This window comes from Sediminibacterium soli, from assembly GCF_009939225.1.
Lineage (GTDB): Bacteria > Bacteroidota > Bacteroidia > Chitinophagales > Chitinophagaceae > Sediminibacterium > Sediminibacterium soli.
Window position 1 is genome coordinate 1,532,719 of record NZ_JAACJR010000008.1, and the last position, 115,343, is coordinate 1,648,061.

111 protein-coding genes (2 of these 111 only partly in view) are annotated in these 115,343 nt (G+C 50.7%); 29 read left to right on the forward strand and 82 right to left on the reverse strand.

Annotated features, from left to right (window positions below; translation table 11 throughout):
- From GWC94_RS13655 to nirB, 4 genes are all read right to left on the reverse strand, one after another.
- Positions 1-187, reverse strand: partial view of an MFS transporter gene (locus GWC94_RS13655; protein WP_202628766.1) — the beginning only. Its footprint begins 1,103 nt before the window's first position; the window shows 187 of its 1,290 coding nt (coding positions 1-187); its start codon is at positions 185-187; its stop codon lies off the left edge, out of view.
- Between the two features lie 34 nt (positions 188-221).
- Positions 222-626, reverse strand: a complete 405-nt coding sequence (locus GWC94_RS13660; protein WP_202628767.1) for a hypothetical protein — start codon at positions 624-626, stop codon at positions 222-224.
- Between the two features lie 105 nt (positions 627-731).
- Positions 732-1,079, reverse strand: a complete 348-nt coding sequence (gene nirD / locus GWC94_RS13665) for a nitrite reductase small subunit NirD (RefSeq protein ID WP_235918536.1) — start codon at positions 1,077-1,079, stop codon at positions 732-734.
- A gap of 28 nt (positions 1,080-1,107) precedes the next feature.
- On the reverse strand, positions 1,108-3,603 hold the full coding sequence (gene nirB / locus GWC94_RS13670) for a nitrite reductase large subunit NirB (protein ID WP_161835568.1): 2,496 nt from the start codon (positions 3,601-3,603) through the stop codon (positions 1,108-1,110).
- Between the two features lie 184 nt (positions 3,604-3,787).
- Here nirB and cobA point away from each other — a divergent pair, with 184 nt between their 5' ends.
- Both cobA and GWC94_RS13680 read left to right on the forward strand, forming a co-directional pair.
- Complete coding sequence (gene cobA / locus GWC94_RS13675; protein ID WP_202628768.1) at positions 3,788-4,570, forward strand: uroporphyrinogen-III C-methyltransferase; 783 nt, start codon at positions 3,788-3,790, stop codon at positions 4,568-4,570.
- Positions 4,539-5,228, forward strand: coding sequence for a Crp/Fnr family transcriptional regulator (locus tag GWC94_RS13680; RefSeq protein WP_161835569.1), 690 nt, complete (start codon positions 4,539-4,541; stop codon positions 5,226-5,228). Before cobA ends, GWC94_RS13680 begins: the two co-directional genes overlap by 32 nt.
- A 15-nt stretch (positions 5,229-5,243) precedes the next feature.
- Here the strand turns inward: GWC94_RS13680 and GWC94_RS13685 are convergent, their stop codons facing one another.
- The 6 genes from GWC94_RS13685 to GWC94_RS13710 form a co-directional block, all read right to left on the reverse strand.
- Complete coding sequence (locus GWC94_RS13685; protein WP_161835570.1) at positions 5,244-7,088, reverse strand: NPCBM/NEW2 domain-containing protein; 1,845 nt, start codon at positions 7,086-7,088, stop codon at positions 5,244-5,246.
- Between the two features lie 54 nt (positions 7,089-7,142).
- A complete protein-coding gene (locus tag GWC94_RS13690; RefSeq protein ID WP_235918537.1) occupies positions 7,143-9,344 on the reverse strand; it encodes a family 43 glycosylhydrolase in 2,202 nt (733 codons plus the stop codon).
- Positions 9,345-9,355: 11 nt separating this feature from the next.
- Positions 9,356-11,185: a glycoside hydrolase family 35 protein gene (locus GWC94_RS13695; RefSeq protein ID WP_161835571.1), complete on the reverse strand. Its 1,830-nt coding sequence runs from the start codon at positions 11,183-11,185 to the stop codon at positions 9,356-9,358.
- Positions 11,186-11,392: 207 nt separating this feature from the next.
- Positions 11,393-13,009 carry a RagB/SusD family nutrient uptake outer membrane protein gene (locus GWC94_RS13700; protein WP_161835572.1) on the reverse strand — a complete coding sequence of 539 codons (1,617 nt, stop codon included), beginning with the start codon at positions 13,007-13,009 and terminating at the stop codon, positions 11,393-11,395.
- A 21-nt stretch (positions 13,010-13,030) separates the two neighbouring features.
- Positions 13,031-16,048 (reverse strand): SusC/RagA family TonB-linked outer membrane protein, encoded by a 3,018-nt coding sequence (locus tag GWC94_RS13705; RefSeq protein WP_161835573.1) that lies wholly within the window; start codon positions 16,046-16,048, stop codon positions 13,031-13,033.
- A 189-nt stretch (positions 16,049-16,237) separates the two neighbouring features.
- The gene (locus GWC94_RS13710; protein ID WP_161835574.1) at positions 16,238-20,290 is read right to left on the reverse strand and encodes a hybrid sensor histidine kinase/response regulator transcription factor; all 4,053 of its coding nucleotides are present in this window, start codon (positions 20,288-20,290) and stop codon (positions 16,238-16,240) included.
- A 146-nt stretch (positions 20,291-20,436) separates the two neighbouring features.
- Here GWC94_RS13710 and GWC94_RS13715 point away from each other — a divergent pair, with 146 nt between their 5' ends.
- Positions 20,437-20,919, forward strand: coding sequence for a hypothetical protein (locus GWC94_RS13715; RefSeq protein WP_161835575.1), 483 nt, complete (start codon positions 20,437-20,439; stop codon positions 20,917-20,919).
- A 77-nt stretch (positions 20,920-20,996) separates the two neighbouring features.
- Here GWC94_RS13715 and GWC94_RS13720 read toward each other — a convergent pair whose 3' ends face one another.
- The 14 genes from GWC94_RS13720 to GWC94_RS13785 all read right to left on the reverse strand — a co-directional run bounded on the left by GWC94_RS13720 (position 20,997) and on the right by GWC94_RS13785 (position 35,450).
- The gene (locus GWC94_RS13720) at positions 20,997-22,502 is read right to left on the reverse strand and encodes a M28 family peptidase (protein ID WP_161835576.1); all 1,506 of its coding nucleotides are present in this window, start codon (positions 22,500-22,502) and stop codon (positions 20,997-20,999) included.
- 27 nt (positions 22,503-22,529) lie between these two features.
- Positions 22,530-22,982 (reverse strand): ribose 5-phosphate isomerase B, encoded by a 453-nt coding sequence (gene rpiB / locus GWC94_RS13725; protein WP_161835577.1) that lies wholly within the window; start codon positions 22,980-22,982, stop codon positions 22,530-22,532.
- 160 nt (positions 22,983-23,142) lie between these two features.
- Positions 23,143-23,997: a twin-arginine translocase subunit TatC gene (gene tatC / locus GWC94_RS13730; RefSeq protein WP_161835578.1), complete on the reverse strand. Its 855-nt coding sequence runs from the start codon at positions 23,995-23,997 to the stop codon at positions 23,143-23,145.
- A gap of 285 nt (positions 23,998-24,282) precedes the next feature.
- The gene (locus GWC94_RS13735; RefSeq protein WP_161835579.1) at positions 24,283-25,545 is read right to left on the reverse strand and encodes a hemolysin family protein; all 1,263 of its coding nucleotides are present in this window, start codon (positions 25,543-25,545) and stop codon (positions 24,283-24,285) included.
- A gap of 382 nt (positions 25,546-25,927) precedes the next feature.
- Positions 25,928-27,265, reverse strand: coding sequence for a DUF4097 domain-containing protein (locus GWC94_RS13740; RefSeq protein WP_161835580.1), 1,338 nt, complete (start codon positions 27,263-27,265; stop codon positions 25,928-25,930).
- A 25-nt stretch (positions 27,266-27,290) separates the two neighbouring features.
- Positions 27,291-28,016, reverse strand: coding sequence for a hypothetical protein (locus GWC94_RS13745; protein WP_161835581.1), 726 nt, complete (start codon positions 28,014-28,016; stop codon positions 27,291-27,293).
- Complete coding sequence (locus GWC94_RS13750; RefSeq protein ID WP_161835582.1) at positions 28,009-28,524, reverse strand: RNA polymerase sigma factor; 516 nt, start codon at positions 28,522-28,524, stop codon at positions 28,009-28,011. Before GWC94_RS13750 ends, GWC94_RS13745 begins: the two co-directional genes overlap by 8 nt.
- 328 nt (positions 28,525-28,852) lie before the next feature.
- On the reverse strand, positions 28,853-29,842 hold the full coding sequence (locus GWC94_RS13755; RefSeq protein ID WP_161835583.1) for a potassium channel beta subunit family protein: 990 nt from the start codon (positions 29,840-29,842) through the stop codon (positions 28,853-28,855).
- A gap of 118 nt (positions 29,843-29,960) precedes the next feature.
- Entirely contained in the window at positions 29,961-30,575 is a 615-nt protein-coding gene (lptC, locus tag GWC94_RS13760) for an LPS export ABC transporter periplasmic protein LptC (protein WP_161835584.1), read from the reverse strand.
- Entirely contained in the window at positions 30,568-31,899 is a 1,332-nt protein-coding gene (locus GWC94_RS13765) for a hypothetical protein (protein WP_161835585.1), read from the reverse strand. Before GWC94_RS13765 ends, lptC begins: the two co-directional genes overlap by 8 nt.
- Before the next feature lie 19 nt (positions 31,900-31,918).
- A complete protein-coding gene (locus tag GWC94_RS13770) occupies positions 31,919-32,647 on the reverse strand; it encodes a type III pantothenate kinase (RefSeq protein WP_161835586.1) in 729 nt (242 codons plus the stop codon).
- A gap of 96 nt (positions 32,648-32,743) precedes the next feature.
- Positions 32,744-33,379 carry an LON peptidase substrate-binding domain-containing protein gene (locus GWC94_RS13775; RefSeq protein WP_161835587.1) on the reverse strand — a complete coding sequence of 212 codons (636 nt, stop codon included), beginning with the start codon at positions 33,377-33,379 and terminating at the stop codon, positions 32,744-32,746.
- Positions 33,380-33,429: 50 nt separating this feature from the next.
- Positions 33,430-34,197 carry a glycosyltransferase family 2 protein gene (locus tag GWC94_RS13780; RefSeq protein WP_161835588.1) on the reverse strand — a complete coding sequence of 256 codons (768 nt, stop codon included), beginning with the start codon at positions 34,195-34,197 and terminating at the stop codon, positions 33,430-33,432.
- Positions 34,194-35,450 (reverse strand): O-antigen ligase family protein, encoded by a 1,257-nt coding sequence (locus GWC94_RS13785; protein ID WP_161835589.1) that lies wholly within the window; start codon positions 35,448-35,450, stop codon positions 34,194-34,196. The genes GWC94_RS13780 and GWC94_RS13785 overlap by 4 nt, the downstream gene beginning before the upstream one ends.
- Between GWC94_RS13785 and meaB the strand changes: the two genes are divergently transcribed.
- Positions 35,449-36,336 (forward strand): methylmalonyl Co-A mutase-associated GTPase MeaB, encoded by an 888-nt coding sequence (gene meaB, locus GWC94_RS13790; protein WP_161835590.1) that lies wholly within the window; start codon positions 35,449-35,451, stop codon positions 36,334-36,336. The genes GWC94_RS13785 and meaB overlap by 2 nt on opposite strands.
- A 161-nt stretch (positions 36,337-36,497) precedes the next feature.
- Here the strand turns inward: meaB and GWC94_RS13795 are convergent, their stop codons facing one another.
- Positions 36,498-36,716, reverse strand: coding sequence for a hypothetical protein (locus GWC94_RS13795; RefSeq protein WP_161835591.1), 219 nt, complete (start codon positions 36,714-36,716; stop codon positions 36,498-36,500).
- A gap of 65 nt (positions 36,717-36,781) precedes the next feature.
- Between GWC94_RS13795 and GWC94_RS13800 the strand changes: the two genes are divergently transcribed.
- Positions 36,782-38,071, forward strand: a complete 1,290-nt coding sequence (locus GWC94_RS13800) for an aminotransferase class V-fold PLP-dependent enzyme (RefSeq protein WP_161835592.1) — start codon at positions 36,782-36,784, stop codon at positions 38,069-38,071.
- Between the two features lie 159 nt (positions 38,072-38,230).
- Here GWC94_RS13800 and GWC94_RS13805 read toward each other — a convergent pair whose 3' ends face one another.
- The 5 genes from GWC94_RS13805 to GWC94_RS13825 form a co-directional block, all read right to left on the reverse strand.
- Positions 38,231-38,338: a 30S ribosomal protein THX gene (locus GWC94_RS13805; RefSeq protein WP_161835593.1), complete on the reverse strand. Its 108-nt coding sequence runs from the start codon at positions 38,336-38,338 to the stop codon at positions 38,231-38,233.
- Between the two features lie 89 nt (positions 38,339-38,427).
- Positions 38,428-38,697 carry an HU family DNA-binding protein gene (locus GWC94_RS13810; protein ID WP_161835594.1) on the reverse strand — a complete coding sequence of 90 codons (270 nt, stop codon included), beginning with the start codon at positions 38,695-38,697 and terminating at the stop codon, positions 38,428-38,430.
- Positions 38,698-38,985: 288 nt separating this feature from the next.
- The gene (locus tag GWC94_RS13815; protein WP_161835595.1) at positions 38,986-39,291 is read right to left on the reverse strand and encodes a DUF4286 family protein; all 306 of its coding nucleotides are present in this window, start codon (positions 39,289-39,291) and stop codon (positions 38,986-38,988) included.
- Between the two features lie 34 nt (positions 39,292-39,325).
- The gene (locus GWC94_RS13820; protein ID WP_161835596.1) at positions 39,326-40,093 is read right to left on the reverse strand and encodes an exodeoxyribonuclease III; all 768 of its coding nucleotides are present in this window, start codon (positions 40,091-40,093) and stop codon (positions 39,326-39,328) included.
- Between the two features lie 18 nt (positions 40,094-40,111).
- Complete coding sequence (locus GWC94_RS13825; protein WP_161835597.1) at positions 40,112-41,467, reverse strand: hypothetical protein; 1,356 nt, start codon at positions 41,465-41,467, stop codon at positions 40,112-40,114.
- Positions 41,468-41,536: 69 nt separating this feature from the next.
- Here GWC94_RS13825 and GWC94_RS13830 point away from each other — a divergent pair, with 69 nt between their 5' ends.
- Positions 41,537-42,268, forward strand: coding sequence for an LOG family protein (locus GWC94_RS13830; protein WP_161835598.1), 732 nt, complete (start codon positions 41,537-41,539; stop codon positions 42,266-42,268).
- Between the two features lie 277 nt (positions 42,269-42,545).
- Here GWC94_RS13830 and GWC94_RS13835 read toward each other — a convergent pair whose 3' ends face one another.
- The 17 genes from GWC94_RS13835 to GWC94_RS13910 all read right to left on the reverse strand — a co-directional run bounded on the left by GWC94_RS13835 (position 42,546) and on the right by GWC94_RS13910 (position 61,064).
- Entirely contained in the window at positions 42,546-43,349 is an 804-nt protein-coding gene (locus tag GWC94_RS13835; RefSeq protein WP_161835599.1) for a hypothetical protein, read from the reverse strand.
- An 11-nt stretch (positions 43,350-43,360) separates the two neighbouring features.
- On the reverse strand, positions 43,361-46,066 hold the full coding sequence (gene metH / locus GWC94_RS13840; RefSeq protein WP_202628774.1) for a methionine synthase: 2,706 nt from the start codon (positions 46,064-46,066) through the stop codon (positions 43,361-43,363).
- 37 nt (positions 46,067-46,103) lie between these two features.
- Positions 46,104-47,114 (reverse strand): homocysteine S-methyltransferase family protein, encoded by a 1,011-nt coding sequence (locus tag GWC94_RS16715; RefSeq protein WP_202628778.1) that lies wholly within the window; start codon positions 47,112-47,114, stop codon positions 46,104-46,106.
- Positions 47,115-47,391: 277 nt separating this feature from the next.
- Complete coding sequence (locus GWC94_RS13845) at positions 47,392-48,309, reverse strand: DUF5777 family beta-barrel protein (protein WP_161835600.1); 918 nt, start codon at positions 48,307-48,309, stop codon at positions 47,392-47,394.
- A 27-nt stretch (positions 48,310-48,336) separates the two neighbouring features.
- Positions 48,337-48,861, reverse strand: coding sequence for a YceI family protein (locus GWC94_RS13850; RefSeq protein ID WP_161835601.1), 525 nt, complete (start codon positions 48,859-48,861; stop codon positions 48,337-48,339).
- Positions 48,862-48,877: 16 nt separating this feature from the next.
- Complete coding sequence (locus tag GWC94_RS13855; RefSeq protein WP_161835602.1) at positions 48,878-49,294, reverse strand: OB-fold protein; 417 nt, start codon at positions 49,292-49,294, stop codon at positions 48,878-48,880.
- Positions 49,295-49,436: 142 nt separating this feature from the next.
- Positions 49,437-50,051, reverse strand: a complete 615-nt coding sequence (gene recR / locus GWC94_RS13860; RefSeq protein ID WP_161835603.1) for a recombination mediator RecR — start codon at positions 50,049-50,051, stop codon at positions 49,437-49,439.
- Between the two features lie 87 nt (positions 50,052-50,138).
- A complete protein-coding gene (locus GWC94_RS13865; protein WP_161835604.1) occupies positions 50,139-51,530 on the reverse strand; it encodes an Ig-like domain-containing protein in 1,392 nt (463 codons plus the stop codon).
- Between the two features lie 105 nt (positions 51,531-51,635).
- On the reverse strand, positions 51,636-54,761 hold the full coding sequence (locus GWC94_RS13870; protein WP_161835605.1) for an ATP-dependent helicase: 3,126 nt from the start codon (positions 54,759-54,761) through the stop codon (positions 51,636-51,638).
- A 113-nt stretch (positions 54,762-54,874) separates the two neighbouring features.
- On the reverse strand, positions 54,875-56,365 hold the full coding sequence (locus tag GWC94_RS13875; RefSeq protein WP_161835606.1) for a glycoside hydrolase family 10 protein: 1,491 nt from the start codon (positions 56,363-56,365) through the stop codon (positions 54,875-54,877).
- 82 nt (positions 56,366-56,447) lie between these two features.
- Complete coding sequence (locus tag GWC94_RS13880; RefSeq protein ID WP_161835607.1) at positions 56,448-56,903, reverse strand: MarR family winged helix-turn-helix transcriptional regulator; 456 nt, start codon at positions 56,901-56,903, stop codon at positions 56,448-56,450.
- A gap of 126 nt (positions 56,904-57,029) precedes the next feature.
- Positions 57,030-58,064, reverse strand: a complete 1,035-nt coding sequence (locus GWC94_RS13885) for a radical SAM/SPASM domain-containing protein (RefSeq protein ID WP_161835608.1) — start codon at positions 58,062-58,064, stop codon at positions 57,030-57,032.
- A gap of 352 nt (positions 58,065-58,416) precedes the next feature.
- On the reverse strand, positions 58,417-58,806 hold the full coding sequence (locus GWC94_RS13890) for a VanZ family protein (protein ID WP_161835609.1): 390 nt from the start codon (positions 58,804-58,806) through the stop codon (positions 58,417-58,419).
- Positions 58,807-58,833: 27 nt separating this feature from the next.
- Positions 58,834-59,628, reverse strand: coding sequence for an anti-sigma factor (locus tag GWC94_RS13895; protein ID WP_161835610.1), 795 nt, complete (start codon positions 59,626-59,628; stop codon positions 58,834-58,836).
- Entirely contained in the window at positions 59,618-60,148 is a 531-nt protein-coding gene (locus GWC94_RS13900) for an RNA polymerase sigma factor (RefSeq protein WP_161835611.1), read from the reverse strand. Before GWC94_RS13900 ends, GWC94_RS13895 begins: the two co-directional genes overlap by 11 nt.
- A gap of 66 nt (positions 60,149-60,214) precedes the next feature.
- On the reverse strand, positions 60,215-60,592 hold the full coding sequence (gene gcvH / locus GWC94_RS13905) for a glycine cleavage system protein GcvH (protein ID WP_161835612.1): 378 nt from the start codon (positions 60,590-60,592) through the stop codon (positions 60,215-60,217).
- A gap of 127 nt (positions 60,593-60,719) precedes the next feature.
- Positions 60,720-61,064 carry a hypothetical protein gene (locus tag GWC94_RS13910; RefSeq protein ID WP_161835613.1) on the reverse strand — a complete coding sequence of 115 codons (345 nt, stop codon included), beginning with the start codon at positions 61,062-61,064 and terminating at the stop codon, positions 60,720-60,722.
- A 168-nt stretch (positions 61,065-61,232) separates the two neighbouring features.
- Between GWC94_RS13910 and serS the strand changes: the two genes are divergently transcribed.
- Complete coding sequence (gene serS / locus GWC94_RS13915) at positions 61,233-62,504, forward strand: serine--tRNA ligase (RefSeq protein WP_161835614.1); 1,272 nt, start codon at positions 61,233-61,235, stop codon at positions 62,502-62,504.
- Between the two features lie 99 nt (positions 62,505-62,603).
- On the opposite strand, the gene GWC94_RS13920 is transcribed toward serS, so the two are convergent.
- The 6 genes from GWC94_RS13920 to mqnC form a co-directional block, all read right to left on the reverse strand.
- Positions 62,604-63,278 carry a L,D-transpeptidase family protein gene (locus GWC94_RS13920; RefSeq protein WP_235918538.1) on the reverse strand — a complete coding sequence of 225 codons (675 nt, stop codon included), beginning with the start codon at positions 63,276-63,278 and terminating at the stop codon, positions 62,604-62,606.
- Between the two features lie 272 nt (positions 63,279-63,550).
- Entirely contained in the window at positions 63,551-64,429 is an 879-nt protein-coding gene (locus GWC94_RS13925) for an outer membrane beta-barrel protein (protein ID WP_161835615.1), read from the reverse strand.
- Positions 64,430-64,446: 17 nt separating this feature from the next.
- The gene (locus GWC94_RS13930; protein ID WP_161835616.1) at positions 64,447-65,556 is read right to left on the reverse strand and encodes an anti-sigma factor; all 1,110 of its coding nucleotides are present in this window, start codon (positions 65,554-65,556) and stop codon (positions 64,447-64,449) included.
- Positions 65,557-65,596: 40 nt separating this feature from the next.
- A complete protein-coding gene (locus GWC94_RS13935; protein WP_161835617.1) occupies positions 65,597-66,082 on the reverse strand; it encodes an RNA polymerase sigma factor in 486 nt (161 codons plus the stop codon).
- A gap of 112 nt (positions 66,083-66,194) precedes the next feature.
- Positions 66,195-66,404, reverse strand: coding sequence for a hypothetical protein (locus tag GWC94_RS13940; protein WP_161835618.1), 210 nt, complete (start codon positions 66,402-66,404; stop codon positions 66,195-66,197).
- Between the two features lie 120 nt (positions 66,405-66,524).
- Positions 66,525-67,604 carry a cyclic dehypoxanthinyl futalosine synthase gene (gene mqnC, locus GWC94_RS13945; RefSeq protein WP_235918539.1) on the reverse strand — a complete coding sequence of 360 codons (1,080 nt, stop codon included), beginning with the start codon at positions 67,602-67,604 and terminating at the stop codon, positions 66,525-66,527.
- 261 nt (positions 67,605-67,865) lie between these two features.
- Here mqnC and GWC94_RS13950 point away from each other — a divergent pair, with 261 nt between their 5' ends.
- From GWC94_RS13950 to GWC94_RS14000, 11 genes are all read left to right on the forward strand, one after another.
- Positions 67,866-69,062, forward strand: coding sequence for an aspartyl protease family protein (locus GWC94_RS13950; protein ID WP_161835620.1), 1,197 nt, complete (start codon positions 67,866-67,868; stop codon positions 69,060-69,062).
- 54 nt (positions 69,063-69,116) lie between these two features.
- Positions 69,117-70,358, forward strand: a complete 1,242-nt coding sequence (locus GWC94_RS13955) for a M16 family metallopeptidase (protein ID WP_161835621.1) — start codon at positions 69,117-69,119, stop codon at positions 70,356-70,358.
- A complete protein-coding gene (locus GWC94_RS13960) occupies positions 70,355-71,638 on the forward strand; it encodes a M16 family metallopeptidase (RefSeq protein ID WP_202628779.1) in 1,284 nt (427 codons plus the stop codon). Before GWC94_RS13955 ends, GWC94_RS13960 begins: the two co-directional genes overlap by 4 nt.
- Before the next feature lie 155 nt (positions 71,639-71,793).
- A complete protein-coding gene (locus GWC94_RS13965) occupies positions 71,794-72,183 on the forward strand; it encodes a GxxExxY protein (protein ID WP_161835622.1) in 390 nt (129 codons plus the stop codon).
- 13 nt (positions 72,184-72,196) lie between these two features.
- A complete protein-coding gene (locus GWC94_RS13970; protein WP_161835623.1) occupies positions 72,197-72,565 on the forward strand; it encodes a phage holin family protein in 369 nt (122 codons plus the stop codon).
- Between the two features lie 277 nt (positions 72,566-72,842).
- Positions 72,843-73,052 carry a hypothetical protein gene (locus GWC94_RS13975; protein ID WP_161835624.1) on the forward strand — a complete coding sequence of 70 codons (210 nt, stop codon included), beginning with the start codon at positions 72,843-72,845 and terminating at the stop codon, positions 73,050-73,052.
- A 57-nt stretch (positions 73,053-73,109) separates the two neighbouring features.
- Positions 73,110-73,475 (forward strand): PadR family transcriptional regulator, encoded by a 366-nt coding sequence (locus GWC94_RS13980; protein WP_161835625.1) that lies wholly within the window; start codon positions 73,110-73,112, stop codon positions 73,473-73,475.
- Positions 73,476-73,498: 23 nt separating this feature from the next.
- Positions 73,499-75,682 carry a PspC domain-containing protein gene (locus tag GWC94_RS13985; protein WP_161835626.1) on the forward strand — a complete coding sequence of 728 codons (2,184 nt, stop codon included), beginning with the start codon at positions 73,499-73,501 and terminating at the stop codon, positions 75,680-75,682.
- Between the two features lie 115 nt (positions 75,683-75,797).
- Positions 75,798-76,202 carry a hypothetical protein gene (locus tag GWC94_RS13990; protein WP_161835627.1) on the forward strand — a complete coding sequence of 135 codons (405 nt, stop codon included), beginning with the start codon at positions 75,798-75,800 and terminating at the stop codon, positions 76,200-76,202.
- Between the two features lie 204 nt (positions 76,203-76,406).
- Positions 76,407-77,492: a glycine cleavage system aminomethyltransferase GcvT gene (gene gcvT, locus GWC94_RS13995; RefSeq protein ID WP_161835628.1), complete on the forward strand. Its 1,086-nt coding sequence runs from the start codon at positions 76,407-76,409 to the stop codon at positions 77,490-77,492.
- 301 nt (positions 77,493-77,793) lie between these two features.
- Positions 77,794-78,141, forward strand: coding sequence for a septal ring lytic transglycosylase RlpA family protein (locus tag GWC94_RS14000; protein ID WP_161835629.1), 348 nt, complete (start codon positions 77,794-77,796; stop codon positions 78,139-78,141).
- Between the two features lie 29 nt (positions 78,142-78,170).
- On the opposite strand, the gene GWC94_RS14005 is transcribed toward GWC94_RS14000, so the two are convergent.
- From GWC94_RS14005 to GWC94_RS14015, 3 genes are all read right to left on the reverse strand, one after another.
- Positions 78,171-78,536 (reverse strand): hypothetical protein, encoded by a 366-nt coding sequence (locus GWC94_RS14005; protein ID WP_202628780.1) that lies wholly within the window; start codon positions 78,534-78,536, stop codon positions 78,171-78,173.
- 124 nt (positions 78,537-78,660) lie between these two features.
- Positions 78,661-79,119, reverse strand: coding sequence for a hypothetical protein (locus GWC94_RS14010; RefSeq protein WP_161835630.1), 459 nt, complete (start codon positions 79,117-79,119; stop codon positions 78,661-78,663).
- A gap of 532 nt (positions 79,120-79,651) precedes the next feature.
- Complete coding sequence (locus GWC94_RS14015) at positions 79,652-81,022, reverse strand: aldehyde dehydrogenase (RefSeq protein WP_161835631.1); 1,371 nt, start codon at positions 81,020-81,022, stop codon at positions 79,652-79,654.
- 268 nt (positions 81,023-81,290) lie between these two features.
- On the opposite strand from GWC94_RS14015, the gene GWC94_RS14020 reads away from it, so the two are divergent.
- Both GWC94_RS14020 and GWC94_RS14025 read left to right on the forward strand, forming a co-directional pair.
- The gene (locus GWC94_RS14020; protein ID WP_161835632.1) at positions 81,291-81,743 is read left to right on the forward strand and encodes a hypothetical protein; all 453 of its coding nucleotides are present in this window, start codon (positions 81,291-81,293) and stop codon (positions 81,741-81,743) included.
- 241 nt (positions 81,744-81,984) lie between these two features.
- Positions 81,985-83,451: a Gfo/Idh/MocA family protein gene (locus GWC94_RS14025; RefSeq protein WP_161835633.1), complete on the forward strand. Its 1,467-nt coding sequence runs from the start codon at positions 81,985-81,987 to the stop codon at positions 83,449-83,451.
- 91 nt (positions 83,452-83,542) lie between these two features.
- Here the strand turns inward: GWC94_RS14025 and GWC94_RS14030 are convergent, their stop codons facing one another.
- From GWC94_RS14030 to GWC94_RS14050, 5 genes are all read right to left on the reverse strand, one after another.
- The gene (locus tag GWC94_RS14030; protein WP_161835634.1) at positions 83,543-84,403 is read right to left on the reverse strand and encodes a sugar phosphate isomerase/epimerase family protein; all 861 of its coding nucleotides are present in this window, start codon (positions 84,401-84,403) and stop codon (positions 83,543-83,545) included.
- Positions 84,404-84,567: 164 nt separating this feature from the next.
- The gene (locus GWC94_RS14035; RefSeq protein WP_161835635.1) at positions 84,568-85,131 is read right to left on the reverse strand and encodes a gluconate 2-dehydrogenase subunit 3 family protein; all 564 of its coding nucleotides are present in this window, start codon (positions 85,129-85,131) and stop codon (positions 84,568-84,570) included.
- Positions 85,132-85,215: 84 nt separating this feature from the next.
- The gene (locus tag GWC94_RS14040) at positions 85,216-86,895 is read right to left on the reverse strand and encodes a GMC oxidoreductase (RefSeq protein ID WP_161835636.1); all 1,680 of its coding nucleotides are present in this window, start codon (positions 86,893-86,895) and stop codon (positions 85,216-85,218) included.
- Positions 86,896-86,973: 78 nt separating this feature from the next.
- Positions 86,974-87,861, reverse strand: a complete 888-nt coding sequence (locus tag GWC94_RS14045) for a hydroxypyruvate isomerase family protein (protein WP_161835637.1) — start codon at positions 87,859-87,861, stop codon at positions 86,974-86,976.
- Between the two features lie 29 nt (positions 87,862-87,890).
- Positions 87,891-89,138 (reverse strand): MFS transporter, encoded by a 1,248-nt coding sequence (locus tag GWC94_RS14050; RefSeq protein WP_161835638.1) that lies wholly within the window; start codon positions 89,136-89,138, stop codon positions 87,891-87,893.
- A 193-nt stretch (positions 89,139-89,331) separates the two neighbouring features.
- Here GWC94_RS14050 and GWC94_RS14055 point away from each other — a divergent pair, with 193 nt between their 5' ends.
- From GWC94_RS14055 to GWC94_RS14085, 7 genes are all read left to right on the forward strand, one after another.
- Positions 89,332-90,498, forward strand: a complete 1,167-nt coding sequence (locus GWC94_RS14055) for a Gfo/Idh/MocA family protein (protein ID WP_161835639.1) — start codon at positions 89,332-89,334, stop codon at positions 90,496-90,498.
- A gap of 57 nt (positions 90,499-90,555) precedes the next feature.
- The gene (locus tag GWC94_RS14060; RefSeq protein WP_161835640.1) at positions 90,556-91,611 is read left to right on the forward strand and encodes a sugar phosphate isomerase/epimerase family protein; all 1,056 of its coding nucleotides are present in this window, start codon (positions 90,556-90,558) and stop codon (positions 91,609-91,611) included.
- Between the two features lie 100 nt (positions 91,612-91,711).
- On the forward strand, positions 91,712-92,107 hold the full coding sequence (locus GWC94_RS14065; protein WP_161835641.1) for a c-type cytochrome: 396 nt from the start codon (positions 91,712-91,714) through the stop codon (positions 92,105-92,107).
- Between the two features lie 9 nt (positions 92,108-92,116).
- Positions 92,117-92,821 carry a 3-keto-disaccharide hydrolase gene (locus GWC94_RS14070; protein ID WP_161835642.1) on the forward strand — a complete coding sequence of 235 codons (705 nt, stop codon included), beginning with the start codon at positions 92,117-92,119 and terminating at the stop codon, positions 92,819-92,821.
- A 378-nt stretch (positions 92,822-93,199) separates the two neighbouring features.
- Positions 93,200-93,646, forward strand: a complete 447-nt coding sequence (locus GWC94_RS14075) for a nucleoside deaminase (RefSeq protein WP_161835643.1) — start codon at positions 93,200-93,202, stop codon at positions 93,644-93,646.
- Positions 93,647-93,786: 140 nt separating this feature from the next.
- Entirely contained in the window at positions 93,787-94,386 is a 600-nt protein-coding gene (locus GWC94_RS14080) for a superoxide dismutase (protein WP_161835644.1), read from the forward strand.
- Positions 94,387-94,490: 104 nt separating this feature from the next.
- Positions 94,491-95,096: a hypothetical protein gene (locus GWC94_RS14085; protein ID WP_161835645.1), complete on the forward strand. Its 606-nt coding sequence runs from the start codon at positions 94,491-94,493 to the stop codon at positions 95,094-95,096.
- Positions 95,097-95,192: 96 nt separating this feature from the next.
- Here GWC94_RS14085 and yidD read toward each other — a convergent pair whose 3' ends face one another.
- From yidD to GWC94_RS14170, 17 genes are all read right to left on the reverse strand, one after another.
- A complete protein-coding gene (gene yidD / locus GWC94_RS14090; protein WP_161835646.1) occupies positions 95,193-95,411 on the reverse strand; it encodes a membrane protein insertion efficiency factor YidD in 219 nt (72 codons plus the stop codon).
- Between the two features lie 28 nt (positions 95,412-95,439).
- Complete coding sequence (rnpA, locus tag GWC94_RS14095) at positions 95,440-95,823, reverse strand: ribonuclease P protein component (protein WP_161835647.1); 384 nt, start codon at positions 95,821-95,823, stop codon at positions 95,440-95,442.
- A 66-nt stretch (positions 95,824-95,889) separates the two neighbouring features.
- Positions 95,890-96,045, reverse strand: a complete 156-nt coding sequence (rpmH, locus tag GWC94_RS14100) for a 50S ribosomal protein L34 (protein WP_161835648.1) — start codon at positions 96,043-96,045, stop codon at positions 95,890-95,892.
- 633 nt (positions 96,046-96,678) lie between these two features.
- Positions 96,679-97,512 carry a glutamate racemase gene (gene murI / locus GWC94_RS14105; protein WP_161835649.1) on the reverse strand — a complete coding sequence of 278 codons (834 nt, stop codon included), beginning with the start codon at positions 97,510-97,512 and terminating at the stop codon, positions 96,679-96,681.
- 62 nt (positions 97,513-97,574) lie between these two features.
- On the reverse strand, positions 97,575-98,168 hold the full coding sequence (locus GWC94_RS14110; protein WP_161835650.1) for an OmpH family outer membrane protein: 594 nt from the start codon (positions 98,166-98,168) through the stop codon (positions 97,575-97,577).
- 34 nt (positions 98,169-98,202) lie between these two features.
- Positions 98,203-98,718 (reverse strand): OmpH family outer membrane protein, encoded by a 516-nt coding sequence (locus GWC94_RS14115; protein ID WP_161835651.1) that lies wholly within the window; start codon positions 98,716-98,718, stop codon positions 98,203-98,205.
- 72 nt (positions 98,719-98,790) lie between these two features.
- Positions 98,791-101,499, reverse strand: a complete 2,709-nt coding sequence (locus GWC94_RS14120) for a BamA/OMP85 family outer membrane protein (RefSeq protein ID WP_317163484.1) — start codon at positions 101,497-101,499, stop codon at positions 98,791-98,793.
- A 177-nt stretch (positions 101,500-101,676) separates the two neighbouring features.
- Entirely contained in the window at positions 101,677-102,441 is a 765-nt protein-coding gene (locus GWC94_RS14125; protein ID WP_161835653.1) for an isoprenyl transferase, read from the reverse strand.
- 165 nt (positions 102,442-102,606) lie between these two features.
- Positions 102,607-103,455, reverse strand: a complete 849-nt coding sequence (gene porG, locus GWC94_RS14130; protein WP_161835654.1) for a type IX secretion system protein PorG — start codon at positions 103,453-103,455, stop codon at positions 102,607-102,609.
- A gap of 56 nt (positions 103,456-103,511) precedes the next feature.
- Positions 103,512-104,390 carry an NAD kinase gene (locus GWC94_RS14135; protein WP_161835655.1) on the reverse strand — a complete coding sequence of 293 codons (879 nt, stop codon included), beginning with the start codon at positions 104,388-104,390 and terminating at the stop codon, positions 103,512-103,514.
- Between the two features lie 109 nt (positions 104,391-104,499).
- Positions 104,500-105,927 carry a POTRA domain-containing protein gene (locus GWC94_RS14140; RefSeq protein ID WP_161835656.1) on the reverse strand — a complete coding sequence of 476 codons (1,428 nt, stop codon included), beginning with the start codon at positions 105,925-105,927 and terminating at the stop codon, positions 104,500-104,502.
- Between the two features lie 134 nt (positions 105,928-106,061).
- Positions 106,062-106,721 (reverse strand): CBS domain-containing protein, encoded by a 660-nt coding sequence (locus GWC94_RS14145; RefSeq protein ID WP_161835657.1) that lies wholly within the window; start codon positions 106,719-106,721, stop codon positions 106,062-106,064.
- A gap of 31 nt (positions 106,722-106,752) precedes the next feature.
- Positions 106,753-107,532, reverse strand: a complete 780-nt coding sequence (locus GWC94_RS14150; RefSeq protein WP_161835658.1) for an alpha/beta fold hydrolase — start codon at positions 107,530-107,532, stop codon at positions 106,753-106,755.
- Positions 107,533-107,646: 114 nt separating this feature from the next.
- Positions 107,647-108,189 carry a CvpA family protein gene (locus GWC94_RS14155; RefSeq protein ID WP_161835659.1) on the reverse strand — a complete coding sequence of 181 codons (543 nt, stop codon included), beginning with the start codon at positions 108,187-108,189 and terminating at the stop codon, positions 107,647-107,649.
- A 37-nt stretch (positions 108,190-108,226) separates the two neighbouring features.
- A complete protein-coding gene (locus tag GWC94_RS14160) occupies positions 108,227-108,679 on the reverse strand; it encodes a GatB/YqeY domain-containing protein (protein WP_161835660.1) in 453 nt (150 codons plus the stop codon).
- Positions 108,680-108,724: 45 nt separating this feature from the next.
- On the reverse strand, positions 108,725-109,063 hold the full coding sequence (gene gldC / locus GWC94_RS14165; RefSeq protein ID WP_161835661.1) for a gliding motility protein GldC: 339 nt from the start codon (positions 109,061-109,063) through the stop codon (positions 108,725-108,727).
- A gap of 182 nt (positions 109,064-109,245) precedes the next feature.
- A complete protein-coding gene (locus GWC94_RS14170) occupies positions 109,246-110,382 on the reverse strand; it encodes a glycosyltransferase family 4 protein (protein ID WP_161835662.1) in 1,137 nt (378 codons plus the stop codon).
- An 86-nt stretch (positions 110,383-110,468) separates the two neighbouring features.
- On the opposite strand from GWC94_RS14170, the gene GWC94_RS14175 reads away from it, so the two are divergent.
- Entirely contained in the window at positions 110,469-111,614 is a 1,146-nt protein-coding gene (locus tag GWC94_RS14175) for a hypothetical protein (protein WP_161835663.1), read from the forward strand.
- A 44-nt stretch (positions 111,615-111,658) separates the two neighbouring features.
- Here the strand turns inward: GWC94_RS14175 and GWC94_RS14180 are convergent, their stop codons facing one another.
- Positions 111,659-112,507: a 3-hydroxyacyl-CoA dehydrogenase family protein gene (locus tag GWC94_RS14180; protein WP_161835664.1), complete on the reverse strand. Its 849-nt coding sequence runs from the start codon at positions 112,505-112,507 to the stop codon at positions 111,659-111,661.
- Positions 112,508-112,681: 174 nt separating this feature from the next.
- Here GWC94_RS14180 and GWC94_RS14185 point away from each other — a divergent pair, with 174 nt between their 5' ends.
- Entirely contained in the window at positions 112,682-113,290 is a 609-nt protein-coding gene (locus GWC94_RS14185) for a MerR family transcriptional regulator (RefSeq protein ID WP_235918541.1), read from the forward strand.
- A 4-nt stretch (positions 113,291-113,294) separates the two neighbouring features.
- On the opposite strand, the gene GWC94_RS14190 is transcribed toward GWC94_RS14185, so the two are convergent.
- The 3 genes from GWC94_RS14190 to GWC94_RS14200 all read right to left on the reverse strand — a co-directional run.
- On the reverse strand, positions 113,295-114,401 hold the full coding sequence (locus tag GWC94_RS14190; RefSeq protein WP_161835665.1) for a mechanosensitive ion channel family protein: 1,107 nt from the start codon (positions 114,399-114,401) through the stop codon (positions 113,295-113,297).
- A gap of 132 nt (positions 114,402-114,533) precedes the next feature.
- Entirely contained in the window at positions 114,534-115,292 is a 759-nt protein-coding gene (locus GWC94_RS14195) for a UDP-2,3-diacylglucosamine diphosphatase (protein WP_161835666.1), read from the reverse strand.
- Positions 115,293-115,297: 5 nt separating this feature from the next.
- Positions 115,298-115,343, reverse strand: partial view of a gamma-glutamylcyclotransferase family protein gene (locus GWC94_RS14200; protein ID WP_161835667.1) — the 3' portion only. It continues 380 nt past the right edge of the window; 46 of the gene's 426 nt are visible here — the last part of the coding sequence; the start codon falls outside the window, past its right edge; it ends in the stop codon at positions 115,298-115,300.

The window sequence follows — 115,343 nt, forward strand, 5'->3', positions numbered from 1 at the left end:
GGTTGCCGATCTGCGGTTTGTCGAGATGCAGATCGTCTTTAATGGCCGGCATCAGCGGCGCCAGTCCGAACCAGCCGAAAAAACAAACAAAGAATGTGAACCAGGTGATATGGAACGTACGCATCTGCACACCTTTTATCGAAAAGATATTGAGACGGGTAAGTGGTTGGTGAAGGTTATCTGACATTTGATTGGGTTGTGCGGTTAAGTGATACGCAGTTTCAGAACTTAAACCCGATGCCTAAGCCCGGGTTCCATTTTCCGTCGCTGACGGCGGTTTTGCTGTTGTAATAAAAAGGAACCTGCACAACCAGGTGCCTGTAAAAAAACGTAAACCCGAATCCCGCGGTTGGTGTAATGGCCGAGTTACCGGGCGCGCCCGCAGCCCCCTGGTCCCGCTTGATGCGCATGGTAGGCAGTATGCCAAATCCGAATGCCCAGGGTTTTCTGATCAGTTTGATACAGGGGCCGCCGAAATTTACATAGGCGCCGTTATCAACATAGCCTGCTACGGCCATACCGTCCCATACCGATGCCTGCGGTTTAGCAGTGCCCTGGGCCTTTGCCAGGTTTGCCGTCAGGCACATACAAAACACAGATACCATAGTGATACATCCATTTTTCATAGCTTTGTCGCGGTTTAAATTGTTACGCAATTTGACTGTCAACCCCGGCGCGAGCTTCCAATTCGACCGGGGCTTTTATTTTTATTCCCTTTGCAGGAGTTTCCGTTATACGCCGATCCCAATGAAAACACGTCCTGCTTCCACCCTAACCGGGTAGGTCTTCAAAGCGCATTCGCTGTCGTTCAAACATTCCCCGGTGACCAGTGAAAATGTTTTTTTGTGGAAGGGGCAGGCCACTTTGGGTTCATCGTTCTGCGAGCCGATCATTCCGCGGCTTAATACCATTTGCCGACGGTGCGGGCATTCGTTCTGCGTGGCATACCATTCGTTGCGCCTGGTGAAATGATACAGCGCAATCTGTTCTTCACCGCATTTGACGCATACGCCGCCGTTGGCAGGCACATCATCTACGCTGCAGGCAGGGAACCATGCCATTGTTTCCATTGCTGTCATACTTATTTTTTTTAGTGAGTAATTGTTCTTATTTCCATTCTTTCGCCCGCTTCTGCTCCCGCATGGCATCGAATGAGATGCTGGGATCTTTTTCTTCGGGCGCGTTTACAAAATGGTTAAACCGTTTCCGTATCTCGGGGTTCTCAACCGCTTCCTTCCATTCGCACCGGTAGCTGTCTACCAGCAGCTGCATCTCCGCCTCGAGTTGCGCCGCCATGCCCAGGCTGTCGCTGACCACCACATTGCGCAGGTAATCGATACCGCCCTCCATTTTATTCAGCCAGACAGCCATTCTGGTAAGCGGGTCGGCAGTTTTGATATAGAACATCAGGAACCGGTCTATGTATCGTATACAGGTTGCTTCGTCCAGGTCGGTGGCCAGCAGCAGTGCGTGCTGCGGTTTGGAACCGCCGTTGCCGCATACATACAGGTTCCATCCTTTTTCGGTGGCGATGATGCCAAAATCCTTGCTCTGCGCCTCGGCGCACTCGCGTATGCAACCCGATACGGCGGATTTGATTTTATGCGGCGCCCGCAGACCGCGGTACCGTTCTTCGATGCGTATGGCAAAGCTCACGCTGTCGTGCAAGCCAAACCTGCACCAGGTACTGCCCACGCAGCTCTTCACCGTACGCAGGGCCTTGCCATAGGCATGCCCGCTTTCAAAACCCGCATCGATCAGTTCTTTCCAGATCAGCGGCAGGTCTGACAGGTGTGCACCGAAAAGATCGATGCGCTGGCCACCGGTAATTTTTGTGTAGAGATGGTATTTCTTCGCTACCTGGCCGATGATGATCAGCTTATCGGGCGTGATCTCGCCGCCGGGAACGCGCGGCACCACGGAATAGGTGCCTCCTTTCTGGATATTGGCCAGAAAACGATCGTTGCTGTCCTGCGCGGTGTCATTTCCTTTTTGCAGGATCATTTCATTCCACAGGCTCGCGAGTAGGGAAGCAACAGATGGTTTGCACAGTTCGCAACCATCGCCTGTGCCCAGTTTATCCAGCACCGCTTCGTAAGATTTCAGCTCATGGAGTTTGACGAGGTCGTATAATTCCTGGCGACTGTACTGGAAATGTTCACAGATCACATTGCGTATGTACCTGCCCTGCGCTTTGAGTGTGTGGTTCAGCAGGTCTTTTACCATCGGCAGACAACCGCCGCAGCCCGTTCCTGCTTTGGTGCATTTTTTCAGGGCTTCTGTCGTTTCCTCTCCCGATTCGATGGCCTGGCAGATAGCGCCTTTGCTCACGGATTCGCAGCTGCAGATATAGGCGTCGTCGGGCAGACTGGCCACACCTGCTTCAGCCGATTCGCCACCCCGGGCGCCGAGTATGATGTCTTCGGGGTTGGGAGGCAGCACCAGTTTGTTCTTGCAGGTCTGCAGCAGCATATTGTACTGCGAAGCATCGCCCACCAGCACGCCCCCGAGCAGGTGTTTGCCGTCGGCGGTAATGTTTACCCTTTTATAGAAACCGTTGATGCCGTCGTTCAGTACAATGGTACGGGTGCCGGCTTCGCAGCTAAAAGGGTTTCCGAAGCTGGCCACATCGATGCCGATCAGTTTGAGCTTGGTGCTCATATCAAACCCGGTGAATGTTTTTTCGTCGCCGCCCAGCTGTGCCGCCACCACTTCGGCCATTTCATAACCGGGGGCAACCAGGCCATAGATCATCTCGCGATGCAGTGCGCATTCGCCGATGGCGTAGACAGCGTCGTCGGATGTCTGTAAAAAATCGTTCACAACAATACCGCCTCTTGTACCCGTGGCGATGCCGCAGGCTTTGGCGAGCTCGTCCCGGGGTTTGATACCCGCGGAAACAACGATCATATCTGTGTCAAGCACCGTGCCGTCGGCAAACGAGAGACCGGTTACCGCCTCATCGCCGAGAATGGCCGAGGTGCTTTTGGATGTATGGATGGAGAGCCCGAGCGCTTCCAGTTTCAGCTGCAGTAACTGTGCGCCCGCCTCATCTACCTGGCGGGGCATCAGCCGCGGGGCAAATTCAACCACCGATGTATCGCGTATGCCCAGATCAAGCAGGGCTTTGGCGGCTTCCAGTCCCAGCAGCCCGCCGCCGATCACGGTGCCTTTTCTGGTTCTTTTTGCCCAGCTGCCGATCAGTTCCAGGTCTTCGATGGTGCGGTAAATAAAAACGCCGTTTTTTTCAATACCGGGTATGGGCGGAACAAAGGCCGAGGATCCGGTGGCCAGCACCAGGTAATCATAGGGAACCGCCAGGCCTTTGTGGGAATACACGGTTTTGCTGCCGCGGTCGATGCGCTGTACCGGATCGCCGAGATGCAGTACGATGCCGCGCGATGCATACCAGCCGGCATCGGCCAGTAACAGATCGTTTGCCGATTTGCCGGCGAAGAACTCGCTGAGGTGTACCCGGTCATAGGCAGGTCTTGCCTCTTCGCCGAATACGGTCAGTTCATACTGCCCGTGGGTGTTACGGGCTGCCATTTTCTCGCAGAATTTGTAACCCACCATGCCGTTGCCAACTATTACTACCCGCATATGCATTGCATTTTGGTTGAGGAATAGTGGCAAACAATCGAATTGTAAATATTTCTATGTAATACTATTTCATAAAATAATTTATTTAATGGTATGAAATAGTATTTTTCATCATAAATTTAATAATTAATTTCATAATTAACTATTTTGATAAATATTTTTAGTGAATAATTTAAATTATAATATGAATAGTGCCATATCTTTACTTTCCCTGGTGGGGGCCGGGCCGGGAGATCCGGAACTGATCACCCTCAAGGCGGTCAGGGCATTGCGCCAAGCGGAAGTGGTCTTGTACGATGCCCTGGCTTCGGAAGAACTGCTGGCCTATACGCCGGCAGGCTGTATCAGGCGGTTTGTGGGAAAACGGTACGGGTGCCATGCCCTTTCGCAGGAAGAGATCAACCAGCTGATCCTCGACTATGCCCGCACCCATCGCCGTATCGTGCGGCTGAAAGGCGGCGATCCGTTCGTGTTTGGCCGGGCAGTGGAAGAAATGGCTGTGGCACGCGCCGCAGGTATGCAGCTCGAACTGATACCGGGCATTTCCAGCGCTCTGGCGGTACCGGCATCGCAGCTGATACCGCTTACCTGCCGGGGTATCAACGAAAGCTTCTGGGTAACCACCGGCACCACACGCAGCGGCAATATATCAGCGGATATTGAACTGGCGGCGCAGTCATCCGCAACAGTGGTGATACTGATGGCGATGAGCAGGCTCGAAGAGATCATGGACATCTTTACCCGTTTCGGTAAATCCGGTACACCGGTGGCCATCATCCAAAACGGCACAACACCGGCGGAAAAGATGGTGACCGGCACCGTGAAAGATATTTTTTTCAAAGCCCAATACGAAGGAATGTGCAACCCGGCGGTGGTAGTGGTGGGTGAAACCGTGAACCTGCATCCCTCGCTGCTGAAAGAAGAACCCAAGGTTCATGAAAAAGAACAGGAAAAACTGCGATCTTAAAAGTTGCGTGCTGTGTACACATTGTCTTAGCGACTGGCTGCCGGCAATTGACAGCAACCGTAACAATTTCCGTCTCAAAAAAGGAGAAGTTTTATTCCGCGAAGGCCAGGAAGTGGCCGGCATGTATTTCATTCACACCGGCCTGGTAAAAGTGCACAAGAAATGGGGGTCTGAAAAAGAACTGATCCTTCGCATTGCGCACGATGGCGATATCGTTGGCCACCGCGGACTGGGTTCCGACGCTATCTACCCCGTATCGGCCACGGCACTGGAGCACACCGATGTCTGTTTTATCAACCTGGATTTTTTCAGGTCTACCGTAAAAGTGAATCCCGATTTTCTGTACTGGCTCATGATGTTCTTTGCTGCCGAGCTCAAAGAATCGGAAAAACGCATGCACAACCTGGCACATCTTTCCGTAAAGGGCAGGGTTGCCAACGCTTTGCTTTCCTTTCAGAAAAAGTTCGGGACCACGGACGAAAACATTATCCGGCTTTACCTCAGTAAACAGGATCTTGCCGCTTATGCCGGCGCCACCTATGAAACGGTTTTCCGCATCATGAATGAAATGACCGAAGAGCAGGCCATTTCCGTTGAGGGAAGAAATATCCGCATACTGGATGCAGCCAAACTACTGGGCCATGCGCGAAGCCTCTGAAGCCCGGCTGCGCTGTTATTTTACCGGAACGATCCGGTAAAGTCCTGCACCATGCCTGTTGATGACCGGCGCAAAACTGCCCGAAAACCTGCCGAGCACCTTGCCCGTCCACAGATCCGTGATGATGCAGGGCGATGAAAACCCGAGCGTTGTCAGACTCACCGCTATCGGCGAACTCGCCGGCGGCACAGGTCCTGAAGGGTTCTGCGTAAATACGAGGAAGCGCATCGTTGCACCCGTGTTCTGCACCGCCGCGGCGTTGTCGATGCCGGTCAATGCGCTGAAACGGGTATACCCTTCGGGCAGATCATATTCAATAACCGAATGGGCATGTACGCCGATGCCTGTTGGGTACCTGGTGCCGTTCACAGTAAGCGCCGCGCCTGAAACACTTTTATTGATCCTGGCGCTTCCCCAGCCCGATCTGGCTTTCGTCCATGTCAGCTCTGTCAGCGCAAACGAATCCTTTCCGCTGTGCAGCATGGGATGGATCCAGTCGGCATGATCCCAGTCGATATTATCCCCGCCATCGGTTACCACCAGGTACATTTTTTTTGCACCGGTGATATCCATGTCTGCATATTCCGTTGGCGTGCTGCGTGTGCGTATGCCGCTTTTCCAGATCGCTTTTTCTTCCAGCGCCGGTTCCTGGTCGGCCTTGTTGAACAAAGCCAGGTATTTTGCGCCGGTTCCCGGCTCATCGGCCATCCATGCGGCTTTGACTGCATCGTTGAACAGGGGTTTGTTGTTCCTGCTTTTGCTGAGTACGGATAACACGGCTCTGTTGGTCAGCAACGCTGTTGTGAAACTGTCGTTATCAGGCAGGTTACCGCCAAACATCAGCGGCGACCGGAAGATGCTCCATAAGGTCATCAGCGTGTACTGCTCATCACTGGTAAAATTTGTCATCCGCGGGTTGCCTCTTTCTGCGCGGATACCGATACAGCCCATCGGCAGCATATCGCCATCGGGGTAAGCGCCGTAGCTGCGCCATTTGTTCCATCGGTCAAATATTCCGAAATGTTCTTTGAGCTGTCCCCAGCTATCCCAGAAATCACCCACGGTCCGCCACATATTGGCATGGGCCTTTACATGCGCCGCGTGGGCAACCGGTGTTTCGCCGGGCGATGTGCTCAATACGATCTTCCGGCCTGTGCGGTCAATTGCCCTGCGTATCATTTCCACCTCTTCAGCAAAATACACCGGCGAAGAAAGATCATCCACTTTTACAAAATCAACACCCCAGGCGGCGTAGAGCTCAAAAAGGGAATTGTAATATTCCTGTGAGCCCGGTTTGCCCGGCACCACCGTATACATATCGTGCAACCAGCGGCTCTGGTTTTCTTCGCTGTAAATATCTGCGGCTGTTTTACCGGTTCTTTTCACAGGCAGTTTTTGCCTGACGGCGATAACGGGTACACCCCGCATGATGTGTATGCCGAACTTAAGGCCCTTGCCATGCAGGTAATCGGCCAGCGGTTTAAACCCCCTGCCGCCTGCCGCGGATGGAAAACGGTTTACCGCCGGTTGCAAACGCCCCCAACTGTCTATATTGTATTGCGGATCGGTTTCATTGTAGCCATGTGCTTTGTCGTTGCTTACATACCACCGTATGTCAACCACAATATATTCCCATCCGTACCGCTTCAGATTGACAGCCATATAATCGGCATTGGCTTTTACCTCGGCTTCCGTTACGGTTGGCCCAAAGCAATCCCAGCTGTTCCAGCCCATCGGCGGAGTGGGCGCCCAGCTATGGAAATCCTTTACCGGTGGTTTACCGGAAACAGTGCGTGTCTGTGCATTTGCGGATGCCCATCCTGCCAACACCGCGAAAAAACAACATGTAAGCTTTCTCATTGTATTTCTATATTCATCAAAATGCGTTGCCGCATAAAAAACTCAGCAGCCAGCTTACCTGTCTGTCGGTTTTTGTTTTATTATAAAAACAGGTTTGATACCATCGTGGGTGGGTTTTACGGGTTGGATGGTTCCGTCTTCATGGAAGAAGAGCCGGTCGATACACAGTTCGCGGTGATAGCCTGCGGCATTGCCCGTTTTTATGCCGCCCGGGTAATTGAAGCGGTGGTATACGATATACCATTCGTCGCTGCCCGGCAGCTGTATAACAGAATTATGACCCGTTCCGTAAATACCGGTGATGGTATCTTTTGAAAGGATAAGATTGTTCTGCGGCAGGGTGATTTTACCCAGCGGCGCATCGGATATGCCATAGGCCACCCGGTAATCGGGACTGCGGGTATCGTTCTCGCTCCACATAAAATAATACCTGCCCGCGCGATAAAAAACATAGCTGCCCTCGCGGAAACCGCTGCCGGGATGAAGAAGGGTGGTGGTTCCTTCTTTGAGCGATACCATGTCTTCGTTCAGTTCGGCTCCGGCCATAAAACCGTTGCCCCAGTACAGGTAACTTCTTCCCGTCTGCGGATCGGTGAACACATCCGGATCGATCACCTGGCCGCCTTTGACGCCCGCGGGTTTTGTATCGAGCAGGGGTCTGCCTGCATCTTTGAACGGACCGGTTGGATTGTCTGCAACGGCCACCCCTATTTTCTGGGCAGCGGTGAAATAATAAAAATATTGGTACCTGCCATCGATTTTTTTCTCCACGATGCAGGGCGCCCAGGCGTTTTTGTTTGCCCAGCTTACATCGGTGCCGAGCTCGAGTATTTTTCCTTCGTCTTTCCAGTTGACCAGGTCGGGTGAAGAAAACGCTTTGAAATAGGTGCCCGACCATCCGGTAAAACCATCGGTGGTGGGATAGAGATAAAAACGACCCGTTTTCTGTGCATACAATACTTCGGGGTCTGCATAATATCCTGCCAGCGCAGGATTGTGCCGCTCGCTGACAAATACCGTATATACCTGCTTCCTGTTACCCACGGTCACTGCATACCGCACCGGTCCTTTTGTAAAATCCTGGGCAGACAGTGCTTTCACCGTTGTTCCGGCATACTGCGTAAAAAACGGATCGAAATGAGTGAGACCGGTGCCGGGCTTAACGGAGAAATAAATACTGCGCGCGGCAGTATCGTACACGGTATTGATCGTTCGGATGGCTTTGCTGCGGACGGAGGAGATGATGTCATCTGGCAACAGCCATTTGGCCGACAGGCGTTTTACTTCTTCTGTAGTGAGGGGCATCACGGTGCCGTGGCGCGGGTGAAAATTCATGCTCACCTGTTCATCCGCTACACTGAAATGCTGCAGGTCTTTTGTTTTCGTAAACTGGTAGCGACCGCTGGTGTACATATCGTACATGAGAACGTACCCGCTGCCATCGTTCAGTCTGAAACTGCCCGCGCCTTCCACCGGCGAGCTGGTTTGCTGCACATAACGGTCGCTCTGCATCGTATACCCATGGGTGAGTTTGCGCGATACGGCAATTTTAATACCCGGCCTGCGGTCTTCTGTTTTGAAGAAAAGATAATAGCTGCCGTCTTTTGCCGTTATATCGCCGTCGATACAGGCGGCGTTGTCCGGACTGAAAAAAAGTTGCTTCGGTTCGGTTTCCAGGTCGGTAAACCCGCTGTTGGCATAAGCATAATAGATCCTGTCGGGGTCTTTACCATGTTTCATTGAGAAATAGACCATGTATTTTTTCGCCGAATCGTCGTAGATCGTCTGCGGCGCCCACACGCGCAGCAGGCTGTCCTGTCCTGTATATTTTTTCTGGATATTCACTACGGAAGAGGTCCAGTGCACCAGGTCGGCCGACCTGAGCAATACGATCCCGCGATTGGAATTCCATCCTTTTGCAGAGACCATATCCGTGGCCACCATGTAAAAAGTTTTTCCATCGGCCCCGCGCAGTATATGCGGATCCCTTACGCCGCCTGTTTCGCTGATGCCTGCATCTATCACCGGCCGGTTACCGTTCAGTGCGTGGTACCGGTACCCGTCTTTGCTGAGGGCAAAGCGTATCTGCTCGCCGTTTGCATCGTTGCCGGTAAAATAGGCAAACAGGTAGGCCGTATATGCTGGTGCAGCGGCTTTCTTTTTCTGCTGCGCCATAACCGGCTGCAACAGGCAGGCCGCAAACAAAGCGACCATCGTTTTTGACAAACCGGAAGCGGTAAAAATTGTATGCATCATTTGTATCGTCTCTATTGCGGCGCCTGCAGCTGGTCAAGCACCGGGTGATCAAGCGCCGACAGGCTGCTGTTTGCTGGTTTCAGCAACTCTAAAATAAACACTTCATTCTTTCCGCGCTTCAGCCATTCTGCGGGAACATACACGGTTTGCTGCGGACCTGCGTTCCAGTAGCGCCCCAGGTTATGACCGTTCACCCAAACCACTCCTTTGCCCCAGTTGCGCATATCCAGGTAAGTATCGCCAACGGCATTAAGACTAAAACTTCCCGCGCGCACAACGGGCTGGCCGGTGAGCGCGGCGGATTCTTTTTGCGGCAGGTTACCATGCGTGTCAAAGGGCAGCGGAAACATCTGCCATTGCCGCAGTTGCTTTCCGCCCAGCGATACATGGCCGATGATGCCTTTTTTATTCTGCAGCAGGTAAGGGCCATAATTGATCCTGCCCAGGTTTTCCACGAGTATATCCAGTCTCCTGGCTGAGGGCGATGAACCGATTACCAGGCTGTCTGATTTAATTCGCCTGTCCATAACGCCGGTGCGGACGCCATCGATAAAAACGATACCGAAATCACGCAGCCCGTTTACTTTCAATACCCCCGATTCGTTGGCGGGTATGGTGGTACGGTAAAGCACAAATCCATAAGGCTGCCGCAGGTCTTCAAAACTCAGGGGAGCGGCGGCATTGACCGCTTTGGGCAACCTGCTGAATACAGTTTCGGAACGCGAAAGCCTGATGGCGGGTATGGCTATCACGGGACGGGACGGCGGCACATCAGGCAATACGGTTTCTTTGGGAAGGTGTTTACGTATCACGTTACGGAAAGCCATGAACTTAGGAGTGGCATTACCCGCTTCGTTCAGCGGCGCATCGTAATCGTAGCTGCTGATCTGCGGTTCAAAGGGATCGCGGTCGTTGCAGTTGGCGCCGTTCATAAACCCGCGGGTGGTGCCGCCATGAAACATGTACATATTAATGGAAATGCCGGCTGCCAGCGCTTTGTCTAGGCGGGACGCATATTTTTCCGCGGGCACCTGGTGATGCGGTGCACCCCACCAGTCGAACCAGGCCGGATACCATTCCGCTACCAGAAAGGGACCTTTTCCCTGGTTATTGGCGCGAACGATTTCTTTTACCTTATCGGGATCGTCGATCCCGTTTACACCGGGCAGCAAGCCTTCAAGATGACCGTCTTTTACAGCCGATGCAGGATCGCAGGTGGTGAGCAGGCAGTCGAACCCTGCGTTCTCGAACATACGGCGGTTAATGGCCAGGTACGTTTTGTCTTTGCCATACGATCCATATTCGTTCTCCACCTGAACCATCAGGATATTACCGCCGCGGGTAACCTGTAAGGGCGCTAACTGGCGGCCTATTTCGGTGATGTATTTTTTGTATTCTGCCAGGTAAGCCGCTTCGCGGCTGCGCACTACAAGACCTGGCTCATTCTCGAGCCAGTAAGGGTACCCGCCAAATTCCCATTCGGCACATACATACGGACTGGGGCGAAGCACCACCCACAGACCTTCTTCTTTTGCTGTTCTTACAAAAGCCGCCACATCGTTGTTACCGGTAAAATCGAATTTACCTTTCTGCGGTTCGTGCAGGTTCCAGAAAACATAAGTGCCGATGGTGTTCAGTCCCATGGCTTTTGCCATCCGCATGCGCTGGCGCCAGGCTTCGCGCGGCACACGCGGGTAATGCATTTCGCCGGAGATGATCTGGAAAGGCTTTCCATCCAGCAGGAATACCGAATCGCTCAGCGCAAACCTGTGTGGCTGCGCAAAAACGCCGATCGTATAGATCCATACGACCACTGATACAAGCAGAATTTTTTTAGCCATCGTTTGATTTTATGGGGTGGTACCGCAGGTTTTGGCGCGGACCCGGTTTGTAAGTAACGATGATACATGCTGTTTTCAAAACAGTCATGATCAATACTAAAATAATGGCCGGTAAGCCCACGCTTCGTCCGGCCAAAATTGGCTATGCCAAAGCCAACAATCGGTTAACCAATGCAGCGCTGCAGCCTGTTTTCTGCCAGCGGCAGATCAATACCCGCTGTTCTGTTCCAGCACTGCGTCTTTATTCAGATCGATTTCGGATTTGGGAATGGGCAGCAAAAGATTTTTGTTGGTAAGTCCCACCACCGGGTTAATGGTCTGTGTATTGTATTTAAGTGTTCGTGTAACCAGGGTACCGGTGCGCATAAGCGTCATACGGCGGTTTTCTTCTGCCAGCAGTTCCCTGGCTCTTTCGTCCAGGATATAGTCCATGGTAACCTGTGCAGGCGTTACCGGAGAAGCGTTGGCACGTATGCGGATCATATTGAGCGAAGCTGCGGCTTCGGCCAGCTTTCCCTGTTTAAACTGGGCTTCGGCCTGCAGCAGGTAGGTTTCTCCGAGACGCATCAGTATAAAATCCTTGATCATCGCAAAACCAAATACATCATTGGGATCAAACTGGTACCATTTGGTGGTATGCGGTGCAATCTTGAAGATGGTATCCGAGCCGGCATAAGGAACCTGTTTGCCAAAATTGGCCGATGCGGGATCGTTATAATAGAATTTCCTGCGCAGGTTGTTCTGGGAATTGCGCATGTCGCCGGATTCGTAGAGACCATATGCTACATAATCGGTAAGCCGCAAACGGGCAATGCCCCTGCCGCCGAGTGAGTCGCAGATAGCCATTCCGGATATCTGGTAATAAGCCGCACCCCAGTTACGTCTTTGCTGCGGGTTGTTGGTGATACCGCCGATAACCGTACTTGGGTTTTCCTGTTCCATTACCCAGATCGCTTCCCTGTTACCCTGGTTGCGTCGTTCGTTACCATAAACAAACATGTCTGAAAACGGATCGCCGGGTAATGCGGTCTTGGTACCATACCGTGCGGTAACCAGGCTGAATTTTCCGCTGCTGATGATGGCCTGGGTCTGTTGTTCGGCCAGATCGTTCCTGCCCATACGCAGGTATACTTCGGCCAGCAGCTGCTGCGCCATGGCTTTATTGGCCCTGCCGTACATCCTGCCTTTTGAATTGCTTTTTACATTGTCGATATCCGGCAGGTTGGTGGCAGCATATACCAGGTCTGCCACGATCTGGTTGTTCACCGAATCCAGCGAGGTACGGGTATAATCTGTTTTGGGCGAACTGACGGGTTTGGTTACCAGCGGCACTTTTCCAAAAAGCGTAGCCAGTATGTTATAGGCATACCCGCGGAAAAATTTGGCTTCCGCATTGGTTGCATTCAGGTTTGCCTGACCGATGCCGGCGATACCGCCGCCCTCTATATTGGCGATGATCACGTTGGCATTGTTGATCATGCGGTATGACCAGCCCCAGCTGTAAGATGCGGCATTATCGGTGGTGATCAGCTGGGTGTAGTCGTAATACGGAACTTCTATACCCTGTTTCTGCGAAGGAGGCACAAAAGCGATATCGGTGCCGGCCTGCCATACGCTGGGCCAGCCCTGCTGATCGCTGTAGCTGAAAAAACCGCTGAGGTGATTGTACATGCCGGTAATGGATGCTTCAAATCCCAGTGAGTCTTTCAGCGTGGCGGGGGTGTACGATGAATAGACCGTTTCGTCCAGAAAAGATTTCCTGCAGGAAAGGATCATTGGAAAAACCGCGCAGATGCCTATGTATATCAGAATATTCTTTTTCATTTTCTCAATTTTATTAGGTGATTAGCGGAGCGTTACATTTAAACCAAAAACGATCGACCGGGTAAGCGGGTAGTTATTGGTCCAGTCGCCCGAACCACGGAAAGAATAGTTATTCTCCGGATCCCATCCTATCCAGTTGGTGAACGTATACAGGTTGCGGCCGCTGGCGTATACCGTCAGGCTTCCCAGTCGCAGCTTATCCAGTGTCCGCTGCGGAAAAACATAACTCAGCGTCACGTCCTTAATGCGGGTATAGCTGTTGTCTGACGGGTATCCATAACCCCTGGTATTTGTGTACGAAAGCGAGGGCCTGGTATTGCTTTTGTTGGTGGGTGTCCAGTAACCTGTTTCCGCAGGCAGGTTCATACGGCCTGCTTCATCGGCATAGGTAAGGGTAACATTGTTTTTCATGGCGCCCTGTACCGTTTGTATGAAAACGCTGAGATTGAAATTTTTGTACTGGAAAGTATTGGTGATACCGCCTGTCCATTTGGGTGCTGTCTGTCCCAGTATCATTTTATCATCGGCGGTGATGGACCCGCTGTTGTTGATATCGGCAAATTTCAGATCGCCGGGTTTGGCTCCGGGATCCTGCTTGGAAGCGTCTTCTCCGGTTTGCCATACGCCCTGCAGGCTGTAGTCATAGATCACACCGATGGGCTTACCTATAAACCAGCGGTTACCCAGATCGTCTTTTTTGTCTCCATAAAGATCAACGATCCGGTTCTTGTTGGATGCGAACACAATGCCCGATGTCCATTTGAAATTACGGGTGATGATGTTCTCGGTATTCAGCGACAGTTCAATACCCTGGTTCTGCGTTTTACCCAGGTTATCGACGATATTGGAATAACCGGTGATAACAGGCAGGTTGCGTCTTAACAACAGGTCTTTGGTTTCGGTGCGGTACAGATCGATGCTGCCCGTGATGCGGTTATTGAGGAAACCGAAATCGATTCCCAGGTTGGCCGTTGTGGCGTTTTCCCAGTGCAGGTTGGCGTTGCCAAGGTTGCTGGCCAGTACACCGATGGTGCTGACACCCGAGAAAGGAAAACGGTTGGTGCCATCGGTGGTAATGGTCTGGTACACCGAAATGGCTTCGTTACCCGATTTACCATAGGAAAGACGCAGTTTCAGGTTGCTCACCGATGTCAGTTTCTGCATGAATTTTTCGTTGAACACATTCCAGCCAAAAGCCACCGAAGGAAATACGCCGAACTTATCGGTGCCCGAACCCATCACAGAAGAACCGTCGCGGCGGGCGGTTACGGTAAACAGGTAACGGCTGTCGTAGGCATAATTCACACGGGCCATCTGCGAGTTCAGGTCGTATTTGTCGCGGTACGAACCCGATGTCTGCGTGGCGCCGGCGCCCAGGTTGTTGAATGAAAGCTGGTCGTTGATAAAACCGGTTGCCGTGGCGCCGAAGCTGAAATAGTTACGCTCCTGCGCACTGTACACACCGGTGAAATCAACGTGATGCAGTCCCCAGTTCTTTGACCAGGTAAGAATGTTTTCCAATACCCAGTTGCGCGTATCCGAGCTGGATACATTGGCGCCGCCCAGCGTATTATTGGCATTGCGCCCGGCATAACTTCCAAACAGCGAGGTTACATAGGTATACCCTGCGTTAAGACGGTATTTAAGTCCTTTCAGAAAACCCGAAGGCTTCAGCTCCGCATATACATTGGTCGTAAGGTTATTCGACCGGTCGGTTCTGTCGGTATACAAACCCAGCAGCGGGTTATTGTACAGCAGTTCCGGATACATGGGGTAAATGGCATAGCTGCCGGAAGCATCGTATTCGGTGCCGTACGGACTCATGGCTGCGGCAAGGTAAAAATTGGCTCTGCCGCCATCGTAATTGTTATTGGTATACGACAGGCTGCTGCCTACGGTCAGGTAATCCGTGAGGTTGATATCAAGATTGGTACGTATGCTGGCGCGATGGTACTGATACCCTTTTACAATGCCCTGCTGTTTCATATAATCGCCCGATACATAGTAGCGCACATCCTTGCTGCCGCCTGAGATGCTCAGGTTATGATCCTGCGTTACTCCCTGCTGGGTGGCTTCTTTCACCCAATCGATGGTTTTGCCCGCATTGTAATTGGCTATTTCGTAGGCATTGGGCAATACGGTTTGTGAAGCGCTTGGCACCTGCGCCTTGTAGTCTGCGTACTTCTGTACATACGCTTCGGGAGAAGCGGGACGCAGCATATGCGAAAAATTATCGAAGCCGGTATAGCCGTTGTAACGGATCACCGGTTTGCCGGTAACGCCGCGCTTGGTGGTGATAAGGATAACGCCGTTGGCGCCGTTTACACCGTATATCGCCGTTGCCGATGCATCTTTCAATACCTCGATGGAAGCGATATCATTCGGGTTGATATCATTGGTAACACCGCCTGTTTTGCTGAATGGCACCCCGTCTACCACAATAAAAGGACCCGAACCGGCCGTGATGGTGTTCTGTCCCCGCACCAGCACATTGGCCGAGCTGCCGGGTACAGAAGAGGTTTGGGTAATGGTAACCCCGGGTACCGAGCCTTCTACGGCATGAAGAAAATTGGTGACGGGCAGCTGGGAGAGCCGCGACTTGGGCACAGACACTACGGCACCCGTTACATCCGCTCTTTTCTGGGTTCCGTACCCGATCACCACTACCTCGCCCAGGTTGCGGTTGGTGGCCACCAGCAATACCTGGATGGCGCCGGAAGAAACCGATACCGTCTGGGTGGCATACCCCAGGCTGGATACCTCCAGTTTATCGTTGGTGCCGGCATCGAGGGTAAACCCGCCCTGCGCATCGGTCAGGGTTGCTGATTGCCTGCCTTTGACCAGCACACTGGCCCCGGGAACAGGCTGCCTGGTTTCGGCGTCGATCACCGATCCGGATACCCGGGTGGTTTGGGCTTTCAGGCCGGAAAAACAAAGCGTGAGGATAAATGCACAGAAGACTGTGCGAACGGTTTTCTGGGATTGGGAAAAAATCCCCGGAACGGGCAGACCCTCCCATAAGCAAGCAAATCTTGTCATAATGACAGCAATTTTGGGTTTCAAAAATCCCGGCACCCGGGCGGGCGCGGGTAATGGCATCAGGCTTAAAAGTAGACCTGATCCCAACGCTGGCACGGGGGACAAATGATAAAATACAGGGGGTAAATTCCTCTGTTTCTGAAGAATCAGGCAAAAATCAACCCGCGGAAGCTGCCGAAACGGCCGGGCTCAGCGCTGGCCCAACACCTTGCGGTAACGTTTTACATATTCGGAGGGCGTTATCCCGAACAATTTGGTGAACTGCTCGCGGAAATAACGAACATCGTTAAAGCCGGTCAGGTAGGTGACTTCAACAATGGTTTTGTCGGTGTTCACCAGCAGCTCGGCTGCTTTGCGCAGGCGCAGGTAACGGATAAACACGTTTACCGTAAGACCGGATACCGCCTTCACCTTTTTATACAGACTGGGATGGCTCATGCCGATCTCCCGGCAGAATGCGGGTATGCTGAACCCGGGATCGGTAAGGTGTTTTTCCACGATGGCGATACAGGTTTCAATAAACGCCTTGTGCTCGCCGGCAAGATGAGTGTTGGGTTTGAGGGTAACGGCATTGAAAAAATATTCTTTCAGCCGGCGCCGGCCCCGGAGTATATTATTCACCCTGGCTACAATAATGGCTTTGTCGAAGGGTTTGGTAAGATAGTCTTCCGCGCCGCCTTCAAAACCCTTGAGCCTGTTTTCCTCGGATGAGCTGGCGGTGAGCAGGATCACGGGTATATGCGCAAGCGATGCATCGGCTTTTATGGTATGGCATAGCGTAATGCCATCCATATTCTTCATCATGATATCGCTCACAACAATATCGGGTCCATACCTGCCCACCAGTTCCAGACCGCTGCTGCCATCTTCGGCCTCCATCACGGTAAAGGAATTGCTGAAAACAGTGCGGACATAAGATCGTATATCCGCATCATCGTCCACGATCACCATCAGCGGTAATTCGGATGCCAGTTTATCTATCACCTGGGCATTGATGCCCGACCTGTTACGCGCTTCATCAACAAAATCTGTTTCGGGCTCCTGCACCAGTTCTTCCAAAATGGTGGGTATTGCCTGGCTGCCGTTGCAGACAGACTCGGGATCGAAATGGTCTTTTCCTTTCAGCAGGCAGAGTTCAAAGCGGCAACCTTTTCCGTATTCGCTGGTATACCCCAGTTTGCCCTGGTGGGCCAGCGCCAGTTTGCTGGATACATACAGACCGATGCCAAATCCGGGGCGGGGCGCCCTATCTGCCCTGCCTGCCTGGTAGAACGATTCAAAAATCTTTTCTCCTTTTTCCGCAGGGATGCCCGGGCCGCTGTCTTCCACACTCGCCACCAGGTCTTCGCTGCGTTCGGTCAGCGCAAGCCGTATCCGCCCGCCGGCGGGTGTATACTTGCAGGCGTTGGAAAGCAGGTTGAACAGGATGATCTCTATCTTTTCCCTGTCGCCATATATATACACCGGTTCATCGCCGCAGTGCACATCGAACCCGATCGATTTGGACAGGGCGTGCTGGCTAAAACTGAGGGCAACTTCCTTACAGGTATCGGCCATATTAAAATGCTCTACACGCAGGTGTTCGTCAATCGACTCTGCTTTCCGGAACAACAGCAGCTGGTCCGTAAGGCTCAGCAGGCGCCGTGCATTGCGGTACACCATGGAAATATCTTTTCTGCCATCGGAGAAATCCTGGTTCTGCAGCAGTTCTTTCAGCGGGTTGATGATCAGTGTGAGCGGCGTACGGAATTCGTGCGCCACATGCGTAAAAAAGGATACCCGTTTTTCGCCGATCTCCTTTTCTTTTTCATTCTCTATATGCGCCAGTTTTATTTCGTACTTGAGCCGCTCCTGTTTGCTGTTGTACCGGATATACAGGTAAACAATGCCTGCAAAACTCAGCACATACAAAAGGTAGGCCCACCAGCTGCGGTACCAGGGCGGGCTAACCACTACATACAGCAATGTGGTTTCGCCCGACCAGGTGCCGTCGGGGTTGGCCATTTTAACTTTAAAGCTGTAGCTGCCTTCTTCCAGTCTGGAGTAGCTTGCCGTACGCTGGCTGCCGCCGGGGTTCCAGCGCTGGTCCCATCCCTCCAGTTTATAGGCGTATGCTATTTTTTCGGCACCGGAATATTCCAGGGCTACAAAGTCGAGCGCAAGTATGGCTTTGTTATAGGGTAATGTCAGTTTGCCGGGGTTGCCCGCGCCGCCCTGTGTTATATAGTTATCATCGTTTTCGGCGGGCTGGTTGTCTATCCGCACACCGGTAAGGTAAATATTCGGCACACTGCGGTGATCGTAAATACTGTCGGGGTTAAAAATATTAAAGCCCTTGATACCGCCGAAAAGGAACTCGCCCGAGGATAGCGCCAGCGCCGCATTAAAACTGAACTGGTTACTCTGCAGACCGTCTGACTGGGAAAAATTCCGGAAATAAGCCGTGCCGGGGATGAATTTGCTGAGACCGTTGTATGTGCTGAGCCATATAGCGCCCCCGGGTTCTTCCAGCAAACGCAGTATGGTATTGTTCGGCAGCCCTTCCACCGTGGTGAACCGCTGAAAAGAACCCGTGTTGCGATCGAATAAAAGCAGACCGCCCCCTTCCGTTCCTATCCAGAACCGGTGGTTCCTGTCTTCATGAATGCTGCGGACAGGGTACCCGATGTTAAAGAACCGGTGTTTGCGCGTGACCGGGTCTATTTTAATAAGCGAAGTATAGTTGCCGCCCCATAACACTCCTGCCCTGTCTTCTGCCATGCACTGGATATTACCGATGCGCTCATCAAACATTTCGAATGCCCGGCTGTTGCGGTTAAACAGGTACAGATGTCCGTTATTGGTGGTGCTTACCCAGAGTTTTTTCTTCAGGTCTTCATAAATCACCCAGGCATTGTTTTCTTCGGCGCCGGTAACGGGATTGGTGCAGGTAAAATGCTCGAAGCCGGTTCCGTTTTTCTTTAAGCGGTTAATGCCGCCGAAAAAAGTGGCCACCCATAGTTCATGGTAACTGTCCTGCTTGATGCCGGTAACAAAATTGCTGCTCAGCGAAGCGGGGCTCGACGCATCGTGTCTGAAAACGGTAAAGCTGTTAGTGCCCCGGTTCCAGTAACGGAGCCCCGCGCCGTCGGTGCCTATCCAGATATTGCGGTTCCTGTCTTCCTCGAACGACAATATGAAATTTTCAATGGCATTGCCCTGTTTGTCGCTAACAGGATATACCACCGACCGGAAAGTATTGCGTGCCGCATCGATGAGGTTGACGCCGCCCCGTAAAGTGCCCACCCATTTTCTGCCTTCGCTGTCTTCAAAAAAATCATAGATGGCATTGCTGTTGACCAGGGTATTGCCGGTGGCGGAAACATAAGGCTGCGGCTGCATGGAGCCGGGCGGCAGGTACCATACGCCGGCGCCATCCAGACCAATCCATAACATGCCCTGCTTATTCCGGAACAGACAGGCCACCCGGTTCCTGGCCGGCATCAGGTTACCGGAAAGGGTATGCGTATCGGTGTTAAAAAGAAAAAGGCCGTTGTCGGTGCCTATCCATAACCCGTTTGCACCGTTCGTTTTCAGACAGTCTGCCTGTTTTACACGCTCGGATACCAATTTGATTTTATTGTTCGCAAGATCATATACATACAAACCGGCACCATCAACCATAAACCATACACAGTGATGAACCGTATCCAGTTCAATGGAATTCACGGTATATGCATGCCCCGGAGGATACCCGGGCAAAGCCAGGGCATGGCCAAACGGTTTGTCTTTTTCAAACACCGCCAGCCCGTTATCCTGCAAACCTGCGAAAATCCGTGTATCGTCCACCCGCTGTATAACGGGCACACCGCCTGTCTGGTACACAGGTGTAACCCTGCCGGGAAGATAAAACCCGGGATAGAAAAAGTTTCCGGTGGAAGGATTGTAAACGCTGATGCCGCGGGTACCGCCAACCCATATATTGTGACGGGAATCGCCTTCCACACTGTAAATATGGTTATCGCTGAGCGAACTGCTGTCGCCGATGATATTGCGGAAGGTTTTGAACCCGTATCCGTCGTAACGGTTCAGTCCGTCGTAGGTGCCAAACCACATAAATCCCTGGTAATCGCGGTAAATGCAGGTAACGGCATTATTCGACAGCCCGTGTTCGATCCCCAGGTAGCGAACCCTTTCCGGGCTGCCCGCAAACAGCAGTTGCACCTGCAGGCATAACAGGCATAAAACCGAACAACGTAACATAGCACCTCACAATTTTCGCGGTCAAGTTAAGGATTATCCCCTGCCTGCCATCCCGGGGCAACCGGTCTTTGGTTTATTCTGTTGCTGCATGCCGGAGGAAACAGGATTGCCAAAATTTATCCCGTACCTTACCAAAAAATAGTCATATGAAGAACCTTGTAATAGTCTTTGCAGCCTGTGTCCTGGTATTGGGTGTAAGCGCTCAGGAGAAAATCACCAAAAGCAAACTTATCGGTAAATGGTCGCTGGCGGCAGTGGAAATGAAAAACATGTTTTATTTCGATATTGAAAAAGATTCGCTGGCATTGGGTGATATGATCACGTCACAGGTTACGGACCCATCGCAGCTTGAACTGGTGAAGACCACCACCAAGGGCCAGCTGGCTATGCTGAAATCCATTTATTTCCAGTTCAACAACGATGGCAGCACCGAGTTCAACAGCGGCACCGGCGATTCCAAGGGCGGTACGTATACAGTTGATGAAGAAAAATCTACCATTACCACCACCGACAAATCCGAAAAATCGGACAAACAGACCATACCCGCCGAAATCGTTGCCGAAAAACTGAGACTTACCATGTCGCAGCCGCAGGGTGATTTTGTGATGCTGCTGAAGAAAAGCAAATAAAAAAGGTACGATTTACGGGTACGGTGCAAACACCTTATCCAGTAAATCGTACCTGCGTATTCCGCAACCGGTAACGGTTATCTTGCGGGCATGGTAAGCGGTATATCTCTTTTCAGCATATTATCCCTGTTGGCAATTTCCCATGCCGTGTGAAATACCAGCTGTGCGCGTTTTGCCATGATATCGAACTGAATCTTATCAACGGTATCGGTTGGCCTGTGGTAATCGGCGCCCAGCATGCCATCGTAGAAAAACAGGATCGGCACACCTTTCCTGGCAAAATTGTAATGGTCGCTGCGGTAGTAGATCCTGTTGGGATCATTGGGGTCGTCGTATTTATAATCCAGCGCAATATTGGTGTACTTTTTATTCGCCGCTTCGTTGATGGGCGCAAGTTCTGAGCTGAGTTTATCGTGGCCTATCACGTAGATATAGTTCAGCGTATCCGCTTTGCGTGAGCTGTCGCCCCTTCCGATCATATCGGTGTTCAGGTCTGCAGAAGCTTTTGCCATATCAACCGTCGGATGCTCAGCATAATATTCAGAACCCAGCAGGCCTTTTTCTTCACCGCTTACGGTCATGAAGATCATGGTACGGCGTGGTTTGTGTCCTTTTTTTGCCGCAGCCGCAAAAGCTTCCGCCATTTGCATTACACCTACACTGCCTGATCCGTCATCATCCGCACCATAGTAGATCACATCTCCTCTTTTACCGAGGTGATCGTAGTGACCTGTGAGAAAAACAAATTCGTCCGCCTTATCGGTGCCCGGCAATACGCCGATCACGTTGCTGCTTTGCAGCTCTTCTGGTTTTTTAGCAGCGCCGAGTTGCAGTTCGGCAACATAATTCCCTTTTTTCACATCTTTCCATTCTGCAAACGGAACCCTGGCGGTTCTGCCGATAAGGGCAGAAGCCACCTCGTCGGAGACGGTGGCGTAGAAGAATGCCGGGTCGTTTACCTGCAATGTCATCCTGGTGCTTTTCAGGGGTGTGGCTGTGGTACGGGGAAAAGCGGAAGAGATCAGCAGCATACCGACTGCACCGCCGTTCCTTGCTGCCATCATTTTTGCCGCCATCGGATTGAATCCGCGGGTCTGGCCCGGTGTTGCTGCAGGCGCGCCGCCATCAAGGACTATCACCAGCCTGCCTTTTACATCCAGTCCTGTATAGTCTGCCGCATTGCCGTAGCCTACAAAAACGGAATTGCTGAAGGTTTTTGTGCCGTTGTACATATTGTTCACGGCAAATGTGTATTCCTTATCCCAGCCAAACGTTCTTCCGTTCACGCGCAGCAAAGGATCTGTCATCGCATCAAAATATACGGGGTACAACTGCTGGTAGCTCTCGCCATTGCCCGGCTTGAGTCCGAATTTTTTAAACTGGTCTTCGATATAGGCAGCCGCTTTTTTCTGACCGGGCATCGCTGTTTCACGGCCTTCCATTTCCGGTCCTGCCAGGATCGTCAGTTTTTCTCTCAGCGCTTTCGGTGTGATCAGCCCCGCAAATTTCGCCTGCGGGTCATCCTGCGCCATGGCCACCGAGGCTGCAAATGGCAGGCATAACAAGAGTAGTTTTTTCATCATGTATACTTGTTTGAGGTTTTGCTTTTATCAGCAGGTGATCTTGCCCACGCGGGTGGCATGGCGACCGCCTTCGAACGGGGTGCTCATGAAATGTTCCACCATGCTCTGCCCGATATGATACGATACGAAACGGGCGGGTATGCAAATGATGTTTGCATTGTTGTGCTGGCGGGTGATCACTGCCACATCGTTTTGCCAGCAGAGGGCGGCGCGTACCTGCGGGTGTTTGTTGGCTGTCATGGCCACGCCGTTGGCGCTGCCGCAAAGCAGGATGCCGAAAGCCGCTTCTGCTTTCTCCACGGCTGTTGCCACGGGATGCGCAAAATCGGGATAGTCCACGGAATCGGCCGAATAGGTGCCGAAATCCTTTACCTGGTAACCCAGTTTCTGAAGCCAGGCAACAAGACCTGTTTTGTACTCAAAACCGGCGTGATCGCAGCCGACGGCAATGGGGAGGGAGGAATCAAATACGTAACTCATGTATCAATCAATTGGGCGCCTAAGATAGCGGTTTGATACAAGATGAAATGCAAAAATTGTACGAAAGGACGCTGGGAATCGGTCTGTGGCTGAAGTCTTTGGTTTGGGCTCTTGCACCCATGAAAACCACAGACTACAGACCACAGATTAAAACCTTTCATTAATCCCATTCCTCGTCCTGCTTTTCCTGCTCGCGTTTGAATACGCGGACTGAAACGATGATGCTCAGTTCATACAGCAGGAACAGGGGAATGAATACGATCATCTGGCTCATCCAGTCGGGACTGGGTGTGATAAAAGCGGATATCAGCAGGATCACCACCACGGCGTATTTGCGGCTTTTCCGCAGGAAGGAGGGTGTGATCAGCCCGATACGCGTCAGCAGCGACGCCAGTACGGGCAGTTCGAAAGCCAGTCCGCAGCCAAGGATGATATTGGTAAGGTTATCGATATAATCTGAAAACGTGGGCAAGGTGGTGATGCCCGTTTCGGTACCCAGCTGGAACCCCGCCAGGAAGTTGAACGTAAACGGACCCAGCAGGAAATAGCCGAAGGCGGCGCCGGTAAAAAAGAAGAAACTCACCCAGAAAATCACAAAACGTGTGTTGCGCAGTTCTTTTTCTTTCAGGGCGGGTTTTACAAAACGCCAGAATTCCCAGAAAATAAAGGGAAAAGCGGCGATGATGCCGCCAACCAGCGCGATGGAGATACTGCCCAGGAACTGTCCGCCGAAAGTATTGGTGATCAGGCTCACCTTAACGGGTGGCATACACAATGCATCTCCCATATGCGCCCAGTGGCTGAAATCGCAGAGGGCCTTGTAGCTGATAAAATGGGGATTGATCGGCCCACGGATGATGTTGTCGAAAACCCAGTCGCGGTAGATGAAGATCACAACTGCCATTACCAGAATGGCGATCACCGAGCGGATGATGTGAACCCTTAATTCTTCGAGATGGTCGATAAAGGTCATCTCGGCCTTTTCTCCACTCCTGCTTCTGTTAAATAAAGCCATTCCTGCGCTATGTTATAGGTTGACAAAGGTATGGGAACGGGGGAACAGATGAACAAGGAATTAGGAATATTGACTATTGATCGGAAAGAGGAAGGGAACAGATGAGCAAGGAACAAGGAATTTCGAATATTGATCGGAAAGAGGAGGTTAAGGTGCAGGGGCGGGGGATGTGATTTGGTGCGAATTGGGGGCGGGGGACCGGTTTCTGACCATCCCGGCCGGGGCTCCAAACACCAACTCACGTCAACTCAGGATAACTCAGGACGACTCACGTATCGCCTCCCCCTATCGCAACAGCTTCATTTTGACCATTTCTATCCGCTTGTCGCTTACATTGAGGATATCGAAGCGGTAGTCGTCCACAATGATGGTTTCCCTTTGTTTGGGGATGGCCTGGTGCTCGGCGATGATGAAACCGCTGAGGGTTTCGGCCTCATTACCGGGAAATTTGAGTCCGTATTTCTCGTTCAGGTAATCGAGTTCTATGCGGCCGCTCAGTATGTATTCGTCCTCGGCCAGTTGTTTTTCTACCAGCTCTTCCACATCGTATTCGTCCTGTATCTCGCCGAATATCTCTTCCAGCACATCTTCCATGGTAACGATACCCGCCGTGCCGCCAAATTCATCCACCACCCAGGCAACACTTTTCCGGTTACGGGTGAACTTGCTGATCAGGTCGGTGGCGCTCATGCTCTCAGGCACGGCCATAATGGGGTGCAGGATCTCCCTTATCGCGGCCGGTTTTTTAAAGAGATCAAGCTGGTGCACATAACCCAGAATGGAATCTATGTTCTCGTTGTACACCACCAGTTTGCTTAACTGGGTGCTGATGAACCGTTTTTTTACCTCGTCAATCGGTGTGCTGATATCCAATCCTTCTATCTCGGTACGCGGCACCAGGCATTGCCTGATCTTTACCATGGGCAGGCTGAGGGCGTTTTCAAAAAGCTCTTTGTTGAGTTCCTGGTTATCGTCGTCCTGCTCCTTGTTGGTCTGCTGAAAAAAATGCTCCAGGTCTACCTTGGTAAACACTTCGCTGCGGTCGCCCATACGAACATTGAACAGGTATTTGAGTATCCACTGTGAAATGTTTACGAACAGGTTGGTGATCGGCCGGAACAACCGGTAGAAGAACTGCGCAACCGGTGCAAAAAAACTGAGCAGCGAATCGTTCCGGGCCCGGAAGATCGCTTTGGGCAGGAACTCGCCCACCACCAGCACCACAACAGAAGACAACAGGGTATCGAAAGCCAGTTTAAGGTATTCGTTCTCAAAATGAAGCGGGTTCCACAGCGTTCTTTTCAGCAGGTCGTTAAACAAAAGGCCATAGATCACCAGGAAGATATTCAATCCCACCAGGCAGCTCCCGATCAGTCTTGCCGGATGCTCCAGGAAATGGGAAAGGATGATACCGCTGCGCTTACCCTGCTTTTTTTTCAGCTCTATGTTAAGCCGGTTACCGGATACGAACGCAATCTCATACCCGGCAAAAAAGCCGATCAGCACCAGCGTGATGAAAATGCCGATGATGGTATAGAGTTCGTTCATAACACCAAGATAAGGTTTTTTCGGGAGGGGGAAGGGGGTGGGACGTGAGGCTGAATCGTGAGTTCGTGGGAGTGGGTGTGGAGGAGGCTTGGGTAAAAACACCTGCAGGTAATGGCTCCTGCATAGCCCTGCCGATCGGTACCCCACTCAGGTCAACTCACGGTTTGCGTATCTCGCCCCCAAGTTCCTCAACAAACAAGTGCCCCGTTGAAACGGGGCACGTACCGATCAATTAACAACATGAGAATCGGCGTGTGAGATATATGCACATGAGAAGTTGTCTGCTCTATAAACGCTGCAGAGGCGTAAGGGTTACAGGCTTTCGGGTTTGCTGAAAAAAAAAGGCGGACAGCTGTCCGCCCTTATCATTTTGCAAGCGGGGTTATTTAAAATCAACCGTGCAGTTCTGACATTTCATGTCGATCTTCAGTCCCTTGCCGTCTCCAACGGTGGCGGTGAATTTCGAGGGACCGCTATCGCCCCAGCGGCCTGTACCGGCACTGGCAAGGGTGCCGGTGATCATGATGCGCGTAGGACTGGCGGAGGAGCCGCTGCCGGTGGATTCTGTTTTCGTTTCGGCAACGGGCTGCTTTTCAAAATTACCGTATACGGAACTGTAAGGGCCGGCAAACTGTACACTGTAATTCTTCACTTCACGGAGCGGGATGCGGATATCGGCATAGCGGTTATCCACTTTGATGGAGGTAAGCGCCGGACCTACTTTCCTTACCTTGATATCCGCATTTGCGCCGTCTATCTCCATGGAGCCGTTGAGTTTGGTGATACGCAGGTTGCCGTAGTTTTTGCGCCCTGTTACTTCACCCGCTTCTTCTATCTCGTACTCATCATTGGTGCTGCGCAGGGAGATTTTTTTGGCTGATGCCATTTCGATCGTGGAGTATTTGCTGTCAACATCCAGTTCATCCACCTCTTTGGCGCTGAAACGGCCGTTGGCGAATTCAAGCTCTGCCGTTTTGATATTGCCCACATTGGCGTTGGAATATTTGGAGCGGAGCATGAGCTTATTCAGGTTATCGGCTTCAAGATTGCCATTGGTGATATCCACCGAAGCATCCGAGATGCCTGCCGGAAGCTGTACATCGGCATATTTGCTTTCGATATCCAGTTTACTTCCTGCCGGAACAGTGATGGTAACCGTTCTTTTCAGTTTGGTATTGGTGCCCATATTCTGTCCGTTTGAACTGAATACTGTCGCAACGCCGGAGCTGTAGGTAAATCCCTGCCCGTTGATCGTATAGGCGCTGCCGCCTACCGAACCGGCTTTGATCTTAACCGAAGAGCCCAGTGTTTTGAGCGACAGATTCACCCGTTCCAGCCATTCTTCGTCGCTGAGTTTGCTTTCTCCTTCAAAATACACGGTGGCGCTCACTTTTACTTTGGGCTGGTCCCAGGTTTTTACCACGATGCTGCGCGATGAATTTTCGATATAGATCTCCGATGCCTTGCTTACGGGTATTTCCTTGCTCACTTCCTTGCTCTTGAGGTCTTCTTCCCTGATCTGTTTATCGCCGGAGAAAAAGAAGCTGCCTTCCTGGTTGGTGGTGGCCACCCCGTTTACCTGCGCTACCCGGGCCGGCGGCGGTGCAGCCATATCGGCCTGCCGGCCTACGGAAACGCGCACCGGTGCGGTAGAAGTTGCCTGCTGCGCGGAGGCCGAAGCAGCCAGCAGCAGTAAGCTGCCGAATAAAGTATTACGCATAACTGGTTTCATTGTATTGTACTGTTTAGATATTCAGGAAATAGGTTCTGGTAGAATCAACAGGACCGCGGTTTTGTTTAAAGCGGTTGTTGGTTTTGTTCATTTCGAGTTGCAACTGTTTAAGGATATTGAGTTTCTGCTGGTAGAGATTGATGAGCTGATCAAGCAAGGCATCGTTAAGACCGCGCCTGGCTATATCGGTCTTGATGCTTTTTTCATCTCTCTCCATCTGCTTCAGCTGTACTTTGAAATCGTCGAAATAAGCCGGCGTTTCTGCGTACATAGGCATTGTGCTTACCCTGGCCCGCTGCAGGTTGATCACCTGGGTAAAGCTGTTCTCTATATCTGTGAGTGCATGCATATCCGCTTTATTCATCTTAGCGGAGTTGGCCATGCGGTTTTGTCTGGGTGCTGTTTCCGTTCTGGCGGTAATGGGTTCGGTCGATACTTCAGGCCGGATCGTTTGTGGTTCATGTGTCTGCGGTGTTGCCGGCACACGGTTTTTTACCGGGCCCGGCGCCAGCTGTGCCGTATCCCTTGTTTGTTTGCTGTTGCTGTCAACCAGGTGCCAGATACCGATACCCGCCAGCACCAGCACACAGGCCGCCACCGCCCAGCGTGTAACCATCGTCACCACATTGGTTTTTTTCACGGCTGTCTGTCCGCTGATGCGTTCCCATACCTGTGAACGGGGCTCGTCCAGGTCGAGTTCATCGGCATGCTGCCGCAGGTATTTTTTTAACTCATCCATGTATCTGTAATTGCTTGGTAATACGTTCTCTTAATAACTGCCTTGCCCTGTGGTACTGGCTTTTGCTGGTCGACTCAGAAATACCCAGCTGGGCGGCAATGTCTTTATGGCTGTAGTCCTCTGTAACAAACAGGTTGAATACCTGCCGGCAGCCATCCGGCAAACCTTTGATCTCACGGTGGATGATGGTAAAGTCCACCGTTTTCCACCATTCCGTTTCTTCCACCGCGGCATCGTTCTTCCCGTCTTCCCATTCGTTCCAGTACACATTTTTTTTACTGAAACGGATACACTCATTGACCACGATCCTTTTCAGCCAGCCCCCAAACTGCACCGCTTCCTTTAACTGGTGAAGGTTTTTAAAGGCGATAATGAAAGACTCCTGCAGAAGATCTTCCGCATCATTGCGGTTACCTGTCATACGCGTGCAGATGTTGAACATGCTTTTACTGTACTGCCGGTACAGCCAAGCCTGGGCATCCGCATCGCCTTTGCAGGCTTTTCTCACAACGGCCGTTTGTATGGTGTTTACCTGTTCCAATGAATAAATCCGGGTATAGGAGTTGGCATGGTGACAAAGGTTGGAAAGAAGAGGGGATTTTTTTTAATGGCCGATGGGCGATTGCCGACGGATGGTGGCGGACGCATATGTTTTTGAATAATTGAATATATTATTAATTGATTTTTATTTAGTTATGAAAATTTGTACGATGTAAAAAGCCGCAGATCCGCAGTTGATCAATATCCCAATCTGCGACTCTGCGGCAAAAAAATGCAGTTTACCCAGTCTGATGAACGAAATAACCATTCGATGTAACCATTCAACCGGCGAATCCTTACGACAGATCCAGCTTCGGTTTATTGTCCAGTATGGTTTCTATTTCCGCTATCACCTCATCCGTGAGCAGCTTAACCACTTCTAGGGCTTTCAGGTTTTCTGTGAGCTGTTCTTTTTTGGTGGCGCCGAGGATGGCCGTGGTCACATGCGGGTTTTTGATCGTCCAGGCAATGGCCAGCGTGGCAAGCGATACGCCCAGTCTGTCTGCCAGTGTTCCGAGTTTTTTCACTTTTTCCAGCTTGGCTTCCTGCAGCCAGCGTTCTTTCAGCCAGTCAAACCCTTCGATGGCAAGTCTTGAATCGGCTGGGATACCGTTATTGTATTTTCCCGTCAGGAAACCGGCTGCCAGGGGGCTCCAGATAGTGGTGCCCAGGCCTTTGTTCCGGAATACGGGCAGGTAATCCTGTTCCATTTTGAACCGTTCGAACATATTGTATTGCGGCTGCTCTACCACCGGCCCGATAAGGTGATGCTGATCCGCCACGCGATGCGCTTCCATGATCTCTGCGCCGCTCCACTGGCTGGTGCCCCAGTATACTATCTTACCCTGCTGAACAAGGTTATGCATGGTCCAGACCGTTTCTTCAACAGGTACGTTCACATCGGGACGGTGACAGAAAAAGATATCCAGGTAATCTGTCTGTAAACGCTGCAGCGCTTCATGACAGGCTTCCACCAGGTGTTTGCGGCTTAATCCTGTCTGGTTAGGTTTGTTTTCTTTTCCCCGCCAGCCAAAATAGGCTTTGGAGGAAAGTGTGTAGGAGGTGCGGTCCCAGTTCTTTGTCTTCAATACACGTCCCATCATCTTCTCACTCTCTCCCAATGCATATACTTCCGCATTATCGAAAAAGTTAATGCCACTGTCATAAGCCATACCCATCAGTGTATCGGCGCTGTTATCGGCTATCTGTTTGTGAAAAGTTACCCAGCTGCCAAAACTCAGTACACTTAACTGCAGGCCGCTATTGCCCATTCTGCGATATTCCATGTTGCTTGATTTTAGAGGAAAGCTACGGGGATTTTGGAATTCTGGAATTGCGAATTTTGAAATTTTCGGACAGATTATTATCAATTTCAAAATTCGCAATTCCAGAATTTCAAAATCTCTATTTCGGTTTGGTGGTATCAGCGGCCGGATTCGCCGTGCTGTCGGGTATACGGAAGAAACTGCCGGATTGCACCTGGTTGAAGGTGACCAGGCTCAGGTCTTCATTACATGTCATTCCATTCAATCCTATGATCAGGTTCGAACGGAAAGCCTGGCTCCAGATCACTTTTTTGTCCGTATAGAATTTGCCGGTATTCTGGTCCCAGTATAATTCGGGGCAGCGCAAAGTATCTCCCTTGATATTGAAGGCAAGCACATTTCCGCGCAGGAAAACTTTCTTCTCGTTTTCAAGGAACCTTCCGTAATCTGCGCGCAACTGGCTTTCGATGCGGGTGGTACTGTCGTTGTAAAAATCAACATGCAGGGTATTGGGGAATTCCACCTTATTGGCGCTGTCGCCGCCATAGCGAAGCATCCGCGGTGCGGTAAGATGTGCACGCATTTTTCCCTTTATACTGAGATAGCTGTCTATGTTTTTTCCTTCATCCACCCCTATTTTTTTGCTGCCCAGCTCGCGCACTTCGTTGATATCGTTCTCGCAGGCACACACAAAAAAGCAGCCGCTGATCAGGGCTGCCAGTAAAATAGGTTTATGAGAAAAACGGTTAATCATATTTGCGTTTCACGAACCAAATATCGCTCATACTGATTCCCAGAGAAAACTGCATATAGGTTTCTGTGACATTATTCACGCTGGATCCTCTTTTACCAAACTGCAGGGCCATATTCATTACCGTGAACTGGTCGTTATAGCTGGTCCATTTACGAATGGGCAGACCGGCTCCGAAAGACACACCGTACTGTTTGAGTCCTTTACCATCCGGATTCAGGTAATCCTTGCCAAGATAAACACCCGCACGGTAGTTTACCGCATTCCAGTAGCCGCGGCTGGCCAGCGGATCGGGAGCAAACTGCACGCCCAGCTTGTATTGCCAGCTGTTGCTTAACTGGTCGGGTGCACCGTAAAAACGATAGCCGGTCCACTGGGAACCGGTGTATTCAAGACCGATAGACCATAGTTCAAAAACACCTCTTGAGTTGGTGGCCGTTTTATGTAAGGTGACCCCCGCCGCGTACTGCGCCGGAAGCACGACCGATCCTTTGATATCGTTCTGCGAAAGCACGCTGTCGATCTTTATTTCACCGCCGGAGGTATAGCCCAATGTATGTCTGTCCTGGTCCTGCAGGGCGCTCATGGTCTGCTTCAGGGTTCCCGTAACACCAAACCGCAGTTTATAATGCTCGGTTGTTTTATCGATCGTATTAACCCTGCTGTGCAGCGTTACTTCGTACTGCGCACCGGCCGAAAGAAACATACCGCCAAACGTAGTCAGCGTAGAGGTTTTGGAAGAATGGTACAATACGGAATCATTCAAAAAGTTCTTGGTCGTATTCACTTCCTTGCGTCCGAAATTATACCCCGTATTAAACCCGATCTGGAAGTTTTTCCATCTTTTGCCAAGTCCTACAAATACCTGGTTCAGTCCCCCGCTGCCATTGTACAGGGTCTGAACGCTGTCGGCGCCGATCTTTGAGAAATCCTGCACCGAATAGTTGATACGGCTCAAAGGTTTCAGACCAAAAGCAAGTCCCCAGCCCTTGGTACGGTTCAACGGCACCCCTACCGCCACGTAAGACGGGATAAAATTGGCCGAATTGAATTTGCCCGAAGGGTTTTTGCTGTACAGTGTTCTTGAATCGATGGTAACGCCGATATCGAACGTAGACATATAAAGTCCGCCGTAAGTGGCAGGGTTTCCGAAGTTCACGGACTGTCCCACGTTGTTGTGCAAGCCATCCGAATAAGCTGCTGTTAAACCGCCCATGGAGCGGCTGATGATATGCTGGTTATTATAGAATTCGCCTAAGCCATACCTGTTGAAAGGTGAGTTTTCCTGTGCTTTTACAGCCTGAAAAAAAAAGGTTGCTACAAACACCAAACTAAGCCTGGAAATGTTAGAAATGGTTAGACGCACTGATCGCATACAGTCCTTTATAGATTAGATAAGGGTCGGCAAATATCTTGTTTTTTAGGTGCGGTACAAAAAAACCCATGTCTCCCCCGGTTAACAGCACGTTAAAGTTGCTGTATTTCAATGCGTAAGCATCAATAATACCATCAATTTCCTTGGCCATTCCCAGTATTACGCCGCTCAGTATATTGGTTTTGGTATCGTATCCCACCAGCGGAAAATCGTGTTCCGCCTTTACCAGCGGCAGCAGGGCCGTTTGCTCGTGCATGGCCCTGAAACGCATATGCATACCCGGCGAAATGCCACCTCCGAGGAATGCATGGGCTTCGTTCACAAAATTATAGGTGATACAGGTGCCCAGGCCGATGGCCAGGTTATGCCGGCCGGGAAACAGGTCAACCGCTGCGGCAACAATGGCCAGCCTGTCTGCCCCGATGGTTTCGGGCTTGCCCACCGGCGTGGTCACCGGCAGTTTGCTGGTATGATCCAGTTTGTGAAAATGCGTATGTGCCGCCAGCAGCGTTTCCATTTCGGGAGGATGGTTGATCACCGAAGAGAGAATAGACCAGGTTGGCCGGTGTTCATCGATCAGCCGCTGTATGGTTGCCGTTCCTGCATCGGCCAGTACATGCTCCTGCACAAATTTGCGGTCATTGAATACAGCGCATTTCATACGCGTATTACCGAAATCGAAGCAAAGCGTGGTTTCCATGGTGAGGGAGGTTGACGGGGTTGAACGGGGGCAAGTTAGCGATTGAAAAGCTATTCGCCGGCCGGTATTACCCCTGGGAGTTCAACGGTTACCGATTCAGCTGAAATTAAACCCGCCCAGCTCCCTGAAATGCCCGTTCAGTTTGATCTTTTCCTTCAGGTTCTCTATACCGCTTACCACGGGCAGCACTTTGGCAAGATGTCTTTTCAGGTATTCGAGCCGCTGCAGTTCGTGCATCAGACCCAGCATTTCGTATTCTTCCCCGAGCGACATGCCCGCGTGATGGGCGATATCGTAGCTTGTCAGCTGTTCTTCCTCCGTTGTAAAATCCTTGTGCACGTTCAGCAATCGGTGCAGCTGGCGGAGGGATGCCACCACACCCCTGATCATATTCCTTTGCGCGGTATCGTTTGCCGGATAGGTTACGATGGCGCCGCTGTATAATTTATCGGGTATCTCTTTCACGATCTCCAGTATGCGGAATACCCGGGTGCCTTTGACGCGTATATCCATTTTTCCGTCCTCGTATGTTTTCACCAGTTCAGACACTTCCACAAGCGTTCCCATCTCCGCCACACTGTTATTGATGACGGCGGGAATACCAAAGGGTTTATGTGTATGATGACATTCACTGATCAGTTGCCTATACCTCGGCTCGAATATATGGAGGTTCAGCGCTTCTCCGGGGTACACGACGATGCTGAGCGGGAATATCGGAACAAAATTCGTCATAGGTAAAGGTAGGAACGAATGGCAGAGAAGGGGCTATGGCCGGTGTTAAACTATTTCTGTTTTACACCAAGGTTCAGCTGCTGCAGCTGCGCGTATTTCATCCAGGTATACCAGGCGTTCATTTTGGCGATGGTATAGCCTGCTTCCCCGTCGAGAAAGCCGAGCCGGAGCAGGTAGTTGGTGACAAAGGAAACGGGGCCTGCCAGCCTGCGTTGCAGCCACCATGATTTTTTTCCGCGCTGGTGGTATTTCATTGCATTGAGCATGGCATACCGCACCGTTTTATCTGCAAACTCTTCCAGGTTGCGGGATGTATAGTGATGAATATATCCTTTGAGCGTAACCACCTGCTTTATATCCGGCATCTGCAGCGCCTCATGCACCTCTGCTTCATTCCACTGCACCCGGTTCCGGTTATACAAACGGATATGTTCATCGCCGGCCCATTCGCCAAAACGTATCATTTTTTCACCAAGAAATGCGCGGAAACGGATATTGTATACGATATCGTCTTCGCGCAGCGCAAGGACTGTCAGCACATCGCAAAGCTTTTGATCGAGCACCTCGTCTGCATCGATCGACAATATCCAGTCGTGCCTGGCCATCGCAACGCCTTTGTTCTTGTTGGGTCCGTAGCCTGTCCAGCCCGTTTCGAGCAGTCTTGCCCCCGTACCCGTTACAACCTGCTGTGTGCCGTCGGTGCTGCCGCTGTCTACCACTACGATATCATCGCTCACTTTCTGCGCTGCGGCGATCGTGCGGCCGATGATATGCGATTCATTCCGGCAGATGATGACAACAGATAATAACGGATTCATTTTTTGCCCGGCGGTACGGGTATGGTTTGTGCAAAGAAAACAATAAATGCCAGAATTGCCGTGCCCAGCTGACCCTCGAGCGTATCGTCGAAAACAATGGGGATAACGGTTACCACCAGCAACGCGGCCGACAGTACATTCCTGCCGGTGGTTGCGTATAACAGAAGCACCAGCCCTGCTGAAAAAAGGAGCATACCGGGCCATCCGCTGGCCGCACCATACACCAGCCATTCGCAGGCAGGCAGAAAACGTTCGTACGGGAGACTTTGCGGATGAAAGCGGGTATGCCATGCATCTGTGGCGGCACGCAGGTCGCCAAAACCCACACCGGTGAACGGATTCTGCTGCAGCAGACCATAACCGGCTTTGACCGACAGCCATCTTGCCGCATCATTGTATCCCGGCGCGGAACCGTTGGCAGTATACAAACTGAAATCGTACCGGACATACTGTATCCGGTTCCGTAAGGTAGGCGATGAAACAAATGCAACAACCGCCACCGATACCATGATCGCCAGCAGCAGCAGCGATTTTTTCCAGTTCCTGCGGATGCATAACAGGTAGGCTGTATACACCAAGGCAGCCGCATAAAGACAAAGCAATCCTGTTTTGGCCGCAAGGATATGCAGGTAAGCAACAAACCCCGCCATCAGCACAACCAGCAGTGCCCTGCCTGTGCGGGAAGAGATAAACGAAATATGTTTCAGACAAAGCAATACCGCCAGCGCCACCATCCAGCTGAACCGTACATAATCGTGATCGGCCAGCGTGGGCAGCACTTTGGCTTTAAGATAAGAGGCCTGCATTGTTTGCATATCGGCCAGGTACCTGCCCATACTCCATACGCAACCGATGGTCACAGACGCCAAGTACGCAGCGCTGACCCATTTCCATTCCTTTGGCGATAATTGAACGGCGTATGCACCGAGCAGCAGGGTAAAAAGAGGAATACGCGTCTCTGCAGTTTTCCACCATTCCTGTTTGTCCTGGCTCCAGAAACCGGATACCAATACCGGCAAAAGCAGCAGCAGCAGGGCGATCGCGGGTTTTTTGAGTGAAGGTTTCTCTGCCGGCCCAAAGAACCAGGGAACGGCAACCAGGACAGATGCAATGGAAAGCAGGGCGCGACTGAACACCAGTCCTGCAGCCACCAGTATCAGGCAGCTGACCACCCAACCGTGTTGCCATTTATTTTGGAAAAAGCCCTGCATGCTGCGTCTAAATTCGTGCATCCGGGTTACTTTAGCAATCATGTGGAGTGATTTATTGCATAATATCCGCTCTGGAAATATTCCTGCGCTGGCCCGGTCGATATCGCTGGTGGAGAATAGCAAAGAGGGGTATCATGCATTGCTCGAAAACCTGCCCCCCTCCTCAGCAACCATTACCGGTATTACCGGTCCGCCCGGCGCAGGCAAGAGCACGATTACCGATGCCCTGATCGGCGAAATCGTTGCCAGGCAGCAGAAAGTGGCGGTATTATGTGTGGATCCTTCTTCTCCTTTTCATCACGGTGCGGTGTTGGGCGACAGGATACGCATGAGCGAATGGTACAATCATCCCGATGTGTTTATCCGTTCGCTGGCCACAAGGGGCAGCCTCGGTGGACTCCATCCCCGCATCATTGAAATATGCGATCTGCTGAAAGCCGCCGGATTTGACCAGGTGATCGTGGAAACCGTAGGCGTGGGTCAGAGCGAGATTGAAATTGCCGGACTGGCAGACACCACGGTTGTAGTGCTTGTTCCGGAGGCGGGAGATGAAGTGCAAACCATGAAAGCCGGGCTGATGGAGATCGCGGATATTTTTGTGGTGAACAAATCCGACCGGCCCGATGCCGATCTTTTTACCAGGAACCTCCGCATGATGCTTGCACCCGCATTCCACCGCGGGGCAGCGGAAATTCCCATACTCAAAACCATCGCCACGCAGAAAACAGGCATAGCGGAACTCTACCAGGCAATTGCTGAACAGCAGCAACACCAGCCGGAAGAAAAAAAAGGATGGCTGTTTGCAGAAAGAGCCTACCAACTGATCAGCGAATCGAGAATGAAAGACATCAGCCGGGAAACGCTGAAGAAAGACTGGGAATCATCGGCGGAGAAAAACCTGTACCGGTTTGTACAGCGGTATCTCTGACGAATATCGAATAGCTAACAAGGAACAGCGAATATAGAAATATGGAGGAACTGCCTAAGGGGATGAATTCTCTGCGAAACTCCGCGTCTCTGCGGTGAAAAATTAATGAATATCGAATACTGAAAAGGGAATAATGGATGTTGAAATAAGAAGGAGCTTTCTTATCTCTTTTCACTCTTCCACCAACGGTAGCCTATTACACCGATGATGCATAAGGGTGCCGCGGCAAGATAGATAATCGCGGAATTCAATGCCTGTGCAGGCCCCTGGCCAAGCTGGGAAGAGGTTTTGGTACAGATGGAACACTGCGCCTGCACGCATTGCGAACCGGCAAGCAGTACCAGTATCAGTAAACCGTATATCCCTCTTTTCCGCATCATCAACGCAAAGATAAGCAGCAAAATGCTGACAGGAATTGTTAACTTTCTTTTTCAATTAACCGACCGTGGAACCAAGACGAAAATTCCTGCAGCAGGTGGGACTGCTGGCCGGCGCATTTTCTGCCAGCAGCCTTTTTAACGAACTGCATGCCGCCTCCTGGGAGCAGGCAGAAAAAAGAATCGCCGGTCTCCCGCCCCAGGCCGTGGCGGCCGACGAAGACTACTGGAGCATGATCCAGCAATCCTACACGGTAAATCCTAACCTGATCAACCTGAACAATGGCGGCGTAAGTCCGGCCCCAAGGGTGGTGCAGGAGGCGGTGGAGCGTTACAACAAACTGTCGAACGAAGGCCCTTCCTACTATATGTGGCGCATTCTTGACCAGGGCCGTGAGCCGTTACGCCAGAAACTGGCATTGCTGGCCGGCTGTTCGGCCGAAGAGATTGCCGTTAACCGAAATGCCACCGAAGCCCTGAACACCGTGATCTACGGTCTTGAGCTCAGGGCCGGCGACGAAGTGATCGGCACCAGGCAGGATTATCCCAATATGATACAGGCCTGGAAACAGCGCGAAATGCGCGACAGCATCGTGTACAAACAGATCAGTTTTCATTTCCCCATCGAAAATGACGAAGAGATTGTTGCCGCGTATGAAGCAGCGATCACACCCAGGACAAAAATTCTGCATGTAACGCATATCATTAATTGGGTGGGACAGATCATGCCGGTGAAAAAGCTTACTCAGATGGCGAAGAAACACGGGCTGGAAGTGATCGTTGACGGCGCCCATTCTTTCGGTCTCCTGGATTTTAAGATACCCGAACTGGGTTGCGATTATTTTGGCACCAGTCTGCATAAATTCCTCAGCGCGCCCATCGGCAGCGGTATGCTATGGATCAAAAAAGAAAAAATAGAGAAGATCTGGCCGCTTACCTGCAACAGTGCGCCGAAAAGTGCCGATATACGCAAATTCGAAACCCTGGGCACCCGCAGCTTTCCTATTGAACAGGGCATTGGCGAGGCCGTGAACTTTCAGCAGGCCATCGGCAGCAAACGCAAACAGGAGCGGATACATTACCTCAAAAACTACTGGGCCGGTAAGGTAAAAGATATTCCGCGGGTAAAACTTCATACCTCGCTACATCCCAACTACTCCTGCGCCATCTGCGGTGTAAGCATAGACGGCATGACACCCGCCGAGCTGGACAGTGCATTGTTCAACAACTATAAGATCCATACGGTGAGTATTGTATGGGAGAACATCTCCTGCGTAAGAATAACGCCGCATGTATACACCAAACTCCCCGACCTGGATAAACTGGTAATGGCGATAGAGGAAACGGCGGGGAAGTAATTTGAGGATTTGGGGATTTGAAAATTTGAAAATGAGGGGAAGGCAGTATTGTCATATGGCTAAATGGCTATATAGCTATATTGTTATGGTTCCTAAAATTCGTAACCGCAGCCATGTAGCCCTATAACCTTTGCCCTCCCATTTTCAAATTTTCAAATTCTACCTCACTTTCATTTTTTTCGACTTGCTCGCTTTTGCGGGTCTTGTTTTGCCGAATGAGCCCTGGAAACGTTTGCCTTTTGCGGTTTTTTTATCACCTCTTCCCATGATATGTGTTTTTTGAATGAAGAATAATGGGCATAAAAATAGAAAAACCCCCGGATTACGGGGGTTTTAATTCCTTGTGTGCGGCCAGATCAGATCTTGGCGCTCAGTTCTTTGCCGGCTTTGAATTTGGCAACTTTCTTTGCTTTGATCTTGATCGTAGCGCCGGTTTGCGGGTTACGGCCGGTACGTGCCTGGCGTTTTGAAACAGAGAAAGTACCGAAGCCAACCAGTGTTACTTTATCGCCTTTTTTCAGTGTCTTGGTCACGGCACCAATAAAAGAATCCAACGCAGCATTTGCCTGTGTTTTGGTTATACCAGTCTCTTCAGCGATCTGGGCGATCAATTCAGCTTTGTTCATAACGGTGATTTTGTGTTTTTAATGAGAGGGCAAATTTATTGGCTTTTGCTATCCGGAAAAATATTTTTGAGTCGATGTTTTTATTTGGAACCGGTATAACCTGTAGCTGCAAAGGATTTCAACCGGAAACCGTTTTGATAAAATATCATTTTGAAAATTGCATTTCGCTGAAACGCAATACTGTAAAGGGTTTCAGGAAATCGGAAAAACAGCGGGCCTTCCCTGCGCCGCAGGTTAATATACCAAAGATACGGTTGCTGCAAAATGAATTTGCGAAAGTTTCCACACTCAATTCACAACCTCCATCAGCGACCGGAAACTGATGAAGTTGGCGCCCCAGTTGTCCACCACATCCTTACGCATGGCCGGTGCAAAAGCGTCTATATAGCGCTGGTACTGCTCCCGGCTGTCTGCATGGAACTGCGCGGCATAGGTCGGGCCTTCGCTATCGTCGGTTTCCAGCAGCCGTACCAGGCGCACGTCTGTAAAACAGCCTGTATCCATTACATCGGGCAGGTGTTTCTCCTTCATCCACTGAAGCCATGCTTCGTGGATCTCCCAGTTAACCTTGGTGGTAACGTTATAAATCAGCACGGAACGGTGTATTTAATAAGCGTATGGATAATACCTATTTGATCTCGGCGTAGATAGGGCAATGATCGCTGTGTTTTACATCGGGATAGATCTTTGCGTCAATAACCTGCTTTCCCAACGCATCGGTTACGCAGATATAATCGATACGCCAGCCCTTGTTCTGCAGGCGCACCGTGGGAAAACGCTGGCTCCACCAGGAATAGGCGCCGGTTGTTTCGGGATTGATCGCCCGGAACGTATCCACCCATCCGCTCGAAAGGAATTTATCCATCCATTTCCTTTCATCCGGCAAGAAACCGGATGAGTTCTTATTGCCTTTCGGATCGTGTATATCTATCTCCCTGTGCGCAATATTATAGTCGCCCACAACAATCAGCCTGGGCCTGGATTTACGCAGCTGCTGCAGATAGTCAAAAAACTCATCGAGCCACTGGTATTTATAGGTCTGGCGCTCATCGCCGCTGGTGCCCGAGGGAAAATAGGCATTGATAAGCGTGATATCGCCAAAATCGGCGCGTATCACCCGGCCTTCAAGATCGCTCTGCTCCAGCTTGTTACCATATTCAACATGATCGGGTTTGATCTTTGTAAAGACCGCCACGCCGCTGTATCCTTTCTTCTGCGCAGAGAACCAGTGATGGTGGTATCCCATCTCTTCGATCTTCCGGTATTCCACATTTTCCTGAACGGCTTTTGTTTCCTGCAGACAAACCACATCGGCGGGATGTGTTTGCAGCCAGTCGAGAAACCCTTTGTTGATGGCGGAACGTATACCGTTCACGTTGTAAGAAATAACACGCATGGTAATCGCTTGTTTGGTTTATTCAAAAAAACGGTTAAAGCCGATGATGAACAGCTGCTTCAGTGTTTCGTATGATAAAGATGCATCAAAAACCACAAATAACTCCGGCGCAAATCTTCCCTGCGCTATGCAGACCAGTTCTCCATCCAGGTACAGCTCTTTCATGGTATTGGCGGCGCCGCTGCACCTGATCTCGAACGACCGCTTTGCGATCGACCCCTGCACCACGTAATTGTATTTCAGCGGCCATACCGTTTCTGCCATGCCGATGGACACCATGGCGGCGGTGTCTACACCATTGTACACCCTGCCGGGGTAAATTTTTTTATCCCCATCCGTGATGTATTTGGTAATGGAAAACCTTGCCACGGTATCTTTCTCCTCCAGCAGGAAGTGCAGGTTTCCCGGCATAAAACCCGTGAGCGCCTGCTCGGGTATGCCGTAATTTTTTTCGGGGTTCACCTGTATCAGCAGCTGTACAAGGTAGTTCCTGTCGCGCAGCACGTCTCTCCACTCCTGTTTGAGAAAAACAAAATCGGAACCTGATCGGTTATCGGCTTTCTGAATGGCATCCAGGATATTCCTGGGATAAGGCATCGCCCGTTTTCCTTTCAGCTGCAGCTCTTCGTACAACGGTTCGGATTTGCGAAGCAGGTGCGTGGTATCGTATATAAATTGGAACGACTGGCCATTATCCGTTACAAAATACCTGGCGCGGCCTGCCAGCCTGGGCATATAAAAATTATCCGCCGCAAACACCGGCGCCACGCCCAGGCCTATTTTGTCTTTGTCGCTCTGCGGATCCATCAGCTCCGACAGCGCTTTCCTGGCGATCTCCAGGAAGGTTTTGGGCATCACAAAAAGATGAATCGATTCCGCACCCATGCCCGGACCCCTGGTATGAAACACCAGTATATCCACCAGGTTGCTGTATATGATTTCATTGCGGCCATTCACCACGGCGGTGGTGAACCTGAACACGGTTTTGGTTTTTGCCCGCTGCACAGAATCGGCCGCATTGGCAGCAGGCGTATTCATAGCGGCATAATACGATGCGGGCATATACTCCGCCACTTCCACCAGCAGGTGCCAGGTACCGGTGTCTCCCCTGCTGAAATCAAATTTTTCACTGCCTGCATTTGATCTCTCGTTCAGGCTTACAAGGGGCAGTCGGGTGGAATCGGTAAGTTGTGCCAGATGGTGTTTCCGTATTAATTCGGCCAGGTGGGTACCGATGCTCTGCTGCATGGTCGGCTCCGCAAAATAATCGAAGGGCATGGCATAGCGTAACTGCTCAAAAACAATTTTTCTTTGCGCCTGCAAACAGGTTGCCGCATATACAAGGGCAGATAACAGCGTTACCGTTCTTTTCATAAAGCAGTCGTTGGCAGGTTCCAGCAAATTTTATGCTAATTTGACCGCGCAATAAAAATAGGAAGATATATGGCAAAAACCGACCGGCTGATACCCGCAAAAGAATCTGTTTATCTGCATGGGCCCAAGCCAAGGATCAATGAATTTCTTTTTGCATGGGATATTTTTGTGCAGTTCATACACGGTTTCAGGACATTGCATTTTGTGGGTCCCTGTATCACCGTTTTCGGCTCGGCGCGTTTTAAGGAAGACCATCCCTATTATGCCATTTCGCGGGAGTTCGGCAAACGGATCGCAGGCCTGGGTTTTACCACCATGACCGGCGGCGGACCCGGCACCATGGAAGGCGCCAACAGGGGCGCTTTTGAGAATGGCGGCGTATCGGTGGGTTGTAATATCAAACTGCCGCATGAGCAATACCCCAACCCTTATATGCAGAAATGGATCACGTTCGACTATTTCTTTGTAAGGAAAGTGCTGCTGATAAAGTATTCCTATGCCTTTATTATCCTGCCCGGCGGTTTTGGCACGATGGATGAACTGTTTAATACCATCACGCTTATCCAGACAAAATCGCTGACAGATTTTCCCATTGTATTGTTTGGCAGGGAATATTACCAGCCTTTGATGAATGTGATCGAGATGATGATAGACAAGGGTACCATTTCTCCCGAAGACAAAAACCTGGTGCTGCTCACCGATGATATCGACGAAGCGATGCTGCATATCAGGACCTTTATCGATAAACACTATGCCGTAAGACCGAGAAGAAAGCTGTGGTGGTTGTTTGAGAAAAGATAGATGGCGGAGGAACACCGAGAATAAAAATCTCTGTGCAACTCCGTGCCCCTGTGGCTCTGTGTTGAAAATAATCCCGACCATCGGGTTGTTGAAACCGGGAGGTAACTGAGACACAGTTTCAACACAGAGCCACAGGGGCACGGAGAAACACAGAGGGATATGGAACTGAAGATTTATTATTACCGGCGCATCGCCGAAGGCAAGACACCGATAGCCTGCATAAACATTATTCGCTCCAAAATTGCGGGCAGAATGTTCGCCGTCTCCTGTGAGATATTCACTGCTTCCTTTTGCCGGCTGCTATTGTATATCCCAGGCTTAGTATCATTTCGTAGGTGCCGAAGCTCTGGCTGGCGGTACCGTTGTATACTTTTAGGTTGGAATAGCTGGCGTAATCCAGTTTGTTGGTGTACTCGAGAAACAGGTGTTTGAAGAATGTGGCGCGCAGACCGGCTTCCGCGCCTATATTCCAGCCACCGATCTGGAAACCGGGGTCGTTTGCCTGGCCAAAGAAACTGTTCTGCACATGCGGAATCACCGGGCCCACACCGGCCTTACCCAGGGCATCCACTACAAAATTGCTTTTCCTGTCGCCGATCCAGTGCCAGCGTTTCACCAGGTTGAACAGCAGAAAATTGGCGCCGTTGTTCAGGTAATAATAAAACCCGTTGCCTTCGGAGAACCGGATCGAAGAATCCACCACGCGGCCGGCAACGATGCCTTTGATACGCACAGACTGGTTATCGCGGATAATATGCTTGGTATGGTCGAAGTTGATCTCGACACCCCATCCGTTTTCGCGATCGAAAAAATAACCCAGGCGGTAATTGTATTGCGGTATGCTGATGGGGCTGCTAAACAGGCCTTCATCCCATCCCGGGTGATCATGCGAGTGCACATTCAGTAAAGTATAGGCGGTATTCAGCGAAGGCTGCCGAACGTATACGTCGGAATGGGTGTACCATTCCTTATTATAACCCCAGGAAAAATATAATTCGCCTTTGCGTTCTTTTTTGGTTTGCGCAGTAGCGAACAACGGCAGGCATATCACTGCATACACGATCCATGTAGGTAGCTGCATGTTGGTTGGGTTTATTCCAGCACAGGACTGAGCCATCTTTCCATGGTTTCAAGCGGCAGTCCTTTTCGTTTTACATAGTCTTCAAATTGGTCTTTCTGTATTTTGCCCACACCAAAATACTGGCTTTTGGGATGCGAAAAATACCAGCCGCATACGGATGAGGCAGGATACATGGCCAGGCTCTCCGTTAACTGAATGCCCACCGCTTGGGTGGCGTTGAGCAGCCCGAACAGTTTGTATTTTTCGGTATGATCCGGGCAGGCCGGATAGCCTGGCGCCGGGCGGATTCCCATATACTGTTCCTTGATCAGCTGCTCGTTGCTTAGGGCTTCTTCTTTTGCATAACCCCAGTACTCTTTTCTTGTTCTTTCGTGCAATGCCTCGGCAAATGCTTCGGCAAAACGGTCGGCGAGCGCCTGCAGCATGATCTTGTTATAATCGTCGTGGTTGCTTTCAAACCGTTTGATATGCGCTTCGATTCCGTGAATGGTAACGGCGAATGCACCGATATAATCCTTTTTACCGCTTGCTTTTGCAGCGATGAAATCGGCTAACGAAATATTGGGCTGGTCGGCCGCTTTTTTTATCTGCTGACGCAGGAAGGAAAGCTTTACCTCTTCGCCATTCTGCACATACACATTGTCATCCTCACTCGCCGCTTCCCAAAAACCGATGATACCTTTTGCCTTCAGCCATTTTTCAGCAATGATCTTGTCGAGCAATGCGTTGGCATCGTTGTACAGTTTTGTGGCTTCCTTGCCCACTACGCTGTCTGTGAGTATCTCGGGAAAATTACCGTGCATTTCCCAGGTAATGAAGAAGGGTTTCCAGTCGATATACGCACGCAATACCTCGAGGTCAAAATCTTCAAATATTTTTGTGCCGGTGAACTGCGGGGTCTGTGTCTGGTGCTGGCTCCAGTCGACCGAAACCCTGTTCCGCAGGGCGTCTGCATAGGTCAGGTAGGTCTTAATGGATTTCTTGCTGTCGAACGCCTCCTTGAGTTTTACGTATTCCGATCGGATACCGGTAAGAAATCCCGGTTTCTGTTCATTGCTCAGCAGCGATCCTGCCACCGTTACGCTGCGCGATGCATCGAGTACATGCACCACGCCGTCCTGGTATTCGGGCGCTATCTTCACCGCCGTATGCATCCGCGAAGTGGTGGCGCCGCCGATAAGCAGCGGTTGTTTCATGCCCCTTCTTTTCATCTCCTTGGCAATATGCACCATTTCATCCAGCGAGGGTGTGATCAGTCCGCTCAGGCCAATGATGGCGGCATTTTCTTTCTGTGCGGTATCGAGTATTTTGTCGGCAGGCACCATCACCCCCAGGTCAATGATATCGTATCCGTTACAACCCAGCACAACGCCCACGATGTTCTTGCCGATATCGTGCACATCTCCTTTAACCGTGGCCAGCAGTATTTTGGCTGCCCCTGCGGATTCCGTGCCGCCGGCTTCCGAATTTTTTTTGCGCGCTTCTTTCTCCGCTTCGATGAACGGGGTGAGCACCGCAACACTTTTCTTCATCACACGGGCGCTTTTCACCACCTGCGGAAGGAACATTTTACCCGCGCCGAACAGGTCGCCCACAATACCCATACCATCCATCAGCGGTCCTTCGATAACGGATAAAGGGGTGGGGTACTGCAGCCGGGCTTCTTCCGTATCGGCTTCTATATAGTCGGTGATACCGTTTACAAGCGAATGCGAGAGACGTTTCTCCACGCTTTCATTACGCCATGCCTCGTCTTTTACCTCTACCTTGCCTTTTGCTTTCACCGTTTCGGCAAACTGTATCAGTTTCTCTGTGGCGCTGTTATCGTCGTTGTTGCGGTTAAGGATCACGTCTTCGCACAGCTGTTTCAGCGTGGGTTCTATCTCGTCGTATACCACCAGCTGGCCGGCATTAACGATGCCCATATCCATACCTGCCCTGATGGCATAATACAGGAATACGGAGTGAATGGCTTCGCGCACATGTTCGTTACCGCGGAAAGAGAAAGATACGTTCGATACGCCGCCGCTCACTTTTGCCAGTGGCATCAGCTGTTTGATCTCGCTGGTGGCTTCTATAAAATCCACCGCGTAGTTATTGTGTTCTTCAATACCCGTTGCTATCGCAAAGATGTTCGGGTCAAAGATGATGTCCTGTGGTGCAAACCCCACTTTCTCCACCAGTATCTTATATGCACGATGGCATATCTCCACTTTGCGCTGTTTTGTATCGGCCTGCCCCACTTCATCAAAAGCCATAACGATCACCGCTGCGCCGAAAGCCCTGCAGATAAAAGCCTGCTCAATAAATTTCTCCTCGCCTTCCTTCAGCGATATCGAGTTTACGATGCATCTTCCCTGCACGCATTCCAGTCCCGCCTGTATGATCTCGAACTTGGAGCTGTCGATCATAATGGGTATGCGCGCAATATCGGGCTCGCTCTGTACCAGGTTGAGGAAGGTGCGCATGGCATTTACACCGTCGAGCATCGCATCATCCATGTTTACGTCCAGCACCTGCGCGCCGTTCTCCACCTGCTGTCTCGCAACAGACAGGGCTTCTTCATACTGGTTATCGCGTACCAGGCGCGCAAATTTTTTGGAACCGGTTACATTGGTTCTTTCACCTATGTTCACAAAATTGGTCTCGGGCCGGATCACCAGCGGTTCGAGGCCGGAGAGACGCAGGTAAGGTTTTATAGAGGCAACAGTACTCATATCAGCAGCCGGGCGATCCCGGCATTGGTTAGCGGTTTTACAATGTTTCTTCCAATACAGGCAATGCCCTGGGGGTTAGGTTCTTTACGCTTTCGGCGATGTGTTTGATATGGTCCGGCGTGGTGCCACAGCACCCGCCCACAATATTCACAAAACCCTGCTCGGCCCAGTCTTCTATGAAATGCGCTGTTTCGTGCGGTGCTTCGTCGTACTCGCCCATGGCATTGGGTAAACCGGCATTGGGATAAGCCGATGTGTAACAGGCAGCGATCTGCGACAGTTCTTCGATATGCGCCCGCATTTCTGCCGCACCCAGGGCGCAGTTAAGCCCAACGCTTACGGGGTTGGCATGCATGACGGAGGTATAGAAGGCTTCGAGCGTTTGCCCGCTCAGCGTTCTGCCCGATGCATCGGTAATGGTGCCGCTGATCATGATGGGCAGTTCCGTGTTATGATCACGGAAATACTGTTTGGCCGCAAAAATGGCGCCTTTGGCATTAAGGGTATCGAATATGGTTTCGATAAGCAGTATGTCTACACCGCCATCCACCAGTCCTTTGATCTGCTCATAGTAAGCATCCACCACTTCGCGGAACGTAACCGCGCGGTAGCCGGGATTGTTCACATCGGGCGATAGACTCAGGGTTTTGTTCAGCGGACCGATGGCGCCAGCCACGTATTTGGGTGTGGCACCGGGGTTGTCGGCAAGGTATTCATTCACCGCCTGCCTGGCACACCGGGCAGCAGCCACGTTCAGTTCGTAGGCGAGCGACTGCATATCATAATCGGCCATGGCTATCACGGTACTGCTGAATGTATTGGTTTCGATGATATCGGCGCCGGCGTCGAGGTATTGCCGGTGTATGCCTTTGATGATGTCTGGCTGGGAGATGCACAACAGGTCGTTATTACCTTTTACATCGGTATGCCAGTCTTTGAAACGCTCGCCGCGGTAATCGGCTTCGGTGAGTTTGTGACGCTGTACCATGGTGCCCATGGCCCCGTCTATAACCAGAATGCGTTTTTCGAGTGCTTTCCTGATATCCATATCATGCAGTTTATGGTTCCGGCCAATGGCTGAACCCGGTTACGGACACGAATCATAAACGCTGGAAGATGGTAACAGGTACTTCGAGACGTTTATTAGTTCGATTTTATTCCCGCCGAAACGGGAGTGCAGGCCGAACAATAAACAAATCCGCCTGCGCAGGATGCAAAGGTAGAGAAAAACCTGATAGGTTGAGCGGGTTGATTGTTTAAATGGCTATAGGGTTACAGCGGCCATTCAACCGCGCTAACCGTATAGCCATACAGTGCTGCCATCCTCAGCTTTTTGCCCAATCGCCTTTCTTCTTCCGGCCAATATGGAATATACGGGAGATATTGAAGCCCCAGCGGATATCGCCGTTGCCCCAGGAACCGGTGGTTTCATGGATAAAAGTATGCTCGTTCATACCGGTTGAATTGGTGAAATGAAGCTGGAACACATGGCCGCCGGTATTGATGTCAACACCCACCGAGAGCGGGTCGTAGGTTCCGTTGAAGCGGTTGGTCTGGAGAAAATATTCTGCCGTTAAACTGATGCGTTTGCTGATGCGCTGCCGGCCAAGAAAGCCGATGGAGAACAGGTCCTGCGAGCCGCCGCTGTAGAACAATACCCGGTTGTAATGGGTGTAGGTGGGAGATATCTGTAACGAGGTATGCGAGTTAAGTTTACTGCCGATCAGCACCTGCCCGGTAAAAAACGTGCGGTCGGAACCGGTTACTTTCAAGGTGGGGTCCATATCCAGCGTGCGGTAGGCCAGGGAAGCGAGCAGGGCAACCGATACCGGCGCCGCACCCTCCTGCTGGTGTACCACGCGGTATTTTACAAAACCATCCAGTTCCTTAAAAAAAGTAGAGCGGCCGATACCGACCATCAGGTTATTGGCAATACCAAAATCAAAGCCCATGCGCATCGAGGCCGCATCGAGCCCGAACATATTGTACAACCCCGTGTTCACAGGCGCAAACCGGTGGTTGATGCGGAAGTCCATACTGCCTTTTCCGGTGATTTCCACGGTATGGCTGTTTACCAGCCGCGTTGAATAAAAAGTATTGATCACGGGTTCTTTACGGGTGGCGGATTGGGCAGCGTTGGCGCTGTCCTGCATTTTAAAAAGATCCACTTCCTGTGAAAAAGCAATGTGCGAACTCAGTACAAGGCATACAATGGCCAGTACGCTTTTAAAAGCATGCTGCATACGGTCTGTTTTATATGAATGGGACAATTACTGGTACTGGCAGCTTACATCAACCGTTACCTTATCGGTAACACTGGAGGCATTGATGCCGAAATCTTTCAATACAATGCTGAACTGCGCTGCGGCCAACGGCTTGCCTCCCCTGATATTGACCGTCCCGTTCACGGTAACATTTTTTGTTATGCCGTGCATGGTCAGATCGCCTTTTACGCTGATCTTGTAGGCACCGTCCTTCGCAAAATTCACCGATGACAGGTTCTGGATATTGCCTTTGAAATCGGCCCTGGGATACTTGCTGGTTTCGGCATACTGGTCGTTAAAATGCTCCTGCATTTCGGCCATTTTGAAAAGGAAGCTTTTCATCAGCAGGCTGAAGGTCATCTGGCCGTTATCCGAGATACGGCTTGTTACCTCATTATTCACCGCTTTCACGTCTTCATCATCCGGCGCCGAAAAGCTGATTTTGCCGTTACGTGTTCCGAAAACTTTCTGCGCATCCGCCTGTGTTACAAAGAACACTATGGAAAGCACCCATACTACTACCGATTTCATGCCTGGTCTTTTACAGTTATTTTACTAATACACCTTCGTTAATCACCACATTTGCATCGGGTATATAGCCCGTGCAGATGCCCTTGAAAGTAATGGTCTGCCCCGGCTTCAGGTTGCCCGGGTTCTCTTTAAAGGTACAGTTGATCACCACCATCGGGTCATTGGTCTTGAAATTCACCACCACTTTCCCATCCTGGTTGGTGGCTATATCGGCCACCTCGCCGGTGAGTTCGATGGCTTTGTCGAGGTAAAGTTTATTGGCCTCCGCCTCGTTTGTGTGAAACGCATCATAAATACCCTGCGCCGTCAGTTTTACGCCCTGCTCCGTGCTTACATCGCGGTGCGGTCTATTGTATACGTAATACACAACCCCTGCCGCTCCCACCAGCCCGATAACAAGAACGATCAGCAATACCTTGATCCATTTTTTCATACCAGACAATTTGCTGTTTGCTGCAAATTATTCAATGTTACGTTACAAAAAGATACGGAAAACAGAAATATTGGTTGCCTGGGAAAATCGCCGGCAAAAATTAAACATTCGCAATCGATCCCCGGCCATTACCGGTTTTGAATTATTTAACATATTGCTGTACCGGCAGCCTGTTGGCAATACTGCGGGCAAGGGTCATTTCATCGGCGTATTCCAGTTCGCCGCCAAAAGCAATACCCCGGGCGATGGTGGTAATACGGCAGGGCAGGTGTGCGATCTTTTTCTGGATATAATAAATGGTGGTGTCGCCCTGTATGTTGGGGTTCAGGGCAAACAGCAGCTCTTCGGTTTCTTCTTTCTGGATGCGGCTCACCAGGGTCTCTATGTTCAGCTGGTCGGGACCTACCCCATCCAGCGGTGAAATGATGCCGCCGAGTACATGGTAGGTTCCGTTGAGCTGCTGGGTGCTTTCAATGGCAATTACATCGCGTATGTTTTCAACCACGCAGATCATCCGCTGGTTGCGGACCGAGTTGGCGCAGATGGAACAGATATCACCATCGCTCACATTATAACAGCGCTGGCAGAATTTGATCTCCTTCCGCATACGCGTGATCGCCTCTCCGAACTGTTCGGCCTCGTTCACATCCTGTTTCAGCAGGTGCAGCACCAGCCTCAGCGCCGTTTTCTTTCCAATACCCGGGAGCTTGGAAAACTCGGCTACAGCATTCTGCAGTAAGGAAGAGGGCAATTGCATCAGGCGAAATTAGGAAAAGGGCCAGAAACAGGATGTGAAAAATACGCCGGCAAACCCCGGGCGGCCTGGCCTGGCCGGATGATACGCTTACAGGGTTACATCATTGTCCCAGTTGGCACGCACCAGTATCTGTTTGGTTATGCGCTCAACGATCTCGGGCTGCCGCCTGTTGGGCAGGAACTGGCCCGGATCCCATACCCCGTTTTTATTGGTGTCATAGAGTATCTGTACATCGTAGCTGCCGGGGCGGTACAGTTTGCGCGTGACCTCGTTACGGATAAGCGGGAACGATTCAACAACCGCATCGTTCTTTACCAGCTGCAAGATGGGGTTGCGCGAGAGATCGATATTGGGAAAACGGATACGGATACTGCCGTAATCGGTTTCTTTTTTTGTTGTGAAACGGATGGTATCCGCTTTGGCAAGCGTGGCACCCAGTGAATCCGCCACGGCGTCTTTGGCTATGATCAGGCGGTAAGCGGTGTTTGGCTGCCAGGGATATACCAGGGATATTTTTGTACGGGTGCTGTCCAACTGCAGCGAATACCCGGCCAGTTTACGGTAACCCGTATCGTACAAAACCAGTTTACCGCTGTCGAATACCGTGAGTCTTTTCTGAAACACAAGCTTCATACTATCCAGTATATCCTGCTGGCCGTTCTCCATTTGTGCAGTATAGCGGAGTCTTTTGTCGGCGTTTGCCTGCGGTCTTGCCGGCGAGGCAGACCCGATCTCTTTTTTTGTATAGGCATGGTACGCATACAGCGTATCCTGTTTGGTTGAGGCGGTGATGGCCACCGGCGCATCCCTGAATGCAAACAGCAGGCTGCTGTCTGTATAGGTTTTCATGGGCGACCGGTTATCGATCACATATACGGCAAACCGGCCATCCGGCAGGTTGTGAAAGCTGAACTCGCCCCGGCCGTTCATACGTGTATAGTATCGTGGCGGGGTTTTGTAAACGGCAGAATCCGACAGATCGCGGTACAGCATCACATACATATTGCTGTCTGTTTTACCCGTCTGTGCCAGTATCACTTTACCGCTGTAGCTGTTTGCGTCCAGTTTGCCGCCTGTGGCAAATGCATACCGGAAATTCCGGGCCACATTGCTCTCGTTCACATCGCGCACGGCGTTGCCGAAATCGAGCAGGTAAGTGGTATTGGGCTCCAGGGTATCCCTGATGGTAACTGTTATGTTACGGAGCTTTGCATTTACATTGAGCGGGTACTTCAGCGCCGGAGAAACAATCAGGTTGCTGTACCAGTTGTCCAGCGTTACATATTCATCGAATACCAGGTTGATCTGCCTCGGTGAAACATTAACGGAAGAGTCTTTTGGCTGCGCCATCACCAGCCGGGGCGGCAGCGTATCTCTGGGACCGCCGCCGGGCGGAATGATATTGGCACAGGAAAACAGGCCACAGGCCGTTACCGCCAGTAATCCCAAACAGAAAAGCTGAACAAATGATATCCGCATGAGGGTTCCGATACCCGGCAAATATAAACAGCGTCGTTGTGAAAAGCCTGAATTGAGCAACTAATTGCAGCGGCAGTTCCGGGCGCCGGCGGTTTTTTTAACTTTTTATTCCTGTTCCTCCCCCGCCAGGTCGTGCAGGGCGATCTCGATATGGTTGGTCTTGACAAAATTGCACCAGTGACAATCTTCCTTACCGCAACCCTGGTAAAAATCCCTGTCCTGTATCTTTTGCCAGACCGTTTTGATCTGCTGTGTTACCGTGGCAGTGTCTTCCGGACCGATCAGGATCTTTTCCTTGCGGTAAACCTTCTTTTTATCGGGTTCCACAAAATCGAACTCGGTACTGATCACTTTCCAGTTCTTCTGTTCGTAATTATCCACCAGCAGTTTGTAAAAAACCGCCTGCCGCCAGTAGTCTCCGCCAGGCGGGTTCTTCTCGCCGGGGGGCAGCAGCTTGTCACGTGCTTTGTCTATATCGCCTGTCTTATAGTCCACCACGTTCACTGCATGGCCATCGAACTCCAGTTTGTCGAGCTTGCCTTTCAGCGGCACCCCCTGTACCACCACGTTGCGGATATTGCGCTCCACGGCAACCACACGGTTCCATGAATCAATGTACTGATCGTAATAATTACCCAGCACTTCGTGCCCGTATTCCATCCGCCTGGCAAATTCCTCTTTGGTAAAATTCTCTCGGTGACGGTTCATATAGACTTCGAAATCGGCAATAAAATCCGCTTTACCCGCAAAACTTCCTGTTTGCTGTATATTGGAAAACAGTTTCTCCAGCGCGTAATGCACCGCAGAACCAAACTCCAGCGCCTCCGATTTACCGCGGGGAACGCGAACCAGGTTCAGGAAATAAAACTGCAGCGGGCATTTCAGGTAGTTATTCAGCGCCGTTACATTCATCACGAACTTATCCAGCAGCTGCGTGATGAAATCCGCTTCTGTTTTTTCCAGTTCCGGCGCCTGCGGCTGGTGAAAACGGATCATGGCAAACTCGCTGAGCGTGTCCCGGTCAATGATCACCTGCTGCACCGGAAGTTTGTGTATCTCCTGCATTTCTTCGATGAACATAGAGGGTTCCCATTCCTTGCCATCGTTCTTAAACCGGCTGTACGATATATGCAAATGCAGCCTTGCCCGGGTAAGTCCTACGTAAAACAGCCGGCGCAGTTCTTCTTCATCGGTGTGTTTGGGCTGCGATGAAAACATGGTATCGGGAAAAGCATAGCCGCCGCCGGGTTTGCGTTTTTTTTCCCAGTTGCCCGCATTGCATCCCGCCAGGAAAACATGTTCGTATTCCAGGCCTTTTGAGCCATGAACCGTGAGCAGGTTCACGCCTTTATCGCTTCCGCTGACCTGCACCAGGGGTAAAGACAGGTCTTCTTTCTCCATCAACCTAAAAAGGTTCACCAGCTGCTCCAGGGTCATGGAAGGCCTGCGATGCGCTTCGTCTTTCACAAAATCAAAGAAAGAGCCCAGTACCCGCAGGTGAAAATGTTTGTCGGTATCCTGCATTACCCAGCTCAGTATGCCCGCATGGCGAAAACAGTTTTCCACCAGGCTGATCAGCGTGGTATTGGGCACCTGCCCGATCAGTTTTTCGAGTGCATCGCTGGCGGGTTTCATACCGGTGGGTGCCTTGCTGAAAAGATCGCGGGCCGGCGCATTCACTTTTTCAAACAGCAGCCTGCGCAGCGAAAACTTTTCTCCGGCAAATGGTTTGCCTGCCAGTTCCGCGCTGAGCTTCGCGATCTCGATAGGCGCTATACCGAACCAGTCGAAATGCAGTATCTCGAACAGCATCTCATCACCCCCATAGGGAATATCCTGTTCCGCGGCCAGGTATTTCAGCAGCAAAACCATCTTCCTGGCCAAAGGAAGTTCCAGCAGGTTGAGACTGCGTTTGCTGTAAACAGGAATTTTTCTCTGCGTGAGATAGGTTGTCAGTTCCTCGCCGTACCTGTTTTCTTTGTAGATAATGCCGATGGCGCCCGGCGGTGTTCCCGCGCTGATGAGTTTTTCCAGTTCCAGCGTAATATGGATCATCTCCTCCCGCTGTGTCTGGTATTCTCTCACCGAAGGTGCATGGGTAAGCGTATTGATATCGCTGTTGGAAGAACGGAGCTCCTTGCTGAGACCGTCGATCTTTTTGATCAGGCGTTCTTCGTTGCGGTCTATCAGCGTTTTGGATACATCGAGTATGGGTTGGGTTGACCGGTAATTGCTTGTGAGCACAATCGTTTGCAGCGCATCCTGGTAGCTGCTGGCAAAATCCATCATGTTTTCGATATTGGCGCCCTGGAAGCGGTAAATACTCTGGTCGTCATCGCCTACCACAAATACATTCGGGTGTTCCCAGTAATTGATCAGCAGTTGCACCAGCCGGTTCTGCGTACCGCTGGTATCCTGGTATTCGTCAACAAGTATGTACAGAAACTGCTCCTGGTATTTTGAAAGAAGCAGCGGGTTTTCTTCAAAAGCCCTGATCACCCAGTTGATCATATCGTCGAAATCGTAACGGTTCCTGCTGCGCATGATCTGCTGAAACCGGTCGAATTCGTTCACCGCCGCGCGGAGTTTCTCCATTTTCTCCTTCGCCTCCTCAATCCGGCTCGTTTTGGGATCGCCTGCCCTGAACTGTTTGTAAGCCCGCTTGTACACAAATTCTTCCCGGTTGGGAATATCGTTCAGGTATTCATCTATCCTGCTGCCGATGAGTTGCGGGGTCCATCCTTCCCGCTTCATATTACTGAACAGCTGCTGCAGGTTGCGTATTTCGAAATACACATCGCCCCGGTAACGTTTCAGCGGATGGTTTTTCGGAAACCCGTCTATCAGCTGTTTGAAAAAATCGATCTTCTCCAGGTCGGATACAGGCTCCAGCGATGTTTTTTCAAACAGCGATAGGTTTTCCTGTATGATATCGTTACAGAATGCATGAAAGGTGTAGATATTGACTTTGTAAGCATCCGGCCCTATGAATTTCAGCAGACGCTTGCGCATGGCCACCACGCCTGCATCTGTATAGGTAAGACAAAGTATATTCTGCGGCTGCGTATCCGTGTCAAGCAGTATTTTGCCGATACGCGCGCCGAGTATCTGCGTTTTGCCCGTACCCGGACCGGCAATGACCATCACCGGACCTTCAATGGTATCCACGGCGCGTTTCTGTTCCTCGTTCAGGGCCTGGTAAATAATATCGAACTGTTCCCGCTGGTGCATGGGGTAAAGTTAGGTGAATGGCTGATTCACCGCGAGGTTGCCGGGGTATGATATGTCCTGCGCCGGAGAACATAGGTTCACCGCTCCTCAAATCCATCTGCCGACGGAGCGGTTTACAAAATCTCCGTCATCGGGCTTACATTGTTGTCAACATCCACGGCCACCACAAAAATACGTTTGCCCTTGGCATCGGGGATGATGCTTTGGTCTATCACCGCCAGTTTTTCGGCAGGCACCAACTGTACCAGCTGTGCATTCACGAACCTGGCTTCTGCGCCTGCAGGCAGTGTGAGTATACCGAAGGCCTTGATCCTGTCTTCTCCCTTATACACCAGCTTCAGCATATTATTGGGCTGTTTTTCGATCAGCGGCTGCGAGGGAACGGCGTTATCGATCCATGGCATGGCCGGTATCAGCGCGGGATAGTGATAATAATTTTTCTGCAGGCTGTCGTTCCAGCCGTTGGGATTGCGTTCAAATGTTTTGCTGCTGAAATAAACACTTCCCTGTACAGACGGATACTGTCGCAGCCCGCGTATCTGTGCGGGCAGCTCGTTCCGGTCGCGCCATGCCGCATTGCTTCCTGCACGGTAAATACCATGACCGATGTATACCTGTCTTCCGTACGCATGGTCGTTCCACCATTTCAGCAGTACGTCATAGTCGGCAAGCCGGTGGCCCCGTTCCCAGTATAATTGCGGCACCACATAATCAACCCATCCTTTCTGCATCCAGAGCAGGATATCGGCATACAGATCGTCGTAATTGGTCTGACCGCCCCTGGTATCGCTGCCCATCGCATCCTGGCTCCTGTTACGCCAGATGCCAAACGGACTTACCCCGAATTTCACCCGCGGTTTGATGGTGCGGATGGCTTCGTGGGTCATTTTGATGATGCTGTCGCAGTTGCTGCGGCGCCAGTCGTCTTTCTTCAGGCCGTTTCCGTATTTCTCCCAGGTCTTCTGATCGGGAAATTCAACGCCTGCAATACGGTAAGGGTAGAAGTAATCGTCCATATGAATGGCATCGATATCATACCGGGTTACCAGGTCTTTGACAATCTTCACCGTATGCTTCATGGTTTCGGGCAAACCGGGGTTGAAATATTTTTTATACCCCTCTTTCTTACTGCCGTATACCAGGAACATCTCCGGGTTTGTGCGCGTAAGATGGTTGGGCGTTATCGAAGAACTTTTCATGCTGAACACGGCGCGGTAAGGGTTCAGCCAGGCATGAAACTCCATTCCCCTGCGGTGTGTTTCATCGATCATGAATTTCAGCGGGTCCCAGTAAGGCACCGGACCCTGGCCCTGTTTGCCCGTCAGGTATTCGCTCCAGGGCTCGTAGGGAGAAGGGTACATAGCATCTGCGGCCGGCCGTACCTGAACGATCATTACGTTCATATTGTTGGCGGCATGTATATCGAGCAGTTTGATAAAATCGGCTTTCTGCTCCGCCACCGACATATTCCTGCCGGCGGGCCAGTCGATATTCTCCACCGTTGCCACCCATACCCCGCGAAATTCGTAGTTGGGTGTAAGCGGCTGCGCTTTTGTAAAACAGCAGAGCAGCAGACCGGCAACAAGAAACAGGCAATACTTCATACCGCGAAGATAAAATTGACAGGGCAGCTATGCGGGTATTGTGGGTGATATTACCGGTAAGGAACCGGTAATTCACAGGGCGTTAACAGGCTTTCTCACGCATTTTGTCGAGCAGGCCGTTCAGCACCTTCGCCTCATCGTGCGTCAGACCATGCAGTATGGCATCGAGCTGGTCGTTCTTGGTATCCAGCTTATCGAGAAGGGCTATTCCTTTTTTGGAAATATTCACGTCTACCAGGCGTTTATCGGTGGCGCAGATCTTTTTTTCCACCAGCCCTTTTTTCAGCAGCCTTTCCACAATACGGCTGGTATCGCTCATTTTATCCAGCATACGCTCCCTGATCTGCAGCGTGCTGAGTGGTTTGTCTGCGCCCCTTAAAATGCGGAGAATATTATATTGCTGCGAAGTGATGTCTTCCTGTTCAAAGAATTGTTTGATGTGTTCATTCAGCCAACTCCCCGAAAACAGGATATTCACTGCCGCCTTTTGGTGTTCGTTGCGAAAAGACTGTTGCTGGATATCTTTTTCTATTCCCATATGATTGCCTGCTGGTGGATATTGGCACAAGTGGCTGCTGAAGATAGAAAAAAACTGCGATTTACGAGGCAGAAAACGCTGATACAGCCGCTTCGCCGTCCCATACATCGTCTTCACTGCACCGGCTTATCCGTTTTCCCATACCGACAGGCCTTCACTGCAATTGGCGCAGATATCGATGTTTTTACGGCTGGTAAGCAGTTCACGGCGAAACTGGCGGTAGTTATCGTTGTGCCAGGTTTCCTTAAAGCTCTGCGTTTTCAGGTTACCCAGCTGGTGCATGGCATCTTTGTCAAAACAGCAGGGCACCACCAGCCCGTCCCAGGTAATCACATTGGCATGCCACAGTTTCCAGCAATGGTTGCTGAGACCGTTTTTCACAGTGGTTTTACCGGCCGCATCTTTTTTGTAGCGACTGTATTTTGCCACACTGGGTATCAGCTGATGGGGATCGTTCTCGTAATCGTACACCTGCGCTGTTTTAAAACGCACCTGGTCCACACCGATCTCTTTTCCAAGACGTTTCACCGCTTCTATCTGGTGTTCGTTGGGTTTTACCACCAGGAACTGGAAGAAGATAAACGGCGTTTTGCTGTTCAGTTCTTTTTTCCATTTCACGATATTCCGGGCGCCCTCCAGCACTTTGTCCAGTTTGCCGCCCACCCGGTACTGCTGGTATACGTCCTGCGTAGTGCCGTCGATGGAAATGATCAGCCTGTCGAGACCGCTTTCCACCGTTTTCTTTGCCTTCTCATCCGTGAGGTAATGCGCATTGGTAGAGGTGGCCGTATAGATGCCTTTTTCGTGCGCATATTGCACCATATCCAGGAAGGCCGGGTTCAGGTAGGGCTCGCCCTGAAAATAGAAGATCAGGTACAGCAGCTCCTTATGGATATCATCGATGGTGCGGCGGAAAAAATCGTTTTCCAGCATACCCGTTGGCCGCGTAAAAGCCCGCATACCGCTGGGGCACTCGGGACAACGCAGGTTGCAGGAGGTGGTGGGTTCAAAAGAAATGGATATCGGCAGTCCCCACTGCACCGGCTTCCCCGTTAAACGGCTGATCTGGAAGCTGGTATATACTTTGGCGGCATTCCATAACCTGCGCGGTGTGATCTTTCCCAGCAGGTTGGTGCTGTCGTTCCAATTAAAATAAGCCATGAATGTAAAAGTAAGATGAGATGAGCTACGATTGGCCAAACCCGCTGCAAAAACAGTTTCGCCGGCAGTTGTAGATTTTTTTGCCCATAATTCCCCAGGATGGGGAAAGGGTTTAACATTTTATTGGTAAACTATTGACAGCATTTTGGCTCTATTGTACAGAACTTTGTGTGAGCAAGATAACGCAGACAGCGTTGAACGGCTTACCCGGATCTTTTAGATTCTCTTAACAGAAAAAGCAGGTACAATGGCATAGGAATTGCCTTATACCTATCAGAGGCATTTATAACAATTTTCTCATAAGCAGTTAGTTTTGGTTGCGGTCCCGATTTCTATCGGGACCAATTTTTTTTCAGCCCTTTCCCCTGCTGCTTCTGAGCTGCATTACGCAGATGACCAGTGCAATCAGACAGCCGGCGCTGTCGGCGGCAATATCCGCCAGTTCAAATGAGCGGTTACTGACCCAGTGTTCCTGTACGAATTCCATCCCTGTTCCGTAAGCGATCCCGGTTGTGGCAACCGCGCAAAACCAGGCGGTCTTCTGCCCGGGCGAACGGCCCGAGTTCAGGAAGGGCCGGGAAAACAGATAACAGCCTGTGGCAAAAAGAAAGATATGCACCCATTTATCGGCGTGGATGGCAAGCAGAAATGGATTTTTGGGAAGGGTTGAGCCCGGCAGACACAGCAGCACCGTAACGATCAGCACCCAGGCGATACCGGCCAGGAAATAGACATTTTTCAAAACAGGAATTTAAACCGGAAGATACGATCAACCCACTTTACCCAGCACGTACATCTGCCCTTCGGGTGAGGGGTTACCGCCTTTCTTTTCGAGTGTTACCGCAAATGCCTGGGCGGCGGTGATGTTTTTCATCCTGCACAAACCGGTGCAGCTGTCGATCATACCCGCGTCAACTGGTTTGCCGTTTACGATTGCCCATAGCTGGTATTGCTTGCCTGCGGGTGCTGCAGGCAGTTTATTGGGAAGCAGGTATACGTCTTTTGTTCTTGTATCCCAAAAAACCGTTGCCAGGTTGCCTTCGGTTCCGGGTGCGCTGGCCATGCTTATTTTGGCCACGGCGGGATCGCTCATCAGCTGCATATTCTCGTACATACCCAGCATCTGCGTTTGCATGGCACCCGATGCACCGGCGATGGTATATTTCTCCGTGAGCAGGGCAAGAAATGCATGGTTGGCTGAACGGAAACGATTGTAGAAATACACATTCAGCGCGGCGCTGACCACCAGCAGCAGCACGGCTGCGGCGGCAATATATTTTACAAACCCGGCTCTGGAAAAGGACCGTACCGGCGCTTCTTCGGCAAAGGTTCCGTCCAACCGGTCAAAAAGCATTTTCCGGGTATTTTCATGGGCCGGACTGCCGGCATTTTGCAGCTGTTTTTCGAGAGCGGTCTCAAAAGCATGTATCGCCGCCTGTATTTCGGGATACAATGCCGTCAACTGCCGCAGTTCGGCAATCTCCTGATCGTTAGCCAGTCCCAGCACATAGCTTTCGATCACGCCACTTTCTATGTATGCTTTTGTATCCACGTTATCTGACAATATCTCTTAGTTGAATCAATGCGGCCCGCAGCCTGGTTTTTACCGTTCCTATGGGAATGGATAATGCTTTTGCTATCTCATCCTGGGTATAACCCTGAAAATACGCCAGCTCCACCAGCATGCGGTATTCTTCCCTGAGACCGCTCACCAGCTTGCGAAGACCTATCTGGTCGGTGCGCATTTCGTTTATGCCGCCGGCCTGGTCTGTCAGCTCCTGGTTTTTACGGCTGTTCTGAAAGGATCGGCTGCGTACCATATCGATAGATGCGTTGCGGGCGATGTTCAGCATCCAGGTAAACAGTCTTCCCCTGCTTTGATCATAGGAGTCGATCTGCCGCCAGATCTTTACAAACACTTCCTGCAGCACATCGTTTGCCAGCTCCTCGTCTGTCACAATATTCAGTATCACCGCGCGCAGGGCGCCGGCATAATGCTCATACAGGTACGAGAATACAGACCGGCTACGGTTGCGCAGGCGCAATACCAGCTCGTCTTCATCGTATTTTTTTGACAGCTCCAAATAAACAGGATGATGTGAAGTATAAGGTTGTCTTACACCATATACGCAGTTAACAGGAAACCGGATTTATCCGACAAGTGCGGCATAGGCGGCGCTGTCCATCAGGGCCGCAACCGCTTCGGGGTTCTCAACCGTCATCTTCACCATCCAGCCGTTTCCATAGGGATCGGTGTTTACCAGTTCGGGTTGTTTTTCCAGTTGGGGATTGGTCTCCGTAAGGGTTCCGGCAACGGGCAGGAACAGGTCGCTGACGGTTTTTACCGCTTCCACGGTGCCAAAAACCGATTCGGCAGGCAGGGTTTTACCAACAGTGCTGATGTCCACATAAACAATATCGCCCAACTCATGCTGTGCAAAATCGGTGATGCCGATGGTGGCTATATTGCCTTCCAAACGGATCCACTCATGGTCTTTGGTATAACGGAGTTCTGCCGGAAAATTCATACGATTCGGTTTTAGCTGCAAAGAAAGGAAAATAGCAACAGATCAGCAAGAACAGATGCCCCGGTGGGCAGCGATTACCGGATGGCGATCCAGGCGCTCTGTCTGGCCTGCTTACCGTGCGTGTTTTCTAAAAACCCTGCTGTTCAAAATACAGCAGCACATGGTCTTTCAGAAAATTCTCCTGTTCGATAAAGTTCAGTCCGGGCAGTTCTTTCAATTGCCGGAAATGCGGCCAGCCGTCGGGGTCGGTTCCTTCGAGAATATAGTAGCCGCTGGGGGCCAGCAGGGTGCATACCGCCACATGCATCAGGTCCTGCTTCTGCTCTTTGGATATTTTTTCCTGCATAAAACCGGTCTCCTGCATACCAATCAGGAAGAGGACCGCTTCCATATCGGGCTTCTTGCCAAAACGTTCCACCAGTTTGGATTCCAGGTTCCACCATCGCTGCTGCAGGTCATCGGATATAAGCATGGGGCAAAGGTAGGAAGGGAAATGGTTGAATAGCTTATTTGTTTAATGGTTTCCCTTACAGTTTCAACCAAAGCAGTAAACATACAGCCATTCAACAATAAAACAGTTTAGCCAATTTACCCATCGCCTCTGCCCTCTCCCTCTTATCTTTGCGTAAAGAATCATCGTATGCTTTCATTACAGGTATTGCGCGGCAATACGGAAGAAGTTAAGAGCAGACTGGCCATAAAACAGTTCCGGCAGCCGGAGCTGGTAGACAATATCATTACCCTGGATGACGAGCGCAAGAAACTGCAGGCCGAATTTGACGGCACCCAGGCCAAAGTGAATGCCGCATCCAAAGAGATCGGCAAACTGATGGCACAGGGAAAAAAGGCCGAAGCGGAAGAGCAGAAAGTCTCCGTTTCTGAATGGAAAGCTGCGCTTGAACCACTCAAAGAAAGGATGGCACAGGTAGAACAGGCGCTGCAGAATACGCTTGTACTGCTTCCCAACCTGCCTGCGGCAAAAGTACCCGATGGAAAAACGCCGGAGGACAATATCGTTGTACGCGAAGGCGGTGTTAAACCCGATCTGCATGCAGATGCGGTGCCGCACTGGGACCTGATCAGGAAATACGACCTGATCGATTTTGAAACCGGCGCCAAAATCACCGGCAGCGGCTTTCCCCTGTACAAGGGAAAAGGCGCCAAGCTGCAGCGGGCGCTGGTACAGTACTTCCTCGATTACAATACCACCGCAGGCTATACGGAATACCTTCCCCCGTTTATGGTGAACGAAGCCAGCGCATTTGCCACCGGGCAGCTACCCGACAAAGAGGGGCAGATGTACCATGCAACGGAAGACAATTTTTACCTGATCCCCACAGCCGAAGTGCCTGTTACAAATATTTACCGGGATACGATCGTAAAGCTGGACGAACTGCCGATTAAAATGACCGCCTATTCTCCCTGTTTCAGGAGGGAAGCCGGCAGTTTTGGCAAGGATGTACGCGGGTTGAACCGCGTGCACCAGTTCGAGAAAGTGGAGATCATTCAGATCACCGAACCCGATAAAAGTCATGCAGCCCTGGATGAAATGGTGGAGCATGTGGAAAAGCTTCTGCAGGCACTGGAACTTCCTTACCGCATTTTATTGCTCTGCGGTGGCGATATGGGTTTTACAAGCGCCATCACCTACGATTTTGAAGTGTACAGCGCGGCGCAGCAGCGCTGGCTGGAAGTAAGCAGTGTAAGTAATTTTGAGAGCTACCAGACCAACCGTATGAAATGCCGTTACAGGGATGCAGACGGCAAAATGCAGCTGGCGCACTCGCTCAACGGCAGCTCGCTGGCCCTTCCGCGTATCGTAGCCTGCCTGCTCGAGAATAACCAGAAAGAAAACGGCATCGTATTGCCGCAGGTGCTGCACAGTTATTTCAATGGAAGCAAGATGGAGTAGGATGCAGGGATTAATGGATTACGGATTGGCGGATTATGGATTGACACCTTTGATTGTTAATCCGCTAATCCGTAATCCACTAATCCACCAATCCAAAATCTACCGCCTGATCTCTATTTTCGTTCCCACCGGCAGCAATTCAAATATCTCGCGGATATAGTTGTTCTTGGTGCTGATGCATCCTTCCGTCCAGTTCTGGTATTGGTCTATTGCATAGTCTTCATTGGGCCAGGTGCCATGGATGCCGATGGCGCCGCCGATACGTGCTCCTGAGGGAATCATGCCGGCCGCTTTCCGGCGGTTGAATTTTTCAACACTTTCCTGTGTGGGATAGTCGAGCATCATGAACGAATTCCATTTCTCGTGTTTCCGTTTTCCTGCAATATGAAAAACCCCTTCTGGTGTTTTGCGGTCGCCTTCCATCATTTTATCACCCAGGTCCTTGTTGCCGAATACAACAGGATAGGTTACGATCCACTCGCCGGTTGAATCAAATACTTTCAGTTCGTATTTGCTTTTTGTGACCAGAACATAATAACTGTTGCGCGTGGCTTTTGATACCAGTGGCAGTTTTTTCTTGAAAGAGGTAGAGGTAATGACAACCATACCGAGCAGTGAAACATAAAACGGCGTTCGCATTTTCCGGAGAGAGGAATGTGTAAAAGCAACCGGCCAATGCCAGGGCGCTTTCGTGCTTGTAACCGTAAAAATAGGGAGAGAAAATACACCGCGCAGAAGCTGCGGCAAGGCGGGTTTCCATCTATTCGGTTTCATGGTATCAGGATTTGAAAACCAAGCTATGCCATTGCATTGTTTTGCACCTGCTAATTCACGAAACTTTAAGTTAAGAGGGTGTTAGGAACAGAGGAGGAAGAAACAGGGGAACAAGGAGTAAGGAGCAGATGAACAGGGAGCAAGGATCGGAACGGAAACAATATTTTTTTGCAGAAGTCACGATTTAATCTGACAGTTGCTGTTCTGATAGAATCCCTTCCGATCGGCTGTTCCTTGTTCATCTGCTCCTTGTTCATCTGTTCTATCCCTCCTCACCAGTTACTAAACCTAACCCCCACCGCATACGGATACTGTTCCACGCGGGTGATGTCTTTCTGGAGGCGGTTGAGGCTATAGGTGCCGTACAGTCTTACGGGGCCGAGACCTATTTCGGCTATGGCGGCAAAGCGCCAGGGTTCAAAATTGAAATCGCCCCTGTATTTCTGTTTGCCGCGTTCACTGCTTACCTGTTTGTTGCGGCTGTTGGTAAGGTATCCTGCGCTGACACCGGCGCTGATGCTCAGTCCGCGGCGGCTGTCGGGCGTGGTATTGATGTTGATCATGAACGGAACCGTCAGGTACTCCACGTACAGTTTGTTTTTGGAGAAGCCGATGGAATCGTTGAAGACATATGGCTGCGGATCGTTGCGGTAACTGAGACGCGTATCGTAACGGAAATTGTACATTTCAAGACCCAGGCCGTATTTCAGGTTCACCACATGCTTGATGACATTCAGTTTTTGCATGAAGAACCAGATGTTCACATTGCTCGATTTGCCGGTGATGAGTTTGTAACTGTTCTCTGTTACCGGACCCGCCGCCGCATTCAGGGTTTTGAAATAGCCGCCTGATGCCGCCGCCGTATAATTGGTCATATCGCGCATATTGGTAAACCCCAGGTCAAAGATAAACCAGTTGGTGCTGATATTCCTTCCCCTGCGGTACCGGCGTTCCACCTTGTATTCGGTATCGTTGCCTCTGTTGCGCGTTACCACACGGTCGTTATCGCTGTCGGTATTGCTGCCTTTCTTTTTAATGATGATAAAATTGCCGACCCGTACCGTATCCGAGGTTCTTGAAGTGGTATCCGTCTGGGCAAAAATGGTTCCTGCAATCAGCAGCAGTACTGCTGAAAATACTACGCGTTTCATATCTGTTGGTTTCTGGGTTATCGTAATGACCGTGAGTGGGAAGGAGTGGTTTCTGTTTTTTCATCTTCTTTCGCTTTTCCCCTGAACAGGCTGGTGGCCTTGCGGAAAAATCCACGGAGTTTGTCTTTGTTGATCTCTATCGACCCTACATAAAGGCTTTTTTTGTCATCGCCCTCTTCGGTATCCAGTTCGCGGTAGATGGCCGGCTGCGCAGTCATGGCCATGCTCCCTTCGGGCTGTTTGGTATTGACCGGTTCTGTCTGCAGCAGGGAGTTTTCGGTATTGGCAGCAAGCTGGGTTTTGGGTTGTACAGACAGAACCGTTTTTTCACCCGGCATCGTTTCCTGCTGTCCGGTTACCTGGTTTGCCGGTTGCGGATCGTTTTGTACGGGCTGGGTTGGCAAGCCGGTATTGGTTTCGGGTGCCCGGTTGGCAACGGTACTAACCGTAACCGGGGCTTGCGCTATCTGCGGGGAATGGTTTGTTTGGCCAACCGCATCGACAGCAGATTCCGGGCTGTTTTCGGCGGTGACCACACCCGGCGCTGCCGAGCGCGTATTTTTTTTCGTATCGGCAGGCAGGTTAACCGCGGTTATGCCGGTTTGCACTGCCCGGCCCGAAGGAACCAGTCTCCAGGCCAATACCGCCAGTCCGATGAAAGCGGCAGCCACCGCCACTCGCTGCCAGCGCAGGTACAGCAGCGGGCGTTCTTTCTTTTCTTTCCGGTACAGTGAAGCTTTATCGGGGAAAACCACTGTTTCCGGAACAAGTTTGGCCTGTTTCAGCTGCAGAAAGGGTTCCTGGAGCGCGGGATGCTGCAGTACAAATGTTTCCACGCCTGTTCTGGCCGCTGCATCCAGTTCATTGTCTACATACAAAAGAAAATGTGTTTCGGCATTGTCGGGATTGATCTCTGCACTGCCGTTGCGGTACAATATTTCCCGGTCTTCAAACAATACCGGGTCGTTGCCCAGCACTGCCTGCTGCAGCATATCCAGTTCGGATGCCAGGTGACTGTTATCCGCAATAAACCGCTCAACGGAAAGCCTGTCTTCTGCAGACAGTTCGCCGTCTACATACAGCAGGAAGAACTCCTCGCAGTTGTGTATGTTGATGGTTGTTTTCACGTATGCTGGTTTACAATTTAGCGATTGTTTTGTTATTGTTTTATCGCACGTTCTCCGGGCTTACCAGGTAATTCCGCAGGTTGAGACGGGCACGATGCAGGTACACTTTTACCTGGCTTTCGTTCAGTCCCATGATCTCCCCTATCTCTTCATAACTGTAGCCTTCGTAGTCTTTCAGCATCACCAGGCTGCGCTGGGTTTCGTTCAGCCGGTTCAGCGCGTCCATCAGTGTTTTTTTCAGGTTGTTGTTCGACTGGTACTGCACTTTTCCATCCTCCGCAAATTCATCTTTGAGGTGAATGCGTTTGTTCTTACGGATATGATCGATCATCTGGTTATAGGCAACGGTAAACAGGTAGGATTTGGATTTATCTGCTTCCACCGTATCCCGGTTGCGCCATAACTTCTCAAAAGCCGTCTGCACAATATCCCTGGCATCTTCTTCATGACGGAGATTTTTCACGATGAACCGGTATACATTGTCTGCATACTGGTTCACACAGGAATTGTAGTCTTTCTCGGTCATAAACAGCGGAAGGTTCTGAAAATGCTTGCCTTGTTAGTTATACGGCACAGCTTCCATTTTGTTACAAAGGAAGAAAAAATTTCCCGCAGCGGGGCAAAACGCCGGTTTCCGGTCAGTGAAAGCTCGAAACAATATAATGGTGGTAGGATACTTCGTACACATCCGATCCGCCGGAAGGTGCTTCGGATGATTTCTTTTTTTGCTGGGTGCACCCGCTGCCCTCGCAGGTGGTTTTATCAGCGCCTGTTTTAGCCAGTATATAAGTGGCCGAAGCCAGGGCAAAAGCCGCAATCAGCAGTAATATGGCATAGCGTGATCTCATAAATAAGCGCAAAGGCCAGCGAATATACTCGCCGCCCCTGAAGCCGCATAGCAAAATTTGTTAAAATCGGGGGAAGCGGAATGCCAGGGGGTGAAGTGACCATCCCGACCCGCTATCTCCCTAATAGTCGATTACCTGTTCCTGTATCGCTTCCGGTATATCGCGCCATTCGTATTGCTGGTTGCGCAGCTGGGGGGCAAAACCGGCTTCGCGGATGGCATCCTGCATGGTGCGGTAGGTAAACCGGTGAGGGGCGCCCGCCGCGCTTACCACGTTCTCTTCGATCATGATACTGCCAAAATCGTTGGCGCCGGCGTGCAGGCATATCTGCGCCGTTTGTTTGCCCACGGTAAGCCAGCTGGCCTGTATATTCTTCACATTCGGCAGCATGATACGGCTGATCGAGATCATACGGATATATTCATCGGGGGTGGTAAGGTTATGTACGCCCCTGATCCTGGTTAGCAGGGTATCCACGTCCTGGAAGGTCCAGGGTATAAAAGCCAGGAATCCCTTTGCCTGTTCGGGTTTGCGGCTCTGTACCTCGCGGATACGGGTAAGGTGGATAAACCTTTCTTCCAGTGTTTCCACATGGCCGAACATCATCGTGGCGCTGGTGGTGATATCCAGCTTATGCGCTTCGTGCATAATGGCCAGCCATTCGTCGGCCCCGCATTTACCCTTCGAGATAAGCCTGCGTACACGGTCTACAAGTATCTCGGCACCTGCACCGGGCAGGGAATCCAGACCGGCCTCCTTCAGCGCTTTGAGTACCTCGTGGTGACCCGCCTTTTCAAGCTTACAGATATGCGCCACTTCGGGTGGTCCCAGCGCATGCAGTTTTATCCGGGGAAACTCCTGCTTGATGGCGCGAAAGGTATTGGTGTAAAAATCCAGTCCCAGCTCAGGGTGGTGCCCGCCCTGCAACAACAGCTGGTCGCCGCCGTATTTCAGGGTCTCCTGAATCTTACGGCGATAGGTGGGCATATCGGTGATATAGGCTTCGGCATGCCCGGGTATACGGTAGAAATTACAGAACTTACAATTGGCGATGCACACATTGGTGGTGTTCACATTGCGGTCTATCTGCCAGGTAACCTTGTTATAGGGCACCTGTTTTTTGCGCAGCTCATCCGCCACAAACATCAGTTCCGCCAGCGGCGCATGCTCGAAAAGGAACATACCTTCTTCAATACTCAAAAACTCAAAATTCAATGCTCTCTGATAAAGACCGGATAGATTCATGGTTGGAGATTTAGTTTGCGGCCAGCGGTCTGCAGCCCGTGGTTAGGTGAACCAAGACTGCAGACCACAGACTACAAACCGATTAGGTTTGCAAAGTTATATCATTCCCGTTTGCAACAAATCACAGAACCTGCCTGTCCTGTAGAAAAGCCGTTCGCATAATAAAAAACGAAGCGGTACCCGTTTCGCTTTTTTCGGCTTACATTCAGAGTTGCGATGAAACATGCCTGGATCTGCTTTGCATTAGCTTGTCTCTGCCTGGTATCCCGGGCCCAGGAAGAATTTGTGGCGCCCCAGGCCAGCCTGATCACCAAACTCCGGTTTACCCAGATCAGCGGGGGCATTGTTATACTGAAGGCGCAGCTCGACAATTTTCCCGACTCGCTCAATTTTGTTTTTGATACGGGCAGCGGGGGTATTTCGCTCGATTCGGCCACGGCCGAATACCTTCAGCTCAAACTAACCAAAAGCGATAAGACCATCCGCGGCATCGCAGGCATGAAACTGGTTGATTTTGCGCTGAACCACTCGCTTTCCATCAGGGGTCTTAAAGTGGAGCGGCTCGATTTTCATATCAACGACTACGACCTGCTCACCAGCGTGTACGGTATCAAAATAGACGGCATCATCGGCTTCAGTTTTCTCCGAAGGTTTATTGTACGGCTCGATTACGACCAGCAGCTAATGGAGATTTATAGCCCCGGACTGTACAAATACCCCAAAGGCGGGTATCTTTTAAAACCCAATTTTTCCACCCTACCCCTGCAGTTGGCTACAATCAACGACGACCACCCGGTTACCGACCGTTTTATTTTTGATACGGGTGCAGGACTGAGCTTCCTGCTCTCCGAGGATTTTGTGGAGGACAGCAGTGTATTCCGCAAGAAAAGCCGTTTTTTTCCGACACAGGCTGAGGGACTGGGCGGCAAGCGCAAAATGTCGATCACCGTGGTAAAAGAGATCAAACTGGGGCCGTATAAATTCAGGCGGGTACCGGTGCATGTTTTTAACGACGAGTTCAATGTTACCAATTACCCCATGCTGGGTGGTTTGCTGGGAAACGATATCCTTCGCCGTTTCAATGTGGTGTTGAATTACCCCGAACAAAGCATCCATCTCAAACCCAATACGCATTTCAACGAATCTTTCGACTATTCGTACACCGGTCTCGGCATCTACCTGATCGACGGCGAAATACGCGTGGTGGATGTTATGCCCGGTTCGCCCGGTGAAAAAGCGGGATTTCTTCCGGGAGACATTATTTTCTCCGTAGAAACCAATACCTCAAAAAACATCATGAGTTACAAGAACCTTTTCCAGAACAGCCTGGGTAAGGTAAAAGTGATCATTTTCCGCAAAGAGCGACCCATGATCCTCGCGCTCGATGTAAAGGATATCCGTAAAAGACGCTGATATGGCGGTAAGTCTGCCTAATACGCTAATTTGCATATCCGTTTTACCTGAAATATGATACAATACAACCGGTTTGTCCTGGATAATGGCCTGCGTGTGCTGGTTCATGAAGATCCTTCCACGCCGATGGCTGTGGTGAATATTATGTATGATGTAGGCGCCAGGGATGAGAATCCGGCACAAACAGGATTTGCACACCTGTTCGAGCACCTGATGTTCGGGGGCAGCATCCATATTCCCGATTACGACGAACCGCTGCAGCGGGCGGGCGGCGAAAACAATGCCTATACCACCAACGATCTGACCAATTACTACTGTCAGCTTCCGGCAGAAAACATAGAAACGGCTTTCTGGCTCGAAAGCGACCGCATGCTCAGTCTTGCGTTCAGCGAAAAAAGTCTTTCAGTGCAAAAGAAAGTGGTATGCGAAGAGTTCAAGGAGCATTATATCAATAAACCCTACGGCGATGTATGGCACAAGATGCGCGAACTTGCCTATACCCGGCATCCCTATCGCTGGATGACCATCGGCAAAGAGCTGAGCCATGTGGAGAACGCCCATATAGATGATGTAAAGCATTTTTTCTTTAAACACTACCGCCCCGTGAACGCCATACTGGTGGTGGCGGGAAATGTAAAGACAGAACCTATCAGACAGCTTGCTGAAAAATGGTTTGGCGATATACCGATGGGTGAAAAATACCGGCGCTCACTGCCCCAGGAACCCGAGCAAACCCAGGCACGCACACTTGATGTGGAAGCCGATGTGCCGCTTGACGCGTTTGTAAAGACATGGCATATGGATGCACGCCTGGATAAAGGATATTACGAGGCCGACCTGCTTACGGAGATACTGGGCGGCGGCGGCTCATCACGTATGTTTCAGTCGCTGGTAAAAGAAAAACAGTTGTTCTCCAACCTGGATTGCTATCATTTTGGCAGCGTTGACAAAGGACTGGTGGCCGTGGAAGGCAAACTGGTAAAAGGCATTTCAATAGACACCGCCGAAAAAGCCGTGGAGGAAGAAATTGAAAAGATACAGGCATCGGTTGTGAGCGATACGGAACTGCAGAAAGTGAAAAATAAAACGGAAAGCGTGATCGCCTTCGAAGACATGGGCATCATGAGCCGCGCCAACAGCCTGGCCATGTATGAACTGCTGGGCGATGCGCAGCTGATGAACACGGAACTGGAGCGGTACCATCGCGTGAGCGCTGCAGACCTGCTGCAAACCGCCAAACGCATATTCCGCAAAGAAAACAGTAATACATTACGTTACCACAGCAGGCAATCATGATACAGAACAGAAAAAAAGCGCCGGGAATTGTTGATGCGGTCGATATGAAACTGCAGCTGAAACCCTACGAACATTTTACGCTCGATAACCAGGTGCCTGTTTATACCGTCGATGCGGGCTCGCAGGAAGTGCTGATGCTCGAATGGGTGTTCTATGCAGGCAACTGGTATGAGAAGAAAAACATAGTGGCCGCCACCACCAATTTTTTGCTGAAGAACGGAACCAGCCAGAAGAACGCTTTCTCGATCAACGAGCATTTTGAATTTTATGGCGCCTACCTGAACAGGAGCTGTTATAACGAAACGGCCACCGTTACGCTGCACTGCCTTAGCAAACATTTGCCCGAATTACTGCCTGTGGTGGCAGAACTGATCACCGAAAGCATCTTCCCCGAAGAGGAGCTGGCCATCTATAAACAGAACCAGAAGCAACGGCTCCAGGTAAACCTGAAAAAATGCGATTTCGTTGCCAGCCGGCTCATCGATGAATACCTGTATGGCCTGCACCATCCTTACGGCAAGTACACATCAACCCTGGAATACGACCAGCTGGAAAAAGTGGAGCTGGTACACTATTTCGAGCAGTTCTATGTACATGGCAGGTGCATGGTATTTGCCGCGGGCAAACTGCCGGGCGATATCGCTCTGCAGCTGAACAACGCTTTCGGGCACCTGCCGCTGAATGCTGCCGCTTTGCCGGTGATCGACTACCCGCAGCAGCCTGCCGGCACCAAAAAATACCGTATCACCAACGATGCCGCAGGCGTGCAGGGCGCTATCCGGATAGCCAGGCCCTTTCCCAACAGGCACCACCCCGATTTTCAGCGGGTAGCGGTGCTGAATAATATCTTCGGTGGCTTCTTCGGCTCAAGGCTGATGAGCAATATCCGGGAAGACAAGGGATATACCTACGGCATACACAGTTACCTGCAGAACCATATACACAACACGGCCTGGATGATCAGCACCGAAGCCGGACGCGATGTATGCGAAGCCACCATCACCGAAGTATACAAGGAAATGGAAGTGCTGCGCACCGAACCGGTGGAGGAAGAAGAACTGGACCTGGTGCGCAACTATATGATCGGCTCATTGCTGGGCGATCTCGACGGCCCCTTCCAGATCATCGCCCGGTGGAAGAACTATATACTCAACGGACTCACGGAAGACTATTTCTACAACAGCATCCAAACGATCCGCACCCTGAGCGCAGAAGAACTGCTGGCCCTCGCTGAAAAATACCTGCAGCCGGAGGATTTTTACGAGCTGGTGGTGGTGTGAGGAGACAGAGACACGGGTTTAACACAGAGTCACGGAGATACAGAGGAACACGGAGAAAACCCTCTGTGCAACGCTGTCTCTCTTGTTAAAAAAAGCGCTCGACCCTGCGGCAAATACGCTATTTCGCTACCTGCAGCGTCGATATCTTCGGCTTCATGCACGCCCAGGAATACAATCTCCTCACGCATAAGATCATTCAGTCGGCGATCGAAGTCCATCGTTACCTCGGCCCCGGATTGCTTGAATCCGTATATGAGGTATGCTTACTTGCTGAGATAAGGGATGCAGGACTTAGTGTTACCAGGCAGCTGTTATTGCCTGTTGTTTACAAAGCACAAGACCTGCAAAAGGATTTTATGATTGATCTGCTGGTAGAAAATGAAATAGTGATTGAACTTAAATCATTGGACGCCCTCCAGCCCATACACGAAGCCCAGCTGGTTACCTATCTCAGGTTATCCGGTAAGAAGCTGGGACTGTTAATCAATTTCAATGTGCCCGTTTTAAAGAATGGCATCCGCAGAAAAATAAATGGTATCCTGTAAACGTTATTGATGTATGGGTAAATTCTTTGCAAAGACCATTGCAACCACGGTTGCCGTATTGGTGGCCGCCTATATTCTTAAAGGCGTGTATGTGGATGATATCCTTACGGCGCTGTTCGTGGCCCTGGTGCTGGGTCTGCTCAATAGTTTTGTGAAACCCATTCTTATCCTGCTCACCATACCCTTCACCATCGTAACGCTCGGACTGTTCCTATTGGTAATCAATATCATCATCATCAAACTGGCCGCAGGCATCGTGCCCGGGTTCAGTGTGGACGGATGGGTGGCTGCGCTGCTGTTCAGCCTGGTGGTCAGTATTGTTACCGCCATCATCGAAGCACTGGTAGGTACCGGCGAAGACCGCCGTGATCGCAACCGCTGACCCTGCAAAATGCTCGTTTTCGCCTTTTTTGACATCCCTCCGTGCCCGCGTTCATAAAGAAATATTACCGCTCAACATTTCCATTTAGACCGGGTAAATTTCCATTTAATTAATAATCAATGATTTAAGTAAAATCAGTTACTGATTTCTGCCTATTACTAAAAAAAACTTGGTACTATGTGTTGCATAGTACCTGAAAAGTTCCCATCTTTGTGTTGTCAAAGGGAAGGAACCCTGGCAGACAAGACCGATTCTAAAAAATATAAATAAAGAGATCATGAAAACGCAAAACACAGATTTTTACCAGGCACTGGGCCGGGTCCAGCTGGAGAACCTGGCAAAAGAAGTAAAAGAAACCGTGGCAGCCAATTCACCCGCTATCCATCACAAGAACAGCTTTGGGGTTGTGGAACTCTGGCATATGGCCGGAAGCCGCCGCAACAGGATCGCCAGAAGGCATACGGGTATGCACACCGACCTGCTTTAACCACAACATTCATCGAAGTCCGCCTCAGGCGGGTAACAATAAACAAAAACTCCGGTTATGGACATTCAGAACACACAAAGCCAGATGCGAAAGGGTGTATTGGAGTTTTGCATTTTATCCATCATACGACAGGGCGAGGTTTACCCCAGCGACCTGGTAGAACGGATGAAAGCGGCTAACCTTCATATCCTGGAAGGCACACTCTATCCTTTGCTAACAAGATTGAAAAACGCAGGACTGCTTTCTTACCGCTGGGTGGAAAGCAACAGCGGCCCGCCCCGCAAGTATTTTGTCATGACAGACAAAGGTCTCGAATTCTACAATGAACTCGAAAGAACCTGGCAGGAACTGGCAGACGCAGTGCACACACTTACGCAGCCCGCGGGCAACCCAACATCCGATGAAAATCCAACCCAACCTTAACCAACTTTAAACAAGATTAGACCATGAAAAAGGTAATTAATATAAACTTCCAGGGCAGGGTGATCCCCATTGAGGAATCTGCCTACGACATGCTCAAGCAGTATGTGGAAAGTTTGCGTAAGTTCTTTGCCAACGAGGAAGGTCGCGATGAGATCATCAATGATATTGAGGGACGTATTGCAGAACTGTTCGTAGAGATCCTGAAAAAAGGAAGTACCTGCATCACCGAAGAAAATGTGGAAGGCATTATACAGAGCATGGGCCGCCCCGAGGATTTTGAAGGCGAAGAAGGACGCGTTCACTCCCAACTCGAAGGCGACAGCCAGGAACAGGCAAACAGCAGCCACCGGAGCACCGACCCCGGTTACGAAGCCCCTCCCCGCGGCCGTTTGTACCGCGATGATTCGGATAAGATACTGGGCGGTGTCTGCGGTGGCGTGGCCAGTTACCTCAGGATAGACCCCACCATTGTAAGACTGGTATTTGCACTGATTGCATTCGTGTTCGGCGGCGGTATCCTGCTCTATATCATACTGTGGGTGATCCTTCCCTCCAAACCGCTGGCGCATACCCCCAGTACCAAACGTCTTTACCGTAACCCCGAAGAAAAAGTGATCGCGGGCGTGGCAAGTGGTATTGCATCCTACTTCGATATCGCCATATGGATACCGCGTCTGATCTTCTCGTTACCGCTGGTGGCGGGTATCGTTACCTCTATCGTCAGAAGCGCCTTCTTTTTTGATGTGGATCCTTTTCCCGGCATCCTGTTCGGTTCTTTCGGCGGAACACTGTTCGTAGTGTATGCGGTATTGTGGGCTGTGATACCCGAAGCAAAAAGCGCTTCGGAAAAACTGGAAATGCGCGGTGAGAAAGTGGACCTGAACACCATTAAAAATACCATACAGGAAGACCTCGAAGGCTTTAAACAGCGTGCAGAGAAATGGAGCGGCGAGGCAAAAGACAAAGCAGAGGAGTTTGCCAAAGATTTTGGTTCTACTGTGAAACAGAAAGGACAGCAATTCGGTTCTGAAATGAACTATGCAACACGCAGCGGCGGCAGCAGGATCGGACGCGCCATCGGTATCATGTTCAAGGCTTTCTTCCTGTTCATCGCGGGTATCATCGCCTTTGCACTGCTGATCACATTACTCGCCTTTATGGTGGCCGGTGTGGGTGTGTTTCCGCTGAAAGATTTCTTCCTGGAAGGCATCTGGCAGAATTTCCTTGCATGGACAACCCTGCTCTTATTCCTCGGTGTACCGGTGGTGGCATTCATCACCTGGGTGATCAGGAGGATCATGGGTGTGCGTTCAAAGAACCGCTACCTCGGCTTTACGTTCGCAGGTTTGTGGGTAATGGGGCTGATCGCAGCAGGTATGCTGGCGGTTTCCATCGCGCGCAATTTTGATGCGAGGGCAAGGGATACACAGGAATATGTGATCACACAACCCACTTCCGGCAAACTGATCGTGAAAGTGCCCAACAGCAAAGTGAAAGTGATTGGCCGCTGGTTCCGTATGGACGGTATACTCAGCATGAGCGATGACAGCCTGATACTGAACAACGTTCGTCTCCGCATCGTAAAAAGCAAGGATTCGCTGTACCATATGAGCGCAGCCAAATATGCAAACGGCAAAGACGAAGGCGTTGCGGTACAGAATATCAAAGAGATCAATTATGGTTTTAACCAGCAGGACAGTACCATCTGGCTCGACCGCGGATTCTCCGTACAGAAAGGTACCCGTTTCCGCAACCAGGCCGTGGCCGTAATACTGCAGGTGCCGGTAGGAAAACGCATACTGATAGACAGAAGCGTGGCACGCCGTCTTAACTGGTTCCATATGGGCATGGGACATAACGACTGGGAATGGGAAGACGACTATAACGGAAGCGATTACCAGTATTACAACGACAATGTGGAGTACATTATGACTGTTGGCGGACTGGAGCGTGTAGACGACCAGGGTAAGAGGAAAGACGGAGAGGATAATGCCGATATGAACGAGGCAAAAGAAAAATACAAGCAGAGCAGGGAAGAACTGCAGAAAGAATATGAGCGCAAACAGAAAGAAGCGGAAGACCTGAAGAAAGAACTGGAAACACCTGCAGACACCACACGCTACCGTTACAAAAAAACCACCACTGCCGTTAAAGGAATTGACAACACAGATGCGCCGGCGATATTCTCCCTTATCAAAAGCGCCTGATCAGCTCGGTTGAAGTTGGGAACAAAGAACCCTGTCTTGTTCACAGGAGGGGGTTCTTCCCTTCTCTATCCATCATTCATCACTGCAAGGATTCATCACAGCTAAAACAACAGTTATGAAAAGGGTTTTTGTCGGTTTTCTGCTTTGCATATTGTTATTCGGCGGTTTTTTCTGCGTGTCTATGTACCGTTGGCTGCACCGCCATACGATTGTTCATGGCCAGGATATTTCGCTGAGCATCCGCGAATCGGATGATATGTACCAGATATACGCTTCCTATGACCCGGAAAAGACCTGGCATGTACAGGACTATCTCGATGAAACGCTCCGGTCAAACCATATGTTCCGCAATGCGCGCATGAACGGGATGATCGTACTGGATGACCGCATGAATTTTTTTATCCGCGCCGTACCGGGAAAACTGGTGATCAAATTCGACCGCGATGATAATTCCGAAGAAGCTTTCCATCGGATAAAGGAATTTGGCAAGGGACTGAAATTCCGTATCAGTTCCAACTGATTTCAACATTTTTTTGCCACAGACTGCACAGATTTTCACAGATAGGTTATTCTGTGGAAATCTGTGCAATCTGTGGCAATTTTTTTCAACCCTCCAACCCCACAGCCGGTAAACAATCGTTTTCTACCCCGGATATCGCCGTTTTTTCAACCTCCCATCACAAACCATATTTCACTTATTTTTGCGCACTAAACGAAAGCAGGTATGAAGAATACGCCTTTTACTGAGAAACACCTGGCACTCGGTGCCAAAATGGCCCCTTTTGCGGGTTACAATATGCCGATCAGCTACAGCGGTATCAACGATGAACACGCCGCCGTACGCAAAAACGCCGGTGTCTTCGATGTAAGCCATATGGGCGAATTCATCCTCAAAGGCGAGAACGCGCTCGACCTCATACAGCGTGTTACCAGCAACGATGCATCCAAATTAACCGAAGGCCAGGCACAGTACAGCTGCTTACCCAACGAAACCGGCGGCATCGTAGACGACCTGATCGTATACTGTCTTGAAAAAGACAAAGCCTATATGCTGGTAGTGAATGCATCCAATATAGAAAAAGACTGGAACTGGATCAGCGGCTTCAATACAAAGGGTGTTGAGATGCACAATATCAGCGACAAAACCTGTCTGCTTGCCATACAGGGCCCCAATGCCACCAAAATGCTGCAGCCGCTGGTTGATACCGATATCATGAACCTGAAATACTACACATTCACCAAAGGAAAATTTGCGGGGGTGGATAATGTACTGATCAGTGCCACCGGCTATACCGGCGCAGGGGGTGTGGAGATCTATTTTGAAGAAAAGGACGGCGCCGCGCAAAAAATATGGGATGCCATCTTTGAAGCAGGCGGGCCGCAGGGACTGAAACCGATCGGCCTCGGTGCACGCGATACACTGCGCCTGGAAATGGGTTATTGCCTTTACGGAAACGATATCGACGATACCACTTCGCCCCTCGAAGCGGGGCTTGCCTGGATCACCAAATTCACAAAAGACTTTACCGCCAAAGAGATCCTGCAGCAGCAAAAGGCCGCAGGCATTACACGTAAACTGGTGGGTTTTGAAATGGTGGACCGCGGTATTCCCCGTCACGACTACCTGATCAAAGACGAATCGGGCAATACCATCGGCAAGGTTACCAGCGGCACACAGGCGCCCTCGCTCGGCAAAGCCATCGGGCTGGGATATGTGGAGATGGGCTATGCCGGTCTTGATAACGATATCTACATCGATATCCGCAACACCCCTGTAAAAGCCAAAGTGGTAAAACTGCCTTTTCAATAAACGGTACGGGATAATACCTGCTAAGCTGGTCCTTAGCTGTTCGGAGGAAACAGTACAAGACAGATGGCATGTCCGCTTATCTTTGCGTAACTCTGCACCTTCTGCGTCTCTGCGGTGAATAAGTATCCTGTTTTTCACCGCAGCGGCGCCGAGGAGATGAGTTTCGCAGAGAGTATGCGGCTAATTCGACAAATGATACCCTGATTCTTCCGAACACCTGTGCTAAGCTGGTCCAACAGTTATTAACATGCATTTTACCCCAAGTCCATACTAAACGATACAGCCAGGGCGTTTTTGTTGAATGAGACAGGCCGCCGCCATATTGTTCCTGGCAACACTGGTTCTTTCCTGCAGCCGCAAAACGCACAGCGAATCCGGCCTGGCTTCCTATTACGCAGAAGGCTATGAAGGCAGGAAAACTGCGAACGGGGAATCGTTTCATTCTTCGGCGCTGACCGCGGCGCACAAAAAACTGCCGTTCGGAACAAAAGTTAGGGTAACCAATCTTGCCAACGGCAAAACGGTCAAAGTGCGCATCAACGACCGCGGTCCGTTTGTACAGGGAAGGATCATCGATCTCACCAAAAAAGCCGCAAAAAAACTCGATATGGTACAGGCCGGGGTTTCGAAAGTGACCATCAGGTATTAAAGCTGCGGCTGGTCAAAAGCATTTCCCGCTCAGTGATTCTTTTTCTCCCTGATGATGATCACCTGTCCGCCGTGTTTAAGGTACCCGTACTCGTAACAAAAAAAACAGGTAATGCCTTTCTCATTGGTGATCATATGCGTGAAGTAATCAAATGCAAAACCATTGTCGTGCATCTGTTCTATGCCGATACGGGTGGTATGTTTCGCCGATAATAAAGCAGACAGGATACGCCGGTTCCGCCGCAGACGGAAATTGATGATCCGCATGTAATTATTGCTGCAGCTGTTCTGCCGGTTATGAAATTCGTTCCTGCAATGGTCGTTGCAGAACTTCTTATCCGTTCTTCCGTGCAACATTTTTTCGCAATACAGGCAATTGCCGGAGCTGGCAGACATACGCTTTGTTTTCGCTGCAAACTAACCCTTGCAGACAAATGCCGATAGCGTATTTACACCTTAATTAGTTGCCCGTTTTTTACCCGTCCGGTTAAGCGATGGATTTCCGCCCCCGGTTGAACCGCTATTTATCGCAGGAGCCTTTCTTCAGCACCAATCCACCCATATAACGTACGCTGTTGGGACTTTTATACACCATTTTCCCGTTCTGTTCCTCCATCTCGCCAACACCTTCTATGAGGATATCGTCGCTCCGGAGAAAGCGCACTTCGCGAACGGATTCCATGCCCTCGGAGGTAAATGTGTAATCGGCAACAAGCGTATCGCCCCGCATGCGTCCACGGATGCTTCCGTTGTTGGCGTCTTTTTCGGAAAGACGGTATACAAGATCGCCAACAGCCTCTTTCCCGTCCATGGAAAGCTGCAATTTCACCGTATCCTGGTCGCTGATATAGGCATAGCAGCGGTTGGGCGATTCGCCTGTTTTCACCACTGCCGGCGAGTCGGTGATGGTCTTGTTCTCCGTGGCCGTGTTACAGGCAAGAACCAGTAGCAGCATCGGGGAGATAAATAGCTTTTTCATGCCGTTTTTGACGCAGGTGCTCAAAAAACCATGCCCCTGGCGCTATTTTTCCGCCACCGTCAGTATGCGCCCGGCCTGTTGCACATGGCGTTCAATAGGATAGATACAGAACCGGAGCGTATCTCCCAGTTTCAGCCTGACCAGCCTGGTAAAGCGATATGGCCGTTCTTAACTTTTCCGAGACCGGCACCGGCAGCCAGGTTGAGTAATTTTATCCACTGCTCCTGCGTTGTAGAAAACGGTCGATCGTGGTGCTGCCAGGCGCCGAATGAATCGGGTTTTTATCCCCTGGCGCCGCCTGCAATACGGTGATTCAGTACTGCGGGCGATCGCTCCCTGTATGGCTGAACCATTTGTGTACAGCAGTCTAGGATCTGTTGCAATTCGTCCAGTAAGGTTTTGTGTTGATCTGCCTGCCAAATATTTCCTGCAAAAATCAGCGGCGGTTCAGGGTAAGCGATTGATCCAGGGCAAGAATTTGCGAGCGGCACCGAAAAAATCCGGTTGCAGCGTTTCCTGCAGGTAAAAAACATCACCACTTCATCACCCATTTAAACAACCGTAATTTTCCTTTGAATGGAGGATATTTAACGGAAGGATCGAACCAGGCAGGGGTTTTCATAACGGCGCGTTTGCGGCTGAACGTTTCGAACGAAAATTTGCCGTGATAAGCGCCCATGCCGCTGGCTCCGCGTCCGCCGAACGGCAGGTTCGGGTTGGTCAGATGCCAGCTTGCATTGTTAACACATGCGCCGCCGGAAGGAACCGCATCCAGCCATTCTTTTTCTGTTGCGCGGCTTGCCGTGAAAATATAAAACGCAAGCGGATCGGGATGCCGGTTGATGATGGCAAGCGCCTGCTCGCGGGTGTCAAAGGGCAGGATGGGCAACAGCGGACCGAATATCTCTTCCTGCATCAGACCCGAATCTGCCGGCATATATTCGATCAGCGTGGGTTCGATAAAAAGGCTTTCCCTGCGGTGTCTTCCGCCGTAAACAATCGTTCCCTGGTTCAGGTACTGTACCAGCCTGTCGAATTGTTTTTCATTAATGATCCTGCCATAGTGGGCCGTGGTTTCCGGGTCATCGCCAAAAAAAGCGCGGATCTTTTCTTTCAGTGCGGCCACCAGTTTATCCTTGCTGGCAGCATGCACCAGGATATAATCGGGCGCCACACACATCTGGCCTGCGTTGGAAAACTTGGTCATGGCGATCCGTTTGGCCGCCACTTCAATATTTGCATCCGACGCTACCACACAGGGACTTTTGCCGCCCAGTTCCAGGGTAACGGGCACCAGGCTGGCTGCGGCCATCTGGTATATCTTTCTTCCCACCTGGGTACTGCCGGTATAAAAAACATGGTCGAATACAAAGCGCTGCATCATATCGCCGATCAGTGTGGCGCCGTCTCCTTCCACGCAGCATACATAGGCTTCCGGAAAAACCGATGCCGTTAGCTGCCGTATAACCGCCGCCGTAGCGGGCGCAAATTCACTGGGTTTGATCACCGCACAGTTACCGGCGGCGATGGCCCCCACCAGCGGCGCTAACAACAACTGGAAAGGATAATTCCACGGACCGATGATCAGCACCACGCCTGCAGGCTCTTTGTGTATATAGCTGCCCGATGGAAAATTCAGCAGGTTGGTGCTTACTTTTTCGGGACGCATCCAGTCGGAGAGCCGGTTGAGGGCATGGTCTATTTCAGTAAGCAGAAAACCATTTTCGGTAACCCAGCATTCCTCCCTGGATTTTTTCAGATCGGTGTACAATGCATCGTAGATGGCGTTTTCGTATGCAATCACCGCATGCTTCAGCGCCAGCAACTGTTGTCTGCGAAACGCATATGGCGTTGTAACACCGGATTGATGGTATTTCTTTATCGAGTTGAGATCGGCATGCATAGCATATTGTCTATGTTACTGTAAGTTTTTATTGACACGACTGTCAAACATATCCTGTTTCATCTGTAAGTTATCGACGAATACTGCCTGCGGCGGCATGTTTCATCGATTTTTTTTATCTTTGCTGCAACGTTTTTATCCCTTCAGGTATCAGAGATAAGAATACCTGTCATCTCCCCAAGACGCTGCCGAACACTCCCCCCGCCGGCTTTTGCGATTGGGTGGTTACCGGAACTGATTGCATTATTTAATCGCAAAATAAAATCCAATGTCAAAATTCCTATCACTTATTATGTGCGCCGCCCTGGTCATGTTACTATGCTCGGGCAAAGTCACCAAACATTCTGTATGGCTGGTGGTGAACAACACTTCTGTAGACGGTAAACCGGTTGACATGAAGTTCAGCATTCTTGCCCCCAACCAGGAAAGATCCATGGTCGAAACACAGCAGGTTAACCCCGGTATCCAACTTCTGCCCGAAAAGAAACTGAAAGAAGGCCCCTACCAGTTTGTGGTAAACACGAACGGCGAACAGGTGGCCGCATCGCAGGCTTTTACGGTTGATTCGGATCGCTGGATCCTTGTGAACTACCTGTGTCAGGATTCCGCTTCGATCATGAAAACCTATGGGTATATCGACCCCACCAAATTCAAGAAAGTGGGCGATCAATACGCTACCGTATACCTTTCCATCGAAAGCAGGAAACCGGCGGGACTGTAAGAAACACTGTGCCAGCCTGCGGTTGTGGATCGGGAGGTGCGGAGTTGGATCGGGGTATATTCCCTCTCTCGGCGAAACATCCTGTATCTGCCGGGGCCAAACCGGGCCCTGCAGTAAATTTATATCCGGTTGTTGACGGGATAATCTTTAGCGAGATTATCCCGTTTTCGTTTTGTCAGGTTAAAGCAAAGCGATAAATTCATACCCTGATTGCAAACTTCCATCGCTAACCATTCAGTCAATGAAAAAAAACAAACCCACTCCTGAGCAAAAAGGAGATTCAAGAAGATCATTTATCCGGAACACTGCCCTGGCCGCCGCCGGCTTTTACATCGTTCCCAGAAATGTATTGGGAAGGGGGTATACCGCCCCAAGTGATAAACTCATCGTCGCCGGTATTGGCGCAGGTGGCAAAGGCGAGAGCGATCTCTGGAATTTTTACCAGAGTGGAAAAGCCGAGGTAGCTTTTCTCTGCGATGTGGATACACGCCAGATCAAAAAAAGTGTTGAACGCTATCCCAAAGCCAAGCTGTACAGGGATTACCGCGAGATGCTGGATAAAGAGCACAAGAATTTCGATGCCTGTTCTGTATCAACACCCGACCACATGCATGCTGTAATCGGTATGGCCGCGATGCAGCTGGGCAAACACGTATACATACAGAAACCGCTTACACACGATATTTACGAAGCCCGCAAACTCACCGAGGCGGCGCACCGCTACAAAGTGGTAACCCAGATGGGTAACCAGGGCGCTTCGGGCGATGGTGTGCGCCAGTTGCAGGACTGGTACAATGCCGGCGTGATCGGTGATGTGCACACCATTTATTGCTATACCGACCGGCCCGTTTGGCCGCAGGGAATTCCCTGGTCAACGGAAAAACCGCCGGTTCCTTCCGAATTAGACTGGAATCTATGGCTGGGCACGGCTCCTTACCGTGAGTATGCCCCCAAGCTGGTTCCGTTCAACTGGCGCGGCTGGTGGGATTATGGTACCGGCGCACTGGGCGATATGGCCTGTCATATTATGGCGCCTGCATTTGCCGTGCTGGGATTGGGTTATCCCGTGGCTGCAGAATGCAGTGTGGCTACGCCTTATATCGAGAACTGGACCCGCGGCGACTATCCCGATTCAGGTCCTGTTTCATCTTCCATCACCCTTACTTTCAAAGGTGTCAATGGCAAACCCGATGTAAAGCTGCACTGGATGGACGGTGGTATCCAGCCCGATCGTCCGGAAGAGCTCGGCGCAAACGAAATGATGGGCGATGGCGGCAATGGCGCGATCTTCCTGGGCTCCAAAGGCAAGATGATGTGCGGCACCTACGGTATCAATCCGCAGTTATTGCCCACTTCGCGCAGCAAAGAAACCGTAGTGCCGCAGACCGTGGCGCGTGTACCCAAAGGCGACAATGGCCACTATGCCGCCTGGGTAGAAGGCGCCATGGCGGGATATGGTTCCGAACAAGCAAAGAACCTCAGCTCTAATTTTGATATCGCAGGCCCGCTTACCGAAAGCGTGCTGATGGGCAACCTGGCGATACGCAGTTACAATATCGTTCGCATGGGTGCTAACAACCGCAAAACCTATCCGGGAAGAAATATCAAGCTCCTGTGGGACGGACCGAACATGCGCATCACCAACTTTGACGAAGCCAACCAGTTCGTAAAACGTACTTATCGCGAAGGATACAGCCTTGGCGTATAAAACATCGCAGGCCGGTTGTACGGCCGGCGTTCACAAAAAAAGAAAGCTGTTCCAAATGGAACAGCTTTCTTTTTTACATATCCTTCCGGTCTCAGATGCTGAGCGCCTTCATATACTTAGCGTCTTCCATGGCACTGTCCAGCGGGTTGCTTCCGGTGAACACTTCCTGCTCTACGATATAATATTTCAATCCTTTGTCCTTACCGGCTTTCAGTATGGATTTGAAATCGATCGTACCCTTGCCCAGGTGAACGGATTCATGGCCTTTCGCGGTTTTGCCAAGGTCTTTTACATGGCATAACTTAAAGCGATGCGGGTATTTCCTGAACCATGCCTTCGGGTCTTCTCCTGCAGCCACCACCCAGTAAATATCCATTTCAAAATCCACCAGGTCTTTATCCGTGCCCTTCATCATCACATCCTGGGGAACTTCGCCGTTGATGGGTTTAAAGGAGTAGTCGTGGTTATGATACGCGAAACGGATGCCGTTCTTTTTGCAGGTTTCACCGGCTTTGTTGAATTCATCCGCAAAACGTTTGAAATCGTCTATGGATTTCTGCGGCCCTTTGTAAGGGCAGATCAGGTACTTCATACCGATCTCCGCCGCTTCGGCTGCTTTTCTTTCAAAGTCTTTCGTGTAGTCGCAATGAGAGGAAATGATCTTCATTCCCAGTTCATCCATATAGGATTTGAAACCGGTATGACCCAGTCCCCAGAACATCCCGCCCCTGCCTTCAAAACTTTCGATCTGTTTGTAGCCATATTCGGAAAGTTTTTTCAGGGTGGCTTTGGCATCCTTACCCAAATCCTCCCTTACGGTCCATAACTGGATGCCGAATGCGGAAAGCTTTTTGTAATTGGCTTCCCACAAAGCAGACTCTCCCCTGAAAGGCAGGCTCAGTCCCAGTGCCGCAAATGTGCCTGTTTTTAAAAAATCTCTTCTGTTACCCATAATACGATGGTTTGTTATGTAAATGAAAGCATCATGCCAATTGCCGCCGGCAATTGTTAATTGGCAATCCGATAACCCGCACCCGGAACTTCCGCCTGCTTCTTGCACACGATCTGGCCACAGCAGCTTTGCAAACCAGGTGCCGGCGGTTGATTAACCGTGTTCTAGGTTGCCCAGGCTTTGTCTCCTTTTTTATAAGGAATACAGCCTTCGTACTTACCCGGTACGGCAACATAGCGCAGTGCCTTGGTGGCACCCGCCTCGGAGGTAAAGAAGCCGAGCATGGTCATTTCCTTCATCATACGGAAATAGTGGTTCGGATCTTCTTTCTTTTTGCTCTTCTGGTAGGCTTTGGTTTCTGCATCCAGCGCTACCAGCAGGTCGTGGCGTTCTGTGGGACTGCTTTCCATGAATGATTTGCCGCTTTTTTTCTTGGCAGCTTCATTCAGCTTGTCCATTCCTTCGCGGAATATCTTCTGGTCTTTTTCCTCGTAGCAGTCGCGTACCCACACCGTCATGAATTCGCCCACCTTGGCATCTTTGGCGCCGGGTGTGCTGGTGGCAGGCAGGATCGTTTCAGCGATCTCATCGAGGTAAGCGATCTCATCGGGAGTGAATGTGGTGCCAGCCCCGGTTTTTGTTTTACAACCGGAAAGAAAGGCTTCCGCACCCAGTATGGTGCCACCCAGTAGCAGGGCTACGCTGGAAATGGCTTCTCTTCTATTCATAGCGTTTTGTTTTTGAGGTGAATGATGGCGGTTAAGCGGTGAGCAATGAGTGCATGCACTCATTGTTCACCGCTGCCGTTCATCTTATAAATTCATTTTTTTCAGTTCGGATACGGCATGGTCTACGGCCCTTGCGGTGAACGCCATATAAGTAAGCGAAGGGTTCACACAGGCTGCCGAAGCCATAAACGATCCATCGGTAATGTATACATTGGGGGCATCCCATACCTGGTTGAACTTGTTCACCACGGATGTTTTGGGATCGGCGCCTATACGTGCCGTACCCATTTCGTGGATACCGCGTCCCTGTACACCATTGCCTTCGTAACCGCGTACGTCTTTTGCACCGATGGCGGTAAGCATTTCCTCGGCATCGCGCTGCATATCCACGCGCATTTTTTTCTCGTTTTCCTTGAGTTCGGCATCAAAGGAAAGAACGTTCAAACCCCATTTGTCTTTCTTGGTCTTGTCCAGCGTGATCTTATTGGCGTGATCGGGCAGGATCTCTCCAAAGCCTCCCATACCGATGCTCCATCCGCCGGGTTCTGTAAGTGCGTCTTTGAATGCACCGCCGATGGCCACTTCCGGAATATCACGGCTCCAGCCCTGGCGGCTGGCGCTTCCCTGGTAACCGAAACCACGCAGGTAGTCGCGTTTGTCGCCAAACAGGTTGCGGTAACGGGGTATATAGAAACCGTTGGCGCGACGGCCGAAATAGTATTTGTCTTCATACCCGTCTATCTTACCGCTGGCACCCACACCGAGGTGGTGGTCCATCACGTTATGACCCAGCTCACCGCTGCTGCTGCCCAAACCATCGGGCCATACATCGGTGGCAGAGTTCATCAGTATCCAGGTAGAGTTGAAAGTAGATGCGTTGAGGAAAACGATCTTTGCATTGTATACATAGGTCTTGTTGGTCTCTGCATCCAGCACCTCTACACCTGTTGCGCGTTTTTTGTCTTTATCGTACAATACCTTGGTTACGATAGACCAGGGGCGAAGGGTAAGGTTACCTGTTTTCATCGCCGCGGGCAGCGTAGAAGACTGCGTGCTGAAATAAGCGCCGAACGGACAACCCAGCCAGCATTTGTTACGGAACTGGCAGGCGGTTCTTCCCTCGTGTGCAACCGTGATGTTGGCTGTGCGGCCAATGATCATGGAGCGCACTCCTTTGTAATATTCTTTCAGTCTTGCTGCCGTATCCTTTTCAACGCAGTTCAGATCCATCGGCGGCAGAAACTGGCCGTCGGGCAACTGCGACAGGCCATCGCGGTTACCGCTGATACCCGCAAATTTTTCCACATAGTCGTACCAGGGCGCTATTTCCTTATAACGAACCGGCCAGTCAACAGCGATACCGTCTTTTGCATTCGCTTCAAAATCAAAATCGCTCCAGCGATAGCTCTGGCGGCCCCACATCAGCGAACGTCCGCCTACATGGTACCCACGGAACCAGTCGTAACGTTTTACCTCGGTATACGGACTCTCTTTTTCGTCCACCCAGTAGTCCAGGTTGGTTTCGTTGAGCGGATAGTCACGTTTCAGCACAGGATAATCGTTGATCATCTGCTGCGTTCTTCTGCCGCGGTGCGGGTAGTCCCATGCTTCCTTGTTGGCATTCACGTAATCCTTTACGTGTTCGATGTTACGTCCGCGTTCCAGCATCAATACCTTGAGCCCTTTTTCAGCAAGCTCTTTGGCGGCCCAGCCGCCACTGATACCTGAACCGACAACGATCGCGTCATAAGTTTGGTCGGCCATGTTGTTTGTTTTTTATAGTTGGTTGTTAGGAGAATCTGAAGATAAAATCCGCGTTACACAGGTTCGGCTATGGTCTTTCTACACATCGCATATCATGACCGCTTTTTTCAGGGAACCGAGTTTGTCTGCCGCCGTGGGAATAAATTCCTGCGCCAGGTAACCGGTAAATCCTGTGGCAACGATCGCCTTGATGATGGCGGGGTAATACAGTTCCTGTGTTTCGTCTATCTCGTGTCTTCCGGGAACGCCTGCGGTATGGTAATGCCCGATATAGGTGTTATAGCTCCTGATCGTACGGATCACATCACCTTCATCGATCTGCATATGATAGATATCGTACAGCAGTTTGAAATTGGGCGAACCGATGCGCTTGCACAGTTCCACGCCCCATGCGGTGCGATCGCACATATAATCTTTGTGGTCGATCTTGCTGTTGAGCAGCTCCATCGTCAGCACCACGCCTTTTTTCTCTGCCAGGCCGATGATCTGTTTCAATCCTTCCACGCAGTTCTTCAGTCCTGTTTCATCATCCATACCATTGCGGTTTCCGCTGGCACAGAACAGGTTCCGGAAACCGGCGTTGGCCACCAGGTCTATATGGTCCGTATAATTTTTGATAAGCTGTGCATGGTACTGTTTGTCGTTCCAGCCCTTGGTCAGTCCCAGTTCCGCGCCGTTGCACATGGTTGAGATAAGACCGTATTTTTTCAGCGTATCCCAGTCTTTGGGGCCTACCAGGTCAATGCCCACCAGGCCGGTCTCTTTGGCAAAGGCGCAAAGCTGCTCCAGCGGTGTATCGCCAAAACACCAGCGGCATACGGAATGCTGTATATTGCCTTTCAGGGCATACTCGGGTACCATATTGTTTTTTGTTGAAAATGCCTGAAGGCCTGTGCCGGCAGCAATAGCCGCCGAACCGCCAAGAAGGTTCCTGATCACTTTTCTTCTGCTGGGACGATCGCTCATGATGTCATTAAAAAATAAACGTTATATAATTACAGCATCGGTGCTGCCTCTTCCTTGGTGATCTTTTTTGACCGCATATAAAACAGCAGTGTGGCAAATGCCACCGTTAACACGATCGGTATGATCAGCGTGGCATTCAGTACCTCGGGACCGGCCGCTTTTTTTGCTTCCGCCAGCGCCGCTGCCGATGTATCGCCCGCCGGTGTTTTGTCGGCAACCAGTTTATCGTAATAACCACCCATAAAAATGGTGTATACCGAAACGGCAAACATACCGGCGCCGCCCATCAGGTTCAGTCCTACCGCGCCTGTTTTGGGCAGGTTCTCGGCCACAAACCCGATCATGGTGGGCCAGAAATAACATACCCCCATGCCGAAAATGATGGCACCCACGAAAAGCATGTTACCCGTGGTATGCCCCAGCAGGTATAAACCCGCGGCCGATAATACCGCCGAAATCAGCAGTACGCCGGTGGGCGAGAATTTATGAACCACCGGCCCGGCAAACCCGCGGCCGATCACCATGATACCGGTTTCGATGGTCAGCAGCAGGATGGCATTGTCGGAAACATTCTTCAGCAGTACATCGATCCACTGGCCGGTGAACAGCTCGGTGATGGCCGTTCCGAACATCAGAACGATCATGACCAGGAACAGGGGGCGGAGCAGCTCGCGGTACATATCGGCCGTGCTTACGCCGCTGGCCACCCTTTCGGTAACAGGAAACTGCAGTTTGCTGAACATAAGGCCATACAGCAGGGTGGGGATCAGCATCAGGCCCACCTGCACCTGCCAGCCCACGCCGGCTTTATCGAGGAAATAAACGATCAGGGTGCCTATGAAAATGCCACCGGGGAACCATAAATGGAAATGGTTGAGCTTGGTGGTTTTGTTATCGCTGTAAACAGTGGCCACTAATGGGTTACAGGCCGCTTCCACGGTGCCGTTGGCAATACCAACCAGCAGGGTGGAAAGGAACAGGCTCCAGTAACCGCCGGCAAATATGGTCAGAACAATGCCGGCCAGGTGAAACAGGAAGGCGATCGCCAGCAGGCGTTTCATACCGATAATATCCACTACGAAACCACCGATGATCACCGCCAGCGGAAAACCCCAGAACGCAGTAGCAGCAATGGTTCCGAGTTGGGCGTTATCGAGGTTGAACTGGACACCCAGTCTTTCCAGGATACCTGCCCGGATTCCGAATGATAAAGAGGTAACCAGCAGGGCCAGACAGCTGGCAACAAACAGCTGGTTGCGTTGGGGAGTGGTTTGCATAGCGGTAGAATATGGCATTTGGGTTAAAAAGAGAAAATAGCAATCGACGGTTAAATGTAATTTTTTATTTTTAAAACCCGATTGATAAAATTCACCGGTTACGGTTTTTTTTATCTTCCTTACATTTATTGCGTCACCACGACACAATGATAACCTTATTTTCATTGAAAAATATCTAAAAAAGAAGCTTACTATGAATCGAAAATTAAGAATGGGAATGGTTGGCGGCGGAAAAGACGCTTTTATCGGTGCCATTCACCGTATTGCTGCAAACATGGACGGACTGATCGAACTTGTTTGCGGTGCGCTCAGCATCAACCCCGAGATTGCCCAGGACTCCGGCGAGTCCCTGTTCCTGCCGGCAGACCGTATCTACCTTACGTTTGAAGAAATGATCGAGAAGGAGAGCAAGCTGCCTGCAGACAAGCGGATGGATTTTGTAACCATCGTTACGCCCAACTTCGCGCATTTTGCACCGGCGATGGCCGCGCTTGACAACGGTTTCCACGTGATCATCGAAAAACCGATGACTTTTACGCTGGACGAGGCCAAACAGCTTCGGCAGAAAGTGAAAGAGACCGGGCTGCTGCTTGGTTTAACGCATACCTATTCCGGCTACCCCATGGTAAAACAGGCAAAAGCCATGTTTGCCGACGGTGTCTTCGGCAAGATCAGGAAAGTGTGGGTAGAGTACCCGCAGGGCTGGCTCAGCCAGTTAAGCGAGCGCGAAGGCAACCGGCAGGCGGCCTGGAGAACCGATCCCAAACGCTCGGGTAAAAGCGGCTGTATGGGCGATATCGGTACACATGCCGCGCATCTTGCGGAATATATCAGCGGACTGCAGATCACACAGCTTTGCGCAGACCTGAACATTATGGTCGATGGCCGCGCGCTGGACGACGACGGAAACGTGCTGCTGCGTTTTAACAATGGCGCCGCCGGCGTATTGATGGCATCGCAGGTGGCTGCGGGCGAAGAGAATGCGTTAAAGATCCGTATCTATGGCGAAAAAGGCGGTATAGAATGGGCGCAGCACGAGCCCAACACCCTGCTGGTTAAATGGCTTGATAAACCCACCCAGATACTGCGTGCCGGCGCGGGCTATACCGGGCACCTCTCTACGTATGCCACACATAACTGCCGCACTCCCGGAGGACACCCGGAAGGGTACCTGGAGGCATTCGGTAATATCTACCGCAATTTTGCCCTGAGCCTGACCGCCAAACTGGAAGGCAGGGAAGCCACCAAAGAACAGCTCGATTTTCCCACGGCAGACGAAGGCGTTCGCGGCATGGCATTCATCGACAATGTAGTGGCTTCTTCGGCATCGGATAAGAAGTGGACGGATTTTGTGGTATAGCGAAACCCGGCCGAAGCCGGCTTTGAATTTTGATTTTTGACTTTTGAATTATTCTTTATGACTACTATTAAAGGCCCGGGTATTTTCCTGGCGCAGTTTATGGGCGATGCAGCGCCGTTCAACTCTTTGGAATCGATCTGCAAATGGGCCGCGTCACTCGGATTTGTGGGTGTGCAGCTGCCTACCTGGGACAACCGCTGCATTGACCTGCAGAAAGCGGCCGAAAGTAAAACCTATGCCGATGAGATCAAAGGCATCGTAAACGCCGCAGGTATGGAGATAACGGAACTGTCGACCCATTTACAGGGACAGCTGGTAGCGGTGCACCCGGCATACGATGCGCAGTTCGACGGCTTTGCACCCGAATCCGTTCGTAACAACCCCAAAGCAAGAACGGAATGGGCCGTTCAGCAGCTGGCATATGCAGCTAAGGCATCGCAGAACCTGGGGCTCGATGCGCATGCCACCTTCAGCGGCGCTTTGTTATGGCATACCGTATACCCCTGGCCGCAGCGCCCGGCAGGTTTGGTGGCTACGGGTTTTACCGAACTGGCCAAACGCTGGAAACCAATACTGGATGTTTTTGATGAACACGGCGTGGATCTCTGTTACGAGATACATCCCGGAGAAGACCTGCACGACGGTGTTACCTATGAAATGTTTCTGGAAAAAGTAAACAATCACCCCCGCGCCTGTCTTTTATACGATCCGTCGCATTTTGTACTACAGTGCCTCGATTACCTTTCTTATATCGATCATTACCACGAACGCATCCGCATGTTCCATGTAAAAGACGCGGAATTCAATGCCAGCGGCAAACAGGGTGTCTACGGCGGATACCAGAACTGGGTGGAGCGCGCCGGAAGGTTCCGCTCGCTGGGTGATGGACAGGTGGATTTTGGATCGATATTCAGCAAACTCGCCGGCTACAATTACAAAGGCTGGGCGGTGATGGAATGGGAATGCGCGCTCAAACACCCCGAAGTGGGTGCGGCAGAAGGCGCTCCGTTTATTAAAAAACACATCATCAAAGTCACGGAAAAAGCCTTCGACGATTTTGCAGGAACCGGCTCTGATGAAGATTTCAATAAGCGCATTTTGGGAATCAATTAATCAACTAACTTGCAGGGACGAAACAGAACGATCAAAAGCCATCCGGATTTGAGGTTCCGTTTCCGATCCTCCATTCTTGTTAACGTTTAAAACCTCTACCTTGAAAAAGTATTTTGTGGCGATTGGCCTGCTGGCTCTGATCACTGCCTGCGGCGGTGGCAACGACAAACAGGCAACCACCGACAAAGCAGCTGCTGCACCGGCCGCTGCCCCTGCAGATGCACTGGCATCTAATCCCGATTACCAGAAAGGACTGGAACTGGTTGCCAAATCGGACTGTCTTACCTGTCATAAAGTAAGCGAAAAACTTACGGGTCCCGCTTACAAAGATGTGGCGGCCAAGTATGAAAACACCGATGCCAATATTACCATGCTGGCCGAAAAGATCATCAAGGGCGGACAGGGCAACTGGGGAAGCGTACCCATGACACCGCATGCCGCCCTGAGTGAAGCCGATGCAAAACAAATGGTGAAATACATTCTCCTACTGAAATAACCAATCCCCATGAGAAAACCATTAACGATTGCGGTAATAGCAGCAGCAGTTATCGCCTGCAGCTTCACAGGCCGCACCCCCAAAGCAGACTGGGTAGCTCTATTTGACGGAAAAACATTGAACGGCTGGCATGTGTACGGACACAAACCCATGGGCAATAACTGGAAAGTTTCCGATGGCGCCATCTATTTTGATGCTGCGGGCAAAAGAGAACCCGGCAGCAAAGTATCCAACGATCTTGTTACCGATAAAAGCTATGAGAATTTCCATTTCAAATACGACTGGAAAATAGCAAAGAACGGGAACAGCGGATTGATCTTCTGGGTACAGGAAGACTCTGCAAAATACAGGCAGACCTACCATACCGGCCCCGAAATGCAGGTGCTGGATAACGATGGCCACCCTGACGGAAAAATCGAAAAACACCGCGCCGGCAACCTGTACGACCTTATCGCCGGCAAAGAAGGCGTGGTAAAACCGGTGGGCGAATGGAATACGGCAGAGATCATCTGCAACAAAGGCAAACTGGATTTTATCCTGAACGGTGTAACGGTTTTGACCACCGCGTACGGCGATGATAACTGGAAACAGATGGTCGCCGGCAGCAAGTTCAAACAGTGGCCCGATTTCGGAACGGTTTTCAAAGGTCATTTTGCATTGCAGGACCATGGCAACGAAGTATGGTTTAAGAATGTTATGGTGAAACAACTGTAGTCATGTCACACTTATTGAAAGCTCCTGCGGGTGATCGCAGGGGCTTTTTTTGTGCCTTTCCCGCCTGATCGCTTTGGGTTGGGGTTTTTCAACACAGAGACGCGGAGATACAGAGGGTTTTCTCCGTGTTCCTCTGTATCTCCGCGTCTCTGTGTTAAACCCGTGTCTCTGTCTCCTCCAAGCTCCCCCACAACACTGAAAAATCAGGGAAGACGAGGCGTTGTAGACATAAACCGTGAGCCGCCGTGAGAAACGAGGCTGGTTTCGCCCGCAAAAAAGAATGCCTGAGTCTCTCTCAGAAAAATTAAATAATTTGTTCCAAAAAAGTCCACAACTCACCACACCACCGATAACTCACGCTTCTCCTATCTTTGCCCCATGCCTCCCCACAACGACACCCATTTCATGCAGCAGGCTTTGAAAGAAGCACAGCTTGCCTATGACCGGGACGAGGTGCCGGTGGGCGCGGTGGTGGTGATCGATAACCGGATCATTGCAAGAGGGCATAACCAGGTGGAACTGCTTAATGATGCAACGGCGCATGCCGAGATCATCGCCCTGACCTCCGCTTTTAATTACCTGGGGGCAAAATACCTGCCCGAGGCAAGCCTGTATGTAACGGTAGAGCCCTGTCTGATGTGCTGCGGTGCCATGTACTGGGGCAAGATCGGGCGTATCGTTTACGGCACGGCCGACGAAAAAAACGGTTACCGGCATATTACCGGAGCCAACTGGCCTTTTCACCCGAAAACAGAACTGGTAACCGGCGTGCTGCAGGAAGAATGCGCTTTCCTGATGAAATCTTTTTTCCGGGCCAGAAGATGATACCGGCCACCCGCCTTTCGATTTCAGAAACAAAAAATTTTGTAAGAAACATATCCGTTCAGGCTTAGTAAATTTGTTCTGCACCAACGGCCGGGCAATCATCTCCGGCTGATCTCTCAAATCTTAAAATCGAAAAGATCATGGCATTCACATTAGCACCCCTGCCCTACGCAAACGATGCGCTGGAACCGCATATCGATGCAACCACCATGCAGATACACCACGATAAGCACCACCAGGCTTATGTAGACAATCTCAATAAAGCCATTGCCGGCACCCCCAACGAAGGAAAATCACTCGAAGAACTGGTTGCGGCCGCAGGCTCTATCAGTCCTGCCGTACGCAACAACGGCGGCGGTCACTGGAACCATACTTTCTTCTGGGAAAGTCTTGCTGCACAGGCCGGCGGCGCTCCTTCAGGCGCACTTGCCGATGCCATCAACAGCGCATTTGGTTCTTTTGATGCATTCAAGGAAAAATTTGCTCAGGCCGGTATGACCCGCTTCGGAAGCGGCTGGGCCTGGCTGATCGTAAAAGACGGCAAGCTGGAAATCAGCTCCACACCGAACCAGGACAATCCGCTGATGGATGTTGCCGAGGTAAAAGGCACACCTGTTCTCGGTGTGGACGTATGGGAACATGCTTACTACCTGAAATACCAAAACCGCCGCGCCGATTACCTGGCCGCATTCTGGAATGTGGTGAACTGGGGTAAAGTGGCGGAGAGGTTCGGAAAATAAAAATGTCCGAGCATGCATTGTTCAATCGGCGATTGCCGATTGCCGATTGAACAATTCGCTCACCACGATCCATTCAACTATTCATGTAACGCACAAATTCCGTTATGAAACAACTGCTGCCCCTATCCGTTATTATGCTGACTGTAGCCCTCGCTTCGTGTAACGACAGCGCAAAAAAAATTGTGGTTATGAGCAAGGGCGAGGCCGATATCAACACCGGCGACAAAACCATCAGCGCGGGTGACGGCGCAGGCCATAACGAGAAAACCTTTGTTCTTGGCGGCGGCACTTATGAATACAAACTGAAAACGCCTGCAGGCGATGGCAGTGCCAGCTTCGGGGAAAACGGGCTGTACGTGGTGAATATAAAGAACGATACCATACTCGGCACTTACATGAAATATGCAGATCCTTCCAAAGCCAATGCCACCATGACGCAGGACGAGCTCCGTCACCGCATTGATTCATTGCATCTCCTGCTGGAAGGAAAGAACGTATCGGCGGCCAACCGCAATTTTTTCCTTCTTCCCAAAACTGCAGTCCGCGTCAGCGAGAATACCGATGCAGAGATCGTAGGCCCCTACCACCAGATGCGCTCCGCCGCCAAAGTAGACGGCAAAGAACCCGAAGTATACAGGTTCTACAGCATCAAAGAAGTCAGGGAAACGGTTGGGAAGCTGGAGGGGCTGACGGTAGGGGAAAAACAGTAGAGAAAATTGGGCAATGGCAGATTGCCGATTGATTTGACAATGGATCCTTCCCTGCACCGATGAAAAGCCAATCAGCAATCGACAATCCCTCAATCCCTAAGGTACCGGATCATACCCTTCTCCTCCGCCGGGCCGGCAGCGGCTGATGCGTTTGAGGGCGAGCCAGCCTCCCCTGAACAACCCGTGTTTTTGCAGCGCTTCTTTTGCATAGTGCGAGCAGGTGGGCGTAAACCGGCATTTGGGACCTAACGCGGGCGAAATAACGTACTGGTACAGTCTAATGAGCAGGATGAACGGATAGGACAGGATGACCATGATCCGTTTCGGTATAGACCGCGGCTGTTTATCGGTTGATCTGTTCGGCAAGTTTATTGAGCGCTGAGCGCATTTTATCCTGTATGACGTTTGCCTCGGGCATTTCTTTTCCGGTATACAGAAAAAAAAGCGCCAGGCTTTTCTGCTGGCTTTCACCCACCGCCTGCAATTCCGTTTTCTGCAAACGATAGGCTTCGCGTAACAGGCGTTTGATCCGGTTCCGGTCTGTTGCCTTGCGGAAATTACGCGCACTCACCCCCACACCGGCCTGTAATACGACCTCGCTTTCGGCGGGCTGTATGCTGAAGAACACTTTTAACGGAAAAGCGGAAAAAGAACGGCCCTTCGCAAACAATGCTTCGATCAGCTTGCGGCTTTTCAGCTTTTCTTTTTTTCCGTAGGTGTATGCCATGAATGATCAAAAGTAAAAAGCCCCATCAAACGATGAGGCTATTATTTTTTATCGCTGATAAGCGGACTATTTCAATCCTTTCTCGCTGGAAACAGTCAGTTTCTTGCGACCTTTCGCCCTGCGGCTTGCCAGAACCTTGCGGCCATTGGCAGTTTGCATACGCTTACGGAAACCATGTACGGTTTTACGACGACGCTTATGTGGCTGGAATGTACGTTTCATTGTGTTTGTTTTAAACTAACCGGAATATGATTTCTTTTCAATGCCGCAGTCACCATACCGCTGCCTGTGAAAGGACGGCAAAGGTAGGGAAAAGCAGGATTGCTTCCGAGAAAAACAGGGATTTTTTCCGGTGTTGTGATATAATTAATTGATTATTAGTGATTTTTTGGATACGAGGGGATGTAGACACGGTTTTTAACACAGAGATACGGAGTGACAGAGATACACGGAGAAACCCTCTGTGATCCTCTGTATCTCGGTGCCCCTGTGTTGAAAAAATCCCCACCAGCGGGTTATTGAAACCGGGAGGTAACTGAGACACAGTTTCAACACAGAGCCACAGAGGAACACAGATACGGAAACGAAGCTTTATTATCACCGGCGCATTGCTGAAGGCAAGACCCCGATGGCCTGCATAAACATTATTCGCTCCAAAATTGTGGCCAGAATGTTTGCCATTGTTAAATGACAACAACCCCTACCAACCAATCCTGATGGCACTCTGAATAAAAGATATTTGGTTAAGTAAAGAACGTAGAATACACGGAAAAACCTCTGTGATCCTCTGTATCTCGGTGCCTCTGTGTTGAAAAAATTCCAACCCTAAAGCTGTAAGAAAAACCAAGGGACTGTTCATCCCTTTGACAGATCCAGGTGAAGCGAATGCACCGGCTCCCCGAAGAAAACAGCTGCATGATTATCGAAATCGGCGGTGGAATCGGTTGTATAGAATACCCGGCCCGCCCCGCGGCTTATTTTCCGTTCCATTCCCGGATGCCGCTGCAGGTAATCGGCAAGACTGTCGGCAACAATATTTCCCTGCGACACGATCTGGGTGCCTGGCGGCAGGGTTTTACGGATCTTGTCGATCAGCAGCGGATAGTGTGTACAGGCCAGCAGTACGGTATCGATCTGCCCTGACTGTCCCATTAACTGATCAATATGCTGCCTGATAAAATAGTCCGCACCGGGTTTATCATATTCATTATTTTCTACCAGCGGCACCCACATGGGGCAGGCTTCCTGGTACACTTTGAGATCGGGGAAGAATTTCTCAATCTCTATCGGGTAACTGCCGCTCTGCACGGTTCCGCTGGTTCCGAGTATGCCGACCTCCTGTGTCTGGGAATAGTTGCCGATGATCTCCGTGGTTGGTCTGATCACACCCAGCACCCTTTTGGAAGGATCTATACGCGGCAGGTCTTTTTGCTGGATGGTGCGTAATGCTTTGGCGGATGCGGTATTGCAGGCAAGCACAACCAGTTCGCAGCCCTGGCTGAAGAACCACTGCACGCATTCGAGTGTATACTGGTATACCGTATCAAAAGAACGGGGGCCGTAGGGCGCACGGGCGTTGTCGCCGAGATAGAGATAATCGTATTGCGGAAGTTTTTTTACGATCTCCCTGAGAACGGTCAGACCGCCATAGCCGCTGTCGAAAACACCGATGGGACTTGTTAGCTGCATATGCAAAAATAAGCGCCCCGTGGTATGCACGGGGCGCTTTACAATATTGCAGCGATAAAAACTTATTTCTTAACAGGTGCCGCACCACCGCCTGTGGCGGCTCTGAACGCATCTTCCACCTCTTTCGGAATAGGCAGTTTCAGTTTGATGGCCACACGCAGGGTAAGGTTATCCGAGAGCGGAGGCTGTGCATAGAAGGCGGGCGCCAGGGCTGCCTGGTTCAGCACCAGGGTATACTTTCCTTCCGCAACAACGGCTTTCATTGCCTCGGCAATGCGTCTGCGGTAGGGCTCGAGCAACTGCTCCAGTTTGGCATCGCTCATCTGCTGGCCGATCTGGTTCCAGTTTACGAGGTAATACCTTTTCTGGTTAAGATCCTGCAGCGCCAGTTCGCGCGCTTTGGCAGGCAGGGCAGCGGAATCTTTTTTGAAAGCGCTGTCGGCACGCTGAAACTCGCTCATACGGTACTGGAATTCGCCACCCAGTGAATCCCTTCTGAATATATTGATCAGTGAGTCTATTTTAGCGATATCGGGAAAAGCGGAAAGAACGCTTTCCTCATCAAAATACCCGATCTTAACTGCCTGCGCATTGGTGTTCTTGGTGAGCAACATGCTGGCCACGACTGCCACACACACAAATAAAAATTTCTTCATTGTAGTTGAGTGTTTATAATGATTGTTTGATCACTTATCTGATCCCCAGTTCCTTAATCACTTCTTCGCTTTTGTCTACCTTGGGGTCGGCAAATATAACGGTAATTCCTTCACTTTTATCCAGTATGAAATCATAAGAACGGGCCACCGCCAGCTTCTGCACAGCGTTGTATACCCGGTCCTGCAAAGGTTTAACAAGCCTTTGTCTTTCCTTGAAAAGATCGCCCTCGTAGCCAAACCGTTTTTTCTGCAGTTCGCGGATCTCTTTTTCGCGGATAAACAGTTCGTCCTCTCTTTTTTTCTTCAGCTCATCCGTAAGCATGAACTGTTCTGCCTCGTAGTTTTTGTACATCTTATCGAGTGCGGCCTGTTTGTCATCGATCTCTTTCTGCCACTGCTCGCCTATCAGCTGCAGTTTTTTGTCGGCATCGCGGTACTCGGGTATCTTATTGAGTATATACTTGGTATCGATGATGGCATAACGCTGCTGCGACTGCGCGCTGAATGTAAAACCCAGGAAAACGAACAGGAAAAAAAATGTCTTTTTCATCTGTTTATTTTTTATGTTTTTAAATGGTCAGACCCTTTCACTGCCCAGGGCGGTGAACCCGGCGCAACCGGTTTATTCCGGTTCAAAGCCAAGCATAAAGGTAAACCTGGATGCATCTTTGAGCGAGCCGCCGGACGTGATCCTATCCAACCCTATGCCATAGTCAAATCCTAACAGGCCAAACATCGGCAGGAAGAAACGCATACCCAGACCCACAGAGCGCCGCAGTTTGAACGGGTTGTAATCCTTGATGGAATACCATCCGTTAGCCGCTTCGAAGAAGCCCAGTGCATAAATGGTGCTGCTCGGGTTCAGGCTCAGCGGGTAACGCATCTCCATGGTGTATTTGTTGAAGATGGTGAAATACTGCGATGCGGTCTGTTTGTCGGGGTTGATCCTCGGATCGGAATTATCGTATACGGGATAACCGCGGTGCGCAATGATATCATAACCCAGCAGGGCAAACTGGTTGCTCAGACCCGCATCGCCCACCTGGAATCTTTCGAACGGAGATATTTTGGCGGCCGCATTCAGTTTTCCGAGGAAGCCGTATTTGGCTGCAATTTTCAGTACAAAACGTTTGTTCCTGTCTTCTCCATGCGGCTTGCCCAGAGGCACAAACCATTCCCCGTTAAAACGCCATTTATGGTATTCAAGGAAATTGTACGGGTTGGCAGAAGTGGTGATGCCTTTATCGAACAGGGAATACGGCGGTGTTACCTGCAGGCTCAGCAGGAAGTTGGAACCCGATGTGGGGAACATGGGGTTGTCTGCAGAAGAACGCTGCAGCGCCACCCTGAAGTTGATATTGTTTACCACACCGTTGTCAAAACCCGGCAGGTTGGTGGGATCGATCAGGTAATTGCTGAGCTTGTAGCGGGTATAGTTAAGACCCATCGACAGCGAGAAAAAGTCATCAGGCCATTTCAACTGCTTGGCAAGACTTACGGTTGCGCCCGTGGTTGAGATATACCTTGAATCGGCCACATTGGGATCGTACATACCCGTGAGCGGGTCGTAGGTTTGCCCGTACTTGGTATTGAAAATGCTCAGGGTTAGTGCATTTCTTTTCTTTCCGCCAAGCCATGGCTCGGTAAACGAGAAGTTATAGGAACGGAAGGCCTTGCCGTTACTCTGGAAACGAAGGCTCAGTTTCTGGCCATCGCCCATCGGCAACGGATCCCATGCGGTTTTCTTGAAGATATTACGCAGCGAGAAGTTGTTGAACGATACGCCCAATGTACCGGTAAGTCCGATAGAACCGCCCCAGCCCGCACTCAGTTCCAGCTGGTCGCTCGATTTTTCTTCAACGGTGTAATTGATATCCACTGTTCCATCTTCGGGGTTGGGCACCGGAACAGGGTTGATTTTTTCGGGATTGAAATAGTTCAGCTGAGACAGTTCCCGGATAGAACGGATCAGGTCTGAGCGGCGGAATTTTTCGCCGGGTATGGTGCGCAGTTCACGGCGGATCACGTACTCCTTGGTGCGGTCGTTACCGGCAATACGCACGTTCTTGATCGTTGCCTGCGGACCCTCTATAATACGGATCTCAAAATCGATGGTATCGTTGTATACGGCGGTTTCCACGGCTTCCGTACGGAAGAACAGGTAACCGTCGTCCTGGTACAGACCGCTGATATCGCCGCCTTCCGGACCGGCGGATTTACCGAGTTTCTTGTTCAGGATATCGAGGTTATAGATGTCCCCTTTGCGGATGCCGAGGATGGCGGTAAGCAGCGAATCGGGATACTTGGTATTGCCCCTCCAGCCGATATTGCCGAAATAATATTTATGGCCCTCATTCATCCTGATATCGATGTTGAGGTCGCCGCGGGTGGTATGGTAAACGGTGTCTTTTTCGATCACCGCATCGCGGAACCCGAGGGAGTTGTAATATTCGAGCAGTTTGTCCTTATCCTCTATGTACTTTTTTACATCGTACTTGGCGCTGGACAGTTTCAACCGCACATAAGGATCGAGTACGCGTTTGGTTTTACTGAAAGTGAGGAAACCTGCATCGCTGAAATACTGTTTGAAGGTGTAGGGATGGGTTTCAACAATCTGCGCTTTGTCATAAGTGGGGAACAGTGTGAACCGCGATTTCTCCTTCGTGTCTTTCATCTGCTTCTTCAGCCTGGCCTCATCTATGCTGTTACCGCCGAAGTTGATGTTGTTGATCTTTACCTTGGGGCCCTTGTCTATCACAAAATCCAGCGCCAGCGTATTCTCGAACGTGGTGTCTTTTTTCTCCACGATCGTTACATGGGCATCCAGGTAGCCTTTTTCGGCATAGAATTTCTTGATGGCTTCCACTGCGGATATCTTCATGTCTTCGGTAACCACGCGGTTGGGGATCAGCCCTGTTTTGCCGGAAAGGTCTTCCGCCTGTCCTTTGGGGACACCTTTGAAAAGGAACTTCGACAAACGCGGTCTTTCTGTAACCGCTATCTCGATATCGATATTCCTTCCTTCAAGCCTGGTCACGAATATTTCCACATTGGAGAAGTATTTCTGTCCCCAGAGTTTGGTGATCGCTTTCGCAAAATTATCGCCATCCGGAATGGACACTTCATCGCCCACGTTGATATTGGCAATAGAAAGCAGCAGGTTCTCGTCGAAAAAACGGTTACCTGTCACTTTTACCGCTGCGATCTTGTATTTCTTGGAGGTCTTCTGGTTGAAGAGGTTTACCAGGTCCGCTTCAATATTGGTAATGGTTGTATCGGGTTGCTGAGACCAGGCCGGAAAACTCACGAGCGTAGTTAATAAAGCCAACACTAAAAATTTGTACACTTTCTGCATCCGTTTCGGTTTGGGTATTGCTGTCTGAAAGACACCCTTTTCTTTCAGTGGATTCTGGTTTCAGTTTTATAAGCGGGGCAAATTAACGGGAATAATCAAAAGTCTTTGTTAAATCAGCCGCTACAAATACAGGGGTGATGCGTTGAAAATCAGCTATGCCAATTGGGTTTCCTCCTGTATTTGCTGACCCGTTTTTCCGAACCTCCTTTCGCGTGCCTGGAAGTCGATAATGGCTTCGTACAGGTTCTCCTTGCGGAAGTCGGGCCAACGGGTATTGGTGAAATATAATTCGGCATAAGCCAACTGGTATAAAAGAAAATTGCTGATGCGGTACTCGCCGCTGGTCCGGATCATCAGTTCGGGGTCCGGGAACTTGCTGGTGGTCAGGTATCGCTGCAGGGTATCGTGGCTGATGGTTTCCGGATCGATCTTACCGGCTTTTACATCGAGGCCAATGTTTTTAACGGCGTTTACCAGCTCCCAGCGGCTGCTGTAACTCAGCGCCATGATGAGGTTAAGACCGGTATTCCCGCTGGTCATGGCCAGTGCTTCTTCGAGCGCATTCAGGGCCGCCTGCGGCAGCATGTTCATATCTCCGATCACATGCAGGCGGATATTGTTCTTGTTGAGTGTAGGCACTTCCTTGCGGATGGTGTCTACCAGCAGTGTCATCAGTCCTTCCACTTCCTGCTGCGGGCGATCCCAGTTTTCGGTGCTGAAGGCGTACAGCGTAAGGTAGTGTACGCCCAGTTCGGCGCAGCCTTCGACGATGTTACGAACGCTTTCCACGCCATGGTAATGACCATAGAGGCGATCCTGGCCTTTTTCCTCGGCCCAGCGCCCGTTGCCGTCCATAATGATGGCGATATGATGGGGCAAACGTTCTTTGTCAATCTGCCCTAGCAAACCCTCGTCCATGATACCTTAGGTGGTTAAGGCGGCAAATTTAGCGAAATCAATGGTTTGGGGGTGGGAAAGTCAAAAGTAAAAATTCAAAAGCCAAAAAGAGGACGCCGGTTTTTCCCGGTCAGGGCCTGATCCGGACCGGCGTTCAGGCCGTTTTTGAATTTTTTACCGTGTTTCTTACCGGAACGTGGGGCATTTGTAGGAAGACAGATTGAATGAAATACCCACCTTGATGGTGGCGAATGCGTCTTTCTGAAGGCTGTTGCCCCGCTGGCGGCCCTTGATACCGATGGAGCTGCCGGTTTCGTAGCTCCTGTCCTGCAGCAGGTAGCCCGGCGAGGGCGTGCCATCCGGCAGGGGCGGAAAGGCATCGGGCGCATACAGCCCGCTTACATCATCCAGGTAATCGGTATTGGTAAAGCGGTAAGTGACTTCGCCAAAAACGTTGGTTTTATCGGTCAGGGCATATTTTACGCCCAGGGTAAACGGAATGCAGAGGGCAAGGGGACTGTAGGGTTTCATTTCGGGATAGGCCGCGCTGCCCTGTCCTTCGGTGCCCAGGTTGCGGAGCAGGTATTTTTCGCCGCTGAGATAGGCGTAGGGATCAAAGGAAAACACGCCCACACCCAGGCCTACATACGGTGTAAAATTGAACCCCTCAAAACCGGGCTGGAAGCGGAAAAAATTGAAATCGCCAGAGAGGCTTAACTCCCATACATTGGAATTGAAGCTGAGGTTGCGCTGCACCTGAACGGGGTTGCTGCTGTATTTATCCGAATAACCCAGCATAGCATATTCGCCCGAGATACGGACCCCGATATAATTGGAAAGCTGTTTGCGGAAAAAGATGCCGGCCGCCACTTTGGGCCGGTTGATGGAAAAGTTCGGGTTGAGGTCCCCGAAATAGTGCCCCGCGCCGATACCGATGCCAAATTCGCCCTGGTGCACATATGGATCCAGCATTTGCGCCTTTGCGGCATGGATACAGGTAAATAATACTACGATAGCAGCTGCTCTTTTCAACATAGGTTTTGGATAGGTCTTGGTTCTCTAAAGTACCATCATTTTTCAATTCGCAAATGTTAATTTCTCTTATCCAGCCCCCAGGTAAGCTTGGTTCTGAGGGTGGAAAGGAAGCTGTTCTCGTTCAGACGCACCAGGCTGATGCAGAATTTCTCCCGGCGCACGGCCAGCTGGATATTCTTGCTGACGATCTCGCGTCTTGCATCCAGCGCACAGATGATCTGGTCTCCGCGGCCCTCCACTTCAAACGAAATAATGTTGTTATCGGGTACGATGATGGGGCGCACATTAAGGTTATGCGGCGCTACGGGCGTGATCACGAAACTGGCGGATTCGGGGAACATGATCGGGCCGTTGCAGCTCATATTATAACCCGTGGAACCGGTGGGCGTGGATACGATCAGCCCGTCTGCCCAGTAGGTGTTGAGGAATTCGCCGTTGAGATAGGTGTGGATCTTTACCATAGGCGCCGTATCCCTTTTGTGGATCGCGAATTCGTTCAGCGCAAACGGTGTTTCGCCAAACAGGTTTTCATTCGAGTCAAGGTGTATCAGCGTACGTTTATCGAGCAGGAAGGTGTGGTTAACCAGTGCGTCCACGGCAACGGCCAGTTCATCCCGGCTGATGCTGGCCAGAAAGCCCAGTCGGCCGAAATTGATGCCCAGTATCGGTATTTTCTTATCGCGCACCAGCGCCACCGCATCCAGCAGGGTACCGTCTCCGCCGATACTGATCAGGCAGTCGATATCGCTGCCCAGCTCTCCGGGGCCGCTGAACATACGCAGTTTCTCATGCAGGTGCTGCGGCAGGCTGAACTGCTGCAACAGTTGCTGAAAGATCAATATGGTTGCATCATGACGGTTCAGTTCCTCCAGCAGCACCACCAGCGGGTTTTCCTGCTCAAAATCCAATCCTCGGCTGTAAATCGCTACGGTCATGGTAATTTGAAGATTTGGAGACCTGCCTCGCCGGCAGGCGGGTTTGAAAATTTGAATGCATTGTCTTGCGTCAATACCTTTCAGATCGCCACACTTTCAAATTTTCAAATTAAAAATTGTTTCTCGTCTGTAAATATAAGCCATCCCTTCCCAGTTGGTTGAAGCTGTACTCGATTTTCAATACAAAATCGTAAATGGAAACGATATCCATGCCAAAACCATAGGTACGGAGTAAGGTATTGTTCAGGGTGTTTGTGCCGTTCGGGTTCCGCGTATAGGCATACCCAAGATCGCCATACGCTTTCAGGAAGAAACGGATGGGAATCCGGTCGTGCGTTTTGCTTTTGAACGGGTTCTTCAGGATAAACGAAAATACCTGGCGGTTAAAGCTGGTTTTGAGCGCCGCGCCCGCAACACCGTCTACCACATTGTATTCCAGCCCGCGCAGCTGGTAAAACCCGTAACCGATCAGCCGCTGGTTATAGAAATATCCGTTGGCCCGCAGTTTGGCCGTTGCCAGCGCTTCCACATGCAGGAAACTTTTCTGCGAAACGGGCAAGGCATACACAGCGCGCAGGTTGGCCTGCCAGAGGTTGTATTCACTGGTAGTTCCCCGCTTGTACAGCGATCCGTCGAAAAGAAACCCTTTGGTGGGGTAGGCAATATAGTCTACGTTCAGAAACCGGTACTGGTAGGTGAAATCCCAGAAACGGATATGTGTTTTCCTGTCGGGATAATACACAGGATTAATGACGGCTACGGTATCTGCTATGCGTTCATCGTTATAAGACACTTTGAAATAATGCCGGTTGCGCACATCGGGTCGGTAGGAATAGATAAGTTCCGCTTTTGTTGTTTTGCGCGAGTAGTCGTTATCCTGTTTAAAGAACTGCTGTTTGTTGCTGAGTGTGGCATAGTTCACTTCTTTCTGCGAAGCGGATGAAAACCCTATGGTAAACCCATGGTGAAGTCCCCGGTCGAAAAACGGGAGGCCGTAACGGATGGTGAACTGTTTTGTATACCCGGTGATCAGCCAGATATTGAGCTCGTCGTTTCTGCCCGTGGTGTTCTGCTGGGTAAATTTCAGTCCGTAATTCACGCGGTCAAAACTGGCTTTCTGCTCCACCAGCCATTGGTTGAAATTGCGGTCAACCAGGCGGAAATAGGGTATCGGAAAAAAATACCAGCGCTCTTTCAGGTCTACGTTGATATCCACCACATTTCCTTTTATGGCGTCTATATAGATATGCACGTCCACAAATAACAAGGTGTTCATCAGCTGGTCGTGCGATCTTACCAGTTCTTCCTGCAGCTGCGCGGCGGATAAAAGCTGTCCTTTTACCAGCGAAACCTCCCGGGTAACGATAAAATCGCGGGTACGCTTATTGCCCGAAAGATGGATCCCGCCGATCATTACCTGCATGTTTTTATCGGGTAACTGGCTGCCGGCGGAATCGGTCCTGCCTGTTTCCTGGGCGCGGGCCGAAAAAACGATGGGGAATACCAGTAAGAAAAAACCTGCTCGCAATAACCGCATCGGCATGGATTGGTTGACAAAAATAGGACTTATGGGTTGTCGATTACGGATTCGCGGATTACCGTGCATGTTTGGTTCGTGTCAATTCACCAATCGTAATCCGCAAATCCACAATTAACTCAGCAATGCTGCGATTACATATTCAGGTATGACAAAAGGTGGTTGTAGTTCTCGCGCAGTTCGTTGGCATAAACTTCTTCGCCGAAGAAATAGCGCACGCTGTACTCGTACCGCTGAAAAGTGGCTACGATATCGGAGACTTCGATCTTATTCACTTTCACGGTAATGATGAGCATGCCCGTATCGCCTTCCACATAGGTGTTCAGCTGGGTGATATAGGCGTCGTTGGTTTCCACCAGCCGGTTGATCTCGCCGAAAGAGAAATTGCGTTTATCCGTTTCCAGTACGATCACACCGCCGCGCTCATCGTTGCCCACGAAATGCGAGAAATGGTGCACGATATCCTTGGCCAGGATGGATCCCACCAGTTCCTGCTGTTCGTTTACCACGGGAAGCAGCGATAACTCGTTATCCGACACCAGTTTTAACGCGGTCAGCAGGTGTTCTTCGGATTTAACGGAGGTATGCAGGAACGAGGACTGCACCGTTGCAATAATGGACTGTTCATCACCGTCCAGCAGGTCGTCTTTGGTAACCATACCCGCAAATTTATCCTCGCTCAGTACGGGCAGGTGTTGTACATCGTATTCGTCCATCAGCTGCAGGGCAAACACGAGTTTGTCATCGAGGTTGATGGCGGGAAAATTCGAATTGAAAAGTTGTGATGCCAGCATGTCTTACTTGTTCTACCTCTTCAGGCAAAAATTACGCCACGGTTGCTGCAGACGTCTTCAGGTTTTTGAGAAAACCGTCCAATATCCTGTTAAATTCCGCGGGCACTTCCATCATGGGAGCGTGGCCGCATTTATCGATGAACTGCAGTTCGCTGTTTGGTATCAGGCGGTTGAATTCCTTTGCCACAAACGGCGGTGTAATGGTATCGTTATTACCCCAGATAAGCAGGGTGGGCTGTTTGATCTGGTTCAGCTCCTCACCCAGGTTATTCCTGATGGCGCTTTTGGCCAGGGCTATGATCTTGATCACTTTCAAACGGTTATTGGTGATCTCGAATACCTCGTCAACCAGCTCCTTGGTGGCGGTTGCGGGATCATAAAATGTGATCTCGGTTTTCTTTTTGATGTATTCGTAGTCGCCGCGTTTGGGATAGCTGTCGCCCATGCCGTTCTCGAACAGCCCGCTGCTGCCCGTGAGTGTCAGCGATTTGATCCTTTCGGGGTGTTTCAGGATATGCACCAGCGCCACATGTCCGCCCAGCGAGTTACCCAGCAGGTGTATCTGCTCATATCCCCTCAGTTCAACAAATTTGTGTACGAATTTCTCCAGTCCCCCAACAGAGGTATGAAAGATATCGAGGTCGAACAGGGGCAGCATGGGTACGATCACCTTATGTGTATGCCTGAAATGCTCAATCAGGTCCTTGAAATTGCTTAATGCCCCGAACAATCCATGCAGCAGTAACAATGGTTCCCCCTCTCCCTCTTCTATAAACTTAAACTTATCCTGGTGTTTGATCTCGTAATTCATGGGTTGTTGCTTATACCGGCATTATGCACCTGTACAAATAAATGAAAATTCGATTAAAGCATTACATACGACTAACAAGCATTCGTTGCTAAATTAATGTTTTTACACTAAACCCTATGCTTTACCTGCCGGAGCCGGTACGCTGTCGAAAAAACGCGTAAGTTCTTCAAACATGCCTTTGAACCAGGGTATCAGGGCACCGAACAGTTCTATTGCCCTGGGGCCCCAGGGCTTAATGAAAGGATAACTTTGGGAGCTGCGTAACGTTTCCGGTTTTATCATATGAAGTTCAGATAAATAGAAAAGCACCACGCTGAAAACGGTCAGGAACAGTGCTGCGTACAGCACCATGCCTGCGAGCTTATTGAGCCATCCCAGCATCACCAGGTTCAGCGCCCCGCTGATCAGCCTGGCGCCGATGCGTACCAGCAGGACCACGCCGATCATTACGATCGCGAACGATAAAAAAGGCAGCCAGGTATTATCGAGATGCGCTTTTTCACGCAATAAGCCCGCCACCCAGGCAGACAGTTTCATGGCTGCCGCAAGTCCGATAACGATCGCCAGAAAGGAGAACAATGCCACCACAAAGCCTTTGTGCATGCCTTTCAGTATGGCAAAGACAAGCAGTATGACCAGAACAATGTCTATAAGCATATGGGGTGATTAGCTGGATGCTGATAATCCTGCTGCGCTATTTTGCCAGCAGGTCTTTTACCATGGCGGCAATGGCTTTCCCGTCTGCCTTGCCGGCCAGTTGTTTGGAAGCCACGCCCATTACCTTGCCCATATCCTGCGGACCGGCGGCGCCAACCGAACCGATGATCGCTGCCACCGCTTCCTTCAGTTCTTCTTCGCTGAGTTGTTTGGGTAGAAACCGCTCTATGACGGTTATCTCTTCCTGTTCCTTGGTGGCCAGGTCTGTGCGGTTCTGCTGCTGGAATATTTCGAGTGAATCCCTGCGTTGTTTTACCAGTTTCTGCAGCAGTTTCATTTCGCCGTCTGCGCTGATCTCACCATGGGCGCCGGGTTCTGTTTTGGCCTTGATGATCTCGGCCTTTATAGCCCGCAACCCGCGCAGCAACCCTTCATCTTTTGATTTCATGGCATCCTTCATCTGCGCCATTACTTCTTGTTCGAGGCTCATATTTTCTGGATTTTAGAATGTATTGGTTTTAGCTGTCCGTCCGCCTCACTGCTCCACCTGTGTGGCTTTGAATTTCTTCAAAAACCCGCGGGCAAATGTTTTCATGTCTTCCGTCAGTTCCTGCTGCTGTGTGGCCCGCAGATAGGTATCGGCCATGCCCATCAGTGTCTGGTAGTAAAAATCCGCCATCTCGTCTACCATCATTTCCTTTGTCCATAGGTCGATGCGCAGTGCGCTTTTATCGGCGCCGTCCCAGAATGCCACCATCATCGATTTGGCGGGCTGCATGGTATCTGCCGTACTGTCTGTTGCACTCCAGTTGATCTGCTGCGGCACTTTATCCTCATCTAAATCTATCTGGATCGTAATTGTGGATGTCTTCATCGGGCAAAAATACGGAAGAACTGCGGGACGGGGAACGGCACGTGAATCGTGAGACCTGAGTTACCGTGAGTCAACGTGAGTTGGCGTGAGTTATCGTAAGTGAACGTGAGTTGGAGGTGTTGGGGCTGGGACCTGACTGCCAGATTAAACCGTGACGTCTACACATTACAGATGACTCACGTTCACTCACGTTTGCCCCCCCTCGCCTTCATCATCGCTTCCCAAAACCGGCGGGCGGAATCGGTCCAGCTGAATTTTGCGGCCTGTTGTATGCCGAGTTCGATCTGGCGGGTCCGGAAGGTTTCGTCGCGGTAGAGGGCAAGCATGTGTTTGGCGATGGATTCGGGGTTTGCGGGGTCTGCGTACAACGCCGCGTCGCCGCCGGTTTCGGGCAGGGCCGAGGTATGGCTGGTGATCACCGGCACCCCGGCCTGCATGGCTTCTATCACCGGAAGGCCAAAACCTTCGAACCAGGAAGGGTATACCACCGCATACGCTGCGGCTGTAAGCTGTGCCAGCGCTTCGTCGGGCAGGTAGCCGGTAAGCACCACATCGTTGCGGTGTTTATAGGTTTTCAGTTTTTCGGTGAGCTCATCGTGCTGCCAGGCCAGCCTGCCCGCAATAATGAGTTTCATGTTGCTGTGCTGCCATTTCTTGAACTGGGAGAAGGCCTTCAGCAGGTTCAGCAGGTTCTTGCGCGGATGGATGCTGCCGGTACAGAGAAAATATTCCTTTGCCCCGCTGTATGCCACTTTTACCTGCTGCTTCTCCTGCCATGGCAGGGGTCTGAACCGGTCGGCCGCCGCATTGGGCACCACGCTGATCTTTTGTTCGCCCACAGGATACTGTTCCAGGATGTCTTTTTTTGAAAACTCCGATACGGTAACCACCTGCGCCGCTTTTCTGATAAACCGTTTCGTGAACACGCGGTAATACCAGCGGTGGTACCAGGTAAAAAAGCCGGGGTAATGCAGAAACGAAAGATCGTGCAATACCAGCACCTGGGGAATACGCGTGGTGAGGCTGCAAAAGCCATAAGGCTGTACCCACAGATCCGGTTGGTGCTTACGCAGCGCTGCAGGCGCTTTTACCTGGTACCAGTAGGTAAAACTGAGCGGATGCCTTGCCGCAGGGGTAACCACCACGGGTGTCACATTGGGCGCATAGATAAAAGAGAGATCGTAGGGTCTGTCGAATACCAGCAGGAATTCATGTTCAGGGTGCTGTTTTACCAGCCTGCTGATGATCTCATTCACATAATGGCCATATCCTTCCAGCTGGTCTTTCTGAAGAAATATGGCATTGACCGCTATCCGCATAAAGGTAAAATTAGGCCACGGCCGCATCAAATGTTAAAATGGATGAGTTAATATGATAAAAAACTGCATTGTATTATCATTGTTTCATGAAATATCCGCTGCTTGTATTCCTGGGCATGCTGACGGCATCTTTTGCGCACGCATCAGATACGTTGCTGGTAAGTATGGCAAAAAATCGTTTTGCCAAAGGCGATTCTATCGAGTTCACCTGTTCGATACCCGGCTGGGCAGCCAAAAAACTAAGCACGGCCACGCTGAATGTATGGATTGAGGATATCCAGCGCAACAGGCGCTGGAAATTCCGGTACCCCATGCTGGAGGGAGAGGTATCGGCTTCGCTGGCGGTGGGCGACAAGATCCCCGACGGGCAGTATGCAGTGAATTTTCTTGTGCAGCGCGGATTTTTCAGGATGACGGGCGAGCTGATCAATCCTGAAAAACAGGATAGCCTGGTCAATTACATGATGATTGTTAAAAACAAAAAAGGCTCTTATTTCGATAATGCCCGGATAGCCCGGGACGGAAGTTTTAAACTGAAAAGCACCCTGTTCGAAGACTCTGCCTATTTTGTTTTTTCACCGGCAAAAAAAGTAAAGGATAATTACCTGCAGGTGCATATTGAAACACCGCTGGATTCGGTTTTTGTTCCCGTTGCATCGGCTACCAGGTTTATTACCGTTGGCAAAACGGTTAACCCGGATGAAATGACCGTTGTAAAAGATACGGCAGCCTACCTTTTTTCTGCGGAGGAACCTGTTGACAAAACCCTGCTGCCCGGGGTGGTGGTAACGGCCAAAATAAAAAAACGCATCGATCAGTATAACGACGAAAACGCAAAAGGACTGTTTGCGCGGGAAGACGCCATGATCTTCGACGGTCTCGACGACGAAGAGATCGCAAGATCGGTCTCGGTATTCCAGTTCCTGCAGAGAAAAGTGCCGGGCATTACGGTGGAAAGGGACAGCGTTGGGCAGGAATATGCCCGCTGGAGAAACGATGTGGTGGAGCTGTACATCGATGAATTTAAAATGGATAACGGCGATCATACCTTCATTTCACCGCGCGATATCGCCATGATCAAAGTGTACCGGCCGCCAGCGCAGATATCGCCTATGTCCAGTGCCGGCGCCATTGCCATCTACACCAAAAAAGGCGCTGACCTGGCCGCTTCCCGCAACCGGCATAATTTCATCGTAAAGGGATATACGTCGATGGACAGTGTGTGGAAATGATTGGGGTGCTATGGCTGCCGGGTATGGCCGGGTGCCGTTCTGTTTCAGGAATTATATTCATAAAACCCCTTCCCTGTCTTTCTTCCCAGTTCGCCCCTGGCCACTTTGCCGGCCTGAACGGGAGAGGGTGTAAGTCGTTCGGGCCGGCCCAGCGCGTTCCATACGATCCCGCTTACGCTGTAGTTGATATCCATACCGATCAGATCCATTAAAGCAAACGGGCCCATTTTAAAACCGGTTGCCTGCATTACCGCATCAATGGCGGCTATATCGGTATATCCCTGCTCCACCAGTTTCATGGCTTCCAGGTAATAATGGCGGGCCACGCGGTTAACGATAAAACCCGGCGCGTCTTTACAAAAAACAGGGGTCTTACCCATTTGCCGTGCGATGGCGGAAATGGCCTGTATCACTTCCTCGCTTGTCTGCGCTGCCCTGACCACCTCCACCAGTTTCATCAGCGGCGCGGGATTGAAGAAATGCATACCGGCAACCCTTTGCGGGAAAGGAATCTCCGCGGCCAGTTCAGAAATGGATAAGGAAGACGTATTGGTTGCAAAAATGGTTTTTTTGGTATTGACCGCTGCGAGTTGCTGAAACAGTTCCAGTTTTGCCTGTTTCTGCTCTACGATCGCTTCAATGACCAGGTCGGCGATACAGCTGTTTATCTCGCCCGTGTAGCTAAGCCGGCTGATGGCCTGCGATCTGTCTGTTTCAGTGATCCTGCCTTTTTCAACCAGTTTACCGAGGTTTTTTTCAATGCCTGATCTTCCTTTTTCGAGCATGGCGGCGTTAACATCAAACAACAGGGTCCGGAATCCGGCCTGCGCCGCTACCTGCGCAATACCGCTTCCCATAGTGCCTGCTCCGCAGATGCAGATGGTTTGTGTCATGCAGTAAAAATAGGTTGATCGGTTGAATTGTTGCATGGCCGGATGGCTATTTGCGCTATGTTTCAGGCAAACGATTCAGCGGTATGGCAACCGGTGCAGCTGCGCTATCTACATCTTTTCCACCGGGAATGCCGCCTCCGATATTCTCCGGTACAGTTATTGTACTTTTAACGCATGCCAAATACCTTGCAGCAACTCGATCTGTTCGGAATGCCGATGGAATCGGCTCCGCAGAAAGTCAGGAAGGAACGTAGTACGCAGCCGGTGGTGATACCGCCAAAAGCGGAGACCGTGCTGATGCCTGCCGAACCTGTGGTAATGACCGCCGTTCCGCAGGTGAGCGTGGTGATGACGGAGAAAAAAGTGACTGCCATGGCCCTCAAGCCCAAGGGAAAAAGAGGCCGCAAATCTTTCAAGGAAATAGACAGCGAGATAGACCTGATAGAAGTGCCTGAAGAAGATGTGCTGAAACAGAAACTGTATTACTCCATCAGCGAGGTTGCCGGATGGTTCAAGGTAAATACATCGCTGCTTCGCTACTGGGAGAATGAGTTCGATATATTACAACCCCGCAAAACCCGCAAAGGCGACCGCCTGTTCCGCGTGGAAGATATCCGCAACCTGCAGCTGATCTATTTCCTGCTGCGCCAGCGCAAATTTTCGATAGACGGCGCCAAAAATTATCTGCGCAACAACAAGAAAGAGGCCGATACGCAGGCCAAACTGATGGATACGCTCACCAAGTTCAAATCTTTCCTGCTCGAATTAAAAGCAAGTCTGTAAACGTCTACACCACCGAAGACGCCGGTGCATTGCGCAGCAGTATTTCCGTATTGGAAGCGGCCAGGTCCATCCCGCTTTTCTGTATCAGCGCAATCAGCTCCAGGTTCACTTCCTGCCGGAGTGCGTTGAATATTTCTATGGTTTGCAGAATAGAGGTATAGTATTCCACGGAGATCACATGCGCGTTCTTACCGGTTTCCGCAACAAACACCAGCCTGTTTTCGATACCGGGTTTTTCCAGCACCGTTTTTACCTGCTCCACCATTGCCTGCAACTGACCGGCCGTTGCACTTAACCCGAACTCAAGACGCAGTTCTGCTTTGCGCTGGGTACGCAGCGTGATGTTATCAACGATCGTATCCACCATCTGCTTGTTGGGAACGGAGATATAAGTCTTGTCTGTGGTGCGGATCCGCGTGCTGCGCAATCCTATCTTTTCGATCGTCCCTGTAAAATTGTTCACCTTCACCATATCACCCGTAACAAAAGGCTTGTCAAAGAAAATGATAAAGGAGGCGATCAGGTTTTCCAGGCTTTCCCTGGTTGCCAGCGCCAGCGCCGCACCTACGATGCTCAGTCCGGTAAGCAGGTTGCCGATATCTTTGTTAAACGTAAAACGCAGCAGCATCAGTCCGCCGATGATCACCAGTATGGCTTTGAAAAAATCGCGGAAAAAAACCACCAGCTGGTTATCGGTCTGGTCCGCCGTAAGGTTGGCGCGCTCTTCCATCACCAGCGCAATAAAATCGATCAGTCGCAGACAGAGCCAGATAAATACAACGATCATCGTCGCTGCCGCAGCAGAATCGATCAGTTGCCGCAGGGTGATATGGTAGATATTGATATTCCAGGCCGCCGGAAAAACAAGACTGTCCACAGCAATAAAAGAGATCAGCAGCACAAGGAATACATCCAGCGGTTGCACCACCAGGTTCAGGAAAGAATCCCGGGCAATCTTTTTTGCATGCCGGGCGATGAGTTTATGCAGGATCTTGGCGAGGTATTTTGCGAGCAGTCTCTTCAGCAGCAATATCACCAGTATCACCCCTGTTACGTACAGGTAGCGTTCGATGGTATTGTCCAGTATCTTCTGTTGCAGGAAGTTTTCCATATTGCAATTTAGTGTGCCGCAGTCTTTTTACATTGCCGCCGAAGCTGGGATTTTTTTACACAGAGAATTTGCTTCGTGTTCCTCCGTACCTCTGTGACTCTGTGTTGAACCTGTGCCTCCGTTTTCCTCCGGTCAGCGATCATAGGGCAGCAGCTGCATATCCGTACCGTCAAAAGTTGCGTAGGTGTAAGTGCGTATCCAGTCGCCGAGGTTGATGTACCGGCTGCCGCCGGGAAGCTGGATATTGAGCGGAAGATGACGGTGACCGAAAACGAAATAATCGAAGTGTTCCTTCTGCAACACTTCCTTGCTGTGGATCACCAGCCATTCATTGTCTTCGCCGAGGAAATGTTCGTCGGATGAACCTGTTTTTTCCCGGCTCTTGCGGCTGAAATAATTGGCAAGACCGATACCCCAGGTGGGATGCAGCTGGCCAAACAGCCACTGGCATGCCCGGTTACGGAATATTTTCTTGATCAGCTTATACCCATGGTCTCCCGGCCCCAGTCCGTCGCCATGACCGATATAGAATTTCTTTCCGCCCCGCACAAAGGTTTGCGGGTGGTGGTAGACGGGTATGTTCAGTTCTTTTTCAAAATAACCGCTCATCCACATATCGTGGTTACCCACAAATGCATGTATGGGTATACCCGAATCGGTGAGCTCCGCCAGTTTTCCCAGCAAACGAACATAGCCTTTGGGAACAACCTTCCTGTATTCATACCAGAAATCGAAAATATCGCCGAGTATGAATAGCTCCGCCGCATCGTGTCGGATGCTCTCCAGAAAAGCCACCACTTTTTTTTCACGGACCAGGCTGCCGGCCGCATCGGGTGCGCCAAGGTGGAAGTCTGACAGGAAGTATATTTTTTTACCCTGCGGGATGGTCATACGGGTTATTTGATTCCTCGAAGGTAGGCAAGCAGGTCGCCGGTTGGTATC

Bases quoted from the DNA above. Each gene is read 5' to 3' on its own strand.
- GWC94_RS14125 (WP_161835653.1), bottom strand. From the start codon at position 102,441: ATGGACGAGGGTTTGCTAGGGCAGATTGACAAAGAACGTTTGCCCCAT.
- meaB (WP_161835590.1), top strand. From the start codon at position 35,449: ATGTGGAGTGATTTATTGCATAATATCCGCTCTGGAAATATTCCTGCG.
- GWC94_RS14175 (WP_161835663.1), top strand. From the start codon at position 110,469: ATGAAATATCCGCTGCTTGTATTCCTGGGCATGCTGACGGCATCTTTT.
- GWC94_RS13795 (WP_161835591.1), bottom strand. From the start codon at position 36,716: ATGATGCGGAAAAGAGGGATATACGGTTTACTGATACTGGTACTGCTT.
- GWC94_RS13925 (WP_161835615.1), bottom strand. From the start codon at position 64,429: ATGAAACGCGTAGTATTTTCAGCAGTACTGCTGCTGATTGCAGGAACC.
- serS (WP_161835614.1), top strand. From the start codon at position 61,233: ATGCTTTCATTACAGGTATTGCGCGGCAATACGGAAGAAGTTAAGAGC.
- GWC94_RS13660 (WP_202628767.1), bottom strand. From the start codon at position 626: ATGAAAAATGGATGTATCACTATGGTATCTGTGTTTTGTATGTGCCTG.
- GWC94_RS14085 (WP_161835645.1), top strand. From the start codon at position 94,491: ATGAAACAACTGCTGCCCCTATCCGTTATTATGCTGACTGTAGCCCTC.
- GWC94_RS13830 (WP_161835598.1), top strand. From the start codon at position 41,537: ATGGCAAAAACCGACCGGCTGATACCCGCAAAAGAATCTGTTTATCTG.
- GWC94_RS14180 (WP_161835664.1), bottom strand. From the start codon at position 112,507: ATGACACAAACCATCTGCATCTGCGGAGCAGGCACTATGGGAAGCGGT.
- GWC94_RS14145 (WP_161835657.1), bottom strand. From the start codon at position 106,721: ATGCTGGCATCACAACTTTTCAATTCGAATTTTCCCGCCATCAACCTC.
- GWC94_RS13920 (WP_235918538.1), bottom strand. From the start codon at position 63,278: ATGAAACCGAATAGATGGAAACCCGCCTTGCCGCAGCTTCTGCGCGGT.
- lptC (WP_161835584.1), bottom strand. From the start codon at position 30,575: ATGATTAACCGTTTTTCTCATAAACCTATTTTACTGGCAGCCCTGATC.
- GWC94_RS13825 (WP_161835597.1), bottom strand. From the start codon at position 41,467: ATGAAAAGAACGGTAACGCTGTTATCTGCCCTTGTATATGCGGCAACC.
- GWC94_RS13980 (WP_161835625.1), top strand. From the start codon at position 73,110: ATGGACATTCAGAACACACAAAGCCAGATGCGAAAGGGTGTATTGGAG.
- gcvH (WP_161835612.1), bottom strand. From the start codon at position 60,592: ATGAATTTTCCGGCAGAACTCCGTTATACCAAAGACCATGAGTGGATC.
- GWC94_RS14115 (WP_161835651.1), bottom strand. From the start codon at position 98,718: ATGAAAAAGACATTTTTTTTCCTGTTCGTTTTCCTGGGTTTTACATTC.
- GWC94_RS13780 (WP_161835588.1), bottom strand. From the start codon at position 34,197: ATGAATCCGTTATTATCTGTTGTCATCATCTGCCGGAATGAATCGCAT.
- GWC94_RS14030 (WP_161835634.1), bottom strand. From the start codon at position 84,403: ATGGGTAACAGAAGAGATTTTTTAAAAACAGGCACATTTGCGGCACTG.
- GWC94_RS14010 (WP_161835630.1), bottom strand. From the start codon at position 79,119: ATGAAAAAGCTATTTATCTCCCCGATGCTGCTACTGGTTCTTGCCTGT.
- GWC94_RS14190 (WP_161835665.1), bottom strand. From the start codon at position 114,401: ATGGAAAACTTCCTGCAACAGAAGATACTGGACAATACCATCGAACGC.
- GWC94_RS14060 (WP_161835640.1), top strand. From the start codon at position 90,556: ATGACTACTATTAAAGGCCCGGGTATTTTCCTGGCGCAGTTTATGGGC.
- GWC94_RS14045 (WP_161835637.1), bottom strand. From the start codon at position 87,861: ATGAGCGATCGTCCCAGCAGAAGAAAAGTGATCAGGAACCTTCTTGGC.
- GWC94_RS13690 (WP_235918537.1), bottom strand. From the start codon at position 9,344: ATGATGCATACAATTTTTACCGCTTCCGGTTTGTCAAAAACGATGGTC.
- GWC94_RS14000 (WP_161835629.1), top strand. From the start codon at position 77,794: ATGAGACAGGCCGCCGCCATATTGTTCCTGGCAACACTGGTTCTTTCC.
- GWC94_RS13845 (WP_161835600.1), bottom strand. From the start codon at position 48,309: ATGCAGCATGCTTTTAAAAGCGTACTGGCCATTGTATGCCTTGTACTG.
- GWC94_RS16715 (WP_202628778.1), bottom strand. From the start codon at position 47,114: ATGGATATCAGGAAAGCACTCGAAAAACGCATTCTGGTTATAGACGGG.
- GWC94_RS13985 (WP_161835626.1), top strand. From the start codon at position 73,499: ATGAAAAAGGTAATTAATATAAACTTCCAGGGCAGGGTGATCCCCATT.
- GWC94_RS14075 (WP_161835643.1), top strand. From the start codon at position 93,200: ATGCCTCCCCACAACGACACCCATTTCATGCAGCAGGCTTTGAAAGAA.
- GWC94_RS14155 (WP_161835659.1), bottom strand. From the start codon at position 108,189: ATGCTTATAGACATTGTTCTGGTCATACTGCTTGTCTTTGCCATACTG.
- GWC94_RS13875 (WP_161835606.1), bottom strand. From the start codon at position 56,365: ATGAAGTATTGCCTGTTTCTTGTTGCCGGTCTGCTGCTCTGCTGTTTT.
- nirD (WP_235918536.1), bottom strand. From the start codon at position 1,079: ATGACAGCAATGGAAACAATGGCATGGTTCCCTGCCTGCAGCGTAGAT.
- GWC94_RS13820 (WP_161835596.1), bottom strand. From the start codon at position 40,093: ATGCGTGTTATTTCTTACAACGTGAACGGTATACGTTCCGCCATCAAC.
- GWC94_RS13850 (WP_161835601.1), bottom strand. From the start codon at position 48,861: ATGAAATCGGTAGTAGTATGGGTGCTTTCCATAGTGTTCTTTGTAACA.
- GWC94_RS13740 (WP_161835580.1), bottom strand. From the start codon at position 27,265: ATGCGTAATACTTTATTCGGCAGCTTACTGCTGCTGGCTGCTTCGGCC.
- porG (WP_161835654.1), bottom strand. From the start codon at position 103,455: ATGTTGAAAAGAGCAGCTGCTATCGTAGTATTATTTACCTGTATCCAT.
- GWC94_RS13700 (WP_161835572.1), bottom strand. From the start codon at position 13,009: ATGAAAAAGAATATTCTGATATACATAGGCATCTGCGCGGTTTTTCCA.
- GWC94_RS14080 (WP_161835644.1), top strand. From the start codon at position 93,787: ATGGCATTCACATTAGCACCCCTGCCCTACGCAAACGATGCGCTGGAA.
- GWC94_RS13955 (WP_161835621.1), top strand. From the start codon at position 69,117: ATGATACAATACAACCGGTTTGTCCTGGATAATGGCCTGCGTGTGCTG.
- GWC94_RS14035 (WP_161835635.1), bottom strand. From the start codon at position 85,131: ATGAATAGAAGAGAAGCCATTTCCAGCGTAGCCCTGCTACTGGGTGGC.
- GWC94_RS13880 (WP_161835607.1), bottom strand. From the start codon at position 56,903: ATGGGAATAGAAAAAGATATCCAGCAACAGTCTTTTCGCAACGAACAC.
- GWC94_RS13715 (WP_161835575.1), top strand. From the start codon at position 20,437: ATGAAGAACCTTGTAATAGTCTTTGCAGCCTGTGTCCTGGTATTGGGT.
- GWC94_RS13855 (WP_161835602.1), bottom strand. From the start codon at position 49,294: ATGAAAAAATGGATCAAGGTATTGCTGATCGTTCTTGTTATCGGGCTG.
- GWC94_RS14070 (WP_161835642.1), top strand. From the start codon at position 92,117: ATGAGAAAACCATTAACGATTGCGGTAATAGCAGCAGCAGTTATCGCC.
- gcvT (WP_161835628.1), top strand. From the start codon at position 76,407: ATGAAGAATACGCCTTTTACTGAGAAACACCTGGCACTCGGTGCCAAA.
- GWC94_RS14025 (WP_161835633.1), top strand. From the start codon at position 81,985: ATGAAAAAAAACAAACCCACTCCTGAGCAAAAAGGAGATTCAAGAAGA.
- GWC94_RS13745 (WP_161835581.1), bottom strand. From the start codon at position 28,016: ATGGATGAGTTAAAAAAATACCTGCGGCAGCATGCCGATGAACTCGAC.
- GWC94_RS14040 (WP_161835636.1), bottom strand. From the start codon at position 86,895: ATGGCCGACCAAACTTATGACGCGATCGTTGTCGGTTCAGGTATCAGT.
- GWC94_RS14195 (WP_161835666.1), bottom strand. From the start codon at position 115,292: ATGACCATCCCGCAGGGTAAAAAAATATACTTCCTGTCAGACTTCCAC.
- GWC94_RS13735 (WP_161835579.1), bottom strand. From the start codon at position 25,545: ATGAACGAACTCTATACCATCATCGGCATTTTCATCACGCTGGTGCTG.
- GWC94_RS14020 (WP_161835632.1), top strand. From the start codon at position 81,291: ATGTCAAAATTCCTATCACTTATTATGTGCGCCGCCCTGGTCATGTTA.
- GWC94_RS13975 (WP_161835624.1), top strand. From the start codon at position 72,843: ATGAAAACGCAAAACACAGATTTTTACCAGGCACTGGGCCGGGTCCAG.
- GWC94_RS13710 (WP_161835574.1), bottom strand. From the start codon at position 20,290: ATGTTACGTTGTTCGGTTTTATGCCTGTTATGCCTGCAGGTGCAACTG.
- GWC94_RS13705 (WP_161835573.1), bottom strand. From the start codon at position 16,048: ATGACAAGATTTGCTTGCTTATGGGAGGGTCTGCCCGTTCCGGGGATT.
- GWC94_RS13785 (WP_161835589.1), bottom strand. From the start codon at position 35,450: ATGATTGCTAAAGTAACCCGGATGCACGAATTTAGACGCAGCATGCAG.
- GWC94_RS13885 (WP_161835608.1), bottom strand. From the start codon at position 58,064: ATGGCTTATTTTAATTGGAACGACAGCACCAACCTGCTGGGAAAGATC.
- GWC94_RS13810 (WP_161835594.1), bottom strand. From the start codon at position 38,697: ATGAACAAAGCTGAATTGATCGCCCAGATCGCTGAAGAGACTGGTATA.
- GWC94_RS13950 (WP_161835620.1), top strand. From the start codon at position 67,866: ATGAAACATGCCTGGATCTGCTTTGCATTAGCTTGTCTCTGCCTGGTA.
- GWC94_RS13935 (WP_161835617.1), bottom strand. From the start codon at position 66,082: ATGACCGAGAAAGACTACAATTCCTGTGTGAACCAGTATGCAGACAAT.
- GWC94_RS13755 (WP_161835583.1), bottom strand. From the start codon at position 29,842: ATGGAATATCGCAGAATGGGCAATAGCGGCCTGCAGTTAAGTGTACTG.
- gldC (WP_161835661.1), bottom strand. From the start codon at position 109,063: ATGAAGACATCCACAATTACGATCCAGATAGATTTAGATGAGGATAAA.
- GWC94_RS13990 (WP_161835627.1), top strand. From the start codon at position 75,798: ATGAAAAGGGTTTTTGTCGGTTTTCTGCTTTGCATATTGTTATTCGGC.
- GWC94_RS13865 (WP_161835604.1), bottom strand. From the start codon at position 51,530: ATGCGGATATCATTTGTTCAGCTTTTCTGTTTGGGATTACTGGCGGTA.
- GWC94_RS13965 (WP_161835622.1), top strand. From the start codon at position 71,794: ATGCACGCCCAGGAATACAATCTCCTCACGCATAAGATCATTCAGTCG.
- tatC (WP_161835578.1), bottom strand. From the start codon at position 23,997: ATGGCTTTATTTAACAGAAGCAGGAGTGGAGAAAAGGCCGAGATGACC.
- GWC94_RS14005 (WP_202628780.1), bottom strand. From the start codon at position 78,536: ATGTCTGCCAGCTCCGGCAATTGCCTGTATTGCGAAAAAATGTTGCAC.
- recR (WP_161835603.1), bottom strand. From the start codon at position 50,051: ATGCAATTGCCCTCTTCCTTACTGCAGAATGCTGTAGCCGAGTTTTCC.
- GWC94_RS13970 (WP_161835623.1), top strand. From the start codon at position 72,197: ATGGGTAAATTCTTTGCAAAGACCATTGCAACCACGGTTGCCGTATTG.
- GWC94_RS14050 (WP_161835638.1), bottom strand. From the start codon at position 89,138: ATGCAAACCACTCCCCAACGCAACCAGCTGTTTGTTGCCAGCTGTCTG.
- GWC94_RS13835 (WP_161835599.1), bottom strand. From the start codon at position 43,349: ATGCAGCTACCTACATGGATCGTGTATGCAGTGATATGCCTGCCGTTG.
- GWC94_RS13680 (WP_161835569.1), top strand. From the start codon at position 4,539: ATGAAAAAGAACAGGAAAAACTGCGATCTTAAAAGTTGCGTGCTGTGT.
- GWC94_RS13695 (WP_161835571.1), bottom strand. From the start codon at position 11,185: ATGGCTAAAAAAATTCTGCTTGTATCAGTGGTCGTATGGATCTATACG.
- GWC94_RS13775 (WP_161835587.1), bottom strand. From the start codon at position 33,379: ATGACGAATTTTGTTCCGATATTCCCGCTCAGCATCGTCGTGTACCCC.
- GWC94_RS14160 (WP_161835660.1), bottom strand. From the start codon at position 108,679: ATGAGCCTCGAACAAGAAGTAATGGCGCAGATGAAGGATGCCATGAAA.
- murI (WP_161835649.1), bottom strand. From the start codon at position 97,512: ATGCAGCTAACAAGTCCCATCGGTGTTTTCGACAGCGGCTATGGCGGT.
- yidD (WP_161835646.1), bottom strand. From the start codon at position 95,411: ATGGTCATCCTGTCCTATCCGTTCATCCTGCTCATTAGACTGTACCAG.
- rnpA (WP_161835647.1), bottom strand. From the start codon at position 95,823: ATGGCATACACCTACGGAAAAAAAGAAAAGCTGAAAAGCCGCAAGCTG.
- GWC94_RS14150 (WP_161835658.1), bottom strand. From the start codon at position 107,532: ATGAATTACGAGATCAAACACCAGGATAAGTTTAAGTTTATAGAAGAG.
- GWC94_RS14185 (WP_235918541.1), top strand. From the start codon at position 112,682: ATGCCAAATACCTTGCAGCAACTCGATCTGTTCGGAATGCCGATGGAA.
- rpiB (WP_161835577.1), bottom strand. From the start codon at position 22,982: ATGAGTTACGTATTTGATTCCTCCCTCCCCATTGCCGTCGGCTGCGAT.
- GWC94_RS13910 (WP_161835613.1), bottom strand. From the start codon at position 61,064: ATGCTTATATCCGATGACCTGCAGCAGCGATGGTGGAACCTGGAATCC.
- GWC94_RS13685 (WP_161835570.1), bottom strand. From the start codon at position 7,088: ATGAGAAAGCTTACATGTTGTTTTTTCGCGGTGTTGGCAGGATGGGCA.
- GWC94_RS13870 (WP_161835605.1), bottom strand. From the start codon at position 54,761: ATGCACCAGCGGGAACAGTTCGATATTATTTACCAGGCCCTGAACGAG.
- GWC94_RS13770 (WP_161835586.1), bottom strand. From the start codon at position 32,647: ATGGAAACCACGCTTTGCTTCGATTTCGGTAATACGCGTATGAAATGC.
- GWC94_RS14170 (WP_161835662.1), bottom strand. From the start codon at position 110,382: ATGCGGATAGCGGTCAATGCCATATTTCTTCAGAAAGACCAGCTGGAA.
- nirB (WP_161835568.1), bottom strand. From the start codon at position 3,603: ATGCGGGTAGTAATAGTTGGCAACGGCATGGTGGGTTACAAATTCTGC.
- GWC94_RS14140 (WP_161835656.1), bottom strand. From the start codon at position 105,927: ATGCGGTTATTGCGAGCAGGTTTTTTCTTACTGGTATTCCCCATCGTT.
- GWC94_RS13805 (WP_161835593.1), bottom strand. From the start codon at position 38,338: ATGGGAAGAGGTGATAAAAAAACCGCAAAAGGCAAACGTTTCCAGGGC.
- GWC94_RS14110 (WP_161835650.1), bottom strand. From the start codon at position 98,168: ATGAAGAAATTTTTATTTGTGTGTGTGGCAGTCGTGGCCAGCATGTTG.
- rpmH (WP_161835648.1), bottom strand. From the start codon at position 96,045: ATGAAACGTACATTCCAGCCACATAAGCGTCGTCGTAAAACCGTACAT.
- GWC94_RS13720 (WP_161835576.1), bottom strand. From the start codon at position 22,502: ATGATGAAAAAACTACTCTTGTTATGCCTGCCATTTGCAGCCTCGGTG.
- GWC94_RS14015 (WP_161835631.1), bottom strand. From the start codon at position 81,022: ATGCATGCCGATCTCAACTCGATAAAGAAATACCATCAATCCGGTGTT.
- GWC94_RS13940 (WP_161835618.1), bottom strand. From the start codon at position 66,404: ATGAGATCACGCTATGCCATATTACTGCTGATTGCGGCTTTTGCCCTG.
- GWC94_RS14135 (WP_161835655.1), bottom strand. From the start codon at position 104,390: ATGACCGTAGCGATTTACAGCCGAGGATTGGATTTTGAGCAGGAAAAC.
- cobA (WP_202628768.1), top strand. From the start codon at position 3,788: ATGAATAGTGCCATATCTTTACTTTCCCTGGTGGGGGCCGGGCCGGGA.
- GWC94_RS14055 (WP_161835639.1), top strand. From the start codon at position 89,332: ATGAATCGAAAATTAAGAATGGGAATGGTTGGCGGCGGAAAAGACGCT.
- GWC94_RS13960 (WP_202628779.1), top strand. From the start codon at position 70,355: ATGATACAGAACAGAAAAAAAGCGCCGGGAATTGTTGATGCGGTCGAT.
- metH (WP_202628774.1), bottom strand. From the start codon at position 46,066: ATGAGTACTGTTGCCTCTATAAAACCTTACCTGCGTCTCTCCGGCCTC.